Here is a 113,074-nt window from a genome sequence, read left to right as displayed (position 1 = left end):
CCGACCTGCTGCTGTGCATGGTCGACGCCGCGCGGGACCACCTGCTGGCCAATGGCTTCGACGACGAGCTGATCCGGGTCGTCAAGCCGGGCGTCGACACCGAGCTCTTCCACCCCGCCGCCGAGCCGGTCACCGACCCCGTCGTCGTCTTCGCCTCACCGCTGGCCGACAACAAGGGGATCGACCGGGTCCTCGAGGCGATGACCCTCGTGCGCCGCGAGATCCCCGAGGCCCGCCTGCGGGTGGCGGGGCGTGGCCCGCTCGAGCCCATGGTCCGCGCCGCCGCCCACGACCCGGCCCGGGGCGTCGAGCTCGTCGGCTCGCTCGACACGGCGGGCGTCGCCGACCTCATGCGCAGCGCAGCGGTCTTCACCACGGCTCCGCGGCCCACGTGGAAGTGGACCGAGCAGCTCGGCCTGGCCTACCTCGAGGCCCTCGCCTGCGGCCTGCCCGTCGTCACGACGCGCTGCGGGACCAACGACGAGGCCGTCCAGCCGCCCAACCGGCTCGTCGAGGACTCGGCCGAGGCCCTGGCCGACTCCCTCCTGCACTTCCTGCGGGACCCGGGGTTGCGGGCCGACGTCGGCCGGGCCAACCGGCAGCACGCCCTGACCCACCACGACCTGCCGACGCAGTGCGTCGCGATGGGGCAGGCCTTCGCCGAGGTCGAGTCCCTCCACCGGGCCTGACGTGACGGCGACGAAGGGGGCCCGCCGTACGGTCGTCGTCGGGTCGCTCGTGGGCACCCTCGTCGGCCTCGTCGTCCTCGGCCCGGCGCTCGCGCCCGGCTACACGCTCCACTACGACCTCGTCTTCGTGCCGGATCTGCCGCTGTCCGCCCGCACCCTCGGGACCGACGGCAGCGTGCCGCGTGCGGTCCCCAATGACCTCGTCGTCGCCCTCCTCGGCACGGTGCTGCCGGGGTGGCTCGTGCACAAGCTCGTCCTGCTCGGGTGCTTCGTCGTCGGCGGAGCCGGCGCGGGTGCCCTCGCGCGGACGCTGCCGGGCGCTGCCGCCGGTGCGGTGCTGCTCACCTGGAACCCGTGGGTGGGGGAGCGCCTGGGGATCGGGCACTGGGGTTACCTCATCGGCTACGCGGTGCTGCCGTGGGTCCTCGTCGCCGCCACGGGCCCTAGATCTCCGCGTCGTCGAGCACTGCTCGTCGCCGCGCTGACCGTGGCCGCGCTCGGTGGCTCGACACCCGGGGTCATCGCCACGCTGCTCGCCGCCGTCGCGGTGCTCGTCGCCGACGGCTCGCTCCGCGAGCGCGCGCACAGCCTGGCCCTCGTCGTCGGGGTCGCGCTGCTGGCCAACGCAGCCTGGTGGTGGCCCTTCCTGCGCACCGCGTCCAGAGCCGCCGATCCCGGCGGGGCGACCGCCTTCGCCGCAGCGGCGGACACCCCCTTCGGCATCCTGGGGTCGCTCGTGCTCGGCGGGGGCCTGTGGAACGACCGGACGTGGTTCGTCGAGCGCTCGGCATGGCCCGCGTCAGCAGCGGCGCTCGTGGCCGTTGTCGTGGTCCTCGGGCTCTCGTGGTCCCGGCGCGAGTGGTGGCGGGACCCTCGCACGCGGGCCGCGACCGTCGCCGGGGTGGTCGGCCTCGTGCTCGCCGCGCTCGCCGCGCTGCCCGGAGGGAGGTCCCTGCTCGAGGCGGTCGTCACCGGGGTGCCCGGTGGCGGCCTGCTGCGCGACGGGCAGAAGTTCGCCGCGCTGTGGGCTCTGCTCCTCGTCGTGGCCCTCACCCACCTCGTCGACCGGATGGCCAGCGTCTCGTTGCCCGTGCCCCTGCTCCTCGTCGCGATCGCGTGGCCGGTGGCCACGCTCCCTACGCTCGCCTGGGGGCACTCGGGGGCGTGGGGGAGCGTCGAGTACCCGGCCGAGCTGCGCGACGTGAGCACACGTCTGGCCGCGAGCGGCGAGCCGGTGGCGGTCTTCCCGTGGTCCACCTACCGGCGGTACGCGTGGAACGACGATCGCGTGGTCCTCGACCCGTGGAACCGGCTGCTGCCGCAGACCGTCGTCTCCGACGACCGGCTGCCGCTGCGCGACCGCACGGTGGCGGGGGAGGACCGGGCGAGCGACGAGGTCACCCGGGCACTTGCGCAGGACCCGGCCGACGTCGTGCCGGTGCTCCGGGCCCTCGGGGTGCGGTGGGTCGTCGTGCAGACCGATCAGCCCAGCCCTGCCGGGAGCGTGCCCGACCTCGACGGTGTCCCCGTGCAGCGGGTGGGTGATCTGCGGGTCGCCGACCTCGGGGCGCCCCAGCAGGTCGACGTCGAGCCGGATCGCCTGAGGGGCCTCGGTCTCGTCGGGACCGGTCTGGCCGTCGTGCTCGCTCTCGGCCTCGTCGTGCGCCACCGCCGCACGTGAGACGTGGACGACACCCCGCACGGACTCGCCTCAAGTGACCGGCCGGTATACAGTGGTGCGAAAGACATCTGCTCACGGAGGGCTACCCAGTGAACAACGGCTCGAAGAAGATCGCCTACAACGTCGGCGGGACCGTCCTCGGCGCGCTCCTTGCGGCTCTTGCCATCTTTGGCATCGTCCAGGTCCAGAGCAGCGCCTCGATGCCGCAGGAAAACCAGCAGGTCATCAACTACAACAGCTGAGCCAGCGCTCGCACGAAGGGGGGCCCGCACCGATCCGGTGCGGGCCCCCCTTCGTCGTGCCCGGGCAGGGCCTGTCAGGACGCGACGGCCTCCAGCTCGGGCGTGGCCTGCTCGTCGACCGGGCGCGAGGCGATGAGGGCGTCGAGGTCGATGACGTCGTCCCGGTAGCGGTCGGTCAGACCGAGCACGGAGCGCACGACGGACTCGAGCCGGTGGCCGGCGCGGACCCAGTCGAAGGAGCTCGCGTACAGGCGTGCCGTGCGACCCAGGGTGCGCCGCAGCCGGGCGTCGTCGACGAGGGTGATGACGTGCTCCTCGAAGTCCTCGACGGAGTCGGCGAGCAACCCGGTGCGACCGTGGACGATCGACTCGCTCGGGCCCCCGGCGAAGCTGTAGGCCACGGCCGGTGTCGCGTGCAGGCCGGCCTCGACGATCGTCAGGCCCCACCCCTCCTTGTGCGAGGGCATGACGACGACCCAAGCGCGGGCGAGGAGCTCGTGCTTGCGCGACTCCTCGACGAAGCCGTGCAGGTGGACGCGGTCGCTCACCCCGCGGGCGCGGGCGTGCTCGGCGATCTCGGCCTCCCAGTAGCCGCCGCCGACGACGTGCAGCTCGAGGTCGGGGTGCGTCTCGGCCCGGGAGGCGAGGATGTCGACGGCCTGCTCGACGTGCTTGTGCGGCACGAGCCGGCCGAGGAAGAGCATCGTCGGCACCTCGGTGCGCTCGAGGCGCGCGTAGGTGTCGAGGTCGCGTGGCCGGTCGTTGCCGGAGTAGACGAGGTCGACGCGCGCGGGGTCCACGCCGAGGGTGGCGAGCTCGTCGCGGGTCGACTTCGAGACCGTGACGTAGCGGCTGCGCCGGTAGACGAAGGGGGCCACCCGCGACTCGAGGAACCAGCCGAGGCGCGCGACCTTGGCACCGAAGACGGCGTCCCACTGGTCGCGGTGGACGTGGTGGACGATGTTGACGACCGGCACCCTGGTGACGAGGGGGGCCCAGAAGGGCACGCCGTTTTGCACGTCGAGGATGACGTCGTAGTCACGGCCGTGTCGCAGGACGTGCCACATGCCGTGGAGGTAGACGCTGAACTTCGAGCCGCGGCGCACGACGTCGACGTCGCCGTGCCGGGTGCGGGGGCTGGCCCCCGGGAAGGACGCTGTGAAGATGGTCACCTGGTGACCGAGGTCGGTGAGGACCTCGGACGTCCGCTCGGTGAAGGTCTCTGCCCCGCCGGCCTCCGGGTTCTCCCGGTCACGCCAAGACAGGTAGAGCACCCGAAGACGGTCCTTCGGGGTGGCCACGCTGCGCGTCATCGTCTCTCCTCGTCGGCCGCGTGGAACCCGCGGCACCGACGGATAGGCTAACGCTGTGAGTTACCCAACGGTAGGTGCCGGCCCCCGGAACGTGTGTGAGGTGTGCGGCAGCGACGTGCGCGGCCAGGCGATCCGCGGGGGGTGCGTGCTCGAGAAGTGCCAGACCTGCGGGCACCTCCTGCGCGACCTCGAGCGCTGCCCTGCGGACCACCGGGACCTTGCCTACGGCGGCGAGCCGACGCTCGACCGCATCAGGCTGGACCTCACCTACCGCGAGCTCGTGCGCGACGGCGTGCCCGACCGCGTCTTCGAGGTGGGCTTCGGCGCCGGCTCGATGCTGCGGCGCTTCCTCGACGACGGGGCCAGCGTGGCCGGCGTCGACCCCGATCAGCTCGGCATCGACGTCGACGAGCGGGTCCGGGCCGAGGGGGACCTGCGCACCGGCGGCATCGAGGACGTCTCCCGCCTGCCCGGCGACCAGGACCTCGTCTACGGCATCCACGTGCTCGAGCACGTCGTGGACCCGCACATCGCGCTGCGGGCCTCGTACGACCTGCTGCGGCCGGGCGGCCGGGCGAGCTTCATCACGCCTGCGGGCGACAGCTCCGGCGTGGAGCGGTACGGCGCGGCCTGGTGGATGCTCGAGGACCCGACCCACATCCGCTTCTTCACGGCCGCCTCCCTCGCCCGGGCGGCGCGGGAGGCGGGCTTCGTCGACGTCGAGGTCCGTCGCCTGCTCCTCGACAGCCTGAGCGTGGACGCCGCGAGCATCGCGCGGGCGCTGCGCCCGGGCTCGCGACCCCGAGGGGTGCTCGGTGCGCGGCCCGTCCTCGCCGGCGCCGTCGCGAGCCTCCCGCTCGTCGTGGCCCAGCGTCTGGTGAGCCCGCGCTCCCGCCCGACGCTGCAGCTGCTGGCCCGTCGTCCATGATGGGGGGCGTGCCGATGACCTCCGACCTGCCGACCCGCCGTGGCCTGCGCCGGTCGGCGCGGCTCTTCTCCGCCTTCCTCGTCGAGCAGAGCGATCCCGAGCGCTTCTACTCGGAGCTCGCGGAGGACTCGATCGCGCTGCTGCGCGAGCACACCGAGCTCCGGGGGCGCACGGTCCTGGACGTCGGTGCGGGCCCGAGCGAGTTCGCCCACGCCTTCCGTGCGGCGGGCGCGCGGTACGTGCCGGTCGACCACGATGCCAGCGTGCCGTCGGTGCGGGACGGGGGAGTGGTGGGCGACGCCCTTCGCCTGCCCCTGGCCGACGGCAGCGTCGACGTCGTCTTCTCGAGCAACATGTGGGAGCACGTGCCCGACCCGGAGGCGGTCGCCGACGAGCTGCTGCGGGTGACCCGGCCCGGCGGCCTGGTCTTCCTGTCGTACACCAACTGGCTCTCGCCCTGGGGCGGTCACGAGACCTCGCCGTGGCACTGGCTCGGCGGCGAGCGGGCGATCGCGCGCTACGAGCGCAAGCACGGGCACCCGCCCAAGAACCGCGTCGGTGAGACCCTCTACCGCGTCAGCGTGCGCCAGGGACTGGAGTGGGCGAAGGGAGCGGACGCCGACGTCCTCGCGGCCCGCCCGCGGTACCTGCCGGACGCCGCGGCCCACATCCTGCGCGTGCCGGGCCTGCGCGAGGTCGTCACCTGGAACCTGCTGCTCATCCTGCGGCGCCGATGACGCAGGCGCCGGACCCGGTACGGGTCGATGCGGTCCGGGAGCGCGTGCAGCGGTGGACGGCGACCCTGCTCGTCGCGGTCCTGCCGTGGCTCATCGCCCCGGGCATGATCCAGCCGGACACCAAGAGCGACCTCATCATCTCGCCCGGGCGCTATCTCGGGCGGGCCCTGTGGGCGTGGAACGACCACACCGGGATCGGTGAGCTGCAGAACCAGGCCTACGGCTACCTCTGGCCGATGGGCTCGCTCTTCCTCGCCGGGGACGCCGTCGGCATGCCGGCGTGGGTGACGCAGCGGGTGTGGTGGATGCTCCTGCTCGTCGTCTCCTTCGTCGGCGCCGAGCGGGTGGCGCGGCGGCTGGCCGGGCTGACGACAGTTCCTGCGCTGCTCGTCGGCATGGTCTTCGCGCTGTCGCCGCGCGTGCTCACCGTCCTGTCGGAGATCTCGGTCGAGGTGTGGCCGCAGGCCCTCGCGCCGTGGCTGCTGCTCGCCGCAGCCCGCGCCGTGGCACCGGGTGCCGGGCCAGCGCACCGACGTCGTGCCGCGGTCGTCACCGGTCTGCTCGCGGCGAGCCTCGGTGGGGTCAACGCGACGGTCTCGCTCGTCGCCCTGGTGCCTGCCGCTGCCTGGCTCGTGCTCGCGCCGCGCGGTCGGGCCAAGGGACGAGCCCTCCTGTGGTGGTGCGCGGGGGCCGCACTCGGGTCGGCATGGTGGCTCGGGCCGCTCGTCGTCCTCGGCCGCTACGCCTACCCCTTCCTCGACCACATCGAGCTGGCCTCGACCACCACCGCGGTCGCCTCGGTGACCAACGTCCTGCGCGGGGCCAACCACTGGATCGCCTACATCCTCACCTCGGGAGACCACCCGACGTGGCAGAGCGGGTGGCTGCTGGCCCAGTCCGTCACCGGCATCCTCGCGACGACGACCATCGCGGGGCTCGGGCTCGCGGGGCTCGTGCGGCGTCGCGCTGCCGGCAGCGCGGAGGAGGACGGCGAGGGCCGACACCTGACCCGCTGGGGCATCACCCTCGTCCTCCTCGGGGTCGTCGCCATGGCGATCGGCCGCAGCGGGGCCTCGTCGGGCCCCTTCGCGCCGCTCGTGCAGGACCTGCTTGACGGGCCGCTGGCCCCCTTCCGCAACGTGCACAAGGCGGACCTGCTCGTCCGCCTGCCGGTCGCGCTCGGGGTGGGGCTGGTCGCGCACTGGGCGACGCGTGTGGAGCGCGGCGCCGGCCCCGTGGTCCGACAGGTCGTCGTGACGACGACGGTCCTGGCCCTCGTCGGGTCGCTGGCGCCGCTCTGGGCCTCCCGGGTCGGCGATGCCTGGGCGACCGACGGGGTGCCGCGTGCCTGGCGGGACGTGGCGACCGAGGTCGACGACCTCGCCTCCGCCGACGGCGGGACGACGCTCGTGCTGCCGGGTGCCCGCACCGCGGACTTCACCTGGGGGCGGGTCACCGATGAGCCGCTCTCCGCACTGGCCGAGTCGCCCGTGCTCTCCCGAGCGGCCGCCCCGCTGGGGCACCCCGCCGCCACCCGGGTGCTCGACCACCTCGACGAGATGACGGCGACGGGGCGCAGTCAACCCGAGCTCGCCGCCGGCCTGCGCCGCATGGGGGTGAGCCGGGTGGTCGTCCGCGGCGGCCTCGACCCAGATGTCGGCGCCGTGGACTCCGAGCAGGTGGCCGAGACCCTGGCAGCCAGCCCCGGCATCACGCTCGTCTCCTCGGTGGGTGACGGACCCGACCGGATCAGCGTCTGGCGGCTGGACGAGTCGGCGGTGCCGGCGACGACCGTCCCGACCTCCGGGGTCGTCCCGGTCGCCGCCTCACCGGAGGCGTGGTTCGCGCTCGTCGCCTCCGGGCTCCTCGACCCCGACGCCGTCACCACGCTCGCCGACGGCGCGGACGCCGAGGTGCGCACCGACACCCTGCGCTGGCAGCCGCTCAACTCGGGCCGGCCCCCGGCCCGGGGTCACGGGCCCACCGTGGCGGGGGACGACCCGTCGCCCTCCGTCGTGGGCACCCGCGACCTGGAGCCCGGCGGTGCCACGACCGGCCGCACGGTGCGGTTCTGGAGCGGCGTCGACGGGATCTCGGTCGGGTCGAGCGCTGCCGACCCCTTCGCGTCCGCGTGGCGCAGTGCCGGCAGCGGGCCGGCGGCGATGGTCGACGGCGACCCGCGGACCGCCTGGGTCAGCGGCGACGGCGAGCTCTGGCAGACGATCACGCTCGACCTGCCAGCCGGGTCCCGACCCGATGCGGTCGTCGTCCACGAGGCGTGGGGCGGTGATCTCGCGACACTCACGTCCGTCGAGGTCGACGGCAGCGACGGCATCAAGCCCGAGGGCACGATGACCTGGCGGGTCCCGCTCGACGGGCGGGAGCGACGCAGCATCACCATCGAGCTCACCGGGACGCATGACCCCGCGGCCACGACGCAGTCCCCGGTGGGTGTGCGCGAGGTCGAGCTCGAAGGGGCCTCCCGGGCCAGCTCGGGTCTGGAGGTCCCGTCGGGGCCGGGGCCGGTCCTCCTGACGCGCGACCCCAGAGGAGGCAGCGACCTCGCCCTCGGTGAGGACCCGGCGGACCTCGTCCGGCGCGTCGGGCCGCTGCCCCGGACGACCGTCTCGGCATCGGTGCGGGTGCGTCCCGATGCCTCCGGTCAGGAGACCGCCGCCGCACCGTGGTCGCTCACGGGCAGCACCCCTCCCGACGAGAGCGAGTCCTCGGCGGGGCTCACCAGCTGGCCGGTCGCCGCGCTCGACGGTGACCCCGCCACACGCTGGCGCCCTTCGGCGGGAGCCGCTGCACCGGTGCTCGCCCTCGACCTGGGAGCCGCCGCCGAGATCTCGACGATCACGCTGGACCGCGAGGCCGGCCCCGTGACCGTGGCCACTGACGGCGGGCGGTACGTCCTGCCCACCGGCCGGACCCTGACGATCCCGACGCAGCGGACCCGGACGCTGTCGTTGACCTTCACCCGACCTCCAGGTCGGGCGGACTGGACCGCGCCCGAGGTGTCGCTCGCGGGCGGGCCGGCCCTGTCGGAGCAGGTCACGCTCGCGTGCAACGAGGCCGGCCAGGTCGGGCGTGACGACGGCCGGATCGGGCTCTCCCTCACTGCGGCCCGGCGCTCGCTGGTGCGGGGCGAGCCAGTCCATGCAACGCCGTGCGGTGAGCTGCCCGACGGTGACGGCTCGATCACCGCGGCGGCGGCCGGCGGTCTCGTGCCCGAGCGCATCACCCTCACCCCGGTCGGGTGGACCCGGACCGAGGTGGCACCCTCTCGCACGGTCTCCGCGCAGCGCGCGCACACGGGGTCGTGGACGCTCGACGTCGGGGCGGGGGACGAGTCGGTGCTCGTGCTGCATCAGGGGGCCAACGACGGCTGGCGCGCCACCGACCCGGACGGTCGTGAGCTCGAGCCGGTGACGGTCGACGGCTGGCGGCAGGGCTTCGTCCTTCCCGAGGGGGCCGCGACCCGGGTCGAGGTCGACTTCGTGCCCAACGCGCAGCACCGGGCCGCGCTGGCGGTGGGCGCCGCACTCGTGGTTTTCCTGCTCCTCTGGGGGTTCGTCGAGCTGCTGCTGCGTCGTCGTGTCACCGACGAGGAGCCACCCGAGGTGTCGGGGGGCGCGCCGGAGCCCGTGGTGGCCCAGCCCGGGTCGTGCGAGACCGTGAGCGGGTCCGCCTCGCCGGTCTGGGTGGTCCGGGTGCTCGGGGTCGCCTGCGGTGCCGTCGTCGGGCTGCTCGTCGCGGGGTGGGCGGGCGCCCTGGCGGGAGCCGTCGGCGCGCTCGTGCCCGTGCGCGGCCGCGCCCTGGTCGTCTCGGTCGTGCTCGTCGGCGCCGGCGTGGCGCTCACCGTCCTCGGGGTCGCGGAGCGGCAGTCGGCCGGCGCGCACGCCTCCCAGCTCCTGGGTGCCCTCACGCTCGGGGTGCTGGCTGCTGCTCTCGTGCGGCCGTGGTCCGGTGTGCCCGATCGAGGACCGGACGCTCCAGCAGCGTCCACGACAGGTGACCCAGACCCACGCTGACGACCGTGACGAGCAGCAGCACCGAGGCAAAGGGGGCGGAGAAGAGCCGCAGGTCGAGGGCCGCGAAGACGACCTGGAGCACGAGGACGTGCCACAGGAAGACGGCATAGGAGATGTCCCCGGCCCAGCGCAGCACCCCCGCGACGGGGGAGGCGGCGAGCGACTCGGTCAGACCGCGCGAGGTGCCCGCCAGGAGCAGGCACGCGGCGACGAGTCCGTAGAGGACCTCTGCGGCGACGGCCTCGGACCCGGTCGTGGCCTCCAGGCCACGTGGTCCTGCCACGGGGGTGGACGCCACCACCCAGAGCACGAGGGCGAGCAGGGCCAGCGTCCCCGGGCTCGTGCGCAGCACCTCCACGAGGGGCGACCGGGGGCCGCAGCCGGCCCGCTCGGACTCGACGAGGACGGCGACGGCGACACCGACGGCGAACCACGCGGCATGACCCGCAGCGCTCGTCGCGAGCAGACCGCCCCACCGTGCGTCCGGCACGAGCGCCGCGACCCCCTGCAAGCCGATCCCGACGAGCGCCACCACCGCGCACAGCCCGAGGAGCCGGCGCGCGCTCGGGGCCGCCTGCACCCCGCGGACCAGTGGTGCGGCCACGAGGGCCGCGAGGGGGAGCAGCAGGTAGAAGGTCACCTCGGTCGTGAGGCTCCACGTCTGGGTGAAGGCCTGGAAGGTCTCACCGGTCAGGCCCTGGCCGATGACGAGGTGCACGAGGACGGTGGGCACGTCCAGCGCACTCGCTGCGGCGCCGCCGAGCAGGGCGGCCACCGCGACGACGAAGGCCAGGGCCAGCAGGTACCCGGGCAGGATCCGCGCCGCCCGCCGCACGAGGTAGCGGGGGAGCGACCACACGACGTGGCCGCCCAGTGCCCGCCGGACGAAGGGGGTCGACAGCAGGTACGCGGACAGGGCGAAGAAGATCGCGACGCCGAGCTCGCCCCGCACCGCCAGCCCACCGATGATGCCCTCGGCGCCGGCGCCGGTCCAGAAGGCGACGTGCGAGAGCAGCACCAGCCAGGCCGCGACGGCGCGCAGCGCGTCGAGCCCGAGGATCCGTCCCGGTCGGGCCTTCGCGCCATCCATCTCGTCACCTACCATGCAGTAATAATTGCTGAGATCCACTCGGGGAGAGGACTTCCATGACCGCGCGTCCCGTCTTGCGTGCTCGCGCACCCCTGCGGGTGAGCTTCGCAGGTGGCGGCACCGACGTCGCCCCCTTCCCCCAGCGGGAGGGCGGGGCCGTGCTCAGTGCCACCATCGGCAGCTACGCCTACGCCACCCTCCGGCCGCGCACCGACGGGCACATCACCGTCGAGTCCCACGACTACGGGACCTCCATCGGGTACGACGTGGGGACCCCCTTCGTCCTCGACGGCACGCTCGACCTGCCCAAGGCCGCGATCGCGCGCATCATGACCCTCGAGGGCGCGATCCGCTCCGACGGCTTCGACCTCTTCCTGCACACCAACGCACCGCCCGGGTCCGGCCTCGGCAGTTCGAGCGCGGTCATGGTGGCCGTCATCGACCTCGTCGCCCGGCACTGCGGGCTCGACCTCGGTCCGCACGAGATCGCCGAGCTCGCCTACCGCCTGGAGCGGGAGGACCTGCAGATCCCCGGTGGTTACCAGGACCAGTACGCCGCGGCCTTCGGCGGCTTCAATTTCATGGAGTTCCGCCAGGACGGCGACGTCGTCGTCAACCCGCTGCGCGTGCGCCAGGACACCGTGCACGAGCTCGAGCACAACATGCTGCTCGCGTACACGGGGCGCACCCGGGTGAGCGACCACATCATCGAGGACCAGGTCTCCCGCTACGAGACGGGCAACGAGGACGCCGTAGCGGGCCTGCGCGCCCAGCGTGACCTCGCCGATGCCATGCGCGTCGCGCTGCTGCGCGGCCGGGTCGACGAGATCGGCCACCTGCTCGGGCAGGCCTGGCAGGAGAAGCAGCGGATGTCCTCGCGCATCACGACCCCTCTGATCTCCGAGGCCGTCGAGCGGGCCCTCGCCCGAGGCGCTTTGGGGGGCAAGGTGACCGGTGCCGGCGGCGGCGGTCACATGATCTTCATCTGCGAGTTCGAGAAGAGGCACCTCGTCGCAGACGAGCTCATCACCCTGGGGCTGTCGGTCTCGGAGTTCACCTTCACCAAGCACGGCGTGACGACCTGGAAGGGACAGCAATGACAGGGACCGAGGCAGCAGCCTCCCTGGTGACGCAGCAGCTCGACGAGGGCATCGCCGCCTGGGCGGAGCTGGCCCGCCAGGTCGCGGAGCCGACGGTGCGCGAGCAGGTCGAGGCCGCCGGCCGGGTCGTCGTGGCCGCCCTGCAGTCCGGGCGCACCCTGCTCGTCGCGGGCAACGGTGGCTCGGCCGCGATCGCCAGCCACGTGGCCGCGGAGTTCCTCGGCAAGTGCATCCACGACCGGCACCCGCTGCCGGCGATCAGCCTCGCCGAGTCGCACTCGTCGCTCACCGCGATCGGCAACGACTACGGCTTCGACCAGGTCTTCCTCCGGGGCGTGCAGGCCTTCGGTCGCCCCGGAGACGTCTTCCTCGCCATGTCGACGTCGGGGACGAGCCCCAACGTCGTGGCCGCCCTCGCCGAGGCGCGCAGCCGCGGCCTCGCCACGATCCTCATGACCGGCTCGAAGGGAGCGGGGCAGGCTGATCTGGCCGACCACCTGCTCGTCGTGCCGTCGTCCCAGACGCCCCGCATCCAGGAGGTCCACATGCTGTGGGCGCACGCCTGGTCCGAGGCGGTCGACCTCGTCATGCAGGACGCGCCCTGACCGCTCGGCCCTGGTGGTTCGGGCCGCAGGCCCTCCGCCGACCGGGGGAGGGCACCCCCTTCGACCTCGTCCTGCTCGACCGCGACGGCACGCTCAACGTGCGCATCGAGGGGGGCTACGTGACGCGGCCCGACGAGCTGGAGCTGCTGCCGGGGGCGGCGGCCGGTGTCGGCCGGCTGGCGGCGCTCGGCTGCCCGGTCGTCGTCGTGACCAACCAGCGCGGGGTCGCGAGGGGCCTGCTGTCGCGGACGGACCTCGAGGCCGTCCACGCACGGCTGGCGCAGGACCTCGCCGCCGCCGACGGGCGCGTCGACGCTGTCGCGGTCTGCCCGCACGACGAGGGGGAGTGCTCGTGTCGCAAACCCTTCGACGGGCTCTTCCGCGAGGCGCTCGCGCGAGCGCCCTGGGCCGACCCGCGCCGGTGCCTGATGATCGGGGACATGCCGTCGGATCTCGAGCCCGCGCGCGGTCTCGGGATGCGGACCGAGAGGGTGGGTCCGGACCGGCCCTTCGGTGAGGTCGTCGCCCGCGTCCTCGGGGGTCCGGGGCCCCGACGCGACGCCTGACGACGTCCGACGTGGCGAAGGCCACGTCCCCTAGGCTGTGCCCGGACGGAGGCGGCGCTCACGAGGTGCTACTGTCCGGTAAGTTATTCAGGACCAAGGAGGGTTCTCTCGTGCGCAAGTACCTGCTGCCGGCGATCATCATGGCTGTCGGAGCGTTCATCCTCACCATGGGGCTGCTCTTTCGGTTCTATGCCTATCCCAAGCTGGCGGTCGTCCCCAACGACCAGAACACGACGCAGATCGTCCAGGACCCCGACGCCAAGTTCTTCGACGCGGACAACGTCAAGCCCGGCCAGGGCGAGCTGACGACGACGGCCCGCATCATCGGCGACCCGGACGCGGCCGAGCAGGCCTCCGAGGAGTCCGGCAGGGACGTCGCCGTATGGAACAGCGGCCAGGTCAGCGACAACAACGGTGACAACATCCCGATGGACGGCAGCACCGAGGTGTATGTCTTCGACCGGCACACCGGCGAGGCCATCAACTGCTGCGGCGAGTCCAAGAACGGCGAAGAGGTCAAGCGCGACGGCCTCCTCGTGAAGTTCCCCTTCGACACCCAGCCGACCGACGAGTACAGCTGGTGGGACAGCACCGTCGGTAAGTCCTTCCCCGTCAAGTACGAGGGCGAGGAGGACCTGCAGGGCATGAAGACGTACAAGTTCACGCAGGAGGTCCCCGAGACCAAGTACGCCCAGCGTGAGCTGCCCGGCAACCTCTTCGGTGGAGCCGACGACTCCGGGGCCGTCAACGCCGACCGCTACTACTCCAACAAGCGCACCTTCTGGGTCGAACCGGTGACGGGCGTCGTCCTCGACCGCGTCGAGGAGCAGAAGCAGGAGTTCCGCTACAACGGCAAGACCCTCAACGCCCTGGAGACGACCTCGCGCTTCACGCCCGAGACCGTCGACAAGAACGTCGAGGAGTACAGCTCCAAGTCCACGCTGCTCAACATGGTCCACACGACCCTCCCGATCGTCTTCACGATCCTCGGTCTGCTGCTCCTGCTGGGTGGTCTGCTCCTCTCGCTCGTCATCGGCCGTCGCGGTCGCGGTGAGCCGGCCCCGGCCTACGTCGACGACCGGGAGGACCCGGTCTTCGGCTCGGCCGCGCCGGACGCCGAGACCCGCCCGCGTCGCGACCTGCACGGTCACTGAGGAGCAGCACCACATGCGCGTCGTCGTCACGGGAGGGGCCGGCTTCCTCGGCTCCCACCTCTGCGAGAGGCTGATCCGGAGGGGCGACCAGGTCGTCGCCCTGGACAACTTCGTCACCGGTGATGCCGCCAACGTCGCGCACCTGCAGCACGAGCCGGGCTTCGAGCTCCACCAGGTCGACGTCACCCGTGACGTCTCCGTCGACGGTGACGTCGACCTGGTGCTCCACTTCGCCTCGCCGGCGAGTCCGGTCGACTACCTCAAACTGCCGATCGAGACCCTCGAGGTCGGCTCCATCGGGACGATGCACGCCTTGGCCCTGGCCCGGGCGAAGGGGGCCCGCTTCGTCCTCGCGTCCACCTCGGAGGTCTACGGCGACCCGGCGGTGCACCCGCAGCCCGAGACCTACTGGGGGCACGTCAACCCCGTGGGGCCGCGCGGCGTCTACGACGAGGCCAAGCGGTTCGCCGAGGCGATGACCCTGGCCCACCGCAACACCCACGGCATCAGCACGGGCATCGTGCGGATCTTCAACACCTTCGGTCCGCGGATGCGCCCCAACGACGGTCGGGCGATCCCCAACTTCGTCCGTCAGGCGCTGGCGGGCGAGCCGGTGACCGTGGCCGGCGACGGGTCGCAGACCCGCTCCATCTGCTACGTGGACGACCTCGTCACGGGCATCCTCGCCCTCGCGGACAGCGACCACGCGGGGCCGGTCAACATCGGCAACCCGCACGAGATCTCCATGAAAGATCTCGCCGAGTGGATCATCCGACTCACCGGGTCCTCCTCGACGATCGAGTACATCCCGCGCCCCGTCGACGACCCCACGGTCCGTCGACCCGACACGGCACTGGCCGAGGAGCTGCTCGGGTGGAACCCCGAGGTGCCGATCGAGGACGCGCTGCTGCGCACCATCGACTGGTTCCGGGGCGAGACGCGGGCAGAGCACTTCGCCGAGCCGCCGCTCGGGGCCGAGGAGACCGCTCACATCCTCGCCGGGCACTGACCGCCCGTCACGCCGGTCGCGTGGCGACGAAGATCGCCGTCCCCGGCAGGTGCTCGCCGCGCAGCGGCGACCACCCACCCCACACCTCGCGGTTGTCGGCCGGCCACTCGGGCTCGTGGACGGCGCGCAGCACGAGCCCCGCATCGACGATCTCGGCGATCCGGTGCCCCATCGTGCGGTGGTGCTCGACATAGCTCGCCTCGCCCCACGTCGCCTCGACGTACGGCCGCTCGTCGAAGTACGAGCCGTTGGCGGTCAGCCCCTCCGACCCGGGGACGTCGGGGAAGGCCCACCGGATCGGGTGCGAGGTGGAGAAGGCGAGCAGCCCGCCCGGTCGCAGGACCCGGGCGAGCTCGAGCATGAGCCCCGCCGAGTCCGCGACGAAGGGAGTCGCGCCGTAGGCGGAGAAGACGACGTCGAAGCAGGCGTCGGCGAAGGGGAGGCGCGTCGCGTCGGCCTGGGCGAGGGCGGGTGCCGGCCCGGGGGTGCGGGCATCGAGGAGCCGGGCCGTCGCGAGCATGCCGCCCGAGAGGTCGGTCGAGACGACGGTCGCGCCGCGGGCGGCGCACCAGCGGGCGCCCTGGGCGCCGCCGCCGCCGAACTCGAGCACCCGTCGACTCGCGAGCTCCGCGGGGTCGCCGAGCACGTGCAGGTCGTCCTCGGACCATCCCTCCGGACCCCACACGAGGTCGGCGTCGCCGAGGAAGGAGCCGTGCTCGGTGAGGTAGTCGGACGCCTCCCGGTCCCACCAGCCGCGGTTGGCCGAGACCGTCTCCGCCTGGCCGCTCTCGCGCCGGGTGATCGCCTCGGTGTACTCGACCTCGTGCTCGTCCATGGCTCCGGACGCTAGCCGACGAGGCCGGCTTTGCTCCCTTCGCCGGCGGGCCCTAGGATGGACACGCACTTCTGTGTGCCCACCCGGGCACCCGGGTGCTGCAGCACCCGTCCGAACGATCACCTGTCCACAATCGGAGTTCCTACTACATGACTGCCAGCACGGTCGACACGACCGCCCCTCAGATCGCCGTCAACGACATCGGCTCTGAGGAAGACCTCCTCGCCGCCATCGACGCGACGATCAAGGACTTCAACGATGGCGACATCGTCGAGGGCCACATCGTCAAGGTCGACCGCGACGAGGTCCTGCTCGACATCGGCTACAAGACCGAGGGCGTCATCCCCTCGCGCGAGCTGTCCATCAAGCACGACGTCGACCCGTCCGAGATCGTCGCCGTCGGCGACAGCGTCGAGGCCCTCGTCCTCCAGAAGGAGGACAAGGAAGGTCGCCTCATCCTGTCCAAGAAGCGTGCGCAGTACGAGCGCGCCTGGGGCACGATCGAGAAGATCAAGGAGGAGGACGGCGTCGTCACCGGCACCGTCATCGAGGTCGTCAAGGGTGGCCTCATCCTCGACATCGGCCTGCGTGGCTTCCTCCCCGCCTCCCTCGTCGAGATGCGCCGCGTCCGCGACCTCCAGCCGTACGTCGGCAAGGAGATCGAGGCGAAGATCATCGAGCTCGACAAGAACCGCAACAACGTGGTCCTGTCCCGCCGCGCCTGGCTCGAGCAGACCCAGTCCGAGGTCCGCACGACCTTCCTCAAGGAGCTCCAGAAGGGGCAGGTCCGCTCCGGCGTCGTCTCCTCGATCGTCAACTTCGGTGCCTTCGTGGACCTGGGTGGCGTCGACGGTCTCGTCCACGTCTCCGAGCTGTCCTGGAAGCACATCGACCACCCGTCGGAGGTCGTCGAGGTCGGCGACGAGGTCACCGTCGAGGTCCTGGACGTCGACATGGACCGCGAGCGTGTCTCCCTGTCGCTCAAGGCGACGCAGGAGGACCCGTGGCAGCACTTCGCCCGGACCCACGCGATCGGTCAGGTCGTCCCGGGCAAGGTCACCAAGCTCGTCCCCTTCGGTGCCTTCGTGCGCGTCGAGGACGGCATCGAGGGTCTCGTCCACATCTCCGAGCTGGCCGAGCGCCACGTGGAGCTGCCGGAGCAGGTCGTCAACGTCGGCCAGGAGATCTTCGTCAAGGTCATCGACATCGACCTCGAGCGTCGTCGCATCTCGCTGAGCCTCAAGCAGGCCAACGAGGACGGCGCCAACCTCACGGAGTTCGACCCGACGCTCTACGGCATGGCTGCCGAGTACGACGAGCAGGGCAACTACAAGTACCCCGAGGGCTTCGACCCGGAGACCAACGAGTGGCTCGAGGGCTACGAGTCGCAGCGTGAGGCGTGGGAGAAGCAGTACGCCGACGCGCACGCTCGCTGGGAGGCGCACCGCGCCCAGGTCGAGAAGGCTGCGGCCGACGACGCCGCCGCTGCGGAGAGCGGCGCCGAGCCGGTCGCCGCGACCTCGTACAGCTCCGACAGCGCTGCTGCGCCGAGCGCCGGCACCCCGGCACCGACCTCCGAGGGCACGCTCGCCTCGGACGAGGCGCTGGCCGCGCTCCGCGAGAAGCTCACGGGCAACTGACCCGAGGGTCTGACCGAAGGGGGGCGTCGCACCATCTGGTGCGGCGCCCCCCTTCGTGACGGTCGCTGCGCGACCTCCTGGGGCGACGCCTTCGTCGACGGCAACGATGCCTAGGATCGAGCCCATGTTGCGTATCGGGCTGACGGGTGGCATCGGGTCGGGGAAGTCGACGGTGTCGGCAAGACTCGCGGAGCTCGGCGCGGTGGTCGTCGATGCCGACAAGATCGCCCGCGAGGTCGTCGAGCCGGGGGAGCCGGCGCTGGCGGCCATCCGCGATCGATTCGGGGACACGGTCTTCGGCCCGGACGGCGCCCTCGACCGGCCGGCCCTGGGCCGGGTCGTCTTCGGCGACCCCGAGGCCCTCGCAGCACTCGAGAGCATCACCCACCCGGCGATCTGGGGGCGCACCGCCGACCGTTTCACCGCCGCGGAGGCCGCCGGGACCTCGATCGGCGTCCACGACATGCCGCTGCTCGTCGAGAAGCAGATGGCGGGGGAGTACCACCTCGTCGTCGTCGTCGACACGCAGGAGCAGGTCCGGCTGCAGCGGCTCGTCGAGCTGCGGGGGATGCCCGAGGACGAGGCCCGCTCGCGCATCGCGGCCCAGGCCACGGACGAGCAGCGCCGTGCCGCCGCCGACGTGCTCCTCGACAACAACGGGACGCCTGAGCAGCTGGTCACCCAGGTCGACCGGCTGTGGAACGAGCGGTTCACTCCCTTCGCCGACAACCTCGCCGCCGGGCGGCGCCGTGAGCGGGAGCCCGTCATCACGCTCTCCGACCCTGACCCCACGTGGCCGGCCCAGGCGGCCAGGCACCTGGCGCGGATCGCCCACGCGCTCGGGGACCGGGCGGCGACCCTCGACCACATCGGCTCGACCGCCGTGCCGGGGCTCGTGGCCAAGGACGTGCTCGACCTGCAGGTGGGGGTCGCATCCCTCGCCGACGCCGACGAGGAGGGTTTTGTCCGGGCCATGACCGCCGCGAGCTATCCGCGTGTCGACGGGTACCTCGCCGACCACCCGCGCGTCGACGGGCGCAGCCCGCAGGAGTGGCCCAAGCGCTTCCACGGCAACAGCGACCCCTGTGTCGCGGTCCACGTGCACGTGCGTGAGGTGGGCTCACCCGGGTGGCGCTGGGCGCTGCTGTTTCGCGCCTGGTTGCGCGCCGAGGCCACGGCTCGTGAGGAGTACACCGCGCTCAAGCGGGAGGTCGCCGGGCGCGGCCTGGCCATGGAGGACTACGCGGAGGCCAAGGAGCCGTGGTTCGACGGCATCCACGCACGGCTCGAGGAGTGGGCCCGGCAGACGGGGTGGGAGCCCGAGGCCGGCGGCGCCTGATGCCCTCCTACCGGGTCGCCGTCGACGTCCACGGGGTCACACCGGGGGTGGCGCCAGAGGCGCTGCTGCCCCGGGCGGAGGAGCTGCTGGCCGTCGGGCATCGCGTCGAGGACCGCTCCGTCGAGCTCGTGCGGGGCCAGCCCCAGATCCACCTGCGCTTCCTGGTCGCCGGAAGCCACGACGCCCGGGAGGACGACGAGGCCGAGGACGCCGTGCGGGCGCTCGTCGCCGCGCTGGCGCCCGTGGCGCACCTCGGGACCTGGACCCTGCGCCGTGGCCCCGGTGGTCACTGGCGCACGATCCGCAGCGGTGATGCCAGGGACGGCGTGCCCGAGCACCCCGTCGACTTCTGACGGACAGACCACCCTTCGAGACGGCGCTGGCGCGCCTCCTCAGGAACCACCCTTCGAGACGGCGCTGGCGCGCCTCCTCAGGAACCACCCTTCGAGACGGCGCTGGCGCGCCTCCTCAGGAACCACCCTTCGAGACGGCGCTGGCGCGCCTCCTCAGGGACCACCCTTCGAGACGGCGCTGGCGCGCCTCCTCAGGGACCACCCTTCGAGACGGCGCTGGCGCGCCTCCTCAGGGACCACTGTCGGGGGCGTGGCATACCGTTGACGTCATGCGCCCGGTGACCGATCTGCAACGCACGGTGGCTCCCTTCGAGGTCATCTCGGAGTACGAGCCGGCCGGTGACCAACCGACCGCCATCGCCGAGCTCGCTCGACGGGTGCGAGCCGATGAGCAGGACATCGTGCTGCTCGGTGCGACGGGTACCGGCAAGTCGGCGACGACCGCCTGGCTCATCGAAGAGGTCCAGCGCCCGACCCTCGTCATGGCGCCCAACAAGACGCTCGCGGCCCAGCTGGCCAACGAGTTCCGGGAGCTGCTGCCCAACAACGCCGTCGAGTACTTCGTCAGCTACTACGACTACTTCCAGCCCGAGGCCTACGTCCCGCAGACCGACACCTACATCGAGAAGGACAGCTCGATCAACGAAGAGGTCGAGCGTCTGCGGCACAGCGCGACCAACAGCCTGCTCACCCGTCGGGACGTCGTCGTCGTCGCGTCGGTCTCGTGCATCTACGGTCTCGGCACCCCTCAGGAGTACGTCGACCGCATGGTCACCCTCGAGGTCGGCGCCGAGATCGACCGTGACGACCTGCTCCGCCAGTTCGTCACCATGCAGTACACGCGCAACGATCTCGCTTTCACCCGCGGCACCTTCCGCGTCCGGGGCGACACCGTCGAGATCATCCCGGTCTACGAGGAGCTCGCGGTGCGGATCGAGTTCTTCGGCGACGAGATCGAACGCATCCACACGCTGCACCCGCTCACCGGCGAGGTCGTCCGCGAGGAGCAGCAGATGCACATCTTCCCCGCGACCCACTACGTCGCGGGCCCCGAGCGCATGGAGCGGGCCATCGCCGGCATCGAGCACGAGCTCGAGGAGCAGCTCGCCGACCTCGAGCGCCAGGGCAAGATGCTCGAGGCGCAGCGGCTGCGCATGCGCACGACCTACGACATCGAGATGATGCGCCAGGTCGGCAGCTGCGCGGGCATCGAAAACTACTCGATGCACATCGACGGCCGCCTTCCCGGCAGCGCGCCCAACTGCCTCCTCGACTACTTCCCGGAGGACTTCCTGCTCGTCATCGACGAGTCGCACCAGACCGTGCCGCAGATCGGCGCGATGTACGAGGGCGACGCCTCGCGCAAACGCACGCTCGTCGACCACGGCTTCCGCCTGCCGAGCGCCATGGACAACCGCCCGCTCAAGTGGGAGGAGTTCCTCGAGCGCATCGGCCAGACCGTCTACCTCTCGGCGACCCCCGGCGACTACGAGCTGGCCAAGTCCGACGGCTACGTCGAGCAGGTCATCCGACCCACCGGGCTCGTCGACCCCGAGGTCGTGCTCAAGCCGACCAAGGGCCAGATCGACGACCTGCTCCACGAGATCCGCGAGCGCGCCGACCGCGACGAGCGGGTGCTCGTCACCACCCTGACCAAGAAGATGGCCGAGGACCTCACCGACTACCTCCTCGACAAGGGGGTGCGGGTGCGCTACCTCCACTCCGACATCGACACCCTGCGTCGCGTCGAGCTGCTGCGCGAGCTGCGGCTGGGGGAGTTCGACGTCCTCGTCGGCATCAACCTGCTGCGTGAGGGGCTCGACCTGCCGGAGGTCTCGCTCGTCAGCATCCTCGACGCCGACAAGGAGGGCTTCCTGCGCAGCGCCCGCTCCCTCATCCAGACCATCGGGCGCGCGGCGCGCAATGTCTCGGGTCAGGTGCACATGTACGCCGACAAGGTGACCCCGTCGATGCAGGAGGCGCTCGACGAGACCCAGCGGCGGCGCGAGAAGCAGATCGCCTACAACCGCGAGCGGGGGATCGACCCCCAGCCGCTGCGCAAGAAGATCGCCGACATCACCGACATGCTCCAGCGGGAGGACGCCGACACCGACGAGCTCCTCGGCTCCGGGCGCGCCCAGTCGCGGGGCAAGGGGCGCGGGTCGAAGGCGGCGACCGAGACGAGTGAGCGTGGGCGCGACCTGCCCGCGAGCGACCTGGCCCGGCTCATCCAAGAGCTCACCGACCAGATGCACCAGGCCGCGACGGACCTGCACTTCGAGCTGGCGGCGCGCCTGCGCGACGAGATCGGCGACCTCAAGAAGGAACTGCGACAGATGACCGCTGCGACGCGGTGACGGGCGGGCGGCACCGGACCGGCTCCCTTCGGTCCACGCGCCGGCGCGCGTGACGTGAGAGACTCGACGCAGCGGAGGGGAGTATCCCCGAGCGCTGTCTCGTCAACACGGTCGGCTCTGCCGGCCCGGGGCAGCGGCCATCGACAGGTGGGAGAGACCTCCGGACGCGTCAACCCTGTCCGGAAGGTAACTCTTGTCCACGATCTCCACCCTCCAACCCGCGATCATGAGCGGCGGCACGATGGACGTGCCCACCTGGGCATGGCTGCTCACGCTCGCGGTCGCCGCAGCGGTCCTGACCTTCGACGTCGTCATGGTGGCCCGGAGGCCGCACGTGCCGTCGACCAAGGAGGTCTCGGTCGTCCTCGGCATCTACGTGACGGCCGCGGTCATCTTCGGCATCGTCCTGTGGTTCCTCGAAGGGGGTGACCGTGGCACCGAGTTCTTCGCCGGCTGGCTGACCGAGTACTCGCTCTCGATCGACAACCTCTTCATCTTCATCATCATCATGTCGAAGTTCGGCGTGCCCGGGCGCTTCCAGCAGACCGCACTGCTGTGGGGCATCATCATCGCCATCGTCCTGCGGACGATCTTCATCTTCGTCGGCGCGGCCGCGATCAACCAGTTCGCCTGGGTCTTCTACATCTTCGGTGCCTTCCTCATCTACACCGCGATCAACCTCGCGACCGAGAAGCACGACGAGGAGGAGGACTGGGAGCCCAATGCCATCATCAAGTGGTTCCAGCGCACCGTGCCGAGCACGGAGGAGTGGTCCTCGCGCCTCTTCACGAAGGAGAACGGCAAGCGCGTCGCCACGCCGATCTTCATCGTCGTCGTCGCCCTCGGCATGACGGACCTGCTCTTCGCGCTCGACTCCATCCCGGCGATCTACGGCCTGACCAAGGAGCCGTACATCGTCCTGACGGCCAACCTCTTCGCCCTCATGGGTCTGCGCCAGCTGTACTTCCTCATCGGTGGTCTGCTGAAGAAGCTCGTCTACATGAGCCTGGGTCTGTCGGTCCTCCTCGCCTTCATCGGCGTCAAGCTCATCCTCCACGCGCTCCACGAAAACACGCTGCCCTTCATCAACGGTGGCGAGCACGTGAGCGTCCCGGAGATCTCGACGCTGTTTTCCCTCGGTGCCATCGTCGTCATCCTCGGTGTCACGACCGTGGCCAGCCTGTGGAAGTCCAACAAGGACGCCAAGCAGGGCATCAGCTCGGACCACTGAGCCGCCCAGCCCACCTCGACAGGGGGGTGCCCACCGTGCGGTGGGCACCCCCTTCGTCGTGCTGGGTGGGGCTCAGGCTGGCAGATCGGGGCGGGGCCGGCGGGCGCCGACACCCAGGACGAGGACGCTGGCGAGCACCACGAGAGCCATCCCCAGCAGCTGGACGGGCTCGAGCCACTGGCCGAGGACGACGAGACCGGCGAGCGCGGCGACGGCCGGCTCGAGGCTCAGCATGATCCCGAAGACGGAGGGACTCATCCGCCGCAGGGCGAGGAGCTCGAGCGAGTAGGGCAGGACCGAGCTCATGACGGCGATGCCCAGTCCCTTGAGCAGGACCTCCCCGTCCCAGCCGGTGGTGCCGTGCCGCGCCACGTCGAGCAGGCCGAAGGGGAGGACGACGACGGTGGCGACGACCATGGCCAGGGCCAGGCCGTCGAGAGCAGGGAAGGCCGCACCGGTGCGACCGGAGAAGATGATGTAGGCGGCCCAGCAGGCGCCCGCCGCGAGGGCGAGCAGGATGCCGGTGCCCTGCAGCTCGTCGAGCGGGATGCTCAGCGCCCGGGAGATGAGGACCACCCCGACGGCGGCCGCACCGACGGCGGCGAGGTCGCGTGGTCGACGGGAGAGGGCGGCGGCCAGGGTCAGCGGCCCGACGAACTCGATCGTGACGGCGACCCCGATGGGCAGGTGGCCGAGGGAGCCGTAGAAGGCGAAGTTCATCAGCCCCAGGGCGACGCCGAAGGCGCCGACGGTGAGCCAGTCCCGACGGCTGTGCCCGCGCCATCGTGGCCGGGCGATGGCCAGGAGGAGGACCGTGGCGATGCCCAGGCGCAGCACGACGGAGCCGGCGGCACCGATCTGGGGGACGAGGGTGGCGGCGAGCGCTCCGCCGAACTGGACCGAGACGACCCCGGCCAGCACGAGGACCGGCGCTGGGACGGCATCGACACGACTCACGGGGGCAATCTAGCCTTGCTGCGTGGCGACCTACCTCTCCTTCCTCGCGCTGGTCCTCGTGATCACCATCGCGCCCGGACCGGACTCCGCACTGACCCTGCGGGCGGCTCTCGTGCGCGGCCGTGGAGCCGGGCTCGTGACGATGGCCGGGGTGAGCGCCGCCGGGGCCGTGCAGGGCCTGCTCGCGGCCGGTGGCCTGGGCGCGATCATCGTCGCGAGCGAGCCACTCTTCCTCACGGTCAAGTGGGTGGGCGCCGCCTACCTGCTGTGGCTGGGGGCCCACGCGCTGTGGACCGCGTGGCGCGGCGACTTCGCGCCCGATGCCGACGAGTCCGTGCCGGTCGGGCGGCGCGATGGCCACGGCAAGGTCTTCGCGCAGGGGTTCCTGTGCAACATCACCAACCCCAAGGTGCTGGCCTTCAACCTTGCCGTGCTGCCCCAGTTCGTCGGTGACGGCGCCGGCGTCCCGGTGCTCGCGCTGTACGCCCTGAGCCTCGTCGCCCTCGGTGGCCTGTGGCTCACCGGCCTCGTGGTCCTTGCCGACCGCGCTCGGGCGGTGCTCTCCGCGCCGCGGGTCCGTCGCGGGATCGAAGGGGGCATGGGCGCGGCGATGATCGGCTTCAGCGCGAAGGTCGCGACCACCCACTGACCCGCGGGACCGTGCGCATTTCCCTAGGGAAATGCGCACCCCCAGCCGCATTTCCCTAGGGAAATGCGCACCCCCTGCCGCATTTCCCTAGGGAAATGCGCACCCTCTGCCGTATTTGCCTAGGGAAATACGGCAGGGGTCAGTGCGTCACCAGCCCCGCTCGCGCCACTCCGCGAGGTGGGGTCGCTCGGCGCCGAGGGTGGTGTCGGACCCGTGCCCCGGGTAGACCCACGTGGCGTCGTCGTAGACGTCGAAGACGCGCTCGGTGACGTCCGCGTACAGCGACTCGAAGCTCTGCCCGGGGTTCTTGGTGTTGCCCACGCCCCCCGGGAAGAGGCTGTCGCCGGTGAAGAGGTGGACGTGACCCTCCGGGTCGTCGTAGGCCAGGGCCACCGAGCCCGGGGTGTGGCCCCGCAGGTGGATGACGTCGAGCGTGATGTCGCCGAAGGTCACGGTGTCGCCGTGCTGGAGCCGCACGTCGGGTGCCAGGGGCAACGCGTCGGCGTCGTCCTCGCCCGCCTGGGTCGTCGCGGAGAAGGCCGCGGCCGTCTCCTCGAGCGCCCGCACGTGGTCCCAGTGCTGGTGCGTGGTGACGATCTGGGCGAGCCCGGACCCGCCGGCGGCGACGAGGTCACGGATGCGGTCACCTTCGTCGGCGGCGTCGATGAGCAGCTGGGCGCCGCTCGCTCGACAGGTGAGCAGGTAGACGTTGTTGTGCATCTCCGACACCGCCATCTTGCGGATCGTCAGGTGCGTCAGCTCGCGGGTGGCCCACGGGCCGCCGGGGGCGACCTCGGGGTCGTAGGCGTCGGTCGGGGTGGTCATGCGGTCACTCCTCCAGTGGTGGTCGTCCGGGCTTCGGCGTCGCGCAGGGCGTAGGCGGCACCGATGAGCGCCAGGTGGCTGAAGGCCTGCGGGAAGTTGCCGGCCTGCCGGTCACCCTCGACGTCGTACTCCTCGGCGACGAGGCCGACGTCGTTGAGCAGCCCGCACAGCCGCTGCATCAGCTCGTGGCCCTTGTCGAGCTGGCCGGTCAGGGCGTACGCGCTGACGAGCCACCACGAGCAGGCGAGGAAGGGGTGCTCGTCACCGGCGAGCCCGTCGACGCCCGACTCGGTGCGGTAGCGCAGGAGGAAGCCGTCACGCATGAGGTCACGCTCGACGGCGGCCACGGTGCCGTGCACCCGGGGGTCGTCCGGCGGCAGGAAGCCGACCATGGGGATGAGCAGCAGCGAGGCGTCGACCTCGTCGGTGTCGTAGTGCTGGGTGAAGGACTGCTTCGCCTCGTTCCACCCGCGCTCGAGCACGTCGACACGGACCCGCTCTCGCAGGTCACGCCACAGCTCGACCTCCCCTTCGTAGCCGTGCACCTCGACGGCTCGGATGGCGCGGTCGAAGGCCGCCCACACCATGACCCGCGAGTGGGTGAAGTGCCGCAGCGGGCCGCGGATCTCCCACAGACCGTTGTCGGCCTGGTCCCAGTGCTCGGCGAGGTTGTTGACGAGCGCGCGCTGGACGGCCCACGACTGCGGCGACTCCCGCAGCCCCTGGGCGCGGGCGTCCTCGAGGGCGATCATCACCTCGCCGAGGACGTCGGTCTGCTTCTGGTCGACCGCTCCGTTGCCGATGCGGACGGGCCGGCTGTCGGCGTAGCCGGGGAGGTGGTCGAGTTCCCGCTCGGGCAGCTCCCGGCCGCCGTCGACGGCATACATGATCTGCATGTCCTCGGGGTCGCCAGCGACGGCCCGGACGAGCCAGTCGCGCCAGAGCTTCGTCGCGCCGACGTAGCCGGACTTGAGCAGGGACTCGAGGGTGAGCGAGGCATCACGCAGCCAGCAGTACCGGTAGTCCCAGTTGCGCACCCCGCCGAAGTCCTCGGGCAGGCTCGTCGTCGCGGCCGCGACGATGCCGCCGCGCCGCGTGTCGGTGAGCAGGCGCAGGGTGAGCAGGGAGCGCACGACCTCGGCGCGGTAGGGCCCCTCGTAGGTGCAGTGTGCGGCCCACTCGGACGAACGCTGGTAGGTCGCCTCGATGCGGGAGCTGATGTCGAGCGGCGGCGGGATGGGCTTGTACGAGGCGAACCAGGTCGTCGAGAAGTTGTAGTGCTCGCCGGCCCGGACGGTCCACCGGTCACGGTGGTGGTCGCCGTCGGACACGGGCAGGCGGGAGCCCCGCAGGACGAGCATGTCGTTGCCGGCGATGGCGGTGATGACCTCGTGGTCCTGCTCGTGGCCGGGGGAGTGGGCGACCCACGGGCGAATGCGGCCGTACCCGAAGCGGACGATCCACTCGTGCTGCATCTCCACCTTGCCCTCGATGCCCTCGACGACCCGCACGAGATCGGCGCGGCCGTCGCCGAGCGGCATGAGGTCGATGACCTTGACGGCGCCGGTGGCGGTGCGGTGGATCGTCTCGAGGACGAATGAGTCGCCGCGGTAGGCGCGGGTCGTCGTCGCCTCGCCAACAGGTCCGATGAGCCACCGACCGTGCTCGGGGGTGCCGAGCAGGGCGGTGAAGCACGACGACGAGTCGAAGCGGGGCAGGCACAGCCAGTCGACGGACCCGTCCCTGGACACCAGCGCGGCGGTCTCGGTATCGCCGATGGCGGCGTAGTCGTCGATCGGGGTGCTCATCCCGACAGGTTAGGCCCTGGGGGCCTCCACAGGAGGAAGGGGGAGGGTTGTCGGTGGCGCCGCCTAAGGTGGTGGGCGTGACTGTTGCCAAGGCTGCCGGCTCCCGCATGCACGACCGGATCGTCGTCCAGGGAGCCCGCGAGCACAACCTCAAGAACATCCATGTCGACATCCCCCGGGACTCGCTCGTGGTCTTCACCGGCCTCTCGGGATCGGGCAAGTCCTCGCTCGCCTTCGACACGATCTTCGCCGAGGGCCAGCGGCGCTACGTGGAGTCCTTGTCCGCCTACGCCCGGCAGTTCCTCGGGCAGATGGACAAGCCCGACGTCGACTTCATCGAGGGTCTGTCGCCGGCGGTCTCCATCGACCAGAAGTCGACGAACCGCAACCCGCGCTCGACGGTCGGCACGATCACCGAGGTCCACGACTACCTGCGCCTCCTCTACGCCCGGGTGGGGCGGCCGCATTGCCCCGTGTGCGGCGAGCCGATCACCCGGCAGAGTCCGCAGCAGATCGTCGATCGGCTCCTCGAGCTGCCCGACCGGACACGCTTCCAGGTCCTCGCGCCGGTGGTGCGGGCCCGCAAGGGCGAGTTCGTCGACCTCTTCGCCGAGCTGCGGGCGAAGGGGTACAGCCGCGCCATGGTCGACGGCGAGGTCGTCTCGCTCGCGGAGCCGCCGACTCTCGAAAAGCAGGTCAAGCACACGATCGACGTGGTCGTCGACCGCCTCGTGTCCAAGGGTCCGGAGGACCGTGCGGCGAAGCAGCGGGTCACCGACTCCGTCGAGACCGCCCTCGGGCTGGCCGGGGGCGTCCTCGTCGTCGACTTCGTCGACCTCGACGAGGACGACCCGCAGCGGCAGCGCCGGTACTCCGAGACGATGGCCTGCCCCAACGACCACCCGCTGGGCATCGACGAGATCGAGCCGCGTTCCTTCTCCTTCAACTCTCCCTTCGGCGCCTGCCCCACCTGCACCGGCCTGGGCACCGAGCTCGAGGTCGATGCCGAGCTCGTCGTGCCGGACGACGACCTGACCCTCGCGGAGGGGGCCATTGCCCCGTGGGCACAGGGGACCCAGTCGGCCCAGTACTTCCAGCGGACGATGGCGGCGCTCGGCGACGACCTCGGCTTCGACATGGACACCCCGTGGCGGGCCCTGCCGAGCCGGGCCCGTGAGGCTCTGCTCGAGGGCCGCAACCACAAGGTGCACGTCAAGTACCGCAACCGCTTCGGGCGCGAGCGCTCCTACAGCACGGGCTTCGAAGGGGTCATCCCCTTCATCAAGCGGCGCCACGCGGAGACCGAGTCGGACTGGAGCCGGGAGAAGTACGAGGGCTACATGCGGGAGATCCCCTGTCCCGCGTGCTCCGGGACGCGGCTGAAGCCCGAGTCCCTCGCCGTGCTCGTCGGAGGCCGCAGCATCGCCGATGTCTCAGCCCTGTCGATCCGTGAGGCCGCGGGCTTCCTCGAGACCGTCGACTTCAGCGAGCGCGAGGTGCAGATCGCCGAGCAGGTGATCAAGGAGATCAACGCTCGACTCGGCTTCCTGCTCGACGTGGGTCTGGAGTACCTCTCGCTCTCCCGTGCCGCCGGCACGCTCTCCGGTGGCGAGGCCCAGCGCATCCGTCTGGCGACCCAGATCGGGTCGGGGCTGGTCGGTGTCCTGTACGTGCTCGACGAGCCGAGCATCGGTCTGCACCAGCGCGACAACCGCCGACTCATCGAGACCCTGACCCGGCTGCGCGACCTGGGCAACACGCTCATCGTCGTCGAGCACGACGAGGACACCATCGCCGCGTCCGACTGGGTCGTCGACATCGGTCCGGGTGCGGGCGAGCACGGTGGTCACGTCGTGCACTCGGGCCCGCTGGCCGACCTGCTGACGAGCGAGCGATCGGTCACCGGCCGGTACCTGTCGGGGGACCTGGAGATCCCGGTCCCGCAGGTGCGGCGACCGCAGGAGCCGGGCCGTGAGCTCGTCGTCCGGGGTGCGCGCGAGCACAACCTCACCGGGGTGGACGTCACCTTCCCCCTGGGCAACTTCGTCGCCGTGACCGGGGTCTCCGGGTCGGGCAAGTCCACCCTGGTCAACGACATCCTCTACAACGTCCTGGCCAACAAGCTCAACGGCGCGCGCCGCGTCCCCGGCCGGCACAAGACGGTGACCGGTCTCGAGCACCTCGACAAGGTCGTCCACGTCGACCAGAGCCCGATCGGTCGTACCCCGCGGTCCAACCCGGCGACGTACACCGGGGTCTTCGACCACGTGCGCAAGCTCTTCGCGCAGACCAGCGAGGCCAAGGTCCGTGGCTACCAGCCCGGTCGGTTCTCCTTCAACGTCAAGGGGGGACGGTGCGATGCCTGCTCCGGTGACGGCACCCTGAAGATCGAGATGAACTTCCTGCCCGACGTCTACGTCCCCTGTGAGGTGTGCCACGGGGCGCGGTACAACCGCGAGACGTTGGAGGTGCACTTCAAGGGCAAGAACATCGCCGAGGTCCTCGACATGCCGATCGAGGAGGCCGAGGACTTCTTCGCCGCGGTGCCGGCCATCGCGCGCCACATGAAGACCCTCAACGCGGTCGGCCTGGGCTACGTCCGGCTGGGACAGCCCGCGACCACGCTCTCCGGTGGTGAGGCGCAGCGTGTCAAGCTCGCCGCGGAGCTGCAGAAGCGCTCCAACGGCCGCACGGTCTACGTGCTCGACGAGCCGACGACCGGTCTGCACTTCGAGGACATCCGCAAGCTCCTCCTCGTCCTGCAGGGACTCGTCGACAAGGGCAACTCGGTGCTCGTCATCGAGCACAATCTCGACGTCATCAAGTGCGCGGACTACCTCATCGACATGGGGCCCGAAGGGGGGTCCGGCGGCGGTCAGGTCGTCGCCAGCGGGACCCCCGAGCAGGTCGCGGCGGTGCCGCGCTCCTTCACCGGCCAGTTCCTCGGTCCGATCCTCGCCAAGAGCGCTCCGCCGGTCATCGGTGAGCTGACCGAGGGCGAGGCGGCCCCCGCGAAGAAGACCACGACCACGAAGAAGGGGGCTGCGAAGAAGACCGCGGCACCGAAGAAGACGGCAGCCAAGAAGACGGCTGCAGCGAAGACGGCGGCGAAGAAGAAGACGACGGTCTCCAGCAAGGCGACCGCAGCAGCCCGCCGCGCCAGGAGGGCCGGCTGACGGAGCGGGAAGGTGAGGAGGGGGTCGGCGCACATCAAGCCGAAGTCCGACACGTCACCCCGCGCCTGCGGGAGAACGAAGGGACTTCGGCGGGCGCCGACCCCCTCCTCGCCGCTCCGGCCGTGAGTGACCCGAGCGGCGAGGAGGACGAGATCAGTCCTCGCCGAGGTAGGCCTTGCGGACCTCGTCGGAGTGGAGGAGCTCCTGACCCGTGCCCTGGGTGACGATCTTGCCGACCTCGAGCACGTAGCCCTTCGTGGCGAGCTTGAGCGCAGCCCGGGCATTTTGCTCGACGAGCAGGATCGTCGTGCCCTGCTCCTGCAGGGTCTTCACCGTGGCCATGATCCGCTTCATCATGATCGGCGACAGGCCCATGGAGGGCTCGTCGAGCATGAGCAGCTTGGGCCGCGAGAGCATGGCCCGCCCCATGGCGAGCATCTGCTGCTCACCTCCCGAGAAGGTGCCGGCCGGCTGCGTGGAGCGCTCCCCGAGGATCGGGAAGAGCTCGTACGCCGCGTGCAGGTCCTTGGTGATCTCCTTGTCCCTGCGCCCGAAGGCGCCGAGGAGGAGGTTTTCTTCCACGGTCATCCGCGGGAAGATCCGCCGCCCCTCGGGGGAGTGGGCCAGACCGAGGCTGACGATCTGGTGCGCCGGCGTGGCGTCGATCCGCTCCCCGCGGAAGAGGATCTCGCCACCACTCGGGCGCAGCAGGCCCGAGATGGTGCGCAGCGTCGTCGTCTTGCCGGCGCCGTTGGTGCCGATGAGGGTGACCACCTCACCTTCGTCGACGGTGAAGGAGATGCCCTTGACGGCGATGATCTTGCCGTAGGAGACCTCCAGGTCCTTGACCTCGAGCATGGCGCTCATCGGTCGTCCTCCTCGTCCTCGGCCGCGCTGAAGGTCGTGGAGACCTCGAGCGGGGCGACCTCTTCGTCCTCGTCGTCGGCGCCTCCGATGTACGCCTCGATGACCCGAGGATCGGACTGCACTTCTCCCGGGGTGCCCTGGACGAGCACCTCACCCCGGACGAGACACAGCACGCGGTCGCAGAGGTTGAAGATGAAGCGCATGTCGTGCTCGATGACGACGACGGCCAGGCCGGAGTCGCGGATCTTGAAGATCAGCTCCATGGCCTGCTCGGTCTCCCGAGGGTTCATCCCGGCAGTCGGCTCGTCGAGCAGCAGCACCTTGGGGTCGGTCGCGAGCGCTCGGGCGATCTCGAGACGTCGCTGGTCGCCGTAGGGCATGTTGCGGGCGAGCAGGTGCGCGCTCGAGCCGAGGCCGACGTACTTGAGCAGCTCGTGCGCCTTGTCGGTCGTCTCCCGCTCCTCCCGACGAAACTTCGGGCCCCGGATGATCGAGGTGAAGGCGCCGGAGGAGGTGCGGCAGAAGCGACCGACCATGACATTTTCCAGAGCCGTCATGTTGCCGAAGAGACGGATGTTCTGGAAGGTGCGGGCCATGCCGGCCCGGACGACGGCGCGCGGCTTCGGGGGGATCTGCGTGCCGAAGAGGGAGACCTGCCCCTCGGTCGGCTTGTACATCCCGGTGAGGCAGTTGAAGAAGGTCGTCTTGCCGGCGCCGTTGGGGCCGATGAGGCCGACGATCTCTCCTTCGCGCACCTCCATCGACACGTCGTTGACGGCGACGAGGCCGCCGAAACGCATCGTGACGTTGCGGGCGTCGAGGATGACCCCGGCGCCCCCCTTCGTCCCGTGCTCGGGCGGGGTGACGGTTGCGGTGCTCACTTGGCTGCCTCCAGCTCGTCGATGACCACTGTCTCGGCCAGGTCCTCGTCGTCGTCGTGGAACTCCAGCTGACGACGCTTGCTCGCCACGAGGCCTTCGGGACGCACGCGCATCATGACGACGAGCACGAGCCCGAACATCAGCAGTCGGTAGTCATCGAGGAAGCGCAGCTTTTCCGGGAGGAACTTCAGCAGCGCGGCGCCGATGAGGACGCCACCGACCGTGCCCATGCCGCCGAGGACGACCGCAGCCAGCAGGAAGGCCGACTCGAGGAAGATGTAGCTGTCGGGGGAGACCGCCTGGTCCATGTGTGCCTTGACCGTGCCCGCCATGCCGGCGAGCGAGGCGCCACCGGCGAAGGCGAGCAGCTTGAGACCGAAGACGTTGACGCCCATGGCTTCGGCAGCGCGCTCGTCCTCACGGATCGCCACCCAGCCACGCCCGATGCGGGAGTTGTTGAGGTGGGAGAAGACGACGATGACGAAGACGATGAGGGCGATGAGCACGAAGTAGTAGTTGCCCGCCCTCGGGATGTCGATGCCGAGGATGTTGTGCGTGTCCCCGAAGTTGAACCCGAAGAAGTTCAGGTCCGGGATGGCGTTGATGCCGTTGGAGCCCCGGGTGATCATCGGGCCCGACGTGCCGTCGAGGTTGAACATCGCCAGGCGGAAGATCTCGCCGAAGGCGAGGGTCACGATGGCGAGGTAGTCACCCGAGACCCGCAGCGTCGGCGAACCGATGATCAGGCCGAGGATGCTCGAGACGATCGCGCCGATGACCATGACGACGAGGAAGGGCGGCTTCCACCCGATCGTCGCGAAGGCTGACATCGACATCGAGGCGCCGACGTACGCCCCGGCGCCGAGGAAGGCGATGTACCCGAGGTCGAGCAGTCCGGCGAGGCCCACGACGATGTTGAGCCCCAGGGCCGTGGCCGCGAAGATCAGCACGTTGCCGGCGATCGTCAGGTTGGCCTCGGACCCGCCCTGGGTAAAGGGGAAGGCCAGCGCCACGACGAAGGTCGCGAGCGTGAAGACCCGCCGGTGACGCATCGTCACACCGCCGAGCCACGCGGCCAGGTTGGACCGCGTGAGCGTCAGCGTCACGCCAATGAGCATCGCGACGAGGAGCACGAGGACCCACGGCTCGCTCTGCTTGAGGGCGTACTGCGCGGTGTAGAGCGCCACACCCAGCAGGAGGGCGATGACGATGATCTCGACCCAGGCGGGCAGGACGACCGACGTCGGGTCGAGCACCTTGATCTCGGCGAGGAGGTAGCCGCCCGCCGTGACGAGGATCGCGCCGACGAGCGCGATCCACACCCCTTCGTTGGCATTGATGAGGCCGCCGGTCTCCGTGGTGATCGCCACGAGCGAGGCGATCGTGAAGATCAGCGCCGTGGCACCGATGGTCCGCAGACCGCGTGCCGGGTCGACGTACTCCTGCCAGCGACGAAGGGGGCCGGACGCGACGAGTGCGAGCACGAGCGCGACGACGCCGATGACCATGGCGTAGACCTGCAGGGTGACCGGCCAGAAGCGGACCGAGATGTCACCGAGGATGGGCTCGTAGCTCCACGACAGCAGCCCGGAGACGACGAGGAGGACGGATCCGACGAGGGCGAGGACGCCGCCGAGTCGGGGATTGCGGGACAGCGTCTTCATGCGCGGTCCACCACCTTTGCGCCCATGATGCCCTGCGGTCGGAAGACGAGGACGAGGATGAGGATCGAGAAGGCCCAGATGTCCTTCCACGGCGAGCCGCCGGGCAGGTACTGGATGGCGATGGCCTCGAGCACACCGAGGACGAGCCCGCCGACGACGGCGCCCTGGATGTTGCCGATGCCGCCGAGGACGGCGGCGGTAAAGGCCTTGAGGCCGTAGATGAAGCCCATCTTGAAGTTGATGTTCGTCGTCTGCAGGCCGTAGGCGACGCCGGCGATGGCGGCCAGCGCGGCACCGACCGCGAAGGCGGTGACGATCATGCGGTCGACGTTGATGCCCATGAGGCGCGCGGTGTCGGGGTCCTGCGAGACGGCCTGCATCGCGCGCCCGGTGCGGGTGCGGTTGATGTAGTACCAGAGGCCGACGGCGCAGATCGCCAGGCAGGCGATGGTGAAGAGCGCCGGGCGCTGCAGGGTGACGTCACCGAAGGTGAAGGCCTCGCCGGAGATGCCCTCGACCTGCGGGAAGACGACCTTCTGCTTGGCAGAGGGGAAGTCGAAGGGGTTGGCGTCGGAGATGAAGAGCGTCGGGTCGTTGTAGCCGACGCGGACGAGCTCCTGCAGGAAGACCGAGATGCCGATGGCCGTGATGAGGGGGGCCAGTCGAGGTGCATTGCGCAGGGGCCGGTAGGCCACGCGCTCCATGACGACCGCCACGGTCACCGATGCGGCGATGGCGCCGAGGAGGATGAGCGGCAGGGTCCACAGGGCGGTCTGCCCGGGGAAGAGGATGAGCGAGGTGGAGAGCGCACCGAAGGCGCCGATCATGAAGATCTCGCCGTGGGCGAAGTTGATGAGCTGGATGATGCCGTAGACGACGGTGTAGCCGACGGCGATGAGTGCGTACAGGGACCCGATGGTCAGACCGTTGACGGGGACGCATGCGTCCCCACCCCACCGCGTGACCTGATCGGGTGATCAGGTCAGGTCGATCACTTGAACTCCTCGGTGCTGACGTCCTTCCACTCGCCGCCCTTGACCTCGTAGGCCGTGAGCACGCGGGTCGTGTTGTCGCCGTACTCGTCGAAGGAGACCTTGCCGGTGACGCCCTCGAAGGAGACGTCCTTCATCGCGTCGATGGTCGCCTGGCGGGCGTCCTCGACCGTGTCGGCGTCCTTGAGCGAGACCTTCATGGCCTCGATGATCGACTGGCCGGCGTCGTAGGCGTAGGCGCCGTAGGCCTCCGCCGGGTCGCTGTAGCCGGCGGACTCGTAGTCCTCGAGGAACTTCTTGCCGGCGTCGAGCTTGTTGGTCGGGGCGCCGACCGAGGTCGCGAGGTCACCGTCGGAGCCCTTGCCCGCGAGCTTGATGAACTCGGGGGAGAAGATGCCGTCACCGCCCATGAGCGGGACGTCGAGGCCACCGGCCTTGAGCTGCTGCGACAGCGGGGCGGCCTGCGGGTACTCACCGCCGTAGTAGACGGCCTTGGGGCTCTTCGCCTTGAGCGAGGAGACGACGGCGTCGTACTTGTCCTCGTCGGGGTTGATCGTCTCGGAGGCGACGATCTTGCCGCCGAGCTTCTTGTACTCGACGGAGAAGGCGTCGACGAGACCCTGGCCGTAGGTCTTCTTGTCGTGGACCGTCGCCAACTCCTTGATGCCGGCCTTCTCGTAGAGGTAGCGGGCGGCGAAGGGGCCCTGGACCGTGTCGGTGGTGCAGACACGGAAGTAGCTCGCGTAGACGCGCTCGGGCGAGTCCTCCGGCTTGGCGCCACGGGTGAGGGTCGGGTTGGTGTTGGCCGGCGAGACCATGGTGATCTTCGCCTTGTCGAGGATCGGCTGGACCGGGCCGGCGACGGAGGAGTTCAGGGTGCCGACGACACCGATGACGTCCTTGTCGGAGGCGAGGGTGGAGGCGGCGTTCTTGCCGACCTCGGGCTTGCCCTCGTCATCCTGGGGGACGACTTCGATCTCCCAGTCGCCGAGGTCGCCGGACTCGTTGGCCTGCTCGGCCGCGAGCTCGACGGAGTGCTGGATCCCGAGGCCGAGAGCGGACAGGTCTCCGGAGAGCGGCGCGATGACTCCGATCTTCACGACCTTCTTGTCGCCGTCGCCCCCGCCCCCGTCCCCGCCGCTGTCGCCGCCGCGGGTCCCGCATGCGGACAAGGCCATGGATGCGACGAGGATGGTCGCACCAGTTGAGATGACGGAACGCCTGTTCACGTGTCCTCCTGATTAGGAATGGGGCCGTGCGGCCGCGGCCGGCAACTTCTGTGTCGCAGGCTGTGGAGGGAATGTAGGCCTCCGCGGGGCAGGTGCGGTCCCACATGGCAAGACCGTGTCCGGCTCGTTACCAAGTCCTGACGGAGCGCCGTGCGCGAGGTGAGTGGAAGCATGGCACCACACGGACCAACTCGCACCCGGAGGTTGAGATGACGACGACGCGACGCACGGCGATCGGGCTGGTGGCTGCGGCCGGAGGGGCCGGCACGCTCGCCGCCTGCGGTGGGGACGGCGGTGACGCCGGCGGTGCCTCGGGCGGCGGTGAGGCGGTGACCGTCCCCGTCGCGGAGGTGCCCGAAGGGGGTGGCGTCGTGCGTGATCGCGTCGTCGTCACCCAGCCGTCGGCGGGCGAGTTCAAGGCCTTCGACGCGACCTGCCCGCACCAGGGTTGCGCCGTCGACACGGTGACGACCGAGGCGATCATCTGCCCCTGCCACGACAGCCGCTTCGACCCCGCCGACGGCTCGGTGGTCCAGGGCCCGGCCACGGAGGGGCTCACCGCCCGGACCGCGACCGTCGACGGGGATGTCGTGAGCGTCTCCTAGGCTCGGGGGGTGGCAGATCCGGCGACCTACCGACCCTCCCCGGGCTCGATCCCGACCGACCCCGGGGTCTACCGATTCCGGGACGAGCACGGGCGGGTCATCTACGTGGGCAAGGCCAAGTCGCTGCGCTCGCGGCTGTCCTCCTATTTCCAGGACATCTCGGCCCTGCACCCACGCACCTCGCGGATGGTGCGCACCGGGGCCAGCGTCGAGTGGACCGTCGTCGCGACCGAGGTCGAGGCGCTCCAGCTGGAGTACGCGTGGATCAAGGAGTTCGACCCGCGCTTCAACGTCAAGTACCGCGACGACAAGTCCTACCCCTATCTCGCCGTGACGATGGGCGAGGACTACCCCCGGGCGCAGGTCCTGCGCGGTGCCAAGCGCAAGGGGACGCGCTACTTCGGCCCCTACACGCACGCGTGGGCGATCCGCGAGACCCTCGACCTGCTGCTGCGGGTCTTCCCCGTGCGCACGTGCAGCAAGGGCGTCTTCAGGCGTGCCGAGCAGTCCGGCCGGCCGTGCCTGCTCGGCTACATCGACAAGTGCTCCGCCCCCTGCGTCGGCCGGGTCAGTGCCGAGGAGCACCGCGCTCTGGCCCAGGAGCTGTGCGACTTCCTCGCCGGTGACACCGCCCGCTTCGTGCGCCGCCTCGAGCGGCAGATGAAGGCCGCTGCCGCGGACCTCGACTTCGAGCAGGCCGCCCGCCTGCGCGACGACGTCGCGGCCCTGACCAAGGCCCTCGAGAAGTCGGCGGTCGTCCTGCCCGACGGAACCGACGCCGACGTCTTCGCGCTCGCCGACGACGAGCTCGAGGTCGCGATCCAGGTCTTCCACGTCCGCGGCGGCCGGATCCGCGGACAGCGGGGATGGGTCGCGGAAAAGGACGCCGAGGACCTGCCCGAGCTCGTCGAGCACCTGCTGCAGCAGGTCTACGGCGGCGAAGGGGGCGAGACCGTCCCGCGAGAGGTGCTCGTCCCCGTGCTCCCGCCGGACGCCGACGGCGTCTCGGCCTGGCTCGGCGAGCGCCGCGGCAGCGCGGTGAGTCTGCGGGTGCCGCAACGTGGCGACAAGCGGGCCCTCATGGAGACCGTGGCGCGCAATGCCGAGCAGTCCCTCGCACGGCACAAGGTGGCCCGTGCCGGCGACCTCACCGCGCGCAGCCAGGCCCTTCAGGAGCTCCAGGAGGCACTCGGGCTGGACGACGCCCCCCTGCGCATCGAGGGCTACGACATCAGCCACGTGCAGGGCAGCGACGTCGTGGGCTCGATGGTCGTCTTCGAGGACGGCCTGGTGCGCAAGGCGGAGTACCGACGCTTCATCGTCCGCGGAGACGTCGAGGGGCGCACCGACGACACCGCCGCGATGCACGAGGTGCTCACCCGGCGCTTCCAGCGACATCTCAATGACCGCGAGCGCGAGGCGACCGACCCGGAGACCGGGGAGGCCCGCCGCTTCGCCTACCCGCCCAACCTCGTCGTCGTCGACGGCGGTGCGCCGCAGGTGGCCGCCGCGCAGCAGGTCCTCGACGAGCTCGGCGTCGACGACGTCGCGATCGTCGGCCTGGCCAAGCGGCTGGAGGAGGTGTGGGTCCCCGGCGACGACCACCCGGTGATCCTCGCCCGCAACAGCGAGGCGCTCTACCTGCTGCAGCGGCTGCGTGACGAGTCGCACCGCTTCGCCAACACCTTCCACCGCGAGCGGCGCAGCAAGTCCATGACCCGCAGTGCGCTCGACGGGATCCCGGGGCTGGGGGAGTCGCGGCGCAAGGCGCTGCTCACGCGCTTCGGCTCCGTCAAGCGGATCCGGGCGGCCTCCGCGGAGGAGCTGGCGTCCACTCCGGGGATCGGACCCTCCCTCGCCGCCCGGATTGCGGCAGAGTTGTCCGCGCAGACCCCGACACCCGCCGTGAACCTCACCACCGGTGAGGTCCTCGACGAAGGAGAGCAGCCGTGAGTGAAGCCCCCGTCGTCCCCGGTGCGGACGACGCCGCCGAGCCCGAGGTCGTCGTCGTCACCGGCATGAGCGGTGCCGGTCGATCGACGGTCGGCAACGTCATGGAGGACCACGGCTGGTACGTCATCGACAACCTGCCCGTGAGCCTCATGCCCGACCTGCTCCACGTGAGCGTCGACCGCGGAGGTGACCTCGTCGGAGACGGTCGGGCCGCTCGGATCGGGATCGTCCTCGACGTGCGCGCCCAGGGCTTCGAGACGCTGACGGAGTCGATCCGGGTCCTGCGGGAGCGGGGCTGGCGCACCCACCTCATCTTCCTCGAGGCCACCAACGAGGCTCTCGTGCGGCGCTTCGAGAGCGTGCGGCGCCCGCACCCGCTCCAGGGCAAGGGGCGGCTGCTCGACGCCATCATCCGTGAGCGCGAGGTGCTGGCCGAGGTGCGGGCCGAGGCCGAGAGCATCATCGACACCTCCGGGCTCAACGTCCACCAGCTGAGCCGCAAGATCAGTCCCCTCTTCCAGGCCGAGAGCTCCGACCGGCTGCGCCTGGCCGTGCTGTCCTTCGGCTTCAAGTACGGCGTGCCGCTCGACGCCGACTTCGTCTTCGACATGCGCTTCCTGCCCAACCCCTTCTGGGTGCCCGAGCTGCGTCAGCACACGGGGCAGGAGACGCAGGTCTCCGACTTCGTCCTCTCGCAGCCGGGCGCCCGTGAGTTCATCGACGGCGTCGAGGGCCTCATGAGGCCCGTCATCGGGGGATACCTCCGCGAAAACCGTCGGTACGTCACCCTCGCCGTCGGGTGCACCGGGGGCAAGCACCGCTCCGTGGCCATCGCCGAGGCCCTGGCCGCGCGCCTGGGGTCCGACCACGTCGCGACCTTCGTCGTCCACCGCGACCTGGGGCAGGAGTAGCCGTGGTCGACTCCTTGCGCACCTCGAAGGTCGTGGCTCTCGGAGGTGGGCACGGGCTCGCGGCGAGCCTGTCCGCCCTTCGCCTCGTCTGCGACCAGGTCACCGCCATCGTCACCGTCGCCGACAACGGTGGCTCGTCCGGCCGGCTGCGTGCCGACTACGACGTGCTGCCCCCCGGGGACCTGCGCATGGCCCTCACCGCACTCTGCGACGACAGCGAGTGGGGCCAGACGTGGAGCGACGTGCTGCAGCACCGCTTCACCGGCGACGGGGACCTCTCCGGCCACGCGCTCGGCAACCTGCTCATCGTCGCCCTGTGGCAGCTCCACGAGGACCCGGTGACGGGCCTGGATCTCGTCGGGCGCCTGCTGAGCGCTCGCGGCCGGGTGCTGCCGATGGCTGCGGTGCCGCTCGAGCTGGTCGCCGAAGTCAGCGGGCTCGACGCCACGGACCCGACGGTGGCGACGACGGTCCGTGGCCAGGTCGAGGTGGCCCGCACCAAGGGTCTCGTCGAGTCGATCTCCCTCGAGCCGGACAACCCACCGGCCCGCCCGGAGTCCGTCGCAGCGGTCGACGCCGCTGACCACATCGTGCTCGGCCCGGGGTCCTGGTACACGTCGGTGCTCACGCACCTGCTCGTGCCCGAGCTGCGCGACGCGCTGGTCCGGGCCAGGGCGCGCAAGGTGCTGACGCTCAACCTCGAGATGCACACGGCGGAGACACGCGGATTTTCGGCCACCCGGCACATCGAGACCCTGCACGACCTCGCGCCCGAGCTGCGCTTCGACACCGTGCTCGCCGACCCCCTGACGATCGAGGACCGTCACCGCCTCACCGACGCCTGCGAGCGACTGGGCGCCGAGCTGGTCGTCGCGCCCCTCTCCCGCCTGGACCACCGGGGCCAGCACGATGCGCTGCGGCTGGCGGCCGCCTATCGTGACATCCTCTCCTGATGCGCTGGCCCGTCCCCGGGCCGCTGCTGCCTGACAACGTGGAAGGAACCCGCCGATGGCGATGACCGACAAGGTCAAGGACGAGCTGAGCCGGTTCGAGGTGACCAAGACCTGCTGCCGCAAGGCGGAGGTGGCGAGCCTGCTGCGCTTCGCCAACGGTCTCCACCTCGTCAACCGACGCATCGTCATCGAGGTCGAGCTCGACACCGCCCAGGCCGCGCGCCGCCTCCGCCGCGACGTCAAGGAGCTCTACGGCTACGACTGCGACCCCATCCAGCAGCTCGCGGCCGGGGGGCTGCGCAAGGGCAGCCGCTACATCGTCCGGGTGAGCAAGGACGGCCAGGCGCTCGCCCGGCAGACCGGCCTCATCGATGCCGATGGTCGTCCAGTCCGGGGTCTGCCGCCGCGCGTCGTGGGCGGTTCCCCGTGCGACGCCGAGGCCGCCTGGCGTGGCGCTTTCCTCGCGCACGGGTCCCTGACCGAGCCCGGGCGCAGCTCGTCGCTGGAGATCACCTGCCCCGGTCAGGAGGCCGCACTGGCGCTCGTCGGCGCCGCACGGCGCCTCGGCATCCCCGCCAAGGCCCGGGAGGTGCGCGGCGTGGACCGCGTCGTCATCCGCGACGGTGACGCGATCGGCGCGATGCTCACCCGCCTCGGCGCCCACGACGCGGTCCTCGCCTGGGAGGAGCGCCGCATGCGACGTGAGGTGCGGGCGACGGCCAACCGCCTGGCCAACTTCGACGACGCCAACCTGCGGCGCTCGGCTCGGGCGGCCGTCGCTGCCGGGGCGCGGGTGCAGCGCGCCCTGGAGATCCTCGGCGACGACATCCCCGACCACCTGCGCGAGGCCGGTCAGTTGCGGCTGGAGCACAAGGAGGCCTCGCTCGAGGAGCTCGGCCAGCGGGCCGACCCCCCGATGACCAAGGACGCGGTGGCCGGGCGGATCCGCCGGCTGCTCGCCATGGCCGACAAGCGCGCCGAGGACGAGGGCATCCCCGGCACCGAGGCATCGCTGACCTCGGACATGCTCGACGGCTGACGTCGACCGCGACCCGGACACCCCTGCCGGCGGTGTGACGCAGGCCATAGGCTGGGTGGCGAACGGGGGCTGCCGCCGTAGTCCCGTGGACGCTGACGATCGGAGGCACCACCTGTGACTGTTCGAGTAGGGATCAACGGATTCGGCCGCATCGGCCGCAACTTCTTCCGCGCGGTCGAGGAGTCGGGTGCGGACGTCGAGGTCGTGGCCTTCAACGACTTGGGCGACGACGCGACCCAGGCCCACCTGCTGCGGTACGACTCGATCCTCGGCCGGTTCGGGGGGCAGGTCGACGTCGTCGAGGGTGGGATCGAGGTCGACGGGCGGCTCATCACCTCGCTCGCCGAGCGCGACCCGGCGCAGCTGCCGTGGGGTGACCTCGGCGTCGACGTCGTCGTGGAGTCGACGGGCTTCTTCACCGACGGCGAGGCGGCACGCGCCCACGTCGAGGCCGGTGCCACCAAGGTCGTCATCTCGGCTCCCGCCAAGAACGAGGACATCACCATCGTCATGGGGGTCAACGACGACCAGTACGACGGCACGCGGCACACGATCATCTCCAATGCCTCGTGCACGACCAACTGCCTCGCGCCGATGGCCAAGGTGCTCAACGACGGACTGGGCATCACCCGCGGACTCATGACGACGATCCACGCGTACACCGCTGACCAGAACCTGCAGGACGGCCCGCACAAGGACCTGCGACGCGCCCGAGCCGCGGCGCTCAACATCGTCCCGACCTCGACGGGAGCGGCCCGGGCGGTCTCGCTCGTGCTTCCCGAGCTCGAGGGCAAGCTCGACGGCTACGCCCTTCGCGTCCCCGTGCCGACGGGCTCGGCGACCGACCTGACCTTCGAGGCCGCCCGCGAGACCTCGGTCGAGGAGGTCAACGAGATCATGCGCGCCGCCGCAGCCGAGGGGCCGCTCGCCGGCCGGCTCGTCTACACGGAGGACCCGATCGTCTCGTCCGACATCGTCACCAACCCGGCCAGCTGTATCTTCGACTCCGGACTGACCAAGGTCATCGGGGACCAGGTCAAGGTCGTCGGCTGGTACGACAACGAATGGGGCTACTCCAACCGCCTCGTCGACGTCGTCACCCTCGTCGGCGCCTCCCTCTGACCTCCTCCCGACGGCCCCACCCGAAAGGCACACGTGAAGACCCTCGCTGACCTCGGCGACCTGCGCGGCAAGCGCGTCCTCGTCCGCTCCGACCTCAACGTCCCGCTGGACGGCGCGACGATCAGCGACGACGGGCGCATCCGCGCCTCGCTGCCGACGATCACCCAGCTCGTCGAGGCCGGTGCCCGCGTCGTCGTCTGCGCGCACCTCGGTCGCCCCAAGGGCGCGCCCGACCCGCAGTACTCGCTCGCGCCGGTTGCCGCCCGTCTGGGTGAGCTCCTCGGCAGCGAGGTCGCCTTCGCCAGCGACACGGTGGGGGAGTCGGCCCGGTCCGTCGTCGCCGGTCTGGCCGACGGCCAGGTGGCACTGTTGGAAAACCTGCGCTTCAACGCCGGTGAGACGAGCAAGGACGAGGCCGAGCGCGGCGCCTTCGCCGACGAGCTGGCCCAGCTGGCCGACGCCTACGTGTCCGACGGCTTCGGCGTCGTGCACCGCGCCCAGGCGTCGGTCTACGACATCGCGAGGCGGCTCCCTTCGGCCATGGGCGGGCTCGTGCGCACCGAGGTCGACGTCCTGCGCCGGCTGACGAGCGACCCGGAGCGGCCCTACGCGGTCGTCCTCGGCGGCGCCAAGGTCAGCGACAAGCTCGGCGTCATCGACAACCTCCTCGGCACTGCCGACCGTCTGCTCATCGGCGGCGGCATGGTCTTCACCTTCCTCAAGGCCCAGGGGTACGAGGTCGGCAACAGCCTCCTCGAGGAGGACCAGCTCGCGACGGTCACCGAGTACCTCGAGCGCGCCGAGCGCGACGGGGTCGAGATCGTCCTGCCCACCGACGTCGTCGCGGCGAGCGCCTTCTCGGCCGACGCCGACCACGAGGTCGTCGCCGCCGACGACATCCCCAGTGACCGGATGGGCCTGGACATCGGGCCCGACTCGGCGCGGCTCTTCGCGGACAAGTTGGCTGACTGCCGCACCGTCTTCTGGAACGGCCCCATGGGCGCCTTCGAGATGGCCCCGTACGCCGCCGGGACCGAGGCGGTGGCGCGGGCGCTCGTCGAGGCGACGAAGGGCGGTGCCCTCACCGTGGTCGGTGGCGGGGACTCCGCGGCCGCGGTGCGCCAGCTCGGCTTCGCCGACGAGGACTTCGGGCACATCAGCACCGGTGGCGGGGCCAGCCTCGAGTACCTCGAGGGCAAGCAGCTGCCGGGTCTGTCCGTCTTCACCGAGCAGGCGGGCTGACATGGCGACTCGCACCCCGCTCATGGCGGGCAACTGGAAGATGAACCTCGACCACCTGCAGGGCACCCATCTCGTGCAAAAGCTCGACTGGACCCTGCGCGACGCCAAGCACGACCCGGCGAGCGTCGAGGTCGCCGTGCTGCCGCCCTTCACCGATCTGCGCTCCGTGCAGACCCTCGTCGAGGGTGACCGGCTCGCGCTGCGCTACGGCGCGCAGGACGTCAGCCCGCACGACTCAGGCGCCTTCACCGGTGACGTCTCCGGCGCCTTCCTCGCCAAGCTCGGGTGCACGTACGTGGTCGTCGGCCACAGCGAGCGTCGCGAGGGCCACGGCGAGAGCGACGAGGTCGTCGCGAGCAAGGCCGTGGCGGCGTACCGGCACGGTCTCGTGCCGATCGTCTGCGTCGGAGAAGGCCTCGAGGTGCGGCAGGCAGGCGAGCACGTCGCGCACGTCCTCACCCAGCTCGAGGGCAGCCTCGCCGGCATCACCGCCGAGCAGGCCGCGACCGTCGTCATCGCCTACGAGCCCGTGTGGGCCATCGGCACCGGTGAGGTCGCCACGCCCGACGACGCGCAGGAGGTGTGCTCGGCGATCCGTGGGCGTCTGGCGCAGCTGTACTCGCCCGAGGTCGCCGACGCCGTGCGCGTCCTGTACGGAGGCTCGGTGAAGTCGGGCAACGTCGCCTCGATCATGGCCGGTGCGGACGTCGACGGAGCCCTCGTCGGTGGCGCCTCCCTGCAGGCCGAGGAGTTTGCGGCGATCTGCCGCTACCAGCAGCACCTGACCACCTGACGGCACACGCGGTGCCCGGTCGGCAGCGGTTCCCGTGACGCGGGGTATCCTGAGCCGGGCGCCGTCGCCAGGTGGTGCCCGACCCAGTCCCGACCGACAAGGACCTGAACGCGTGAACGCCGTCCGCATCGGACTCCAGGTGATCCTCGTGATCACCGGCCTGATCCTCACCCTGCTCATCCTCATGCACAAGGGGAAGGGCGGTGGCATGTCCGACATGTTCGGTGGCGGCATGTCCGCGTCGCTCGGCAGCTCGTCCGTCGCCGAGCGCAATCTCTCCCGCTTCACGATCGTCGTCGGCCTGATCTGGTTCGCCGCGATCGTCGGCATCGGTCTCGTCGACCGCTTCGACGCCTGACGCGTCCCCCCTCCACACACACGAGGAGCACGACATGGTTGGTGGCAATGCGATCCGCGGCAGCCGCATCGGCGCCGGCCCCATGGGCGAGGCGGAGCGGGGCGAGGCCGCGCCGCGCACCTTCGTGACCTACTGGTGTGCCAACGGGCACGAGGTCACCCCCTCCTTCGCCGTCGACGACAGCGTCGAGGTCCCGGAGCAGTGGGAGTGCAAGTTCTGCGGACTGCCGGCCGGCCAGGACCGCGACAACCCGCCGGCCCCGCCCACGGCGGAGGTCTACAAGACCCACCTGGCCTACGTGAAGGAGCGCCGCTCCGACTCCGAGGGTGACGCGATCCTCGAGGAGCGGCTCGGCGAGCTGCGCGACCGCGGCCTGATCCAGTAGCGCCGCAGGTCAGGGGCGCCGCGACGCGGCGGCCTCGTCGACCAGCCAGAGCGTGCGCCCCTCAGCCATGACCCGGGCGGCGCTGCTCTCACCTGCCGGGGCGCCGGCCACTCCCTTCGCCACGGCCTCGGCCTTGTCCTCGCCGGCCACGACGAACCACACCTCACGGGCCCGCGACAGGCACCCCGTCGTCAGCGACACCCGCGTGGGCGGGGGCTTGGGGGAGTCGTGCACCGCGACGGCCAGCGCATCGTCGAGCAGTTGGGCCGGGTGCCCGGGGAAGAGCGAGGCGACGTGTCCGTCGGGCCCGACGCCGAGCAGCACGACGTCCCACTCCCCGCCGCCGTGCTCGCGCAGGGTGGTCTCGTACGCGGCCGCAGACTCCTCGGGAGAGGCGCTGGCATCCGGACCAGCGACCCGGTGGACGTGCTCGGGCAGCAGACCGAGCAACCGCAGACCGGCGGCATCGTTCTGCACGTCGTTGCGATCCGGGTCGCCCGCCGGCAGGTAGCGCTCGTCACCCCACCAGACGTGCACCCGGGTCCAGTCCACGAGCGAGCGAAGGGGGTGACCGGCCAGGGCGCCCACCACGGCCGACCCCATGGACCCGCCGGTCAGGGACAGGTCGGCCCTTCCACGGGCGGCCACTGCCTCCTGGACGACGGTGAGCAGCCGGGCCGCCGTCATCTCGGCGAGGGTCTCGCTGTCGGGGTGGACGAGGACGAGCGGCGTCGCGGTCATGCCGGGCTCTCGTCGAGCCGCTCGCGCACGGCGACCTTGACGGCCTCGGGCGAGCTGTCGGCGGCCTCGGGCTCGGCCTGGACCATCGCGCTGCGGATGGCCTCCTTCGACCTCTCGGCGAGCCGGACGGCGGTGCGCCGGGCATCGCTCGGGGAGGGGACGAGGCCCTGCTCGACCGCCTCGGTCATCGTCAGGCGACGACGGGTCACCTCCGGCAGGCCCCGCGTCAGGGCGTCCTCGTAGACCTCGTCGGGGTCGAGTCGTCGCAGCTCGTCGGCCAGGCACTCCGCGTCGGAGCGGGGGGCGAGGGCGATGGCCCGGCGCGGTTGCCCCGCCTGGTCGAGAGTCGCGGTGTCGCTCGCGGTGGGACGCACCAGGTCGATGGGTCCGGAGGCCCGCTCGAGCCGCACGCTCACCAGACCGGTGCCGTTGCGCGAGCGGATGATGGCGACGGGGCAGCGCAGTCGGTGGCGCAGCCAGCCGGCGATGAGGTCGGCCGAGGGGGAGTCCCCGGCCCCGACGACGGTCGCCGCGGTCACCGGCTCGAAGGGAGCCCGGTCCAGCGTCGTCGCGAGGAGGCCACGCCACAGCGTGATCCGGCTCCAGGCGAGATCCGTGTCGCCGGGCGCGTAGGTGCGGGCCAGCCGCTTGAGGGTTGCGCCGATGCTCGCCTCCGCGGAGGAGTCGGTGATGCGTCGCTGCGCCATCGCGCCCACGGGGTCCTGGGCCGGGTCCTTGGGAGCGTCGGTGGGCCACCATGCGACGACGGGGGAGTCCGGCAGGACGAGTGGGGTGACGACGCTGCGCGCGTGGCGGGTGAGCTCGCCGTAGAGGCGGAGCACGACGACCTCGGAGGCTCCCGCGTCGCCGCCGACACGGATCTGGGCGTCCAGCCGGGCCTTGCCGCGCGCGTTGGCGAGGATCACGCAGATGATCCGGGCCGGGTGCTGGTGGCTCGCGGAGTTGGCGACGGCGAGGGCCTCCTCGGCGTCGCCCTCCGGGACGACGACGACGAGGGTGAGCACGCGGCTGAGCGCCATCGCGCCCACGTCCTCACGGATCTCGATGAGCCGCTGGCTGATGAGCGATGTGCTGGCGCTCGGCAGGTCGACGATCACGGCATCCTCCAGGTGCGTCCGTCACGCTCCATCATCGCGTCGGCCGCGGGCGGTCCCCACGTGCCGGCGGGGTACTGCTCGACCCCGCTGCGCTGCCTGCTCCAATACCGCTCGATCGGGTCGAGGATGCGCCAGGAGAGCTCGACCTCCTCGTGCCGGGGGAAGAGCGGCGGGTCGCCGAGGAGGACGTCGAGGATGAGCCGCTCGTAGGCCTCGGGGCTGGACTCGGTGAAGGCGCGGCCGTAGCCGAAGTCCATCGTCACGTCGCGCACCTCCATCTGGTTGCCCGGGACCTTGGCGCCGAAGCGCATGGTCACCCCTTCGTCGGGCTGGACCCGGATGACGACGGCGTTCTGCCCCAGCTCCTCGGTCTCGGTGTCGGTGAAGGGCAGGTGGGGCGCCCGCTTGAAGACCACGGCGATCTCCGTGACCCGGCGGCCGAGCCGCTTGCCCGTGCGCAGGTAGAAGGGGACACCTGCCCAACGCCGGGTGTCGACGTCCAGACGCATGGCCGCATAGGTCTCGGTCGTCGAGTCGGCGGCGACACCGTCCTCCTCGAGGTAGCCGATGACCTTGTCGCCACCCTGCCAGCCGGCGGCGTACTGCCCGCGGACGGTGGCCTCGCCGAGGTCATCGGGCACCTGGACGGCCGCGAGGACCTTTTCCTTCTCGGTCCGCAGCGCCGCGGCGTCGAAGCTCGTCGGCTCCTCCATCGCCGTCAGCGCGAGCAGCTGGAGGAGGTGGTTCTGGATGACGTCGCGCGCGGCACCGATGCCGTCGTAGTACCCCGCCCGACCGCCGATGCCGATGTCCTCGGCCATGGTGATCTGCACGTGGTCGACGTAGTGGCTGTTCCACACCGGCTCGAACATCTGGTTGGCGAAGCGCAGTGCCAGCAGGTTTTGCACCGTCTCCTTGCCGAGGTAGTGGTCGATGCGGAAGATCGCGTCGGGCGGGAAGACCTCCTCGACGATCGCGTTGAGCTCCTGCGCGCTCTCGAGGTCGTGACCGAAGGGTTTTTCGATGACGACGCGCCGCCACGAGTCCTCGGTGGGCGAGGCCAGCCCCGACCGCTGCAGCTGCTGGCAGACGGTGGAGAAGAAGCCCGGCGGGATCGACAGGTAGAAGGCGTGGTTGCCGCCCGTGCCGCGCTGCTCGTCGAGCTCGCGCACCGTCTGCGCCAGCAGGTCGAAGGCGGCGTCGTCGTCGAAGGTCCCCGGGACGAAGCGGAAGCCCTCGGAGAGGCTGCGCCACACCTCCTCGCGGAAGGGGGTGCGGGCGTGCTCGCGGACGGCGTCGTAGACGACCTTGCCGAAGTCCTGGTCGGCCCAGTCGCGCCGGGCGAAGCCGACGAGCGAGAAGCCCGGCGGCAGCAGCCCGCGGTTGGCGAGGTCGTAGATCGCCGGCATGAGCTTCTTGCGGGCGAGGTCGCCCGTCACCCCGAAGAGGACGAGGCTGCACGGTCCGGCGATGCGGGGCAGGCGCTTGTCGCGCGGGTCGCGCAGCGGGTTGACGTCGGCCGTGACCCGCGCCGGCCTCATGCCCGCTCTCCTCGCAGCGCCGCGCCGACCCGAGCCAGACCGGCGTCGTGGTCGGTGAGGTGCAGCACGAGCACGGGCCGACCGTGGTCGGCGAGCACCTGCCCGTCGCCACCGGCCTGGGCCGCGATGAACTCGCCCAGCGTGAAGTCGCGCCCGGGGACGGGCAGGTCCTCACGGGGCTCGTCGGTCACCTGGATGTACACCCCGGTGGCCGGCCCGCCCTTGTGGTACTGCCCGGTGGAGTGGAGGAAGCGTGGCCCCCACCCGAAGGTCACCGGCCGGTCGACCCGCTCGGCGAGGGCGTCTGCCACCTCGGCGAAGGGGGCATCGCCCTCCCGGTCGAGGTAGGCCATGAGCGCGACGTAGCCGTGGTCGGGGTCGAGCTGGTCGAGCAGGGCCGTCACGGCCTCGTCGAGCGTGCTCGCCCCGCCGAGCCAGTCGCCACCGGCGTGGCTCACGGTCACCGGACCGTCGGTGAGGTCCGGCTCGCTCGCGGTCGGCCCGTCGTCGGACATGAGGTCGCGGGCGGCCTGCTTGGCGCTCTCGACGTCGGGCTGGTCGAAGGGGTTGATGCCGAGCAGTCGTCCGGCGACGGCGGTCGCGGTCTCCCACAGCAGGAACTGCGCCCCGAGGGAGCCGCCGACGTCGACCGTCGACGGGGCGACCGGCACCTCGTCCTCACCGTCGTCGGCGACGAGGCGCACGACGGTCGCATCGGCCGGGGGAGCGCCGGCGGCGGGGCGGTCGAGCACGACGGGCAGGAGGCCCTTGCCCTCCTTGCCGGTCGACTCCGCGATGAGCTGCTCGGCCCAGTCGCCGAGTCCGGAGATCTGCGTCCCGTGGTCGACGAGGTAGAGCTTGTCGCGCAGGGGCGAGGTGCCGCCCATCGCTGCGCCGAGACGCAGCGCCGGGTTGGCCTCGTCGTCCTCGGCGAGCAGGTCGGCCACGGACTCGGCGTCGTCGAGCAGGGCCTCGACGTCGGCTCCGGCGAGGCCGCTCGGGACGAGGCCGAAGGCGGTCAGGGCCGAGTATCGGCCACCGACGGAAGGGTCTGCGGTGACGACGCGCTGACCCTTGGCCCGGGCATCCTCCTCCAGGGGGCTGCCGGGGTCGGTGACGACGACGATCCGCGCGGCGGGGTCGATGCCGGCCTCGGTGAAGGCCTGCTCGAAGACCCGACGCTGGCTGTCCGTCTCGACCGTGGAGCCGGACTTGCTCGACACCACGACGACGGTGCGCTGCAGGTCGGTCGCGGCGGCCCGGACGACGTCCGGGTGGCTCGAGTCGAGGACGACGAGCGGGACGCCGGCCGTGGCGCAGATGACCTCCGGCGCCAGCGAGGAGCCGCCCATGCCGCAGAGCACGACCCGGTCGACGCCCTGCTCGGTCAGCTCGGCGCGCAGGGCCGCGATCTGGCCGACGAGGTGGCGCGAGGTCCGTCCGAGGCCGACCCAGGCGAGTCGCTGGGCGGCCTCCTCCTCGGCGGCAGGACCCCACAGGGTCGGGTCCTGCTCGAAGATCCGGCTCGCCACGCGATCCGCGACGAGGGCGGGGACGTGGGTCGTGACCGCGTCGGCTGCAGCTCCCGCGGCGGCCACCGACAGCGAGGTCACTTGGCCGCCTTGGCCAGTTCGGCGCTGACGCCGTCGAGCAGCTCGGCCCAGGCCTTCTCGAACTTCTCCACGCCCTCCCGCTCGAGCTGGGCGGTGACCTCGGTGTAGCTGATGCCCAGGCCCTCGAGGGCGTCGAGCACCTGCTGCGCCTCCTCGTAGCCGCCGGTGACCGTGTCGCCGGTGACCTCGCCGTGGTCGATCGTCGCGTCGAGGGTCTTCTCGGGCATGGTGTTGACGGTGTCGGCCGCCACGAGCTCGGTGACGTAGAGGGTGTCGGGGTAGGCGGGGTCCTTGACGCCGGTCGAGGCCCACAACGGACGCTGGCGGCGTCCCCCTTCGGCCTCGAGGCGCTGCCACCGCTGCGTGGCGAAGACCTCCTCGTAGGCCTGGTACGCGAGGCGGGCGTTGGCCAGGCCAGCCTTGCCCCGCAGGGCGCGGGCCTCGTCGGTGCCGATCTCGTCGAGGCGGCCGTCGATCTCGGAGTCGACCCGCGAGACGAAGAAGGACGCGACGGAGTGGATCTGCGAGATGTCCTTGCCGGCGGCGAGGGCCTGCTCGAGCCCCTCGACGTAGGCATTCATCACCGCGCGGTACCGCTCGAGGCTGAAGATCAGCGTGACGTTGACGCTGATGCCCTCGGCGAGGGTGGCGGTGATGGCCGGCAGGCCGGCCTCGGTCGCGGGGATCTTGATGTGGACCTGGGGGCGGCCCACGGTCTCGGCGAGCTGCTTGGCGACGACGGCGGTCTGCTCCGCGTCCTGGGCCAGGCGTGGGTCGACCTCGATGGAGACGCGTCCGTCGACCCCGTCGGTGGCCTCGTAGATCGGGACGAAGAGGTCGCAGGCCTCGCGCACGTCGTCGGTGGTGAGCGCGAAGACGACCTCGTCGACATCCTTGCCCTCGGCCGCGAGGGCGGTGAGCTGCTCGGTGTAGGCGTCGCCGTCGGCGAGGGCGGCCTGGAAGATCGACGGGTTGGTCGTCACGCCGACGATGCCCTTGGTGTCGATGACCTCCTGGAGGTTGCCCGAGCGGAGCCGCTCACGGCTCAGGTCGTCGAGCCAGACCGAGACGCCTGCCTCGCGCAGCGCGGCGATCGGTGCGGGTGCGGTGGGGAGCTGGTCTGCCATGTCGATCATCCCTTCGCCTTCTTGATGGACGCCTTGGCCGCCTTGACGACGGCGGCCGGCGTGATGCCGAACTTCTCGTAGAGCGTGCCGGCGTCGGCCGACGCGCCGAAGTGGTCGATGCCGACGATCTCGCCCGCGTCGCCGACGACCTCGCGCCAGCCGAAGGGGGTCGCGGCCTCGACCGAGACACGCGCCCGGACGGCGGCCGGCAGGACCTTCTCCTTGTAGGCCTTCGACTGGGCGTCGAACCACTCGCGGCAGGGCATCGAGACGACGCGGGTGCCGATCTTGGCCTTCTCGAGCGTCGTGCGGGCCTCGAGCGCGACCGCGACTTCCGTGCCGGTGGCGACGAGGATGACGTCGGGCACCTCGGTGCTCGACTCGGCGAGGACGTAGCCACCCTTGGCCGCCCCCTTCGCCGCGGCGTACTCCGACCGGTCGACGGTCGGCGTGCCCTGACGGGAGAGCGCCAGCGCCGCGGTGGAGCGGTTCTTGAGGATCTGACCCCAGCACACGCTGACCTCGTTGGCGTCGCCCGGGCGGACGACGTCGAGGCCCGGCATGGCGCGCAGCGACGCGAGGTGCTCGATCGGCTGGTGGGTCGGGCCGTCCTCGCCGAGGCCGATGCTGTCGTGGGTCCAGACATAGGTGACTGGCAGCTGCTGCAGGGACGCCAGGCGCACGGCGGGGCGCATGTAGTCGGAGAAGACGAGGAAGGTGCCGCCGTAGACGCGGGTGAGGCCCTCGAGGGCGATGCCGTTCATCGCCATGCCCATACCGTTCTCACGGATGCCGAAGTGGAGGGTGCGGCCGTACTCGTCGCCCTTCCACGTGTCGGTCTGCTTGCTCTTGGGTGTGAAGGAGGGCTGGCCGTCCATCGTCGTGTTGTTGGAGCCGGCGAGGTCGGCGGAGCCGCCCCACAGCTCGGGCATGACGTCGGCGAGGGCGGTGAGGACCTTGCCTGACGCGGCGCGCGTGGCCAGGCCCTTGGCGGAGGCCTCGAAGGTCGGCAGCGCCTTGTCCAGGCCCGCCGGGACCTTGCCCGCGACGACACGGTCGAGCAGCTCGGCGCGCTCCGGGTTGGCCTTGCGCCACGCGGCGAGGCGCTTGTCCCACTCCTTGTGGGCCTCCTTGCCCCGCTTCTTCACCGCGCGGGTGTGGTCGAGGACGGTCTTCTCGACGGCGAAGGACTTCTTCGGGTCGAAGCCGAGCAGCTCCTTGGTGGCCGCGACCTCGTCCTCGCCGAGCGCGGAGCCGTGCGAGGCGCCGGTGTCCTGCTTGGTCGGGGCCGGCCAGGCGATGATCGTGTGCAGCACGATGAGCGTGGGGGCCTTCGTGTTCTTCTTCGCCTGCTGGGTCGCGGCGAGCAGGGCGTCGATGTCCTCGACGTAGGCCTTGCCGTCACCGGTCTTGCGCCAGTCGACGTCGATGACCTCCCAGCCGTAGGCCCGGTAGCGCGCACCCACGTCCTCGCTGAAGGCGATGTCGGTGTCGTCCTCGATGGAGATCTGGTTGGCGTCGTAGATGACGTTGAGGTTGCCGAGCTCCTGGTGGCCGGCGAGCGAGCCGGCCTCCGCGGAGACGCCCTCCTGCATGTCGCCGTCGGAGGCGAGGCACCAGATCGTGTGGTCGAAGGGGGAGGTCCCGGCCTTGGCGTCGGGGTCGAAGAGACCGCGTTGGCGGCGCTGGGCCATCGCCATGCCCGTGGCGGAGGCCAGGCCGGAGCCGAGGGGGCCGGTGGTGATCTCGACGCCCGCGGTGTGGTGGACCTCCGGGTGGCCCGGGGTCAGCGAGCCCCAGGTGCGCAGGGACCTCAGGTCGCTGAGCTCCAGGCCGTAGCCGGAGAGGAAGAGCTGGACGTACTGAGTGAGCGAGGAGTGCCCGACGGAGAGGACGAAGCGGTCGCGCCCGAGCCAGGCCGGGTCGGACGGGTCGTGCGTCATCACCTGCTGGTAGAGGAGGTAGGCGACGGGGGAGAGGCTCATCGCGGTGCCGGGGTGACCGCTGCCGCACTCCTGGACCGCGTCGGCGGCGAGGATCCGACCGGTGTCGACGGCGCGCACGTCCAGGTCGTTCCACCCGGCCTTCTTCGCCACCGGCATCGGCAGGTCGCTCGAGCGGGACGAGGTGCCGGCCGGGCCGGCGGGGTTGGCGGAGGTCACGGTGCGGGTCGTTCCCTTCGAGGCAGCACGACCGGCTGCCTTCTTCGCGGGAGCCTTGGGCGAGGTGTCGGTGTCCGTGCTCACGGAGGACCTTTCTGCTGCGGGAGCGTGCGTGCTGCTGTCCACACTAGTCCCGGCCGCCGGCGCCGTGACGAGTGCAACCCGGGGCCGGCAGCACTGGCCGTCGCGGGTAGACTCCCCGGAGGCCGTGCCCAGTCGGCCGTGACCCAACCCCCTTCGGCAAAGGCAGTCCGTGACCACTCTCGAGTCGACGCGCGAGCTGTCGCCGGCGACCCGTTCGTGGCGCCGCGCCGTGGGCGCCTACATCGCGCTCACCAAGCCGCGCATCATCGAGCTGCTGCTCGTCACGACGGTCCCGGTGATGTTCCTCGCGGAGCGCGGCGTCCCCTCCCTCTCGCTCATCGTGCTCACCCTCGTCGGTGGCAGCCTGAGCGCGGGCGCGGCCAACACCTTCAACATGGTCTACGACCGGGACATCGACGCCCAGATGGGGCGGACGCAGAACCGGCCGCTCGTCACGGGCGAGGCCACCCCCCGCGGCGCGCTGATCTTCGGCTTCGTGCTGACCGCCCTGTCCACGGCCTGGCTGTGGTTCTTCGTCAACCCGCTGTCGGCGGGCCTCTCGCTCGCGGCGATCGTGCTCTACGCCGTCGGCTACACGATGATCCTCAAGCGGCGCACGCCGCAAAACATCGTGTGGGGCGGCATCGCCGGGTGCATGCCCACGCTCATCGGGTGGTCCGCCGTGACCGACTCCGTCGGCTGGCCGGCGATCATCCTCTTCCTCGTCATCTTCTTCTGGACGCCCCCGCACTACTGGCCGCTGTCGATGAGCTTTTCCGACGACTACGCGCGAGCCGGGGTGCCGATGCTGCCCGTCGTCGAGCAGATGACGACCGTTGCCCGCCAGATCGTCGCCTACTCCTGGGTCATGGTCCTCACTTCCCTGGCCCTCGTGCCGGTCGCCGACATGGGCTGGGTCTACCTCGGCGCCGCCCTCGTCTCGGGTGCGCTCTTCGTCGCCGAGGCGCACCGGCTGCTGGCCACGGCGCGGCGCGGCGAGACGAAGCAGTCGGTGCTCAAGCCGATGCGTCTCTTCCACTTCTCGATCACCTACGTGACGCTGCTCTTCCTCGGCGTGGCGATCGACCCGCTGCTGCACCTGCCGCTGCCCGGCCTCTCCTGAGTCCCGCCTGTGCGGCACTGCCCGCGTGGTCGGGCCCTCCTGCTCCGGCGCGGCCGAAGGGAGCAGGTCGGCGTTGGGAAACATGCGCCGCCACTGATCCACCAGCGTCACCTGGTCGCACAGCGGCGCATGTTCCTTGAGTCGCGCCGACCTGCCCCCTTCGTCCGCTGCTGTCTTCGACACACGCGGCTGAGGGGCGCGTGGGCCCCGCCCTCAGTCGGCGGGGAGGGTGTCCGGGGTGCGGGACAGGACGATCGCGCGGGTGATGGCGACGACGAGGAGGCTGGCACCGAGCATGTGGGCCAGGACGAGGACCTCGGGCAGCTTGGTGAGGTACTGGACGTAGCCGACGAGGCCCTGGGCGAGGGTGACCCACAGGACGACCCACCACGCACGGGCGGGGCCGGCGGCTCGCTCGGTGAGCTTGGCGCCCAGCCAGACGGCGACGCAGATGCCGACGAAGAGCATCACGGCGTCGGCGTGCAGCCACGAGATGGTGCGCGGGTCGAAGCCCGTGCGGGCCGGGGTGTCGGCGTCACCGGAGTGCGGCCCGGAGCCGGTGACGACCGTGCCGAGCACGAGCACGACGGCGGCGATGGCGACGAGCAGCCACTGCAGGCGGGTGACGATCGGGTGGAGCAGCGACCGGGTGCGGCCCGAGGGCTGCCGCTGGCGCCAGTAGAGCCAGGCCGACACGGCGATGAGCCCCATCGAGCACAGGAAGTGGAAGGCGACGATCCACGGGTTGAGGCCGGTGCGCACGGTGATGCCCCCGACGATCGCCTGGGCGAGGATACCGGCCATGACGACCCAGGTGCCGATGAGGAGCTCGCGCCGGTCACGCGCCCAGCGGTAGAGCGCGATGAGCAGCGCCAGCGCGACGAAACCGAGCAGCCCGGTGAGCGTCCGGTTGCCGAACTCGATGAGTTTGTGGATGCCCTCCTCCTGCTCGACGGTCGGTACGTAGGAGCCGGGGACGCACTCGGGCCAGGTCGGGCAGCCGAGGCCGGAGCCGGTGAGGCGGACGAGCCCGCCGGTGACGACGATCCCGACCTCGACGATCAGGTTGAGCAGGAGCAGGCGTGGCAGCCACGTGCGGGCGGCCTGGGGGAGGTTGTCGGGCACCCCACTACGGTATGTCGTAGCCGCGGTACCGCGGACCACCGGGTCCGACGGGGGTCAGTCTCGCCAGCGGAAGAAGCGCACGACGCCGAGGCTGAGCACCGAGCCCCACCCCACGAGGACGAGCCAGGGCAGGAACGGCACGCCGTCGCCGGTGAGGGCCTGGCGCAGGGCATCACCGAGCGCGCCCGACGGCAGCCAGCGCACGACCACGTCGAGCCCGCCGACGGTGTCGCCGGGCAGGAGCAGCCCGCCGGCCCCGGCGAGCAGGACCCACACGAGGTTGGCCACCGCGAGCACGGCCTCGGCGCGCAGCACCCCGGCGAGCAGCAGGGCCAGGGCGACGAAGACCCACACCCCGAGCGCCGCGCTCACCGGCGTCACGAGCAGACCGAGCGGGTCGGGGCGCCAGCCGAGGACGGCCGCGACGACGCCGAGGACGACGAGCTGGCCGGCGACGACGGACGCGACGGCCAGGGCCTTGCCGGCGAGCAGCCCGTCGGTGCCGACGGGCGAGGTCGCGAGCAGGCGCAGCACGCCGTAGCGCCGGTCGAAGGCGGTCTGGATCGCCTGACCGGTGAAGGCCGTCGAGACGATGGCGAGAGCGAGCACACCGGGTGCGACGAGCGCGATCCGCGTCTCGGGCAGGTCGGGGTAGGAGCTCGCGCTCAGGGCGAGCATGGCGAGCACGGGCAGGACGAGCGAGACGAGCAACTGCTCGCCGTTGCGCACCAGGATCTCGGCCTCGAAGCGCGCCTGGGCCAGGATCCGCCGGCCGCGCGGCCGGACGGTGCTCGTCGTGGTCTCAGCGGTCACGCAGGCCTCCGGTGAGCGCGAAGTAGGCGTCCTCGAGACGAGCACCGTCGGCGATCTCGTCGGGCGTGCCGTCGGCCACGACCCGGCCGCCGGCGAGGATGACGACCCGGTCGGCGAGGCGCTCGGCCTCCTCGAACCCGTGCGTCGTGACGACGAGGGCCACGCCCTCGTCGCGCCGCTCGCGCAGCAGGTCCCACACGTCCAGGCGGGCGTGCGGGTCCAGCCCGGCGGTCGGCTCGTCGAGGAAGGCGACCTCGGGGTCGCCGAGCAGGGCTGCGGCCAGGGCGACCCGCTGGCGCTGGCCGCCGCTCAGACGACGGACCGGCGTGCGGGCGAAGGGGGTGATGTCGAGTCGGTCGACGAGCTCCGCGGCGCGGTGGGTCCGGTGGAGCCGGCCGAGGTGGGCGAGCAGGCGGGTGGCCGGCACGCTCTGGGGGAGCCCGCCGTCCTGGAGCATGACCCCGACCCGGGCGCGGTGCTCGGCGCTGGCCTGCCAGGGGTCGGTGCCGAGGACCCGGCAGCTGCCGGAGTCCGGCCGCTGCAGACCCTCGAGGCACTCGATGGTCGTCGTCTTGCCGGCGCCGTTGGGTCCGAGCACGCAGGTGATCTGCCCGGTCTCGGCAGCCCACGAGGCCCCGTCGACGGCGACGGTGTCACCGAAGACGCGGCGCAGGTCCTCCACGACGACGGCACGAGTCACAGCAGGCGAGTCTAGGCAGCGGGTGCTCCCGACCGTGGTTAGGGGTGCCTTTGTTGTGCTGTGTGTCGATTTACATAACATGGATGTGTGGTTATTTCCCCGCGAGCACCGAGGGCGTCGGCCGACGACGCCCGGATCAACGATGCCGCGTCGCGGGATGCCCGCACCCGAGACCGCGTCCTCGCCCTCATCAGCGAGCGTGGGCCCATCACGGCGGCCGACCTCGCGGCCGACCTGGGGCTCACCGCGACGGGCGTGCGCCGCCACCTCGACCAGCTCGCCGAGAGCGGCGCCGTGACCAGCCGCGCCCCGCACACGGGCAAGCGCGGCCGCGGTCGCCCGGCTCGTGAGTGGGTCGTCGGTGAGATCGGTCACGACCACCTGACCTCCGACTACGACGAGCTGGCGGCCGACGCCGTGCGCTTCGTGCGCGAGACCGCGGGCGACGAGGCGGTGCGTGCCTTCGCCGACCAGCGGGTCCGCGCACTCGAGGAGCGCTGCTCCGCCGAGATCGACCGTGCCGGCGACGACCCGGCCGCACGGACCGCGGCGCTCGTCGACGCGCTTCGCTCCGAGGGCTACGCTGCCAGCGCCCGCACGGTCGGCGACGACGTCGTCGTCGGCCTCCAGCTGTGCCAGGGCCACTGCCCGGTCCAGCACGTCGCTGCGGAGTTCCCCGAGTTGTGCGAGGCGGAGACCGACGCCTTCAGCCGCCTCCTCGGAGTCCACGTCCAACGCCTGGCCACCCTGGCCCAGGGCGATCACGTCTGCACCACCTTCGTCCCCACCCCGGGGGCGCGTCCCCACACAGAGAGGTCCACCCGATGAGCACCAACATCGAAGAGCTCAACCCAGGGCTCAAGGACATCGGCAAGTACGAGTTCGGCTGGGCCGATGCCGACACCGCGGGTGCCAGCGCCAAGCGCGGCCTCAACGAGGACGTCGTCAGCGACATCTCCGAGCGCAAGGGTGAGCCGCAGTGGATGCGCGACCTGCGTCTGAAGTCGCTGCGGCTCTTCGACAAGAAGCCCATGCCGAGCTGGGGCAGCGACCTCACCGGCATCGACTTCCAGAACATCAAGTACTTCGTGAAGTCCACGGAGAAGCAGGCCGCCTCCTGGGAGGACCTGCCCGAGGACATCAAGAACACCTACGACAAGCTCGGCATCCCCGAGGCGGAGAAGCAGCGCCTCGTCGCCGGTGTCGCGGCGCAGTACGAGTCGGAGGTCGTCTACCACCAGATCCGTGAGGACCTGGAGGAGAAGGGCGTCATCTTCGTCGACACGGACACGGGCCTGCGTGAGCACGAGGACCTCTTCCGCGAGTACTTCGGCACCGTCATCCCCGCCGGTGACAACAAGTTCTCCGCGCTCAACACCGCAGTGTGGTCGGGTGGCTCCTTCATCTACGTGCCGCCGGGTGTCCACGTCGACATCCCGCTGCAGGCCTACTTCCGGATCAACACCGAAAACATGGGCCAGTTCGAGCGGACGCTCATCATCGCCGACGAGGGCTCGTACGTGCACTACGTCGAGGGCTGCACCGCGCCGATCTACAAGACCGACTCGCTGCACAGCGCCGTCGTCGAGATCGTCGTCAAGAAGAACGCCCGCGTGCGCTACACGACGATCCAGAACTGGTCCAACAACGTCTACAACCTCGTCACCAAGCGCACCACGGTCGCCGAGGGCGGCACGATGGAGTGGGTCGACGGCAACATCGGCTCCAAGGTGACGATGAAGTACCCCGCGTGCTTCCTCCTCGGCGAGCACGCGAAGGGCGAGACCCTCTCGATCGCCTTCGCCGGCGAGGGCCAGCACCAGGACGCAGGCGCCAAGATGGTGCACGCGGCCCCCAACACGTCGAGCTCGATCGTCTCGAAGTCCGTCGCCCGTGGCGGCGGTCGCACCTCCTACCGGGGCCTCGTGCAGGTCCTCGAGGGCGCGACCAACAGCAAGTCCTCGGTCGTGTGCGACGCACTGCTCGTCGACACGATCAGCCGCTCCGACACCTACCCCTACGTCGACGTCCGCGAGGACGACGTGCAGATGGGTCACGAGGCGACTGTCTCCAAGGTCTCGGCCGACCAGCTCTTCTACCTCATGTCCCGCGGCATGAGCGAGGAGGAGGCCATGGCGATGATCGTGCGCGGCTTCGTCGAGCCCATCGCGCGTGAGCTGCCGATGGAGTACGCCCTCGAGCTCAACCGCCTCATCGAACTCCAGATGGAAGGAGCCGTCGGCTGATGGCCCTGCTGACCGACTCGGGCCCCCAGGCCCACACGCACTCCGCCGAGACCCTCGTGCCGGACCAGTCGCGCGCGGAGCGCACCCGCTCGTGGGAGGTCGCCGACTTCCCCGTCCCGCAGGGACGGGAGGAGGACTGGCGCTTCACGCCCGTCGGGCGTCTGGCCGAGCTCTTCACCGACGAAGGGGGCTCCGCCACCCTGTCCGTCGAGCACGACCTGCCGCAGGGCGTCACCCGGACGCAGGTCCCGGCCGCCGAGGCCCGGACCGCGGGCGTGCCGCTGCCGGCCGACCGCGCGGCCGCCGTCGCGGCCAGCGGCGACTCGGTCGTCGTCATCGACGTCCCGGCCGAGGCCGAGCTCGCCGAGCCGGTGCGCGTGCACCTGACGGGCGAGGCCGGCGAGCCGGTGCGCGCCCACCACCTCGTGCGCGTGGGTGCCTTCGCCAAGGCGACCCTCGTCGTCGAGCACTCGGGCACCGCCGAGTACACCGAGCTGCTGTCCGTCATCGCCGGCGACTCGGCCCAGCTGACGATCGTCAGCCTCCAGGACTGGGAGGACGACGCGGTCCACCTCGGCCAGCACGACGTCGTCGTCGGCCGGGACGCGAGCGTGCGCCACATCGCCATCACCATCGGCGGCGGCATCGTCCGGCTCAACACCAATGCCTCCTACGCGGGCCCCGGCGGCTCCTTCGAGGCCTTCGGCGTGTACTTCGCCGACGCGGGCCAGCACCTGGAGCACCGGCTCTTCGTCGACCACGAGGCGCCGCACTGCTCGAGCAATGTCGAGTACAAGGGCGCCCTGCAGGGCGAGACCGCGCACACCGTCTGGGTGGGCGACGTCCTCATCCGCGCCGCGGCAGAGGGCACCGAGACCTACGAGCTCAACCGCAACCTCGTGCTGACCGACGGCGCGCGGGCCGACTCGGTCCCCAACCTCGAGATCGAGACGGGCGAGATCGTCGGTGCCGGGCACGCGTCGACGACCGGCCGCTTCGACGACCTGCAGCTGTTCTACCTGCAGTCGCGCGGCGTCCCCGAGGACGAGGCCCGACGCCTCGTCGTGAGCGGCTTCTTCAACAGCATCGTCCAGCGCATCGGTGACCCCGAGATCAGCGAGCGCATCATGGCCGCCATCGACGTCGAGCTCGAAGGGGGCGCGGCATGAGTGCCGTCGCCCAGCCCGACTTCGTCCGGGTGTGCAGCCTCGACGAGCTGACCGTGGGGGAGGCCGCCAAGGCCGACCTGTCCGGTCGGATCATCGCGATCGTGCGCACCGAGGACGGTGGCGTCCACGCCATCGACGACGAGTGCACCCACGGCAAGGTCTCCCTCTCGGAGGGCGAGGTCGACGGCTGCACCATCGAGTGCTGGCTGCACGGCTCGCGCTTCGACCTCGTCTCCGGCCGCCCCACCGGCCTGCCGGCGACCGTCCCGGTCGCGGTCCACACGGTCCAGGTGACCGACGACGGCGACGTGCTCGTCGCCCTGGCCGACTGACCCCCCCACACGTCAAGGAAGAAGACAGACATGGCAACGCTCGCAATCAAGGACCTGCACGTCAGCGTCGAGACCGAGGACGGCCCCAAGGAGATCCTCAAGGGCGTCACCCTCACCATCAACTCCGGTGAGACGCACGCGATCATGGGCCCCAACGGCTCCGGCAAGTCCACCCTGGCCTACTCCATCGCCGGGCACCCGAAGTACACCGTCACCTCCGGCGAGGTCACCCTCGACGGCGAGGATGTGCTGTCGATGTCCGTCGACGAGCGCGCCCGCGCCGGTCTGTTCCTCGCGATGCAGTACCCCGTCGAGGTCCCCGGCGTCACGGTGAGCAACTTCCTGCGGACCGCCAAGACCGCCATCGACGGCGAGGCGCCCAAGCTGCGCACGTGGGTCAAGGAGGTGCGCGGCACGATGGACGAGCTGCGCATGGACGCCTCCTTCGCCGAGCGCAACGTCAACGAGGGCTTCTCCGGTGGTGAGAAGAAGCGCCACGAGATCCTCCAGATGGAGCTGCTCAAGCCGAAGTTCGCCGTCCTCGACGAGACCGACTCCGGCCTGGACGTCGACGCCCTCCGCGTCGTCTCCGAGGGTGTCAACCGCGCCAAGGAGTCCACCGGCGCCGGCGTCCTGCTCATCACGCACTACACGCGGATCCTGCGCTACATCAAGCCGCAGTTCGTCCACGTCTTCGTCGACGGCCGGATCGCCGAGGAGGGTGGCCCCGAGCTGGCCGACCGCCTCGAGTCCGAGGGCTACGACCGGTTCATCGCGACGGGGGAGCCCGCCACGACCGCAGGAGCCTGACCATGACGCCGCAGCTGATCCCCGAGGGTGAGCTGACCGCGATCCGCGGTCAGTTCCCGATCCTCGAGCGCACGGTGCGCGGGGGCAAGCCGCTCGTCTACCTCGACTCCGGCGCCACCTCGCACAAGCCGCTGGCCGTGCTCGACGCCGAGCGGGACTTCCTCGTCACGGCCAACTCCGCACCCCACCGCGGTGCGCACGCGCTGTCCGAGGAGGCCACCGAGGCCTACGAGGGCGCGCGGGCCGACATCGCGGCGCTCATCGGGGCGCAGGAGCGCGAGGTCGTCTTCACCAAGAACGCCACCGAGGCGCTCAACCTCGCGGCCTACGCCTTCTCCAACGCCGAGCCGGGATCCCCCCTTCGTCTCGGCGAGGGGGACGAGGTGCTCATCACCGAGGCCGAGCACCACGCCAACCTCGTGCCGTGGCAGGAGCTGTGCCGCCGCACCGGCGCCACGCTCCGCTGGATCGGCGTGACCGAGGAGGGTCGGCTCGACCTCGACCAGCTCGACGAGCTGGTCACCGAGCGGACCAAGGTCATGGCCTTCACCCACGCGTCCAACGTGCTGGGTGCCGTCAGCGACGTGCCGCGTCTCGTCGCCGCGGCGAAGTCCGTCGGCGCGATCACCGTGCTCGACGCCTGCCAGTCGGTGCCGCACCTGCCGGTCGCGGTGCGCGAGCTCGGCGTCGACCTGCTCGCCTTCTCCGGCCACAAGATGTACGGCCCGAGCGGCATCGGTGTCCTCTGGGGCCGCTACGACCTGCTCGAGCAGATGCCCGCCTTCCTCACCGGTGGGTCGATGATCGAGGTCGTGCGGATGGAGGGCAGCACCTACGCGCCGCCGCCCACCCGCTTCGAGGCCGGCGTGCCGATGACCAGCCAGGCGATCGGTCTGGGTGCGGCCGTGCGCTGGATCCGTGACATCGGTCTGGAGCGCATCGCCGCGCACGAGCAGGCCCTCACCGCGCAGCTGCTCGACGCGATCGCGCAGCGTCCGTGGGTGCGGCTCGTCGGCCCGGCCGACACCGTCCACCGGGGCGCGGCCGTCTCCTTCGTCGTCGACGGTGTCCACGCCCACGACGTGGGGCAGGTCCTCGACGACCAGGGCGTCGCCGTGCGCGTCGGCCACCACTGCGCGTGGCCGCTGCACCGCGCCTTCGGCGTCGCCGCCACCACGCGCGCGTCGCTCGCCGTGTACAACACGCCGGCCGAGATCGAGTCGCTCGTCACGGCGCTCGACCGCGTGCCGGAGATCTTCGGCGTGGATCGGGGTGCTGCCTGATGGACCTCTACCAGGAGCTGATCCTCGACCACTCCAAGCGCAAGGTCGGCCACGGCCTGCGTGAGGGCGAGGCCGCCGAGGTGCACCACGTGAACCCGACCTGTGGTGACGAGGTGACGCTGCGCGTCCACCTCGACGGCACCGGTCCCGAGGCGCACATCACCGACATCTCGTACGAGGCGATGGGCTGCTCGATCTCCATGGCGAGCGTGTCCATCCTCGCCGAGGAGGTCACCGGCGAGACCATCCACGAGGCGATGGACGTCCACGAGGCGATGCGCCAGATGCTCACCAGCCGGGGCCAGGACCCCGGCGACGAGGAGGTCATCGGCGACGGTGTCGCCCTCGCCGGCGTCGCCCAGTACCCCGCGCGCGTCAAGTGCGCCCTGCTGGGCTGGATGGCCCTCACCGACGCGCTGGCCCGGGCCGGCGTCGACGTCTCGACCACTTCCCAAGGAGAGAGCGCATGACCGCACAGGCCCCCACCCCGAGCAACGTCGCGGACGTCGAGGAGGCGCTGCGTGACGTCGTCGACCCCGAGCTGGGGATCAACGTCGTCGACCTCGGCCTCGTCTACGGCATCACCGTCGACCCGCAGAACCACGCGGTCATCGACATGACCCTCACCTCGGCCGCGTGCCCGCTGACCGACGTCATCGAGGACCAGGTCGACCAGGCCCTCAGCGACCTCGTCACCGACTCGCGGATCAACTGGGTCTGGATGCCGCCGTGGGGTCCGGACAAGATCACCGACGACGGGCGTGAGCAGCTGCGCGCCCTCGGCTTCAACATCTGAGCCACCACCGGATGGTCCGCACCGTCGAGGTCGACCCCGCTCGCCTCGACCGGTGGGTCGCCGGCTTCGCAGCCCGGCACGACGGCGTCACGCGCGCCGACGTGCCGGGCTCGTTCGTGCTCACCGGCGGGGACGGTGCGACCGCGACGGGGGAGCACTTCGACCACCCGCGCATCGGTCTCGTCCTCGTGCGGCGCGGCGGTCACGCCGTGGGCCGTGACGAAGGGGGCGAACTCCTCGCCCACACCTGCGGCACCGCGTATGTCCAGGGCAGGACGAAGAAGGGCGGCTGGAGCCAGCAGCGCTACGCGCGCCGGCGCGGCAACCAGACCGACGGGGTCATCGACAAGGTCGCCGACCTCGCGCTGCGCCACCTGCCTCGAGGTGCGCTCGACGCCCTCGTCGTCGGCGGCGACCGACGCATGGTCGAGCAGGTCCTCGACGACGAGCGGTTGGCCCACCTCCGCGACCTGCCGCGCCGGGAGCTGTGGGACCTGCCTGACCCGCGCTTCGCAGTGCTGCAGTAGGCAGCCCGTCGGGCCCGCTGCGTCCGGGTGGTCCTCAGGGACTGAGCCGCGACTCAGATGTTGTTGGGGTCGCTGACCTCGAAGGTGTCGCAGGAGTTGACCGAGTCGGCCTTCATCCCGCGCAGCAGCCAGGCCTGACGCGCCTTGGCGGAGCCATGGGTCCACGCCTCGGGCTGGACGCCGCCGCCGGACTTCTTCTGGATCTCGTCGTCGCCCACCGACTTGGCGGCACCCATCGCGTTCTTGATGTCGTCGTCGCTGATGTCGGTGAGCAGCTGCTTGCCGTCCTTGTCCGTCGTCTGGGTCGCGCTCTTGATCCACATGCCGGCGAAGCAGTCGGCCATGAGCTCGACGCGCACGGCACCGGAGTCGGCGCCCTGGGGGTCCTTCTGCGCCTCGGGGAGGACGCTGTAGACGTTTTGGATGTGGTGGCCGTACTCGTGGGCCAGGACGTAGAGCTCGGCGAGCACGCCGTCCTCGGCGCCGAGCTGCTGCTCCATGATGTCGAAGAAGTCGGTGTCGATGAAGATCGACTCGTCGGTGGGGCAGTAGAAGGGGCCGACCTGGTTGCTCGCCGTGCCGCACTGCGACTGTGTCTGGCCCGTGTACACGATGACCTTGTTCGGGCCACGGAAGTCCTGCCCGGCGTTGTCGAGCGCCTTGGCCAGGTCGGGCTGCTCGCTCCAGAACTGGTGGAGACTGTTCTCGCCCAAGGTCATCAAGCAGCGACGATCCTTCTTGGCGTCGACGCCGGTCTTGCAGTTCTCCTGCACCCAGTTGTCGCCGGAGCCGGTCTCCTGCGAGCCGCCCCCGCCCCCGGTGATGTCCCCGCCCATGAAGTAGATGATCAGGGTGATGATGATGCCGACGACGCCGCCACCCCCGGCGATGACCGGGCCGCGGCCCCCTCCGCCACCGCCGCCGCCCATCCGGGAGGTGTCGAGCGAGGCGTTGTCGTTGATGCTCATGGCTGGTCCTCCATGGGGCGCGGTCCGGGGACCGACGGCGGATGCGGTGACCCGTGGGTCTGCGACTTACACTAACGGCCGACCCACCCTCAGCACGTGCAGGAGAACCACCCGTGATCACAGCCAGCGGCATCGAGCTGCGCGCGGGGTCGCGGATCCTGCTCGAGGGGGCCTCCTTCCGGGTCGCCGCGGGCGACCGGGTGGGGCTCGTCGGACGCAACGGCGCCGGCAAGACGACGCTCACCAAGGTGCTCGCCGGGCAGGGCCAGCCCGCCGCCGGCAGCGTGACCAGCAGCGGTGGTATCGGCTACCTCCCGCAGGACCCGCGCACCGGTGACCTCACGGTGACGGCCCGGCAACGGATCCTGTCCGCCCGCGGTCTGGACCGCATCGTCACCGACCGACGCACGGCCGAGCAGCGCATGTCGAGCGCCGACCCCGAGACCCTCGAGCGGGCGATGGCGCGCTTCGCCCGCCTGCAGGAGGAGTTCGAGGCGGCCGGCGGCTACGCCGCGGAGTCGGAGGCGGCGAGCATCGCCTCGGCCCTCGGCATCGACGAAGGGCGTCTGGACCAGAGCCTCGAGACGCTCTCCGGCGGGCAGCGCCGCCGGGTGGAGCTCGCCCGGATCCTGTTTTCCGGCAACGAGACCCTGCTCCTCGACGAGCCGACCAACCACCTCGACGCCGACTCGATCGCCTGGCTGCGCGACCACCTGAAGAACTACAAGGGTGGGCTGATCATCATCAGCCACGACGTCGACCTGCTCGAGGTCGTCGTCAACCGGGTCTTCCACCTCGACGCCAACCGCTGCGAGATCGACCAGTACAACATGGGCTGGAAGAACTACCTCCAGCAGCGCGAGACCGACGAGCGCCGCCGCAAGCGCGAGCTGCAGAACGCGCAGAAGAAGGCCGGCGCCCTGCTGGACCAGGCCGAGAAGATGCGCGCCAAGGCGACCAAGGCCACCGCTGCCCAGCAGATGATCAAGCGGGCCGAGCGGATGCTCGCGGGCGTCGAGGGGGAGCGAACTCAGGACCGCGTGGCCAAGCTGCGCTTCCCCGACCCCGCGCCCTGCGGGCGGACCCCCCTTCGCGCCTCTGGGCTCTCCCGCTCCTACGGGAGCCTGGAGATCTTCACCGACGTCGACCTCGCGATCGACCGGGGGAGCAAGGTCGTCGTGCTCGGGCTCAACGGTGCCGGCAAGACGACGCTGCTGCGGATGCTCGCCGGCGTCGACGCGCCGGACACGGGGCAGGTCGAGCCGGGGCACGGCCTCAAGCTCGGCTACTACGCTCAGGAGCACGAAAACCTCGACGTCGACCGCTCGGTCCTGGCCAACATGAAGTCGGCCGCACCCGACCTCGGCGAGACCGAGGTGCGCAAGGTCCTGGGTTCCTTCCTCTTCAGTGGCGACGACGTCGACAAGCCGGCCGGCGTGCTCTCCGGCGGGGAGAAGACGCGCCTGTCCCTCGCGCTCCTCGTCGTCTCGAGCGCCAACGTGCTGCTCCTCGACGAGCCGACCAACAACCTCGACCCTGCCAGCCGCGAGGAGATCCTCGGGGCGCTGTCGACCTTCAAGGGCGCGGTCGTGCTCGTCACGCACGACGAGGGTGCGGTCGACGCGCTGCAGCCGGAGCGGATCCTGCTGCTGCCCGACGGGGTCGAGGACTTCTACAACGCGGACTACCGCGACCTGATCACCCTCGCCTGAGCCAGCGGCGGGAGGTCTGAGCCGGTCGACCGCCAACTCCGGCACGTCGCGAGGCGGCGGCACCGCCAGCACGTGAGACACATAACCGTGGGTTATGTGATCCATAAGTACGCCCGTAGGATGGGAGGGTGACTGTGACGACCCGCCCCACCCGCACGAAGTCCACCGGTGCCTGGGCCGACGGCGACCGGACCCCGCTGAACCACAACGAGGAGTTCAAGCAGGAGGACGACGCGCTCAACGTGCGCGCGCGGATCGAGGACGTGTACGCCCAGGGCGGCTTCGGCTCGATCTCTCCGGACGACCTGTCCGGCCGCTTCCGCTGGTGGGGTCTGTACACCCAGCGCAAGCAGGGGCTCGACGGTACGCACACCGGCGAGGACGGCCTCGACGACGAGTACTTCATGATGCGCGTGCGCAGCGACGGCGGCCGGATGAGCACCGAGCAGCTGCGCACCGTCGCAGGCATCAGCACCGAGTTCGCCCGTGACACGGCCGACGTGTCCGACCGGCAAAACATCCAGCTCCACTGGATCCGCATCGAGGACGTACCCGAGATCTGGCGTCGTCTCGAGTCGGTCGGTCTGTCGACGACCGAGGCCTGCGGCGACTGCCCGCGGACCATGCTCGGCTCGCCGGTCGCGGGCATCGACAAGGCGGAGATCGTCGACGGCACGCCGGCCATCGACATCATCAAGCGGGAGTACATCGGCAGCCCCGAGTTCTCCAACCTCCCGCGCAAGTACAAGACGGCGATCTCGGGCTCGCCGGTCCTCGACATCGCCCACGAGATCAACGACATCTCCTTCGTCGGTGTCGAGCACCCGGAGCACGGGCCCGGTTTCGACGTGTGGGTCGGCGGTGGCCTGTCGGTCAAGCCGATCTTCGCCCAGCGCCTCGGCGTGTGGGTGCCGCTCGAGGACGTCCCGGCCGTCTGGCACGGGGTCACCTCGATCTTCCGCGACCACGGCTACCGGCGTCTGCGCAACAAGGCCCGTCTGAAGTTCCTCATGGCCGACTGGGGCGCCGAGAAGTTCCGCCAGGTCCTCGAGGACGACTACCTCGGCCGCCGTCTCGTCGACGGGCCCGAGGCCGTCGCGCCGAAGGGGAGCCGCCGCGACCACGTCGGCATCCACGAGCAGGTCGACGGTCGGGTCTGGGTCGGCGCCGCGCCGATCGCCGGCCGCATGACCGGCACGAAGCTCACCCGTCTCGCCGACCTCGCCGAGGCCGCGGGGTCGCAGCGGATCCGCTTCACCCCGCACCAGAAGGTCCTCGTCCTCGACGTCGAGCCGGACAAGGCCGACGCCCTCGCGGCCGACCTCAAGGAGATCGACCTCGACGTGCACCCCAGCGAGTGGCGCCGCAACGTCCTCGCCTGCACTGGTCTCGAGTTCTGCAAGCTCGCCCTGACCGACACCAAGAACCGCGCCCGGTGGACCGTCGAGGAGCTCGAGAAGCGCCTGACCATCGACGTGCCCTTCAGTATCCACTTCAACGGCTGCCCCAACAGCTGCGCCCGCAGCCAGGTCGCCGACGTGGGCCTCAAGGGCATGCTCGACAAGCGCGAGGACGGCACCCACCAGGAGGTCTTCCAGGTCCACCTCGGGGGCGCCCTGGCCGAGGACACCGCACTGGCCCGCAAGACCCGCGCGCTCAAGGTGGCCGGTGACGACCTGCCGGACTACATCGAGCGCCTCGCCCGCACCTACCTCGCCCAGCGGGACGAAGGGGAGTCCTTCGCCCTGTGGGTGCGCCGAGCCGACGAGGACGACATCCGATGAGCACGCTCCTCGACACCGACCGCCTGCGTGAGCTCGCCCGTGAGGGGGAGGAGCGCTTCACCGCTCTCGAGGCGGAGCTCGGCGGGACCCACGAGGGCCGGGTCGAGATCGGTCGGCAGGCGCTGCAGTGGGCCCACGAGACCTTCGGCGAGGGGCTGACCGTCGCCAGCTCGATGGGTGACGAGGTGCTCGTCCACCTCGTCGGCACGACGCTCGACGGGGCGGACGTGTTCTTCCTCGACACCGGCTACCACTTCGCCGAGACCCTCGGCACCCGCGACGCCTACGAGGCGATGCTGCCGATCAGCATCCGCACGATCTACCCGAAGCTCACGGTCGCCGAGCAGGACGCCGAGCACGGGCCGAAGCTGCACGACCGCGACCCCAACCTGTGCTGCGCGATGCGCAAGGTCGAGCCGCTCAACCGGGCGCTCGAGGAGCACGATGCCTGGGTCACCGGCATGCGTCGCGAGGACGCGCCGACCCGCACCGACATCACCGTCGTCGGGTGGGACGAGCGTCGCGGCATGGTCAAGCTCAACCCCATCGCCGGCTGGACCCAGGACGACGTCGACCGGTACGCCGCCGAGCAGTCGGTCTTCCTCAACCCCCTTCGCCAGAGCGGCTACGCCTCGATCGGTTGCGCCCCCTGCACCCGGCCCGTCGCCGAGGGCGAGGACGCCCGCGCCGGTCGCTGGTCGGGCACCGACAAGGTGGAGTGCGGACTGCACACGTGACGCATTTCCCTAGGGAGATGCGGTCATGACGACGGTCCTGCTGGCCCACGGCTCGCCGGACCCGCGGCACTCGGCGACCCTGGAGCGGCTGCGCGCCAGGGTCGCCGGCCCCTTGGCGGACGAGGGGCGCGGCGAGACCCACCTCGTCTACATCGAGAACGACCACCCGCGCCCCGAAGAGCTCGGGCCGCGGATCACCGACGACCTCACCGTCGTCCCGATGCTCATCACGCCGGCCTTCCACGCCCGGGTCGACGTACCCGCCGCCGTGCGGGCACTGGGCGCGAGCGGTGGACGGGCCCGGGTCACCAGCGCCCTGGGCGGGCACCCGCTGCTGCTCACCGCCGTCGAGGAGAGCCTGCGCGCTGCGGGCCATGACGAAGGGAGCCACGTCCTCCTCGTCGCCGGCGGGTCGAGCTCCGGTCAGGCGGGACAAAGCCTCCGCACCCTCCTCGACGCGCACCCGCGCCCCGGGTGGATGACGATGACGCTCGCCGCGCCCCGCGCGGGCGCCACCCGCGACCGGGTCGTCGTCCCGGCCACGCTCGCCGAAGGGGTCCTCCACGACAAGGTGGCCGCCCTCGCCGCTGCCGGGGGATCCCCCTTCGTCCCCGGCGGGCTCGCCGACACGTCGGCCCTCGCGCGTCTCGTCCTGCACCGCGTGCTGGGCTGAGGCTCCGGCCACGACTTTGGATGCGCGGGGAATCGACCGTGGTGCACGGTGGTTGTCGTCCCGGGACGACACGAGGAGCGGACACCGATGATGAACAGCGCATGGGGGCTCATGCAGTCGATGAGCCACGGCGACCAGGCCAGGGCGACGCCACTGCCGCGCGGCACCGCACGACGGGTGCTCGGCTACGCCCGCCCCTTCCGAGGACTCATCGCCGGCTTCCTCCTGCTCGTCGCCCTCGGGTCGCTGACCGTCGTCGCCGTGCCACTGCTGCTCCAGCGACTCATCGACGACGGCGTCACGCCCCAGGACCGCAGCGTCGTGGTGACGCTCGCCCTGCTCGTGGCGCTCATCGCCCTCGTCGAGGCGGCGACCACCCTGGTCCAGCGCTGGTTTTCCGCGAGCATCGGCGAGGGGCTCATCCACCACCTGCGCACCGAGGTCTTCACCCACGTCCTGCGCCAGCCCATCGCCTTCTTCACCCGGGCCCAGACCGGCGCCCTCGTCAGCCGGCTCAACAACGACGTCATCGGTGCCCAGCAGGCCTTCACGACGGTCCTGTCGTCCGTCGTCAGCAATGTCATCTCGCTCGTGCTCATCCTCGGGGCGATGTTTGCCCTGTCGTGGCAGCTGACGCTCGCAGCGCTGGTCCTCGTCCCCTTCTTCATCCTCCCGGCGAAGTGGATGGGGCGGCGCCTGGCCTCGCTGTCCGCCGAGCAGATGAACCTCAACGCCGACCTCGGCAACCAGATGACCGAGCGCTTCAACGTCGCCGGTGCGCTGCTCGTCAAGATCTTCGGCCAACCAGCCCGCGAGATCGCCCAGTACGACCAGCGCGCCGCCCGGGTGCGGGACATCGGTGTGCGGATCGCGGTCAACCGGGCCGTCTTCTTCGTCATGCTCACGCTGCTCGCGTCCATCGCGACGGCGATGGTCTACGGCTTCGGCGGGATCATGGCCGTCGAGGGAACGCTGACCGTCGGGACCCTGCTCGCCCTCGCCGCCCTGCTCGCCCGGCTCTACGGACCGCTCACGGCGATCTCCAACGTCCACGTCGACATCCTCACCGCACTCGTCTCCTTCGCCCGCCTCTTCGAGCTGCTCGACATGCCATCGAGCATCAGCGAGTCCCCGGACGCGCGACCGCTGCCCGAGGGGCAGGCCCTGTCCGTCGAGCTCGACGACGTGCACTTCACCTACCCCGGCGCCGAGGCGATCTCGCTGCGCTCCCTTGAGGGAGCCACGACCGGTGACCGGGAGGAGGGTGGCCCGGTGCTCCGGGGGGTCAGCCTGCGTGCCGAGCCCGGGCAGCTCGTCGCCCTCGTCGGCCCGAGCGGTGCGGGCAAGAGCACGATCACCTCGCTCGTCACCCGCTTCTACGACCCGACATCCGGTGCCGTGCGGATCGGCGGTCGCGACCTGCGCGAGGCCACCCTCGAGTCGGTCGGCGCGACGGTCGGGATGGTCACCCAGGAGGCGCACCTCTTCCACGACACCCTGCGAGCCAACCTCGCCTACGCCAAGCCGGAGGCCACCGAGGAGGAGATGTGGGCGGCTCTCGAGGCGGCCCGCATCGCCCACCTCGTGCACACCCTGCCGGCCGGGCTCGACACCGTCGTCGGTGACCGCGGGCACCGGCTCTCGGGCGGGGAGAAGCAGCGCTTCGCCATCGCCCGACTGCTGCTCAAGTCGCCGGCCGTGCTCATCCTCGACGAGGCCACCGCCCACCTCGACAGCGAGTCGGAGGTCGCCGTCCAGCGAGCCCTCGACACCGCTCTGCAGGGCCGCACCGCGATCGTCATCGCCCACCGGCTCTCGACGATCCGGGCCGCCGACCAGATCCTCGTCGTCGACGACGGACGCGTCGTCGAGCAGGGCACCCACGCCGATCTGCTCGCGGCAGGTGGTCTCTACGCCACCCTCTACGCGACGCAGTACGACGGGGGAGCGGCCGAGCGGGCCGAGGTCGTCGGCTGACCGGTCAGCCGTCCTCCTCGTCCCAGATCCGCACCTTCTTGGGCCGGGGCGTGCGCTCCGTGCCGGACCCCTCGAGCGACTCGCGACGCAGCGCGAGGACGAGGAAGGTCCAGAAGGCAGGGATCGCCAGCCACCACTGGATCGCGTAGGCCATGTGCGGCCCGGTGTCGGTGTCCGGCACCTCGAGCGGGTCCGGGCGCTCGACCTCGGGGTCCTCGGACTGGAGGGCCAGGTAGCCGCCGAGCAGTCGTCCGTCGACCTGGCCCGCGGCCTCGTCGAGGTTGATGCTCGCGAGCTGGCCCTCGGGCATGTCCCGGCCGAGACTCCGCTCACCCAGGCGGACCCAGCCGGTGACGGTGACCGTGCCGTCCGGTGCCGGCGGGACGTCCGGGGCGACGTCCGCCCCCTTCGGGCTGTTGGGGACCCACCCGCGGTCGACGACGACCACGTCGCCATCCGCCAGACGAAGGGGGACGAGCACCTCGTACCCGTACGTGCCGTCGAGCGGTCGGTTGCGCACGAGCAGCTGCTCGTCGGAGAGGTAGGTGCCCTGCGCCGTCACCCGGGTCCACTCGTCGTCGATCGGGGCCGGCTGCTCGCTGAGGACATCGGTGACCGGCAGCGGAGCGGCGGAGTAGTGCGACTCGATCCGCTCGGCCCGCGCCGAGCGGTCCTCGTACTTGCCCCACTGCCACTGGCCGAGCAGCACGAAGGCGACCGACGCGACGACGGCGAGGGCGAACCACCCGAGCCACCTCGGGGTGAGGGCCAGCCGCAGCATCAGCCGGCGTCGGCGGGGATGTCGGCGACGGCGCAGGTCTCGACGGGGAATCCGCGGACCGCGAGGTGCTCGCGCAGGTGCTCCTCGTGCTCGTCGCAGGCGAGCCAGACCTTGCGGCGGGACTCGTCGTGGATGCGGGGGTTGCGCCACAGCACCGCACGGGTCGCCGTGGCCTTGCAGGCCTTGCGGCTGCAGATCAGCTCGTCGACCGTCATCACGAACCCAGCTGTCGTCGGTGGTCGGTCACGGCCTGGAAGCTGTCGTCAGCACCACGCGGCCGCACGGCGTTGACGAGCACGACGGCGACGTAGGGGAGGACGACGGCCAAGGCCACGCACACCCACCTCAGCCAGCCCTCGAAGAAGTACGCGCCGACGAAGCAGACGGTCCGCAGCGCCATCGTCGCGAGGTACTGGCGCATCCGACCGGCCTGCTCCTCCTGGAGCGAGATCGGGGCGGTCGTCACCGACGGGACGGACGTGTGGGGCACCTCCTCAGCGTACGCCGCGCACCCGGCCGCCCCGTCCACGGGCCGAGCCCGGTACCGCGTACCCGGCGGTAGTGATCTAGCGTGCGTCACGACGTGACCTGACCCACACCGCACCGACGAAGGGAGCTTCGATGACGTCGCGCCGCGTACTCGTCACCGGGGGCAACCGAGGGATCGGCGAGGCCATCGCCCGCCGCATGCAGTCCGACGGCCACCGGGTCGTCGTCACCTCGCGCTCTGGGGACCCCGTCGACGGACTGGACGTCGTGGCCTGCGAGATCACCGACAGCGACTCGGTCGACCAGGCCTTCTCGGCCGCCACCGAGCTGCTCGGCGGTGACGTCGAGGTGCTCGTCGCCAATGCCGGCATCACCAAGGACACCCTGCTCATGCGGATGTCCGACGACGACTTCTCGAGCGTCGTCGACACCAACCTCCACGGCACCTTTCGCTGCGTGCGACGCGCGGCCACGCCCATGGTCAAGGCGCGCTTCGGTCGGGTCGTGCTGCTGTCCAGCGTCGTCGGCCTCTACGGCTCGCCGGGGCAGGCCAACTACGCCGCCTCCAAGGCGGGCCTGGTCGGCATCGCCCGGTCGATGACGCGAGAGCTCGGAGCCCGCGGCATCACGGCCAACGTCGTGGCCCCCGGCTTCATCGAGACGGACATGACCGCGGAGCTGCCCGACAAGACCAAGGCGGAGTACCAGGCCGCCATCCCCGCCCGCCGCTACGGGCAGGCCGACGAGGTCGCCGCCGCGATCTCCTTCCTCGTCTCCGACGAGGCCGCGTACATCTCCGGCGCCGTCATCCCGGTCGACGGCGGCCTCGGCATGGGTCACTGACCCGCACCCTCCCTCCGAAAGGCAGCAGATGCTCACCGGCAAGACCTTCCTCATCACCGGCGTCCTCATGGAGTCGTCGATCGCCTTCCACGTCGCCAAGATCGCGCAGGAGCAGGGTGCCCAGGTCATCCTCACCAGCTTCGGCCGGACGATGAAGATCACCCGCACCATCGCCAAGCGCCTGCCGCAGGAGGCACCGGTCATCGAGCTCGACGTGACGAGCGAGGAGGACCTCGCGGCCCTCGCCGACCGCATCGGCGAGCACGCCGAGCGACTCGACGGCGTGCTGCACTCGATCGGCTTCGCGCCCGAGGGCGCCTTCACCTTCCTCAACGCGACGTGGGAGGACGTCGGCACCGCCGTGCACGTCTCGGCCTACTCGCTCAAGGCGCTGGCCGTCGCGGCGCTGCCCCGCATGACCCAGGGCGGCTCGATCGTCGGTCTGACCTTCGACGCGAGCTACGCCTGGCCGGTCTACGACTGGATGGGCGTGGCCAAGGCCGCCTTCGAGTCGACCAACCGGTACCTCGCCCGCGACCTCGGCCCGAAGGGGGTCCGCTGCAACCTCGTCGCCGCCGGCCCGATCCGCACGACGGCGGCGAAGTCGATCCCCGGCTTCGAGCAGTTCGAGGAGACGTGGGACGGCCGCGCCCCCGTGGGCTGGGACGTGGGCGACCCGGTGCCGACCGCCAAGGCCTGCACGATGCTGCTCTCCGACTGGTTCCCTGCGACGACCGGCGAGATCCTGCACGTCGACGGCGGCGTGCACGCGATGGGGGTCTGACCTCCCTTCGCCCTCACGCGGTCAGGCGAGGGGGTAGCCGCCCTCGTCGTCGGGCTGGGGGACCGGGGTGACGCCGAGCAGGTCGAGGACCTGGCGCAGGTCGGGCTCGTCGATCGCGACGTCGGCCTGCTCGCGCACGGTGGGCTTGGCGCAGAAGGCGATGCCGACCTGTGCGGCCGCCATCATGTCGAGGTCGTTGGCGCCGTCGCCGACGGCCACGGTGCGGTCCATGTCCACCCCGGAGGCGGCAGCGAGCCGGGTGATGAAGTCGGCCTTGGCCGCGCGGTCGACGACCTCGCCGAGGACCTTGCCGGTGAGCCGTCCGTCGACGATCTCGAGGTGGTTGGCGCGGGCGGTCGGGATGCCGAGTTCGCGGGCGAGGTCGTCGACGATCTCGGTGAAGCCGCCGCTCACCAGACCCACGACGTGACCCGCCTCGACGAGGCTGCTCACGAGGGTGCGGGCACCGGGGGTGAGCCGCACGGCGGCACGGACCCGGTCGAGCACCTCGACCGAGAGGCCCTCGAGGGTGGCGACGCGTGCGTGCAGGCTCCCCGCGAAGTCCAGCTCGCCACGCATGGCCGCCTCCGTCACAGCGGCCACCTCGTCGCGGGTGCCGGCGTGCTCGGCGATGAGCTCGATGACCTCGTCGAGGATCAGGGTGCTGTCGACGTCCATGACGAGGACGAGCGGTCCTTCGCCGGGCAGGTCGACGGGAGTGAGGGCTGGCCCGGAGCTGGAGGTCATGCGCCGCAGTCTATTTCGCGTCGAAGACGTGGCCCTTGCCGACCACGGTGATCCCGGACTCGGTGACGAGCAGGCCGCGGGCGAGGTCCTCCTCGCGGTCGTGACCGAGCCGGATGCCCTCGGGTAGCCGGACACCCTTGTCGACGATGACGCGGTGCAGGTCGGCGTGCCGCCCGACGTCGACGCCGTCGAGCAGCACGCTGTCGCGCACGTGCGAGTAGCTGTGCACGAAGACCCCGGGGGAGAGGACGGAGTTGTCGACGTGGCCGCCCGAGACGACGACGCCGGGGGAGACGATCGAGTTCGTCGCGCCGCCGGCCCGTTCGTCGTCGGCGTGGACGAACTTCGCCGGTGGGAAGGGGCCGTGGTGGGTGTTGATCGGCCAGCTGTAGTTGTAGAGGTTGAAGACCGGGTGGATCGACGTCAGGTCCAGGTGGGCGTCGAAGTAGCTGTCGATCGTCCCGACGTCGCGCCAGTACCCCCGGTCGCGGTCGGTCGAGCCCGGCACCGTGTTGTCGGCGAAGTCGTAGGCGTGGGCGCTGCCGCGCGCGACGAAGTCGGGCACGATGTCGCCGCCCATGTCGTGCCGGCTGTCGGCCTCGGCGTCGCGCTTGACGGCGTCCATGAGGGCGTCCGCCGTGAAGACGTAGTTGCCCATCGACGCGTAGACCTCGTGCGGTGCGTCAGGCAGGCCGACGGGGTCCGTGGGCTTCTCGCGGAAGGCGGTGATCCGCCGACCGTCGGCGCCGACCTCCATGACCCCGAACTGGTCCGCTGTGCCGATCGGCTGGCGGATCGCGGCCACCGTGCACTCAGCCCCGGTGTCGAGGTGCTGCTCCACCATGTCGGAGAAGTCCATGCGGTAGACGTGGTCCGCACCGACGACCACGACGAGGTCCGGCCGCTCGTCGGTGATCGCGTTGAGCGACTGGTAGATCGCGTCGGCGCTGCCGGTGTACCAGCTCTTGCCCCGCCGCTGCTGGGCGGGGATGGGGGCGACGTAGTGGCCGAGGGGTGAGGCCAGCCGCCAGGCCTGGCTCACGTGGCGGTCGAGGCTGTGCGACTTGTACTGGGTGAGGACGATGACCTTGGCGTAGCCGGAGTTGACGACATTGCTCAGGGCGAAGTCGACGAGTCGGTAGATCCCGCCGAAGGGGACTGCGGGCTTCGCGCGGTCGGTGGTGAGCGGCATGAGCCGCTTGCCCTCACCTCCGGCGAGGACGATCGCCAGGACCTTGGGCTGACCTCTGCGGACCATGGTGCCCAACCTAGTCCGTGGACGGGTGCGGCGTCCTCCCTTCGCCCTAGTCTGTGGTCGTGCGCGTCGACATCCTCAGCAAGGAATACCCACCGGCGGTCTACGGCGGGGCGGGGGTGCACGTCGCGGAGCTGACCCGGGCGTTGCGGGCCCGCGGTGACACCGACGTGCGGGTCCGGTGCTTCGGCGACCCCCGGGACGAAGGGGGGACCACCGGTTATCCCGATCCCGCCGGTCTGGCGGGGGCCAACCCGGCCCTCGTGACGATGGGCGTCGACCTGGCGATGGCCGCCGACTGCGTCGGGGCCGACCTCGTGCACAGCCACACCTGGTACGCCAACTTCGCCGGGCACACCGCGGCCCTGCTGCACGGCGTGCCGCACGTCGTGTCGGCGCACAGCCTCGAGCCGCTGCGACCGTGGAAGGCCGAGCAGCTCGGCGGTGGCTACGCGCTCTCCTCGTGGGTGGAGCGCACTGCCTACGAGGCGGCCGCCGGGGTCATCGCGGTGAGCCACGGGATGCGCGCGGACATCCTGCGCAGCTATCCCACCATCGACCCCGACCGGGTCCACGTGGTGCACAACGGCATCGACGCCGACCTGTGGCGGGCGACGCCCGACCCCGACGTCGTGCGCCGCCACGGGATCGACCCGGACGCACCGTCCGTCGTCTTCGTCGGGCGGATCACCCGGCAAAAGGGGCTGCCACACCTGCTCCGCGCCGTGCGGGACCTGCCGCCCGAGGTGCAGGTCGTGCTGTGCGCCGGAGCGCCCGACACCCCGGAGATCCTCGCCGAGGTCGAGGCCCTCGTCGACGACCTGCGCCGCACCCGCCAAGGTGTCGTGTGGATCCAGGAGATGCTCCCCCGGTCGGAGGTCATCGCGGTGCTGTCGGCTGCGACCGTCTTCGCCTGCCCGTCGGTCTACGAGCCGCTCGGCATCGTCAACCTCGAGGCGATGGCCTGCGAGCTGCCGGTCGTCGCGACGGCGACCGGGGGCATCCCCGAGGTGGTCGACGACGGCGTCACCGGCTGGCTCGTGCCCATCGACCAGGTCGACGACGGGACCGGTGCGCCGGTCGACGCGGCGGCCTTCGAGGCCGATCTCGCCGCCGCGCTCACCGAGGCCGTGGCGGATCCGGAGCAGGCCCGGGAGCGGGGGCTCGCCGGTCGCGAGCGGGCCGTCGAGCACTTTTCGTGGACGAGCATCGGCGACCGGACGATGGCCGTCTACGAGGGTGTGCTGGCCTCGGGCTGATCCGCCGCAAGCCACTGCGCACGCGTGATCTCGGTGATCACCTCACCGAGATCGGCGCCGGGCAGCGGCTCCTCCCACTCACGGACCTCGATGCGCACCTCCCGCATACCGAGGCGGTGCATGACCCCTCGCGAGCCGGCGTTGACGACCATCGTCTCCGCCCGGACCACCTGGAGCCGAGTGTCCGCAAAGCCATCGTCCAGGACGGCCCGAGCGCCCTCGACCGCGAGCCCCTGACGCCACCACCGACGGGCCAGGCGGTACCCGAGCTCGGCGGTCTCGCCCCCTTCGTCCGGCCACAGCGCCCACCACCCGACGGGGCGCTCGCCCAGGTGGCCGACCCACATGGGGCCGGGGACCCGTGGGCTCCAGTGGGCCAGAGCCTCTTCGCGGGTCCGCGCACGCGGCTGCAGGTGTCGCAGCACCTCGGCGTCGCCGTCGAGGTCCGCGAGGAAGGGCAGGTGCTCGGGGCCGATCGGGTCCAGCCGCAGCCGACGGGTCCGCAGAGTGCGCATCAGCGCACCGGGACCCACCCGGCGAGCTGGGCGCAGGCCGCATTGGTCGCGTCGGCGAGGCTGTGCTCGCAGACCCTGGCCAACCGGCGCAACGCGCGGCTGCGGGTGTCGTCGTGGGCGGCGGTGACGGCGCCGGAGGCGGTGAGCCCGACCTCGACCGCCACGGCGATCGTCCCGGCCAGCCCGATGACCTTGCGAGCCCGCTCCGGGAGGTCGGGCGGCAGCGCCCAGTCGGTGCCGAGACGCTCGTCGACGAGGTCACGGGCAAGGTCGTCCGCCCACGGCGTGCCGCCGATGTCGTCGAGCTCGTCGATCGAGGCGAGCAGCTGTCGCCGCAGGTGCCGCTCGAGCTGGGAGGGCTCGAGGGCCTCGATGCGGTGGGGCGGTACGGGGTCGGCGTCGTGGGTCATCCAGTCGATGCGCAGTCCCTGCGCGCCCGCCGAGCCGAAGGTCGAGATGCTCGGGACGAGCAGGCCGCCGAGGCCGGCCACGTAGAGGGCTTCGCCGGCCTCCGCTGCTGCGTCGGCGGCGATCGGACCGCAGCGGGGCAGGCTGCCGAGGTCACCGGGAGCCGGGAGGGCGACGAGGAGGGCGGCTTCGCCGAGGTCGCGCCAGATGCGGACCTGCTCGACGAGTCCCTCGGTGTGGTCGACGTCGGGGAGGGCACGTTCGACGGCGTCGGTGAGGGTCGTGCCGCCGGACCAGGCATGCGTGACCCACAGGGCGACACGGACGGAGGCGGGCAGCTCGGGCATCTGCACGATGCTAGTTGCTGCTGGGTAGGGTCGAGCCATGAGTGATGTCCTCGCCCTGGCCGGTGCCACCGTCGTGCGTGGCGGGTCGACCCTCGTCGCGGATGTCGACTGGGAGGTCGAGGAGGGGCAGCGCTGGGTCGTCCTGGGCCCCAACGGTGCCGGCAAGACGACGCTGCTCCAGCTCGCCGCGGCCCGCATGCACCCGACGAGCGGGGTAGTCGGTGTGCTCGGTGAGGTCCTCGGTGCGGTCGACGTCTTCGACCTGCGTCCGCGCATCGGCCTGGCCTCTGCATCGCTCGCCGAGCGGATCCCGAAGGGGGAGCGGGTCGCCGACGTCGTCGTCACCGCCTCGTGGGGAGTCGTCGGTCGGTGGCGAGAGCGCTACGACGACCTTGACCACGCGCGCGCGGGCGAGCTGCTCGAGGCCCTCGGCGCGGCGCACCTGGCCGATCGGACGTACGGCACGCTCTCGGAGGGAGAGCGCAAGCGGGTCCAGATCGCCCGGGCCCTCATGACCGACCCCGAGCTCATGCTCCTCGACGAGCCGGCCGCCGGTCTCGACCTCGGTGGGCGCGAGGACCTCGTCCAGCGTCTCGGCGCCATCGCCGGTGACCTCGAGGCCCCGGCCCTGGTCATGGTGACCCACCACGTCGAGGAGATCCCGCCGCACTTCACCGACGTGCTCCTGCTGCGCGAGGGCCGCGTCGTCGCCCAGGGGCCGATCGAGATCACCCTGACCGAGGCCAACCTGTCGCAGACCTTTGGTCTCGATCTGGTGCTGGAGCAGCACGGAGAGCGTTGGTCGGCCCGCGCCCGGGCATGATGGTCGGACACGAGACGAAGGGGGAATGACCGTGGAGTGGTTGGGAGACAACCTCTGGCTGGTCTGGTTGGGCCTGGCGCTGGTCCTCATCGCGATCGAGGCGGCGACCGTCGACTTCGTCTTCGTCATGCTCTTCGGAGGAGCGCTCGTCGGGGCCGCTGCGGCCGCACTGGGTGCGCCGGTCGTCGTCCAGATCGTGCTCGCGGTGGCCGTCGCGCTGCTCCTCATCGGGGTCGTGCGCCCCATCGTCAAGCGACAGTTCACCAATCCGGCGGCATCCGCCGACATCGGGTCGGGGGCCCTGAGCGGGCAGACCGCGCGGGTCCTCGAGACGGTCACCGAGACCGACGGTCGGGTGCGCCTGGCCGGGGAGACGTGGAGCGCCCGCGTCCCTGACGGCGAGGCCGCCTGCGAGCCGGGCGCCGAGGTCAGCGTCGTGTCCATCGACGGTGCGACCGCCATCGTCACCCGCCGAGACTGACGGCTCCGCCCGTCGAAAGGAACGCCCATGGGACCCACCATCCTGATCTTCGTGGCGGCGCTGCTGATCTTCGCGCTCGTCATCCTCTTCAAGACGGTGCGCATCGTGCCGCAGCAGACCTCGCTCATCATCGAGCGGCTGGGCCGCTACTCGCGCACCCTCGAGGGTGGCATCCACATCCTCGTGCCCTTTGTCGACAAGGTGCGCGCGAGCATCGACCTGCGCGAGCAGGTCGTGAGCTTCCCGCCGCAGCCGGTCATCACCTCGGACAACCTCGTCGTCAACATCGACACGGTCATCTACTACACGGTCATCGACTCCAAGCGAGCCGTCTACGAGATCGCCAACTTCATCCAGGGCATCGAGCAGCTGACGGTCACCACGCTGCGCAACGTCATCGGCTCGCTCGACCTCGAGCAGACCCTGACCAGCCGCGACCAGATCAACGGCCAGCTCCGCGGCGCGCTCGACGAGGCCACCGGGCGCTGGGGCATCCGGGTCAACCGGGTCGAGCTCAAGGCGATCGACCCGCCCATGTCGATCCAGGAGTCGATGGAAAAGCAGATGAAGGCCGAGCGCGACCGTCGCGCCGCGATCCTCAACGCCGAGGGCGTCAAGCAGTCCCAGATCCTCACGGCCGAGGGTGAGAAGCAGTCGGCGATCCTGCGGGCCGAGGGCTCGGCCCAGGCCGCGGTCCTCGAGGCCCAGGGCCAGTCGCGGGCCATCAAGCAGGTCTTCGACGCGATCCACCGTGGCAAGCCGACGCAAAAGCTGCTCGCCTACCAGTACCTGCAGGTGCTGCCCCAGCTCGCCACCGGTGATTCCAACAAGATGTGGATCATCCCGAGCGAGCTCACCGATGCCCTGCGCGGCATCGGTGGGGCGCTCGGTGGTGGCGACGGCGACGGCCCGAAGGGGGGCCTGGACGCCGAGGACTGGGTCGACCCCGGCCCGGAGGACGCCAACGTCTTCGACCAGACCTCGCTCGAGGACCCGGGCGATGCCCTCGCCGAGGCGCGCGGGCAGGCCGGTCAGGCCAGCCGCGAGGCCACCGAGCACGCGACGCCCGCGTCCCGGGTGCAGCCGGCGATGGGACCCGGTGTCCGCCTGCCCGAGCAGTCGGCGCCGCGGCAGTCGCCCGAGGCCCCTTCCGCTGACGAGCCCGGCGAGCCGCCGGCCGGCGATGCGTCCGGCGAGGCGCCTCAGCAGCCCTGACCCGCGAGCACCCCGATGACCGGACACCCGGTCCACCGTCACTAGGGTGGGCCGGGTGTCGTGGGTGGAGATGGGTGCAGTGGTCCTCGCCGGGGTGTGGGCGGGGGCGATCAACACCCTCGTGGGCTCGGGGACGCTCGTGACATTCCCGGTGCTCCTGGCCATCGGCACCCCGGCCGTCACGGCCAACGTCTCCAACTCGATCGGCCTCGTCGCCGGTGGGGTGAGCGGGACCATCGGGTACCTACCGGAGCTGAAGGGGATGGGACGTCGGGTCCTGCAGCTGGTCCCGATGTCGGTGCTCGGGGCGATCACCGGCGCGCTGCTCCTGCTGTGGCTGCCGCCGGAGGCCTTCGAGGCGATCGTCCCGGTACTCATCGGCATCGGCATTCTGCTCGTGATCTTCGGCCCTCGGCTGCAGGCGTGGAGCAAGGACCGCCACGAGGACGGCGGCCGGATGCCGACGAGCCACCTGGTGGCGCTCATGGCCGGTGTCCTCGTCGCGGGCGTGTACGGCGGCTACTTCGGTGCCGCTCAGGGCGTCATCCTCATCGGCCTGCTGTCCGCCCTGTCGACCGAGCCCCTGCAGGCGCTCAACGGGCTGAAGAACGTCCTCGGCCTCTTCGTCAACGCGGTCGGTTCGCTTGTCTTCATCGTCACCGCACCCGAGCTCATCGACTGGCGGATCGCCCTCCTCGTCGCCGTCGGCGCGATCACCGGTGGTGTGCTCGGCGCGAGGTACGGCCGACGGCTGCCGGCCAATGTCCTGCGCGCCGTCATCGTCGTCGTGGGCCTCGCGGGCCTCGTGAAGTTCGTGTTCTTCCCGTGACGGGCTGGCTCGACCCGGTCCTGCTCTCCCTCGGCCTCGTCGTCATGTGCGGGTCGATGGTGCAGTCGACGATCGGCTTCGGGATCGCGGTGGTCGCGGCTCCCTTCGTCGTCATGCTCCGGCCCGACCTCATGCCGGCCTCGCTCATCGCGTGCGTGTTCTTCCTGCCACTCCTCCAGCTGCTCGGTGGCGCTCGGGAGATCGCGTGGCGACACCTGCGCTGGGCGCTCGGCGCCCGCATCCTCGCGACACCGCTCGGAGTGGCGCTCGTCGCCGTCGCCTCGGCCGATGCCATCGCCCTGACCGTCGGCGTGCTCATCCTCGTGACGGTCGCCGCGTCGGTGTGGGCCGTCGACATCCGGCTGGACCGGCGCAACTCAGCCCTTGCCGGGGCGATCACGGGCGTCTCAGGGACAGCGGCCTCGATCGGTGGGCCCTTCTTCGCGCTCGTGCTGCGCCACGAGCGCCCCGAGTTGCTGCGCGGCACCCTCGCGGCCTTCTTCCTCGCCGGTACGGTCATCGGGATGACCGGTCTGGCGATCGGTGGGCAGGTCGACCGCGAGGACCTGCTCGCGGGGCTGGTGTGGGCTCCCTTCGTCCTCGTGGGGCACCTGCTGGCGGGGCCGGTGCGACGACGGATCCGGCCGGAGTCCGTGCGGCGGGGGGTGCTCGTCTTCTGCGTCATCGCGAGCATCGGGGTCATCGCTCGCGCTCTGCTCTAGCCTCGGCCTGTGCCGATCCTCATCACCGACCCGACCGACGAGCGCCTGCGCGACTTCGTCGGGCTGACCGACGTCAAGCTGCGCAAGGTGCTCGAGCCCGCCGGTGGGCTCTACCTCGCCGAGAGCGAAAAGGTCATCCGGCGGGCGCTCGCTGCCGGCCACCGGCCGCGGGCCCTGCTCATGGGGGAGCGGTGGCTCACCGACCTCGCCGACGTCGTCGCGGACGCCGAGGCGAGCGGGGTACCCGTCTACACCGGGTCGGCCGAGGTCATCGAGGGCATCACGGGCTACAACCTCCACCGCGGGGCGCTGGCCTCGATGCACCGTCCGCAGCTGCCGACGCTCGCCGAGGTGCTCGACGGCGCACGACGGGTGCTGATCATCGAGGACGTCGTCGACCACACCAACGTGGGAGCCATCTTCCGTTCCGCCGCCGCGCTCGGGACCGACGCGGTCCTCGTCACGCCACGATGCGCCGACCCCTTGTACCGCAGGGCGATCCGCGTCTCCATGGGCACGGTCTTCCAGGTGCCGTGGACCCGGATCGACCCGTGGCCGGCCGCGATCGCGGACCTGAGGGAGGCAGGCTGGACCGCGGCCGCGCTGGCCCTGGCCGACGACGCGGTGGGCCTGGACGAGCTCGCCGCCGACCCGCCGGAGCGTCTTGCGCTGGTCCTCGGGACCGAGGGCGACGGCCTGGCGCGACGTACGCTCGGGCACGTGGACGTGACCGTGACCATCCCCATGGCCGGGGGAGTGGACTCCCTCAACGTCGCCGCGGCGGGAGCCGTCGCAGCCTGGGAGCTGAGGGTGCGATGAGCACCGGCGCCCGAACGTCCTTCACCCGGACCCGCTGGCGTGAGGGCTATGCCGTGTCTGACGTCGACGACTTCCTCGATGAACTCGCGGCGGGCCTGCCCGATCAGTAGGGCCGACCCGCCGCGCAGCGTGGGGTGCTGCAGCGTCAGCTGCGGTACATGCCGGTGATGATGGCGCGCCCGATCGTGTGCTGGAGGTAGTTGAAGGCCGCCACGGTGCACGAGACGGAGTCGTCGATGCCCAGGTCGTCGGTGTCGAGCGCGTGGACGGCGAAGACGTAGCGGTGGGCGATGTCGCCCTGCGGCGGGGCCGCGCCGCCGAAGGCCTTGGTCCCGTAGTCGGTCGCGGTCATGAAGGCACCTTCGGGCAGCTGTGCTCCGCCCTCGACCCCCGCGCCCTCGGGCAGCGAGGTGGTGTCGGCCGGGAGGCCGACGACGGTCCAGTGCCAGAAGCCGGCCGGGGTCGGCGCGTCAGGGTCGAAGCAGGAGATCGCGTAGCTCTTGGTGCCCTCCGGGGCGCCCGACCAACGCAGCTGCGGGCTGAGGTTGCCGCCGGTGAAACCCCAGTCGTCGAAGACCTGGGCGTCGGCGAGGGCGCCACCGTCGATGAAGCTCTCGCTGGTCACCTCGAAGGGCGTCGTGGTGGGGAGGAGGTCGTAGGGGGACGGTGCGGTCGGTCGCGTGAGGTCCATGCCATCGACACTAGCGGGCTGGATTATCAGTGCGCTTTCGCGTTAGGTGGAGATCATGCTCCCAGGACGACGACCGCCCCACGACTACCTCGGCACCGTGCTCGGCACGCCCGACCCGAGGGGACTGGCCCGCTTCTACGCCGAGGTCCTCGGCTGGCGCATCCACAGCGACGACGAGGACTGGGCGACGATCGCGCCCGAGCGTGCGCACGTGTACCTCGGCTTCCAGCTCGAGACCGAGCACAGGTCGCCGGCTTGGCCCGCGCTGGAGGGCGACCAGCAGATGCAGATGCACCTGGACATCGAGGTCAGCGACCTAGAGGCCGCCGTCGCGGCGGCGCTGCGCCTGGGCGGACGCCTGTCCGAGCACCAGCCACAGGAAGAGGTCCGCGTGCTCATCGACCCCGCCGGACACCCCTTCTGCCTCTATGTCGGCGCTCCCGAGGAGGCCTCGCAGACGCCGAGCACTGGCGCTCTGCCGACCGTGGAGTGAGGCCACCGGCGAGGCCGCGACGCCCGCCACACGGCGGATTTCGCACTCGCGTCATCCGCGTGTAAAGTTTCACGTCGTTGCCCCGGTGGCCCCCACACCACCGGATGCACCACTCGTCCGGGTGGCGGAATTGGCAGACGCGCTAGCTTGAGGTGCTAGTGCCCGTATTAGGGCATGGGGGTTCAAGTCCCCCCTCGGACACAGATTGGATGAAGGCCCCCGGTTCGCCGGGGGCCTTCGTCGTTGCCGACTCAGGCCACGTGCTCCTCGTACTCACGGTCGCCGCGGAAAGGCATGAGGTGCTGGGCGACGAGCCCACGCGGCACCGTCTCCAGACGCAGCACGCCGTACTCCTCGGGCCAGCTGCCGTCGCGGGGGAGCTTGAAGCTGCCCATGAGCATGTCGACGACCGGCAGGTGGATCGCGTAGTTGCGGTCCCAGTAGTCGACGTGGCGGGCGTGGTGCCAGTGATGGTAGCGGGGCAGGACGACGAGGTACTCGAGCCAGCCGAAGCGGACCCCGATGTTGGCGTGGGCGACGACGGCCTGCAGCCCGACGATGATGACGTAGGCGTTGACGGCAGCGGTCGAGAAGCCGAGGACCATGAGCGGCAGCAGGACGATGCTGCGGGTCAGGACTGTCTCCGCGAGGTGGACCCGCGAGCCGGCGAGCCAGTCGAGGTCGCGGCTCGAGTGGTGCACTGCGTGGAAGCGCCAGAGGGTCTTCACCCGGTGGTAGGCCCGGTGCAGCACGGCCTGGGCCAGGTCGGCGACGAAGACCGCGAGCAGGACCTGCAGCCACAGCGGCATCCCGACGACGAGCGCCTTGACCGGGTCGACCGCGATGGCGGCGGCCACCGTCGTCGTGGAGGCCGTCACGAGGATGAGGATGAACTGCACGAGCACGTGGCTGAGGAAGAAGTAGCAGATGTCGGTGCGCCAACCGCCCCGCAGCACCGGGTGAGGGCTGTGGGCCAGGTAGCGCTCGAGCGGGATGAAGACGATCGCGGAGAAGAAGAGCGAGAGGATGAACCAATCCACCCCGAGCGAGTAGGGCGTCGCCTCGACCTTGTCCAGCGGCACCGAGGTCCCGCCGAGCAGCACCGCGGCGGTCGCCGAGGCTAGGCCGGTGAGGGCGAGCCGGCGCCGCTGATCGGCGAGCACCGCGACGGTCCCGGCGACGAAGGTTGTGACGAGCCCGACGAGGAGCAGGCCGCGGGCGAAGTCCGACGTGTAGACCGGCCGGAACGCCTGGCTGGTCAGCGCCTCGGGGAAGTGGAAGCACAGCACGGCGAGCAGGCTCAGGACCCCGCACCAGACGGCGGTGTGGGGGAGCAGGATGCGGTCCTTGGCGAACATGATCCGACCGTAGGGAGGACGAAGGGGGGCGCACATGGGGTCTGCTACTCACCGTGGGCTTCGAGACGCCCGCTGGGCGGACTCCTCAGCCAACCCGGGGAGGCGCCCGCTGCGGACTCCTCAGCCAGCGGCACGGTGGGGCGAATGCGTTGGGGGGTCCCCCCTTCGCGGGGATAGAGTTCGACGGGTGCCCGCCCGGGCACCTGAACCCGTCCCACAGGAGTCCACGTGTCTGCCCAGATCACCATCAACGTCGCCGGCGACGAGCGATTGGTGGACCAGGGCACGACCGCGGCCGATCTCTTCGACGGGGACCGGGCAGTCCTCGTGGCCCGGGTCAACGGCGAGCTGCGCGACCTCGCGCACGAGCTCGCCCAGGGTGACGTCGTCGAGCCCGTCACCGCCCAGGAGCAGGACGGCCTCGACGTCCTCCGCCACTCCACGGCCCACGTCCTCGCGCAGGCGGTCCAGCAGATCAACCCCGACGCCAAGCTCGGCATCGGTCCGCCGATCCGCGACGGCTTCTACTACGACTTCGACGTCGCCGAGCCCTTCACGCCCGAGGACCTCAAGGCCCTCGACAAGGCGATGCAGCGGATCATCAACGAGGGTCAGACCTTCGTGCGCCGCGAGGTCAGCGACGACGACGCGCTCGTCGAGCTCGAGCACGAGCCCTACAAGTGCGAGCTCATCGGCCTCAAGGGCGGTGCCTCCGACGACGCTGCCGAGGGTGCCTCCGTCGAGGTCGGCGGTGCCCAGCTGACGATCTACGACAACGTCCGCCGCGACGGCACCCGCGCCTGGGGCGACCTGTGCCGCGGCCCGCACGTGCCGACCACCAAGGTCATCGGCAATGCCTACAAGATCATGCGCAGCGCCGCGGCCTACTGGCGCGGCAGTGAAAAGAATCCGCAGCTGCAGCGCGTCTACGGGACCGCTTGGCCGAGCAAGGACGAGCTCAAGGCCTATCTCGACCGCCTCGCCGAGGCCGAGAAGCGTGACCACCGCAAGCTCGGTCGCGAGCTCGACCTGTACTCCTTCCCCGACGAGATCGGCTCCGGCCTGCCCGTCTTCCACCCCAAGGGTGGCGTCATCAAGCGGGAGATGGAGGACTACGTCCGTCAGCGGCACATCGAGGAGGGCTTCGAGTACGTCGGGACCCCACACATCGCCAAAGAGGGGCTCTTCCACACCTCCGGCCACCTGCCGTACTACGGCGAAGGGATGTATCCCCCCTTCGACGTCGACGGCATGGACTACCGGCTCAAGGCGATGAACTGCCCCATGCACAACCTCATCTACCGGAGCAAGCAGCGCTCATACCGCGAGCTGCCGCTGCGCCTCTTCGAGTTCGGCCACGTCTACCGCCACGAGAAGTCCGGCGTCATCCACGGCCTGACCCGTGTGCGCGGCTTCGCCCAGGACGACAGCCACTCCTACGTCACCAAGGAGCAGGCGCCCGACGAGATCCGCCACCTGCTCGACTTCATCCTCGGGCTGCTGCGCGACTTCGGTCTCGACGACTTCTACCTCGAGCTGTCCACCCGGGACGAAGGGGGCGACAAGAGCTCGAAGTTCATCGGCAGCGACGAGGACTGGGCCGAGGCGACGTCCGTCCTGGAGAGCGTCTGCCGCGAGACCGGGCTCGAGCTCGTGCCCGACCCGGGCGGCGCCGCCTACTACGGCCCCAAGGTGTCGGTGCAGGCCCGTGACGCCATCGGCCGCACCTGGCAGATGAGCACCATCCAGTACGACTTCAACCAGCCGTCGGCGGACCGCTTCGCCCTCGAGTACCAGGCTGCGGACGGCTCCCGCCAGCAGCCGGTGATGATCCACTCGGCGAAGTTCGGCTCGATCGAGCGCTTCATCGGGGTCCTCGTCGAGCACTACGCCGGCGCCTTCCCCGTGTGGCTCTCGCCGGTGCAGGTGCTCGGTGTCCCGGTGGCCGAGGAGTACAACGACTACCTCTGGGACGTGCTCCAGCAGATGCGGGCGAAGGGGATCCGCGTCGAGCTCGACGACAGCGACGACCGTTTCCCCAAGAAGATCCGCAATGCGAGCAAGGCCAAGGTGCCCTTCACGCTCATCGCCGGTGAGGAGGACCGCAGCAACAACGCGGTCTCCTTCCGCTACCGCGACGGGTCCCAGGAAAACGGGCTGCCGATCGAGACCGCCGTCGAGCGGATCCTCGCGGCGATCGCCGCCAAGGACCAGGTGACGTCGGCGCCGAGCCTGACCAACCCCGGCCCCGGCGCCGCCCCTGCCGGCACCATCTGACCCGCTCCGCCTGACAGGCCTGCGCATTTCCCTAAGGAAATGCGCAGGCCTGTGGTGATTTCCCTAGGGAAATGTGGGGTCTGGTGGTGATTCCCTAGGGAAATGCGGACGGTGGGGGCGGTCCTTGGCTAGGTTGCGGGCATGACGACCCGGATCCGGCCGATCGAGCGCGACGACGCCCTGTCGCTCGCGGCCCTTCGCCTGCAGCAGGACCGGGAGGTGGGCCGGGCGACCCGACCCGGCTTCCTCACCGACTACGCCGACGCCCTCCTGGCGGACTTCGACGGCTACCGAGGATGGATCGCCGAGGAGCACGACGGCCGACCGGTCGGGTGCGTCCTCGCCCACCGGGTGCGCAAGCTGCCCACCCTCGGGCACGTCGGACGACCCGAGTGGTGGTACGTGCAGCAGGTCTTCGTCTCGACCGACCGCCGCCGCGAAGGGGTGGGCCGCCGCCTCCTGCACGCGGTGCAGGAGGCGGCCACCGCCGAGCGGGTCCGCTGGGTGCGGCTGAACTCGAGCGACGCGGGGCGACCGCTCTTCGACGCGGTGGGATTCACCGGGCCGGTCGACCGGCTGCGCGAGTGGGTCCCGCCGAAGGCCTGACGTCAGCCCTGTGCGTGCAGGCTCATGCTCGCGTTGGTGATCCGCTGCTGGTCGTCGAGACGGAAGGTGATCGAGCCGGTCTCGTCCGACAGGACGATCTGCTGCCCCTGGTCGTCGACCGAGAAGCCCTCGCGGTGCTCCGCGAGACCGAGGACAGCCGAGCGGTGGTCGGTGATGATCCCGCTGGTGAGCACCGGCTCGACGCGCGAGGCCACCTGCATGAGGCTCGGCTCCGGGACGTCGATGCCCTCGAGCACCATGACGAGTCGGGTACCGCCGCCGGCGTTCACCGTGTAGTAGGGGGAAATGCGCGTCGCCTCGACGCCCACGCAGGCGGCGAGGTGGCCCAGGTGGGCCGTCGTCGCCGCGATGTCGTCGCCGGCCTCGAAGGGCAGCTCCGGCGACGTGAGGTCGGTGATGCCGAAGCGCTCGCCGAGCTCCTTGACCCGGCCGGCCACCTCACCGCCGCCCTGGGGGTGTGCCCAGCCCCAGAGCATCGACTTCGGTCCCGGGGCGACCGAGGCGATGAGGTGGCAGCGGGCGGTGAGGGTGCGCTCGGCGCCGACGAACTGCAGCGTCCCTTCCTGCAGGTCCCCGGCGATCTGGTGGTCGCCGACCTGCTCCTCGAGCGACTCGGCGAGCAGCGTCTGGCGGAGCGTGGCGTAGTAGGCGGCTCGGTTGGCGACATTCTGCAGTCCTGGATGCATGTCGCCATCCTGCCGCGACCCGACCCCCGTGACGAAGGGGGAGGACTCCCCTTCGTCACGGCGTGACAGGATCGGCGCATGACGCAGCACGACCACCCGACCGAGGACGACCGCTCCCTCGTGGGCGTGCCCGACGGCTTCGACCGTCTCTGGACGCCCCACCGGATGGCCTACGTGACGGGGGAGCGGCCGAGCGACGAGGCGGGGGACGGGTGCCCCTTCTGCGTCGCCCCCGACAAGGAGGACGCCGAGGGGCTGGTCGTCCACCGCGGCGAGACCTGCTTCGTCGTCATGAACCTCTTCCCGTACAACGCCGGCCACGTGCTCGTCTGCCCGTACCGGCACGTCTCGCTCTACATCGACCTCACCGACGAGGAGACCGCCGAGTTCACCGCTCTCACCAAGGCGGCGATCCGTGCCCTGCAGGCCTCGTCCAACCCCCACGGCTTCAACCTCGGGATGAACCAGGGCGCCGTGGCCGGGGCCGGCGTGGCCGCCCACCTGCACCAGCACGTCATCCCGCGATGGGGTGGCGACATGAACTTCCTGCCCATCGTCGCGCAGACCAAGGCCCTGCCGATCCTCCTCGAGGACGCCCGGCAGGCCCTCGTGGCGGCCTGGCCGCAGGCGTAGCCCAGCGGCCGGGGTGGCCCGACGCCAGCGCGGCGGTCGGGGCAGCGGCCCGTGCGCGGTTACGCTTGACCCGCCATGCTCAATCGATACGCGCGCGCCGCGGTCACCCGGATCCTCACCCCGGTGGCCAAACTCCTCAACCGCTGGGGTGTCAGCCCCGACGTGGTGACGATCCTCGGCACCATCGGGGTCTGCGTCGGCGCGCTCGTCTTCTTCCCGCGGGGACAGCTGCTCGTCGGGGTGCTCGTCATCACCGCCTTCGTCTTCTCCGACACGATCGACGGCGTCATGGCCCGCCTGCTGGGGCGCACGAGCAAGTGGGGGGCCTTCCTCGACTCGACCCTCGACCGGATCGGTGACGCCGCGATCTTCTCCGGCCTGGCGATCTGGTTCTTCCAGGGCGGCGACGACCGCGTCATGGCATGGCTGGCCATGGCCTGCCTCGTGCTCGGCAGCGTCGTCTCTTACGCCCGAGCCCGCGCCGAGGGACTGGGCATGACGGCGAGCGTCGGCATCGCCGAGCGGGCCGACCGCCTCGTCGCGGCGCTCGTGACCACGGGGCTCGTCGGCCTCGGGCTGCCCGAGGTCGTGCTCAAGGTGGTGCTCGCGGTCCTCGCCGTGGCGAGCGTCATCACGATCCTCCAGCGGGTCCTCTTCGTGCGTCAGCAGGTGCTGGCCGAGGAGGCTGCCGACTCGACGCCCGCGACGTCGTGAGCCGCCTGCGGCACCGGGCGACCGTGTGGGCCTTCCTCCTCGCGTGGCGGGTGCTGCGGCTGCTGCCGGAGGGGTTGGCCTACCGCCTCTTCGACCTTGCCGCCGACCGCACGTACGCGGCGAACTCCGGCTCCGTGCAGCGGCTGCGCGCCAACTACGCCCGAGTGCGCCCTGAGCTGACCGCCGCAGAGCTCGAGGCGCTCGTGGCGAAGGGGGTGCGCGCCGCCCTTCGCTACTACGTCGAGGCCTTCCGCCTCCCGGCGGTCACGGGGGAGCAGGTCGACTCCCGGGTCCGCTTCGAGGGGGCGATGCCGCAGCTCAAGGAGCACCTGCGTGCGGGCCGGCCCGTCCTGGCCTTCCTCGGTCACACGGGCAACTGGGACCTCGCCGGGGTCTGGTGCGCACGTCACCTGGGGACCGTCGTCACGGTGGCCGAGCGGTTGGAGCCCGAGGAGATGTTCCGCGCCTTCCTCGACTACCGCGAGAGCCTCGGCATGGTCATCCACCCGGCCGAGCACGGGACCTTCGCGCGGCTGCGCGAGCAGCTGGCGACGGGGGAGCCGGTCGTCATGCCCCTCCTCGCCGACCGCGACCTGTCGGCCACCGGCGTCGAGGTCGACCTGTGCGGGCACCGCGCGCGCATGGCCGCCGGGCCGGCAGCGCTGGCGGTGGAGACCGGCCTGCCGCTCTACCCCGTCACCCTGCGGCACGAGCGCCTCGGGCGCACCTGGGGCATGGTCGTGACGATCCACGATGCCGTCGACGTGCCGTCGGCGGAGTGTGCTGACGCCGTGGCGCGCACGACCCAGGCCTGCGCCGATGCCTTCGGTCGGGCCATCACCGAGCACACCGAGGACTGGCACATGATGCAGCGGGTCTTCGTGGAGGACCTCGACCCCGCACGTGACGCGGAGCGACGGAGGGCGGCATGAGGGTCGGTCTCGTCAGCCCGTACTCCTTCGACGTGCCCGGAGGGGTCCAGTTCCACATCCGGGACCTCGCTGACTACCTCGTCGCCCACGGGCACCACGCCTCGGTGCTCGCACCGGCCGACGAAGGCACCGAGCTGCCGGACCACGTCGTCCCCGCCGGGCGTGCCGTCCCGATCCGGTACAACGGGTCGACGGCTCGACTGCTCTTCGGGCCCGTCGCCGCGGCCAAGGTCAGCCGTTGGCTCGAGGAGGGCGACTTCGACGTCGTGCACATCCACGAACCCCTGGCGCCGAGCCTGTCGGTGCTGGCGCTGTGGGCCGCGTCGAGCCCGGTGGTCGCGACCTTCCACACCTCCAACGTCCGCTCCCGCGTCATGCAGGCGGCATACCCGCTGCTGCGCCCGTCGTTGGAAAAGATCCACGGGCGGATCGCCGTCTCGGAGGATGCGCGACGCACCGTGACGACCCACATCGGTGGCGACGCGGTCGTGATCCCCAACGGCGTCGACACCGGAGTCTTCGCCCGGGCGACCCGCGACCCGCGCTGGTCCGGGGCTCCGGGGCGGCCCACCCTGGTCTTCCTCGGCCGCATCGACGAGCCGCGCAAGGGCCTGCCCGTGCTCGCTGCCGCGATGCCCGCGATCCTCGACGCGATACCGGGCGCCCGGCTCCTCGTCGTCGGGCCGGGCAGCCTCGAGCCCGCCCGGGCCCGGCTGCCCGAGCGGGTCCTGGCTGCGACGGAGTTCCTCGGGGCGCTGTCCGACGAGGACAAGGCGAGCGCTCTCGCCTCGGCCGACCTCTACATCGCGCCGCACACGGGCGGGGAGAGCTTCGGCATCGTCCTCGTGGAGGCGATGGCGGCCGGGGCCCCGATCCTGGCGAGCGACCTCTCCGCCTTCCAACGGGTGCTCGACGCCGGCCGGTCGGGCATGGCAGGGGCGCTCTTCGCCAACGAGAGCGCGGAGGACCTCGCGGCTCGGGCGGTGGAGCTGCTGCGCGACCCGGCACGGCTGCGGGTGCTGTCGGAGCGTGGCCGCACCCGTGCGCAGGCCTTCGACTGGCAGGTCGTCGCCCGCGAGATCGTGGCCGTCTACGACACGGTCGTCGACGCGGGTGGCCACCAGCGTCAGGTCCCCCGGCTCCGCCCGGGCCTCGACGCCCGAGCGGGAGGGGGGCCGCGATGACTGCGGTGAGCTGGATCGTCGTCGCCATCTGCCTCGTCCTCGTGCTCGCGTGGTACCTCTCGTACAGCGCGGCACGCCTCGACCGTCTGCATGCCAAGGTGGAAGGGGCCCTGTCCGCCCTCGACGCCCACGTCGTCCGGCGTGCCGAGGCGAGCCTCGAGCTGGTCAACTCGGGGGCGATCGATCCCGCGAGCGGATTCCTCATCGCCGCGGCAGCGAGCCAGTCGCTCGAGCGGGTCAACGAGCACACCTTCGAGTCGGACCTGCTCGAGGGACAGCACTTCGCCGGGCGCGAGAGCGTCGAGAGCGAGCTGACGGAGGCCCTGCTCGCCGCGCTCCCGCCCGAGGTGGTGCTCGAGGTGACCTCGGCCGGCGGTCCCGGCGCCGCTGCCCTGGACCGGGTGCGCGAGGCCGGACTGCGCGTGCAGCTGGCTCGCCGCTTCCACAACGACGCGGTCAAGGAGGTCCAGCGAGTCCGGGCCAAGCGTGTCGTCCGTGTCTTCAGGCTGGCCGGCCACGCCGACCTCCCGCAGACCGTCGAGTTCGACGACGCCCTGCCCTCGGCCTGATCTGGCGCCACCGCCCCCGCTTGGGCATGATCACCCCATGACCCTCGCGGATCTCACCCTCTTGGCTCCGGTCAACGGGCTGCTCGGCCTCGCCGGCATGCCTCGTCTGGCCCTCGAGCACCTGGTCGCCGCCCAGGCCGTGCTCCTCGTCGGCGACCAGCTGGCCGCAGCACTGCCGGCCCGCAGGCGTCGGCATCGCCGTAGCCGCGGAGGAGGCATCGGCTTCTTCGGCCTGTGCTGCTGCATCCTCCCCCTCGTGGTCGTCGGTGTCGTCGGCTACCTGTTGTGGAAGCGCAGCCAGAACGGCGGCAACACCCAGGTCGGCGGGGGGCATCAGCCCTTCGCTGCCGGTCATCAGGTCCCGCCGCCCCCGGGCGGCACCCCCCAAGCACCGCCGCCCCCCGGTGCCTCGGACCAGGTGCCCCCGCCCCCGAGCAGCACCCACCCGGTGCCTCCGCCCCCGAGCGGGCCCTCGACCCCGGAGGGCCCCGCCCAGCCCTAGCTGCACCGACCGTGCTGGATCAGCGGTCGCAGGCTGGGGGTCGGCCCGACTCATGGAAAAGTCCCGACTCCTCAAGGACAACGTGCCGTCCGTCGGTGAGGTGTCGGGACTTTTCCTTAGGGCCACCCCTAGGCCTGTGCCGCGACAAGGGCCCCCGGGCTTGCCGCGACCAGACTCAGGCCGAGGCGCTCGCTGCCTCGACGATGTCTGTCGCCAGTCGGTCAGTCTCCTCCTCGTCGAGGTCGTGGACCGTGAGTCGCAGGTGCCGTGAAGGCGCGGCGTCGTCCTCGAGGCTGAACTCGCCGCCCGTGCGCACGAGCCAGCCGCGCCGGGTCAACCGCTCGGCGACCGGTGCGGCCGCCACGGGGAGCCCGACCCACAGGCTCATCCCGTCGCCGGCTGCCGTGGGCAGGCCCCGCTCAGTGAGCGCGGCAGCGAAGTCGGTATTACGACGCGCGTAGTGGCGCCCGGCGTGCTCGATGAGCTCGAGCGAGTCGCCGTCGGTCATCACCGCGTGGGTGATCCGCTGCAGCAGGTGGCTCACCCACGTCGTGCCGGGACTCAGGCGCATCTCGAGGCGTGAGGCGGTGTGCTCGTCGCAGGCCGTCACCGCGAGGCACATGTCGGGTCCAGCGAACTTCGAGACCGACCGCACGAGGGCCCACCGCTGGTGGTCCGGGCCGATGATCGAGTGGAAGGGCTGCTGGGAGAGGTACGAGTAGTAGTCGTCCTGGATGACGAGGACGTAGGGGTGGTCGGCGAGCACCGCGCGCAGCTGATCCGCCCGACCTGCGGTGAGCGAGGCCCCTGTCGGGTTCTGGGCCCGCGGGGTGCTGACGACGGCCCGCGCCCCCTGGGCCAAGGCCCGGCGCAGACCGTCGACTGTCATGCCCTCGGCGTCGACGGGCACCGGGACGGCGCGGTACCCACCGAGCTGGGCGAGGTGGATGCTCGCGAGGAAGCAGGGGTCCTCGAGGGCCACGACGTCGTCGCGCAGCAGGGCCTGCGCGAGGAGTCGCTCGACCGCGTCCACGGCACCGCTGGTGAGCGTCAGGTGGAGGTCCGACGGACTGGTCGGCACATCAGGTGCCATCCACCCTTCGGCCCACGCCCGCAGGTCACGGTCGATCGTCGGCTCGCCGTAGAGGACGGGCCGGCGACCGGCCGCCGTGGCGAGCGCGGGTGCGAGGTCGGGGATGAGGCGCGGGTCGGGGTTGCCGTTGCCGACGTCCCTCAGCGCGCCTGAGGGGGCGTAGCCCTCCTGCGGCACCCGGGTGCGACGGGCGACCCGGGTGCCGGCACGGCCCTGGGAGACGACGACGCCGGACCGGGCCAGGTCGCGGTAGGCAGCCACGGCCGTGTTGCGGTTGATCCCGAGCTGCTCGGCGAGCGCACGCACCGGGGGAAGGGCCGCTCCGGGAGCAAGCCGCCCCCGCTCGACGAGGCCGCGGATGCTCTCGGCGATCTCCGCCGCGGTGCCTCCGGTGATCTGCGCTGCGTCGGTACCCACGAGCGTGAGTCTAGGTGCAGGGACCACCCTCCGGACGGTCGCCCGATCATTGTCCTGTGCCGTGCTAGGTTCTGGCCTAGATCAAAAGCGCCACACCCGTGGTCACGACGAGGGAGCACAGCATGAGCACGCAGACGACGACCGGGACCGCACGCGTCAAGCGCGGCATGGCCGAGATGCTCAAGGGTGGCGTCATCATGGACGTCGTCACGGCGGAGCAGGCGAAGATCGCCGAGGACGCCGGCGCTGTCGCCGTCATGGCCCTCGAGCGCGTCCCGGCGGACATCCGCGCCCAGGGTGGCGTCTCCCGCATGAGCGACCCCGACATGATCGACGGGATCATCGAGGCCGTCTCGATCCCGGTCATGGCCAAGGCGCGCATCGGCCACTTCGTCGAGGCGCAGGTCCTCCAGTCGCTCGGTGTCGACTACATCGACGAGTCCGAGGTGCTCACCCCGGCCGACTACGCCAACCACATCGACAAGTGGGGCTTCACCGTCCCCTTCGTCTGCGGTGCGACCAACCTGGGTGAGGCGTTGCGCCGCATCACCGAGGGCGCCGCGATGATCCGTTCGAAGGGCGAGGCCGGCACCGGTGACGTGTCCAACGCGACGACCCACATGCGGCAGATCCGGCAGGAGATCCGCCGGCTGCAGGGGCTGGCCGAGGACGAGCTGTACGTGGCGGCGAAGGAGCTGCAGGCCCCCTTCGAGCTCGTCAAGGAGGTGGCGGAGTCCGGCAAGCTGCCCGTCGTCCTCTTCACCGCCGGTGGCATCGCCACGCCGGCCGACGCCGCGATGATGATGCAGCTGGGTGCCGAGGGCGTCTTCGTCGGCTCCGGCATCTTCAAGTCGGGCAACCCGGCACAGCGGGCCGAAGCGATCGTCAAGGCGACGACCTTCCACGACGACCCCGACACCCTGGCCAAGGTCTCCCGCGGGCTGGGCGAGGCCATGGTCGGCATCAACGTCGACGAGCCGGCCCGCTCCATCCAGTTCGCCGAGCGCGGCTGGTGACGACGCCCTCCATCGGCGTCCTCGCCGTCCAGGGCGACGTCCGGGAGCACCGGGCCGCGCTCGAGGCGGCGGGGGCGCGCACGGTCGCCGTGCGCCGGCCCGACGAGCTCGCGACGCTCGACGGCCTCGTCCTGCCGGGTGGTGAGTCGACGACCATCGACAAGCTCACCCGCACCTTCGGGCTGCGGGACCCCCTTCGCGCTCGGATCGCCGACGGGCTGCCCGTTTACGGCAGCTGCGCCGGGATGATCCTGCTTGCGGACCGGATCGTCGACGGGCACCCCGACCAGCAGACCCTCGGGGGTCTTGACGTCACGGTGCGGCGCAATGCCTTCGGACGACAGGTCGACTCGTACGAGACCGACCTCGAGGTGACGGGTGTCGACGGAGGGCCGGTCCGCGCGGTCTTCATCCGAGCGCCGTGGGTCGAGCAGGCCGGTCCGCAGGTCGAGGTGCTCGCGACCGTCGGGGCGAAGGGGGCGGACCGTCCCGTCGTCGTGCGGCAAGGGCGACTCCTCGCCACGAGCTTCCACCCCGAGGTGACCGGTGACGCCCGGGTACACCGTCTCTTCGTCGAGATGGTGCGCGCGGCCGCGTAGGATCGACCCTCGGACCACCTGCCAGCAACATCGAGGAGACCAACGTGTCCGGCCACTCCAAGTGGGCAACCACGAAGCACAAGAAGGCGGCGATCGACGCCAAGCGCGGCAAGCTCTTCGCCAAGCTCATCAAGAACATCGAGGTGGCGGCGCGGACCGGCGGCGGCGACCTGGCCGGCAACCCCACGCTCTACGACGCGGTCCAGAAGGCCAAGAAGAGCTCGGTCCCCAACGACAACATCGATCGCGCCGTCAAGCGCGGCTCCGGCGCCGAGGCCGGTGGCGCCGACTGGGAAAACATCACCTACGAGGGCTACGCCCCCGGCGGCGTCGCGATCCTCATCGAGTGCCTCACGGACAACAAGAACCGCGCGGCGACCGAGGTCCGCACCGCCCTGTCCCGCAACGGCGGCAGCCTCGCCGACCCCAACTCGGTGGCCTACCTCTTCAACCGCAAGGGCGTCGTCATGGTGCCCAAGGCGGAGAAGGGGGAGGACGAGCTCCTCGAGATCGTCCTCGAGGCGGGGGCGGAGGAGATCAACGACTTCGGCGAGACCTGGCAGATCGTCTCCGAGGCGACCGACTTCGTCGCCGTCCGCACCGCGCTGCAGGAGGCGGGCGTCGACTACGACTCCGCCGAGGCCTCCTTCCTGCCGAGCATGCAGGTGCCGCTCGACGCCGAGGGCGCCAAGAAGATGATCCGCGTCGTCGAGGCCCTCGAGGACAGCGACGACGTCCAGGACGTCTACACCAACGGCGACATCTCCGACGAGGTCCTCGCCCAGCTCGAGGCCGACGAGGAGTGATCCGGCGTGTCGGCGGCGCACCCGTCGTCGCCGACACGTAGCCTCGTAGAACAGGTGTTCTAGTCGAGGTCGGAGGAGGTCCCCGTGCGCGTGCTCGGCGTGGACCCCGGCCTGACCCGGTGCGGCCTCGGCGTCGTCGAAGGGCAGTCCCGCGCCCTGCGCATGGTGGCCGTCGGCGTCGTGCGCACCTCCAGCGAGCGCGACACCGGCGAGCGGCTCGTCTACGTGCAGGACCAGCTCGACGCCTGGCTCGACCGTTTCGAGCCCGATGCCATCGCCCTCGAGCGGGTCTACGCGGCCGACCACGTCCCGACGGTCATGACGACCGCCCAGGTCAGTGGTCTGGTGCTGCTCGCCGGGGCCAGGCGCGGGCTCCCCGTCACCCTCCACACGCCCACCGAGGTCAAGGCAGCCGTCTCCGGCTCCGGCCGGGCAGACAAGGCGCAGATCACGACGATGGTCACCCGCATCCTCTCCCTCTCCGAGCCGCCGAAGCCGGCCGACGCGGCCGATGCCCTCGCCCTCGCCATCTGCCACCAGTGGCGGGGTGCGGGCACCGCCCGACGCGAGCTGGCGGCAGCCAGCGAACGGGCCCGACTGCGAGCGGTGGCCGGCTCGTGATCGCCTCCGTCACCGGCACCGCCCAGCACGTCGGGCTCGACCGGGTCGTCGTCGACGTCCACGGCGTCGGTCTGCTCGTCCACACCCCGCCGGCCGTGGCGGCCGGGTGCCGCACCGGTGCCGCGGTCGAGCTGGCGACGAGCATGGTGGTCCGCGAGGACTCGATGACCCTCTACGGCTTCGCGACGCCGGGAGAGCGCGACACCTTCGAACTGGCCCAGACCGTGACCGGGGTCGGGCCACGCGTCGCCATGGCCATCCTGTCCGTCCTCAGCCCGGAGCAGCTCGCGGCGGCGGTGGCGGGCGACGACATCGCGACCCTCACCAAGGTGCCCGGCATCGGCAAGAAGGGGGCCGAGCGCATCGCCCTCGAGCTGCGCGACAAGCTGCCCCACGTGCCCGGGCGCGAGGGAGCACCCAGCGGGGTGGCGGCCCCCACCACCGGCTGGCAGGACCAGGTCACGGAGGCACTCGTGGGTCTGGGCTACTCGGCCAAGCAGTCCGCAGACGCGGTCGCCGCCGTGGCCGACGAGCACGAGGGCGGCGACGTCTCCCGCGCACTGCGCGCAGCCCTGCAGGTGCTCGCCCGATGAGCGGCTTCAGCTCCGAGATGCGGGTGGCCGACGAGGACCCCCGCGAGGGCGACGGCTCCTTCGACGCCACCGCCCGCATCGTCGACGCCGGCGGCACCGACGACGACTCGACCGTGGAGGCCGCGCTGCGGCCCCGCCGCCTCGCGGAGTTCCCCGGTCAGCCCAAGGTCCGCGACCAGCTCGGCCTCGTCCTCGAGGCGGCCCGCCGACGTGGCGCACCCCCGGACCACGTGCTGCTCTCCGGACCTCCCGGCCTGGGCAAGACGACCCTGGCGATGATCGTCGCCGCCGAGCTGGAGCAGCCCATCCGCGTCACGTCGGGGCCGGCGATCCAGCACGCAGGAGACCTCGCGTCGGTGCTGTCCTCCCTCGTCGAGGGGGAGGTGCTCTTCCTCGACGAGATCCACCGGATGTCCCGACCCGCCGAGGAGATGCTCTACCTCGCCATGGAGGACTTCCGGGTCGACGTCGTCGTCGGCAAGGGGCCGGGGGCCACGGCCATCCCGCTGGAGCTGCCCCCCTTCACCGTCGTGGGGGCCACCACCCGCGCGGGCCTGCTGCCGGCCCCGCTGCGCGACCGCTTCGGCTTCACCGGTCACCTGGACTTCTACGACGTGCGCGACCTCGAGCAGATCCTCGCGCGCAGCGCCCGGCTCCTCGGGGTCGCCGCGGACGAGGACGCTCTCGCCGAGATCGCCCTGCGCTCCCGGGGCACGCCACGCATCGCCAACCGCCTGCTGCGCCGCGTGCGGGACTGGGCCCAGGTCCACGGCACGGGCCAGGTCGACCTCACGGCGGCCCGGGCGGCCCTCACCCTCTTCGACGTCGACGAGGCCGGCCTCGACCGGCTCGACCGCGCGGTGCTCGACGCGATGTGCCGACGCTTCGGAGGCGGACCCGTCGGACTGTCGACGCTCGCCGTCGCCGTGGGGGAGGAGACCGACACCGTCGAGACGGTCGCCGAGCCCTATCTCGTGCGGGAGGGCTTCATCGTCCGCAGTCCGCGCGGTCGGCTGGCCACGGCCGCGGCCTGGCAGCACCTCGGGCTCGCCCCGCCCGACGGTGAGCAGATCCCCCTTCCCATCCCGCACCGCTCCGACAGCGGCCGGCTCGGCTGATCGGGCACCCCGCCACCGTCGTGTCCGTTGGAGACGTCACGACCGCTGACCTAGACTCGACCACTGGCTCGGGTCCCCCCGAGCCGCTGTGACGTCGGCGTCGACCTCGCAGCCCCGACCCAGGAAGTCCGCACCCATGAACCAAGGCTCGCAGAGCGCCAGCCTGATCCTGCTGATCCTCCCGCTGATCCTCATCGGATTCATGCTCTGGACCACGCGACGTCGGCACAAGACCATGGCGGAGTTCACGGCCTCCCTCCAGGTGGGGGACGAGGTCTTCACGACCTCGGGCATCTTGGGGCGCATCACCGAGCTGGACGACGAGCGGGTGCGCCTCGAGGTCGCCCCCGGCACCGTCCTCACCCTGGACCGACGAGCGATCGGCATGAAGGTCGAACCCGCCGCCGGCACCACCGAGCAGGGCGGGCAGGACTGACATGGCGGAGCGCCGACGCACCAAGGACGTGGCCCGCAAGGACCACGCCAAGCGCACCCTCGTCTGGCTCTTCGCTGGGATCATCGTCCTCACCGGAGCCCTCGGGTACGGCGTCTGGCAAAAGGACGCGTCCTGGGCGCCGCGGCTGGGGCTCGACCTCGCCGGTGGCACCCAGATCGTCCTCGAGCCGCGCGTCGAGGGCGGTGGCACCGTCTCGCAGCAGCAGCTCGCCGAGGCCCGCGACATCATCGTCCAGCGCATCGACTCCCAGGGCACCACCGGTGCTGAGGTGACCACGCAGGGCGACTCCAACATCGTCGTCGCCATGCCGGGGACCCCGACCAAGGAGCAGGAGGACGCCATCGCGGCGTCCTCGCAGATGCAGTTCCGCCCCGTGCTCGCGACCGACATCGGCAGCGAGGAGATGCTCGAGCCGACCCCGAGCGGCAGCGCCACCTCGGGCTCGTCGAGCCCGACCTCCGGCTCGTCGAAGAGCTCGTCGCAGACCTCGCAGCCGAGCGCCAGCCGCAGCAGCTCGACCTCCGCCTCCCGTGACCGGCAGCGCACGGCCGAGCCGGAGCCGAGCTCCTCCACCTCGGGCAAGAGCTCGGGCTCGGCGACCTCGTCGAAGAGCTCGTCGGCCACCGGGTCGTCGACCGCTCCCGCCCAGGACTGGAAGCCGACGGCCGAGCCGACCGGCCCGATCGACCCCAACAACATCAGCAGCGACCTGTGGAAGGACTTCCAGGACCTGGACTGCTCGAAGCCTCCGGAGGAGACTCCCTCGACGAAGACCGACGAGGCCATCGTCGCCTGCAAGCAGGACGGCTCGCTCAAGTACGTGCTCGGTCCGGTCGTCGTCGCCGGTACGGAGATCGCCAATGCCGAGGCGGGCTACCGCGTCGGCCCGCAGGGCCAGCAGACCAACGAGCCCGAGATCTCCCTGACCCTGACGAGCAAGGGTCGTGGTGAGTACGGCGACGTCTCCAAGGACATGGTCCAGCTGCCCGGGCTGTCGCCCGCCAACCCGACCAACCCGCCCGGCAAGTACAACGCACTGGCAGCCGTCCTCGACTCACAGGTGCTCATCGACCCCGGTTTCAACGAGGCCATCCCCAACGGTCAGGCGAGCATCTCCGGCTTCACCATCGAGGAGGCCAGGAGCCTGGCGAAGTCGCTGAAGTTCGGAGCCCTCCCGCTCTCCTTCGACGTGCAGACCCGGCAGGAGATCAGCCCGACGCTCGGCTCGGAGCAGCTGCGCTACGGGATCATCGCCGGCATCATCGGCCTGCTCATCGTCTTCGGCTACGCCCTGGTCCAGTACCGCGCGCTCTCGGTCGTGGTCGTGGGCTCGATGGTCATCGCCTTCGGCATCACCTACCTGGCCATAGCCCTGCTGGCATGGGGCTACAACTATCGCCTCGACATGGCGGGCGTGACCGGTCTGATCATCGCCATCGGCGTCACCGCGGACAGCTTCATCGTCTACTTCGAGAGAGTGAGGGACGAGCTGCGCGAAGGGAGAAACCTGCGTGCCGCCGTCGAGGCCGGCTGGGCGCGTGCCAAGGGCACCATCCTCGTGGCCGACGGCGTCAACTTCCTCGCCGCCGTCATCCTCTACGTCCTCGCGAGCTCGGGTGTGCGGGGCTTCGCCTTCACGCTCGGCCTGACGACGATCATCGACCTCGCCATCTTCTGGCTCTTCACGCACCCGATGCTCACCATCCTCGCGCGCGGCAAGTTCTTCTCGTCGGGGCACCGGTGGTCCGGCTTCGACGTCAACACGCTGCGGGAGGCCAAGGTCCGGTACAAGGGCCGTGGCAACTTCGACATCGAGAGCGCGAGCGACCGTGACAACCCGGCGACCGTGCCGGCCGAGGGAGGCGCGCGATGAGCCGCATGGCGGACTGGGGCAATGACCTCTACACGGGCAAGCGCTCGATCGACTTCGTCGGTCGCTCGCGCACCTGGTACCTGTGGTCGGCCGTGATCATGGTCGTCGCAGCCCTGGGCTTCGTCGTCCAGGGCCTCAACCTCAGCCTCGAGTTCACCGGCGGCTCCGAGTTCCGGGTCGCGACCCAGTCGGCGCCCAGTGACTACGAGCAGCGGGCGACCGACGCCGTCCGCGAGGTGGCCGGTGGCGACTCGTCGGCCAATGTCTCGACACTCGGTGGCAGCACCGTGCGGGTGCAGACCGAGGAGCTGAGCAACGACGAGGCCCGTCAGGTCTCGCGTGCCCTGGCCACGGCCTTCGACGTCGAGACCAACAAGGTCAGCTCCAACTTCATCGGTCCGTCGTGGGGCAAGTCGGTGAGCCAGCAGGCACTGCGCGCCCTCGTCGTCTTCCTCGTGCTGACGACCGCGATGATGGCGCTGTACTACCGCAACCTCAAGATGGCCGTGGCGTCGATGATCGCCCTCGCCCACGACATGCTCATCACCGTCGGCATCTACACGTGGACCGGCTTCGAGGTCTCCCCGGCGACGATGATCGGCTTCCTCACGGTCCTCGGCTACTCCCTGTACGACACGGTCGTCGTCTTCGACCACGTCAAGGAAAACACCCGTGCGGCCTTTGCCAACCGACGGATGAGCTTCGCCGACGCGGCCAACCTCGCGGTCAACCAGACCCTCGTCCGGTCGATCAACACGACGGTCATCGCCAACCTGCCGGTGCTTGCGGTCATCATCATCGGCTTCGCGGTGCTCGGCCCCGGCACGCTGCTCGACCTGTCGCTGGCGCTCTTCATCGGCACCACGGTCGGCGCCTTCTCCTCGGTCTTCATCGCGACCCCGCTCCTCGTGGACCTGCGCCGCAAGGACCCGGAGGTCGTCAAGCTGGCCGCGGACGCCGACAAGCACCAGGCCCGTGAGCAGCGGCGCTCGCCCGTCCTGGCGACGTCGGTGCCCGCGGACAGCTCGGAGTCGGCCTCGTCGCCCTCCGGCACGTCGGCGACGACGCCTGCGTCGGGCGACAGGCAGGACGCCGAGCCCGTCGACACCGACGGGCCGCAGACGGTGACCGGGCGCAAGGTGCACAAGTACGCCCAGTCGGGCGGGCCACGCAACCAGCCGAAGAAGACCCCGCGCAACCGTCGGGGCAAGTCGTGACGGACGCCGCCCTGCAGGACCGCATCCGTGCGGGTCTGCGGGACGTCCCGGACTTCCCCGAGCCGGGCGTGACCTTCAAGGACATCACACCGCTCCTGGCCGACGCCGAGCTCTTCGCGGCGGTCGTGGAGGCCCACGCCGAGCCGTGGCGGGGGAAGGTCGACCGAGTCGCGGGGCTCGAGGCCCGCGGCTTCATCTTCGGCGCGGCCATCGCGCTGCACCTGGGGGTCGGCTTCGTGCCCGTGCGCAAGGCCGGCAAGCTGCCGGGGGAGACGGTCGGGCTCGACTACGCGCTCGAGTACGGCACGGCGCGCATCGAGGTGCACGCCGACGCGCTCACGCCGGGTGCCAGCGTGCTCGTCGTGGACGACGTGCTCGCCACGGGTGGCACTGCCGCCGCGGCGTGCACGCTCCTCGAGACCTGCGGCGCACAGGTGCCGGGGGTGGAGGTCCTCGTCGAGCTCGAGGCCCTCGACGGACGTCGCGCACTGGCAGGCCGTGCCGTGCGGAGCCTGCTCACGGTCTAGGCTCACTCCATGAGCGAGCGCAACACCGGCGGCGGGTTCTCCCCACGGTCCTTGGCGCGCGCCTCGCTGGCCCGCATCGGCAGCGGGCGCGCGGCCACTCCGGGGGCCCTGGACCCGCTGCTGCAGATCGTGCGCCAGAGCCACCCCAAAGCCGACCTATCGGTCATCGAGCGCGCCTACGACGTCGCTGAGCGCGCTCACCGTGGTCAGGTCCGCAAGAGCGGCGACCCCTACATCACCCACCCGCTGGCGGTGGCCACGATCCTGGCCGAGCTGGGCATGACCCCCGTGACCCTGGCCGCAGCACTGCTCCACGACACGGTCGAGGACACCGACTACTCGCTCGATGACCTCGAGGAGGAGTTCGGCTCGGAGGTGGCCAAGCTCGTCGACGGCGTCACCAAGCTCGACAAGGTGACCTACGGCGACAACGCGCAGGCAGAGACCGTGCGCAAGATGATCGTCGCCATGGCGCGCGACATCCGGGTCCTCGTCATCAAGCTCGCCGACCGGCTGCACAATGCGCGCACCTGGCGGTACGTGTCCGCCGGGTCGGCCCAGCGCAAGGCGCAGGAGACCCTCGAGATCTATGCGCCGCTGGCCCATCGCCTCGGGATGAACACCATCAAGTGGGAGCTGGAGGACCTCGCCTTCGCCACCTTGTACCCGAAGGTGTACGAGGAGATCGTCCGGCTCGTCGCGGAGCGGGCACCTGCCCGCGAGGAGTACCTGACGACGGTCAAGGCCCAGGTGGTCACCGACCTGCGCGAGGCCCGGATCAAGGCCACGGTCACCGGGCGGCCCAAGCACTACTACTCCGTGTACCAGAAGATGATCGTCGGCGGCCGCGAGTTCGGCGAGATCTACGACCTCGTCGCCGTGCGCGTCCTGGTCGACACCGTCCGTGACTGCTACGCGGCGCTCGGTGCACTCCACGCCCGCTGGAACCCGCTGCCTGGGCGCTTCAAGGACTACATCTCCTTGCCGAAGTTCAACATGTACCAGTCGCTGCACACGACGGTCATCGGACCCCAGGGCAAGCCGGTCGAGATCCAGATCCGCACCCACCAGATGCACCGACGCGCCGAGTACGGCGTCGCCGCCCACTGGAAGTACAAGGACCGTGGCAACCCGGACGGCGGCAAGGTCGACGACGGGCAGATGGGCGAGATGGCCTGGCTGCGTCAGCTCCTCGACTGGCAGCGCGAGACGGCCGACCCCAGTGAGTTCCTCGACTCCCTGCGCTACGAGATCAACACGCGCGAGGTCTACGCCTTCACGCCGAAGGGACAGGTCATCGCGCTGCCGGCCGGGTCGACCGCGGTCGACTTCGCCTACGCCGTGCACACCGAGGTCGGGCACCGCTGCATCGGCGCCCGCGTCAACGGTCGCCTCGTGCCCCTCGACTCTCCGCTGGAGAACGGCGACGCCGTGGAGGTCCTCACCTCGAAGGCCGAAGGAGCGGGGCCGTCGCGTGACTGGTTGAACTTCGTCCGCTCCGCCCGTGCGCGCAACAAGATCAAGCAGTGGTTCACCAAGGAGCGCCGTGAGGAGATGGTCGACTCCGGCAAGGAGGCCATCGCCAAGGTCGTGCGCAAGCAGAACCTGCCGCTCCATCGCATCGTCACCGTCGAGAGCCTCACGGCCGTCGCGAGCGAGCTCCGGCGGCAGGACGTCGACGGGCTCTACGCCGCAGTCGGGGAGGGGCACGTCTCCGCCCAGCACGTCGTCTCACGCCTCATCGCCGCTGCCGGGGGTGAGGACGGTGCGACCGAGGACCTCGCCGAGGCGACGCTGCCGGGCCCCGTCGGCCGCAGCCGGAGCTCGAGCAATGATCCGGGTGTCGTCGTCAAGGGCATGGAAGACCTCTGGGTCAAGCTCGCCAAGTGCTGCACGCCCGTCCCCGGCGACGAGATCATGGGCTTCATCACGCGCGGCAACGGCGTCTCCGTGCACCGGGTCAACTGTCCCAACGCGACCTCGCTGAAGAAGGAGTCCGAGCGGCTCATCGAGGTCGAGTGGGCGCCCAGCAGCTCGAGCGTCTTCCTCGTCCAGGTCCAGGTCGAGGCTCTCGACCGGGCCGGTCTGCTCTCCGATGTCACCCGGGTGCTCTCGGAGTCCGGCGTCAACATCCTGTCGGCGGCCGTGCAGACGTCACGTGACCGCGTGGCGATCCTGCGGTTCACCTTCGAGATGGGGGAGGTCGCGCACCTCAGCCACGTCATGCAGCAGGTCAAGCGCATCGAGTCCGTCTTCGACTGCTTCCGCATCTCCGGCGGGTCGAGCAAGTAGGGCTGACGCCGGTTCCTGAGGAGAAGAGAGCCCGACCCCAGACCGGTCCCTGAGGAGAAGGGGGCCCGACCCCCGACCGGTCCCTGAGGAGAAGGGGGCCCGACCCCCGACCGGTCCCTGAGGAGAAGGGGGCCCGACCCCCGACCGGTCCCTGAGGAGAAGAGAGCTCGATGCCCGACCGGCCCCTGAGGAGGTCGCGCAGCGACCGTCTCGAAGGGCCGGGGACCATGCCCGCTCCCGTGTAGGTGCGGCGGCGAGCTGCCGAAGTCCTTCGTCGTCGTGTGGTCACGTCGTCGTCCTCGACTTCGGCTTGACGCTGCGCCACCGCGCCTCCACGTCCGCTGTGCTGCGGTCCGCTCTGCAGGGGTGACGGACCCTTCGAGACGCTGCGGCCGCAGGCGGCCTTGCTCCGGTTCCTGAGGAGGCGTGCCAGCGGCGTCTCGAAGGGCAGGGACCGTGGGGGGTCAGCCGCCGAACTCGTCGAGGCCCTTGCGGGCCTGGTCGAGCCACGCCTGCTGGGCGGCCAGTTGCTCACGCAGCTTCGTCGCCTTCGCGGCATCACCCTTGGCCTCTGCAGCGTCCGCATCGGCCTGCAGCTCGGCGACCTTCGCCTCGAGCTGGGAGGCCAAGGAGCTGGCTCGGGCGGACAGCTCGGGGTTGGACGAGGACCACTTCTTGTCCTCGACATCGCGCACCGCCTGCTCGACCCGCTGCATCCCCTTTTCCATCCGGGAGACGTCAGCGCGCGGCACCTTGCCCGCGGCCTCCCAGCGGTCCTGGATGGAGCGGAGAGCGGCCTTCGTCTTGTCGAGGTCCTTGACCGGCAACAGCGCCTGGGCCTCGGCGAGCAGGCCCTCCTTGACCTCGAGGTTGCCCTGGTGGGCCTCGTCCTCCTTGGCCGCCTCGGCGTCCTTGGCGTTGAAGAAGGCGTCCTGCGCGGTGCGGAAGCGCTCCCACAGCTTGTCGTCGTCCTGACGCCCCGCACGACCCGCCCGGCGCCACTCGTCCATCAGCCGCTTGAAGGCACCGGCCGTGGCGTTCCAGTCGGTCGAGGTGGACAGCCGCTCGGCCTGGACGACGAGGTCCTCCTTGACCGACTTGGCCTCCCCACGACTCTGCTCGAGGTGGGCGAAGTGGGCGCGCCGGGTCTTGTCGAAGCCGTTGCGAGCCTTCGAGAAGCGCTGCCACAGTGCGCTCTCCACGTCCTTGTCGAGGCGCGCCTTGCCCCGCTGGTGCGCCTTCCACTCGTCGAGGAGGGCCCGCATCCGGGTCGTCGACTGCTTCCAGTGCACGTTGTCGACGGGCTGGGCGGCGATCTGCTCGGCCTCGGCGACGATCGCCTCGCGCTCGGCCGCAGCGACCTTCTTGGCCTCGGCGCGGACAGTGGACTCGGTCTGACGCTTGGCGGTCAGGCCTTCTTCGAGCTCGGCGACGAGCGCACTCAGAGCCGGCAGGTCGCCGACCACGTTGGGCTGCTCCGCGTGCTCCCGCAGGGTCTTCAGGCCGTCACCGATCTCCTTGGCGGAGACGTCGGGGACGTCGAGACGCTGGCGCAGCAGGGTGGCGGAGGCGAAGAGCTCGTCGTACTTGCGGGCGAAGTACTGCAGGGCCTCCTCGGGGGTGGCGCCGGGGTAGGAGCCGACCTCGCGTTCGCCCTCTCCGTCCTTGACGAAGACCTTGCCCTCCTCGTCGACCCGGCCGAAGGCAGCGGAGGCCGAGTGGTCCGTCGTCATCGCGGGGGCCTCGGCGGCGGGGGTCGGGGTCGGGCGGGGGGCCATGCGGGCCAGTGCCGCAGGCGAGGGCGCCGAAGGGCGCGGGGCGTCGGTGTCGTCACTCACAGGCCCGAGGTTACCCATTCACGTGACCGGGCGGGGCGCGCACGTAGGGTTGGACCGTGCTGACCATCCCCTTCCCGGCGCAGGCCTTCGGGACCAACTGCTACGTCATCGCCGACGGCCCGGGCGAGGAGTGCATCATCGTCGACCCGGGCATCGGCATCGAGGAGACCTTGCGCGAGGTCCTCACGACGCACCGGCTCAAGCCGGCGGCGGTCCTGCTCACCCACGGCCACGTCGACCACGTCTTCTCCGTGACACCCGTCTGCGGTGGCGAGCTCGCCGCCTACATCCACACCGATGACCGCTACCGCCTCGTCGACCCCCTCGGCTCCTCCTCCCTCGGGCCGGCGCTCAGCGGCATGCTCGAGCAGCAGTTCGGCAAGAAGGCCACCTGGCGCGAGCCCGAGCGAGTCGTCGAGGTGACCGACAGCGAGACGGTGAGCGTCGCAGGCATCGACCTCGAGGTGCTGCACGCACCCGGGCACACCGAGGGCTCGGTGATGTTTGCGATGCCGCGCGTGCCGGACGGCGTGCCCGCCGACGCGGAGGTCGACCGCACGCTGATCACGGGCGACGTGCTCTTCGCCGGGTCGATCGGGCGGACCGACCTGCCAGGCGGGTCGCACGAGGCGATGCAGGACTCCCTCCGTCGGGTGGTCCATCCCCGCCCCGACTCCAGCCTCGTCCTGCCCGGCCACGGACCCGCGACGACGCTGGGCCGTGAGAAGGCGACCAACCCGTACCTGCAAGGACTGCGATGACCCACCCCGCCGCCCGCCCCACGAAGGTCACCCCGCTCTCCGGCTTCCCCGAGTACCTGCCCGAGCAGCGCATCGTCGAGCAGCACTTCATCGACGTCATCCGCTCGACCTTCGAGCTGCACGGTTTCCCGTCGATCGAGACCCGCGCGGTCGAGCCGGTCGAGCGGCTTCTCGGCAAGGGAGGCGACGCGGACAAGGAGATCTACGGGATCCACCGCCTGGCCGATGACGAAGGGGGTGCCGCCGGCGGTCGCGAAGGCCAGCTCGGACTGCACTTCGACCTCACCGTCCCCTTCGCCCGGTACGTCGTGGAAAACGCGGGTCGGCTCAACTTCCCCTTCCGCCGTCACCAGATCCAGAAGGTCTGGCGCGGTGAGCGGCCGCAGGAGGGGCGCTACCGCGAGTTCACCCAGTGCGACATCGACGTCGTCGACGCGGGTGAGCTGGCGCCGCACTTCGAGGCCGAGATGCCGCTGGTCATGGCGGAGATCTTCGCCAAGCTGCCCATCCCGCAGATGATCATCCAGGTCAACAACCGCAAGATCCCCGAGGGCTTCTACCGGGGTCTGGGCATCGACGACGTGGCGGGCACGCTGCGCATCGTCGACAAGCTCGACAAGATCGGGCCGGACAAGGTGGCCACCCTGCTCGTCGAGGCGGGGCGCACCGCGGAGCAGGCGCAGGCCTGCCTCGACCTCGCGGCCATCCGGACCGAAGACACCACCTTCGTCGACCGGGTGCGTGCTCTGGGTGTGGAGCACCCCGTGCTCGACGAGGGTCTGGCCGCACTGGCCGCGGTCATCGAGACCGGGGCCGCGGCGGCGCCCGGTGCGATGGTCGCCGACCTGCGGATCGCCCGCGGTCTGGACTACTACACCGGCACCGTCTACGAGACGCAGCTCGTGGGCTACGAGTCGTGGGGGTCCTTCTGCTCCGGTGGTCGGTACGACGAACTGGCCACCGACGGCAAGACGACCTATCCGGGGGTGGGCATCTCGATCGGCTTGTCGCGCCTGCTGGGTCTCCTCCTCGGCAAGGGGCTGGTCGGGGCCACCCGGAAGTCGCCCTCGGCGGTCCTCGTGGCCGTCACGGACGAAGGGAGCCGACCCCGCTCCGTGGCCGTCGCGACGGCGCTGCGGGCGCGCGGCATCCCGTGCGAGGTCGCCCCGGCAGCTGCGAAGTTCGGCAAGCAGATCCGCTTCGCCGAGCGTCGCGGGATCCCGTACGTGTGGTTCCCGGGTGCGAGCGACTCCGGTGGCGACCAGGTCAAGGACATCCGCTCCGGCGAGCAGGTGGATGCCGCTGCCGAGTCGTGGACCTGCCCGGTCGAGGACCTGCAGCCACGCGTGGTCGCCCTGGGGGAGTGAGCTAGCTCGCTGCACGACGCCAGATCCCCTCCGGCCCGTGGAGCACCGGGTCCTGGCGGCGGTTGCGTGCGGCGGGCCCCGTGACGGCCCCCGAGGGGAGGGGGTCGTCGTCGCTCGCGTCGACGAAGGCCACCCTGTAGCCCACCTCCGCCAGCAGGCTCACGACCGCGCCGAAGGGGAGCGACGCGGCGTCGACCTCCATCCGGCCCACCGTGGCTGGGCTCCACCCGAGGCGGGTGGCCAGCTGCCGCTGGGTCAGCCGATGGAGCCGGCGAAACCGGCGTGACAGCAGGCCGACCCTGCGTCCGGCGGCCACCCACCTGCGCTCCGCGCACGGCGACGAGGGGCAGGCGGTGCAGGGCTCGTAGTCGTCGGGTGCGGTGCCGACCGGGCACGACATGGGGCAGGCGATCGGTGACTGGTCCATGCGTCGATGCTGGCGGGGGAGTCAGGGCAGCACCAGACGGACGTGAGGTCTGGGGAGGGCGCCTCCGTGGTGATCCCGGGTGTGGACAGAGCCCCACGTCGACCCCGTCGAGCTGACCTCAGGGTGCAGTGGCCGAGGGGGCGCCGCCCGTCCTCTGGTGGGGCCGAAGGCCGCAGTCCGAGAGCTCGAGGAGGGCGAGGTCGCGGATCACCTCCCGGTCGCCACGCCGCCACGCCCCGGCTGGGTCGGGGCTGATCCGGGAGAGTCGTTGCAGCGGCTGGTTGGACATCGCCCGCAGGGCGAAGAGGTCGAGGTCGTCGACGCTGTCGACGAGGGACTGCGCCGCCGTCGCCCGGCGGACGAAGCGCCACCGCGCCGCGAGCCAGAAGGCGCCGACGATGAGGATCGGCGTCAGCGCCGTCACCCAGCCAAGGGTCGTGGCGAGGCTCTCCACCGCGCTCACGAGGTCTCGGCCAGCCTCTTCGATCGTCGTCCCGGCCCCTGCGGCATCGCGGAAGGGGGTGGCCACCTTGTCGTCGAGCACCGGCAGGTCGTCGACGGTGTTGCCCGCCGTCGTCAGCTTGTCCCGAAACCCG

Annotated in this window: 110 protein-coding genes and 1 tRNA gene (2 of these 111 running past the window's edge); 76 read left to right on the top strand and 35 right to left on the bottom strand. The window is 71.0% G+C overall.

All coding sequences use genetic code 11. The annotated features are described in order from the left end of the window. The 3 genes from AB4Y78_RS06160 to AB4Y78_RS06150 form a co-directional block, all read left to right on the top strand. Positions 1–689: the 3' portion of a glycosyltransferase family 4 protein gene (locus AB4Y78_RS06160; RefSeq protein ID WP_007928374.1), read on the top strand. 421 nt of this gene lie to the left of the window's left edge; 689 of the gene's 1,110 nt are visible here — the last part of the coding sequence; its start codon lies beyond the left edge, outside the window; it ends in the stop codon at positions 687–689. Position 690: 1 nt separating this feature from the next. Beyond that, on the top strand, positions 691–2,370 hold the full coding sequence (locus tag AB4Y78_RS06155; protein WP_007928376.1) for a hypothetical protein: 1,680 nt from the start codon (positions 691–693) through the stop codon (positions 2,368–2,370). An 89-nt stretch (positions 2,371–2,459) separates the two neighbouring features. Beyond that, positions 2,460–2,612, top strand: a complete 153-nt coding sequence (locus tag AB4Y78_RS06150) for a DUF2613 family protein (RefSeq protein WP_157986938.1) — start codon at positions 2,460–2,462, stop codon at positions 2,610–2,612. 74 nt (positions 2,613–2,686) lie between these two features. Here AB4Y78_RS06150 and AB4Y78_RS06145 read toward each other — a convergent pair whose 3' ends face one another. Then, complete coding sequence (locus tag AB4Y78_RS06145) at positions 2,687–3,925, bottom strand: glycosyltransferase family 4 protein (protein ID WP_007928378.1); 1,239 nt, start codon at positions 3,923–3,925, stop codon at positions 2,687–2,689. Between the two features lie 100 nt (positions 3,926–4,025). On the opposite strand from AB4Y78_RS06145, the gene AB4Y78_RS06140 reads away from it, so the two are divergent. The 3 genes from AB4Y78_RS06140 to AB4Y78_RS06130 are packed head-to-tail and all read left to right on the top strand — an operon-like array spanning position 4,026 to position 9,624. Further along, the gene (locus AB4Y78_RS06140; protein ID WP_007928380.1) at positions 4,026–4,853 is read left to right on the top strand and encodes a class I SAM-dependent methyltransferase; all 828 of its coding nucleotides are present in this window, start codon (positions 4,026–4,028) and stop codon (positions 4,851–4,853) included. 14 nt (positions 4,854–4,867) lie between these two features. After that, the gene (locus tag AB4Y78_RS06135) at positions 4,868–5,590 is read left to right on the top strand and encodes a class I SAM-dependent methyltransferase (protein WP_040881396.1); all 723 of its coding nucleotides are present in this window, start codon (positions 4,868–4,870) and stop codon (positions 5,588–5,590) included. Further along, a complete protein-coding gene (locus AB4Y78_RS06130) occupies positions 5,587–9,624 on the top strand; it encodes an alpha-(1->3)-arabinofuranosyltransferase (protein ID WP_265229535.1) in 4,038 nt (1,345 codons plus the stop codon). The genes AB4Y78_RS06135 and AB4Y78_RS06130 overlap by 4 nt, the downstream gene beginning before the upstream one ends. Here the strand turns inward: AB4Y78_RS06130 and AB4Y78_RS06125 are convergent. Next, the gene (locus tag AB4Y78_RS06125) at positions 9,515–10,714 is read right to left on the bottom strand and encodes an acyltransferase family protein (RefSeq protein WP_306512743.1); all 1,200 of its coding nucleotides are present in this window, start codon (positions 10,712–10,714) and stop codon (positions 9,515–9,517) included. The genes AB4Y78_RS06130 and AB4Y78_RS06125 overlap by 110 nt on opposite strands. Before the next feature lie 56 nt (positions 10,715–10,770). Here AB4Y78_RS06125 and AB4Y78_RS06120 point away from each other — a divergent pair, with 56 nt between their 5' ends. From AB4Y78_RS06120 to AB4Y78_RS06100, 5 genes are all read left to right on the top strand, one after another. Beyond that, entirely contained in the window at positions 10,771–11,814 is a 1,044-nt protein-coding gene (locus AB4Y78_RS06120) for a GHMP family kinase ATP-binding protein (RefSeq protein WP_007928402.1), read from the top strand. Continuing rightward, positions 11,811–12,419 carry a D-sedoheptulose-7-phosphate isomerase gene (locus AB4Y78_RS06115; protein ID WP_441714827.1) on the top strand — a complete coding sequence of 203 codons (609 nt, stop codon included), beginning with the start codon at positions 11,811–11,813 and terminating at the stop codon, positions 12,417–12,419. Before AB4Y78_RS06120 ends, AB4Y78_RS06115 begins: the two co-directional genes overlap by 4 nt. Beyond that, entirely contained in the window at positions 12,365–12,985 is a 621-nt protein-coding gene (locus AB4Y78_RS06110) for a D-glycero-alpha-D-manno-heptose-1,7-bisphosphate 7-phosphatase (RefSeq protein WP_202865257.1), read from the top strand. The genes AB4Y78_RS06115 and AB4Y78_RS06110 overlap by 55 nt, the downstream gene beginning before the upstream one ends. 110 nt (positions 12,986–13,095) lie before the next feature. Further along, positions 13,096–14,139, top strand: a complete 1,044-nt coding sequence (locus tag AB4Y78_RS06105; RefSeq protein WP_306512738.1) for a DUF3068 domain-containing protein — start codon at positions 13,096–13,098, stop codon at positions 14,137–14,139. A 13-nt stretch (positions 14,140–14,152) separates the two neighbouring features. Beyond that, positions 14,153–15,148: a UDP-glucuronic acid decarboxylase family protein gene (locus AB4Y78_RS06100; RefSeq protein ID WP_265229530.1), complete on the top strand. Its 996-nt coding sequence runs from the start codon at positions 14,153–14,155 to the stop codon at positions 15,146–15,148. Between the two features lie 7 nt (positions 15,149–15,155). Here AB4Y78_RS06100 and AB4Y78_RS06095 read toward each other — a convergent pair whose 3' ends face one another. Then, positions 15,156–15,983: a class I SAM-dependent methyltransferase gene (locus tag AB4Y78_RS06095; RefSeq protein WP_441714830.1), complete on the bottom strand. Its 828-nt coding sequence runs from the start codon at positions 15,981–15,983 to the stop codon at positions 15,156–15,158. A gap of 149 nt (positions 15,984–16,132) precedes the next feature. Here AB4Y78_RS06095 and rpsA point away from each other — a divergent pair, with 149 nt between their 5' ends. The 5 genes from rpsA to AB4Y78_RS06070 all read left to right on the top strand — a co-directional run bounded on the left by rpsA (position 16,133) and on the right by AB4Y78_RS06070 (position 22,903). Next, positions 16,133–17,623, top strand: coding sequence for a 30S ribosomal protein S1 (gene rpsA, locus AB4Y78_RS06090; RefSeq protein ID WP_007928412.1), 1,491 nt, complete (start codon positions 16,133–16,135; stop codon positions 17,621–17,623). Positions 17,624–17,747: 124 nt separating this feature from the next. Then, the gene (gene coaE, locus AB4Y78_RS06085) at positions 17,748–18,962 is read left to right on the top strand and encodes a dephospho-CoA kinase (protein WP_441714832.1); all 1,215 of its coding nucleotides are present in this window, start codon (positions 17,748–17,750) and stop codon (positions 18,960–18,962) included. Beyond that, the gene (locus AB4Y78_RS06080) at positions 18,962–19,315 is read left to right on the top strand and encodes a hypothetical protein (RefSeq protein ID WP_265229528.1); all 354 of its coding nucleotides are present in this window, start codon (positions 18,962–18,964) and stop codon (positions 19,313–19,315) included. The genes coaE and AB4Y78_RS06080 overlap by 1 nt, the downstream gene beginning before the upstream one ends. Before the next feature lie 269 nt (positions 19,316–19,584). Further along, positions 19,585–21,672, top strand: a complete 2,088-nt coding sequence (uvrB, locus tag AB4Y78_RS06075) for an excinuclease ABC subunit UvrB (RefSeq protein ID WP_007927658.1) — start codon at positions 19,585–19,587, stop codon at positions 21,670–21,672. Between the two features lie 241 nt (positions 21,673–21,913). Next, positions 21,914–22,903, top strand: coding sequence for a TerC family protein (locus tag AB4Y78_RS06070; protein ID WP_265231918.1), 990 nt, complete (start codon positions 21,914–21,916; stop codon positions 22,901–22,903). A gap of 72 nt (positions 22,904–22,975) precedes the next feature. On the opposite strand, the gene AB4Y78_RS06065 is transcribed toward AB4Y78_RS06070, so the two are convergent. Further along, positions 22,976–23,860 (bottom strand): EamA family transporter, encoded by an 885-nt coding sequence (locus AB4Y78_RS06065; protein WP_265229527.1) that lies wholly within the window; start codon positions 23,858–23,860, stop codon positions 22,976–22,978. Between the two features lie 22 nt (positions 23,861–23,882). Between AB4Y78_RS06065 and AB4Y78_RS06060 the strand changes: the two genes are divergently transcribed. Then, a complete protein-coding gene (locus AB4Y78_RS06060; RefSeq protein WP_007927653.1) occupies positions 23,883–24,509 on the top strand; it encodes a LysE family translocator in 627 nt (208 codons plus the stop codon). A gap of 147 nt (positions 24,510–24,656) precedes the next feature. Here the strand turns inward: AB4Y78_RS06060 and AB4Y78_RS06055 are convergent, their stop codons facing one another. Both AB4Y78_RS06055 and AB4Y78_RS06050 read right to left on the bottom strand, forming a co-directional pair. Further along, on the bottom strand, positions 24,657–25,334 hold the full coding sequence (locus tag AB4Y78_RS06055) for an MBL fold metallo-hydrolase (RefSeq protein WP_306513599.1): 678 nt from the start codon (positions 25,332–25,334) through the stop codon (positions 24,657–24,659). After that, the gene (locus tag AB4Y78_RS06050; protein WP_265229526.1) at positions 25,331–27,142 is read right to left on the bottom strand and encodes a glycoside hydrolase family 15 protein; all 1,812 of its coding nucleotides are present in this window, start codon (positions 27,140–27,142) and stop codon (positions 25,331–25,333) included. The genes AB4Y78_RS06055 and AB4Y78_RS06050 overlap by 4 nt, the downstream gene beginning before the upstream one ends. A gap of 107 nt (positions 27,143–27,249) precedes the next feature. On the opposite strand from AB4Y78_RS06050, the gene uvrA reads away from it, so the two are divergent. Further along, positions 27,250–30,318, top strand: a complete 3,069-nt coding sequence (gene uvrA, locus AB4Y78_RS06045) for an excinuclease ABC subunit UvrA (RefSeq protein WP_306513606.1) — start codon at positions 27,250–27,252, stop codon at positions 30,316–30,318. Positions 30,319–30,471: 153 nt separating this feature from the next. On the opposite strand, the gene AB4Y78_RS06040 is transcribed toward uvrA, so the two are convergent. From AB4Y78_RS06040 to AB4Y78_RS06020, 5 genes are all read right to left on the bottom strand, one after another. Then, the gene (locus AB4Y78_RS06040; protein WP_007927649.1) at positions 30,472–31,176 is read right to left on the bottom strand and encodes an ABC transporter ATP-binding protein; all 705 of its coding nucleotides are present in this window, start codon (positions 31,174–31,176) and stop codon (positions 30,472–30,474) included. 5 nt (positions 31,177–31,181) lie between these two features. Beyond that, positions 31,182–32,066 carry an ABC transporter ATP-binding protein gene (locus AB4Y78_RS06035; RefSeq protein ID WP_265229525.1) on the bottom strand — a complete coding sequence of 295 codons (885 nt, stop codon included), beginning with the start codon at positions 32,064–32,066 and terminating at the stop codon, positions 31,182–31,184. Continuing rightward, complete coding sequence (locus tag AB4Y78_RS06030) at positions 32,063–33,730, bottom strand: branched-chain amino acid ABC transporter permease (protein WP_265229524.1); 1,668 nt, start codon at positions 33,728–33,730, stop codon at positions 32,063–32,065. Before AB4Y78_RS06030 ends, AB4Y78_RS06035 begins: the two co-directional genes overlap by 4 nt. Then, positions 33,727–34,653, bottom strand: a complete 927-nt coding sequence (locus tag AB4Y78_RS06025) for a branched-chain amino acid ABC transporter permease (protein WP_441736976.1) — start codon at positions 34,651–34,653, stop codon at positions 33,727–33,729. Before AB4Y78_RS06025 ends, AB4Y78_RS06030 begins: the two co-directional genes overlap by 4 nt. Before the next feature lie 68 nt (positions 34,654–34,721). Then, complete coding sequence (locus AB4Y78_RS06020; protein WP_441715668.1) at positions 34,722–35,900, bottom strand: branched-chain amino acid ABC transporter substrate-binding protein; 1,179 nt, start codon at positions 35,898–35,900, stop codon at positions 34,722–34,724. 260 nt (positions 35,901–36,160) lie between these two features. Here AB4Y78_RS06020 and AB4Y78_RS06015 point away from each other — a divergent pair, with 260 nt between their 5' ends. The 10 genes from AB4Y78_RS06015 (at position 36,161) to AB4Y78_RS05970 (ending at position 45,312) form a co-directional block, all read left to right on the top strand. Next, positions 36,161–36,556: a Rieske (2Fe-2S) protein gene (locus AB4Y78_RS06015; protein WP_007927644.1), complete on the top strand. Its 396-nt coding sequence runs from the start codon at positions 36,161–36,163 to the stop codon at positions 36,554–36,556. A gap of 9 nt (positions 36,557–36,565) precedes the next feature. Then, a complete protein-coding gene (gene uvrC / locus AB4Y78_RS06010; protein ID WP_441736949.1) occupies positions 36,566–38,509 on the top strand; it encodes an excinuclease ABC subunit UvrC in 1,944 nt (647 codons plus the stop codon). Beyond that, on the top strand, positions 38,506–39,420 hold the full coding sequence (rapZ, locus tag AB4Y78_RS06005; RefSeq protein ID WP_441715671.1) for an RNase adapter RapZ: 915 nt from the start codon (positions 38,506–38,508) through the stop codon (positions 39,418–39,420). The genes uvrC and rapZ overlap by 4 nt, the downstream gene beginning before the upstream one ends. A 2-nt stretch (positions 39,421–39,422) precedes the next feature. After that, positions 39,423–40,373, top strand: coding sequence for a gluconeogenesis factor YvcK family protein (locus tag AB4Y78_RS06000; protein WP_007927633.1), 951 nt, complete (start codon positions 39,423–39,425; stop codon positions 40,371–40,373). A gap of 55 nt (positions 40,374–40,428) precedes the next feature. Next, complete coding sequence (gene whiA, locus AB4Y78_RS05995; protein ID WP_007927631.1) at positions 40,429–41,412, top strand: DNA-binding protein WhiA; 984 nt, start codon at positions 40,429–40,431, stop codon at positions 41,410–41,412. Positions 41,413–41,526: 114 nt separating this feature from the next. Beyond that, positions 41,527–42,534: a type I glyceraldehyde-3-phosphate dehydrogenase gene (gap, locus tag AB4Y78_RS05990; RefSeq protein WP_265229520.1), complete on the top strand. Its 1,008-nt coding sequence runs from the start codon at positions 41,527–41,529 to the stop codon at positions 42,532–42,534. Between the two features lie 33 nt (positions 42,535–42,567). After that, a complete protein-coding gene (locus AB4Y78_RS05985) occupies positions 42,568–43,776 on the top strand; it encodes a phosphoglycerate kinase (RefSeq protein ID WP_265229519.1) in 1,209 nt (402 codons plus the stop codon). Between the two features lies 1 nt (position 43,777). Then, positions 43,778–44,569: a triose-phosphate isomerase gene (gene tpiA, locus AB4Y78_RS05980; RefSeq protein WP_265229518.1), complete on the top strand. Its 792-nt coding sequence runs from the start codon at positions 43,778–43,780 to the stop codon at positions 44,567–44,569. A 112-nt stretch (positions 44,570–44,681) separates the two neighbouring features. Then, positions 44,682–44,927, top strand: coding sequence for a preprotein translocase subunit SecG (gene secG / locus AB4Y78_RS05975; protein ID WP_007927624.1), 246 nt, complete (start codon positions 44,682–44,684; stop codon positions 44,925–44,927). A 34-nt stretch (positions 44,928–44,961) separates the two neighbouring features. After that, entirely contained in the window at positions 44,962–45,312 is a 351-nt protein-coding gene (locus tag AB4Y78_RS05970; RefSeq protein WP_259910103.1) for an RNA polymerase-binding protein RbpA, read from the top strand. A gap of 9 nt (positions 45,313–45,321) precedes the next feature. On the opposite strand, the gene pgl is transcribed toward AB4Y78_RS05970, so the two are convergent. Genes pgl through tkt form a run of 6 tightly spaced genes read right to left on the bottom strand, consistent with a single transcriptional unit; the run spans position 45,322 to position 53,554 of the window. Further along, positions 45,322–46,053, bottom strand: a complete 732-nt coding sequence (gene pgl, locus AB4Y78_RS05965; protein WP_265229517.1) for a 6-phosphogluconolactonase — start codon at positions 46,051–46,053, stop codon at positions 45,322–45,324. Then, positions 46,050–47,171 (bottom strand): glucose-6-phosphate dehydrogenase assembly protein OpcA, encoded by a 1,122-nt coding sequence (locus tag AB4Y78_RS05960; protein ID WP_265229516.1) that lies wholly within the window; start codon positions 47,169–47,171, stop codon positions 46,050–46,052. Before AB4Y78_RS05960 ends, pgl begins: the two co-directional genes overlap by 4 nt. Then, positions 47,168–48,712, bottom strand: coding sequence for a glucose-6-phosphate dehydrogenase (zwf, locus tag AB4Y78_RS05955; protein WP_265229515.1), 1,545 nt, complete (start codon positions 48,710–48,712; stop codon positions 47,168–47,170). Before zwf ends, AB4Y78_RS05960 begins: the two co-directional genes overlap by 4 nt. Further along, on the bottom strand, positions 48,709–50,325 hold the full coding sequence (locus AB4Y78_RS05950) for a glucose-6-phosphate isomerase (RefSeq protein WP_441736946.1): 1,617 nt from the start codon (positions 50,323–50,325) through the stop codon (positions 48,709–48,711). The genes zwf and AB4Y78_RS05950 overlap by 4 nt, the downstream gene beginning before the upstream one ends. Next, positions 50,322–51,461, bottom strand: coding sequence for a transaldolase (gene tal, locus AB4Y78_RS05945; RefSeq protein WP_265229513.1), 1,140 nt, complete (start codon positions 51,459–51,461; stop codon positions 50,322–50,324). Before tal ends, AB4Y78_RS05950 begins: the two co-directional genes overlap by 4 nt. Next, complete coding sequence (gene tkt / locus AB4Y78_RS05940; protein WP_441713269.1) at positions 51,458–53,554, bottom strand: transketolase; 2,097 nt, start codon at positions 53,552–53,554, stop codon at positions 51,458–51,460. The genes tal and tkt overlap by 4 nt, the downstream gene beginning before the upstream one ends. A gap of 313 nt (positions 53,555–53,867) precedes the next feature. Here tkt and AB4Y78_RS05935 point away from each other — a divergent pair, with 313 nt between their 5' ends. Continuing rightward, complete coding sequence (locus tag AB4Y78_RS05935) at positions 53,868–54,821, top strand: heme o synthase (protein ID WP_259910110.1); 954 nt, start codon at positions 53,868–53,870, stop codon at positions 54,819–54,821. Positions 54,822–55,034: 213 nt separating this feature from the next. Here AB4Y78_RS05935 and AB4Y78_RS05930 read toward each other — a convergent pair whose 3' ends face one another. Genes AB4Y78_RS05930 through AB4Y78_RS05920 form a run of 3 tightly spaced genes read right to left on the bottom strand, consistent with a single transcriptional unit; the run spans position 55,035 to position 57,459 of the window. Further along, positions 55,035–55,946 carry a COX15/CtaA family protein gene (locus AB4Y78_RS05930; RefSeq protein ID WP_306513465.1) on the bottom strand — a complete coding sequence of 304 codons (912 nt, stop codon included), beginning with the start codon at positions 55,944–55,946 and terminating at the stop codon, positions 55,035–55,037. 54 nt (positions 55,947–56,000) lie between these two features. Further along, positions 56,001–56,759, bottom strand: coding sequence for an ABC transporter permease (locus tag AB4Y78_RS05925; RefSeq protein WP_441713258.1), 759 nt, complete (start codon positions 56,757–56,759; stop codon positions 56,001–56,003). Beyond that, positions 56,749–57,459 carry an ABC transporter ATP-binding protein gene (locus AB4Y78_RS05920; protein ID WP_007927584.1) on the bottom strand — a complete coding sequence of 237 codons (711 nt, stop codon included), beginning with the start codon at positions 57,457–57,459 and terminating at the stop codon, positions 56,749–56,751. Before AB4Y78_RS05920 ends, AB4Y78_RS05925 begins: the two co-directional genes overlap by 11 nt. A gap of 87 nt (positions 57,460–57,546) precedes the next feature. On the opposite strand from AB4Y78_RS05920, the gene AB4Y78_RS05915 reads away from it, so the two are divergent. From AB4Y78_RS05915 to AB4Y78_RS05875, 9 genes are read left to right on the top strand one after another with little or no spacing between them, the layout of a single operon-like run. Next, positions 57,547–58,287 carry a helix-turn-helix transcriptional regulator gene (locus tag AB4Y78_RS05915; RefSeq protein ID WP_306513469.1) on the top strand — a complete coding sequence of 247 codons (741 nt, stop codon included), beginning with the start codon at positions 57,547–57,549 and terminating at the stop codon, positions 58,285–58,287. After that, positions 58,284–59,705: a Fe-S cluster assembly protein SufB gene (sufB, locus tag AB4Y78_RS05910; RefSeq protein ID WP_007927581.1), complete on the top strand. Its 1,422-nt coding sequence runs from the start codon at positions 58,284–58,286 to the stop codon at positions 59,703–59,705. The genes AB4Y78_RS05915 and sufB overlap by 4 nt, the downstream gene beginning before the upstream one ends. Next, entirely contained in the window at positions 59,705–60,874 is a 1,170-nt protein-coding gene (gene sufD, locus AB4Y78_RS05905; protein ID WP_441736942.1) for a Fe-S cluster assembly protein SufD, read from the top strand. Before sufB ends, sufD begins: the two co-directional genes overlap by 1 nt. Beyond that, positions 60,871–61,206 carry a non-heme iron oxygenase ferredoxin subunit gene (locus AB4Y78_RS05900; protein WP_068316320.1) on the top strand — a complete coding sequence of 112 codons (336 nt, stop codon included), beginning with the start codon at positions 60,871–60,873 and terminating at the stop codon, positions 61,204–61,206. The genes sufD and AB4Y78_RS05900 overlap by 4 nt, the downstream gene beginning before the upstream one ends. A gap of 30 nt (positions 61,207–61,236) precedes the next feature. Next, positions 61,237–62,016: a Fe-S cluster assembly ATPase SufC gene (gene sufC, locus AB4Y78_RS05895; protein ID WP_441713252.1), complete on the top strand. Its 780-nt coding sequence runs from the start codon at positions 61,237–61,239 to the stop codon at positions 62,014–62,016. Positions 62,017–62,018: 2 nt separating this feature from the next. After that, on the top strand, positions 62,019–63,299 hold the full coding sequence (locus AB4Y78_RS05890; protein ID WP_441713251.1) for a cysteine desulfurase: 1,281 nt from the start codon (positions 62,019–62,021) through the stop codon (positions 63,297–63,299). Continuing rightward, on the top strand, positions 63,299–63,769 hold the full coding sequence (gene sufU, locus AB4Y78_RS05885; protein WP_007927569.1) for a Fe-S cluster assembly sulfur transfer protein SufU: 471 nt from the start codon (positions 63,299–63,301) through the stop codon (positions 63,767–63,769). Before AB4Y78_RS05890 ends, sufU begins: the two co-directional genes overlap by 1 nt. Further along, positions 63,766–64,095 (top strand): metal-sulfur cluster assembly factor, encoded by a 330-nt coding sequence (locus tag AB4Y78_RS05880; RefSeq protein WP_007927567.1) that lies wholly within the window; start codon positions 63,766–63,768, stop codon positions 64,093–64,095. The genes sufU and AB4Y78_RS05880 overlap by 4 nt, the downstream gene beginning before the upstream one ends. Positions 64,096–64,106: 11 nt before the next feature. Then, the gene (locus AB4Y78_RS05875; protein WP_441713250.1) at positions 64,107–64,622 is read left to right on the top strand and encodes an acVLRF1 family peptidyl-tRNA hydrolase; all 516 of its coding nucleotides are present in this window, start codon (positions 64,107–64,109) and stop codon (positions 64,620–64,622) included. A gap of 53 nt (positions 64,623–64,675) precedes the next feature. Here AB4Y78_RS05875 and ypfJ read toward each other — a convergent pair whose 3' ends face one another. Further along, positions 64,676–65,590, bottom strand: a complete 915-nt coding sequence (gene ypfJ, locus AB4Y78_RS05870) for a KPN_02809 family neutral zinc metallopeptidase (RefSeq protein ID WP_441713249.1) — start codon at positions 65,588–65,590, stop codon at positions 64,676–64,678. 113 nt (positions 65,591–65,703) lie between these two features. On the opposite strand from ypfJ, the gene AB4Y78_RS05865 reads away from it, so the two are divergent. The 5 genes from AB4Y78_RS05865 to AB4Y78_RS05845 all read left to right on the top strand — a co-directional run bounded on the left by AB4Y78_RS05865 (position 65,704) and on the right by AB4Y78_RS05845 (position 72,473). Continuing rightward, positions 65,704–67,302 (top strand): ABC-F family ATP-binding cassette domain-containing protein, encoded by a 1,599-nt coding sequence (locus AB4Y78_RS05865; RefSeq protein WP_128277067.1) that lies wholly within the window; start codon positions 65,704–65,706, stop codon positions 67,300–67,302. A gap of 134 nt (positions 67,303–67,436) precedes the next feature. Then, positions 67,437–69,086, top strand: coding sequence for a nitrite/sulfite reductase (locus tag AB4Y78_RS05860; protein ID WP_007927552.1), 1,650 nt, complete (start codon positions 67,437–67,439; stop codon positions 69,084–69,086). Next, the gene (locus AB4Y78_RS05855; RefSeq protein ID WP_007927551.1) at positions 69,083–69,823 is read left to right on the top strand and encodes a phosphoadenylyl-sulfate reductase; all 741 of its coding nucleotides are present in this window, start codon (positions 69,083–69,085) and stop codon (positions 69,821–69,823) included. Before AB4Y78_RS05860 ends, AB4Y78_RS05855 begins: the two co-directional genes overlap by 4 nt. A 25-nt stretch (positions 69,824–69,848) precedes the next feature. After that, a complete protein-coding gene (locus AB4Y78_RS05850; protein ID WP_282072033.1) occupies positions 69,849–70,496 on the top strand; it encodes a sirohydrochlorin chelatase in 648 nt (215 codons plus the stop codon). A gap of 87 nt (positions 70,497–70,583) precedes the next feature. Further along, entirely contained in the window at positions 70,584–72,473 is a 1,890-nt protein-coding gene (locus AB4Y78_RS05845; protein ID WP_441713248.1) for an ABC transporter ATP-binding protein, read from the top strand. Positions 72,474–72,477: 4 nt separating this feature from the next. Here AB4Y78_RS05845 and AB4Y78_RS05840 read toward each other — a convergent pair whose 3' ends face one another. From AB4Y78_RS05840 to AB4Y78_RS05830, 3 genes are read right to left on the bottom strand one after another with little or no spacing between them, the layout of a single operon-like run. Further along, entirely contained in the window at positions 72,478–73,254 is a 777-nt protein-coding gene (locus AB4Y78_RS05840; protein WP_282072036.1) for an SURF1 family cytochrome oxidase biogenesis protein, read from the bottom strand. Continuing rightward, positions 73,254–73,469, bottom strand: a complete 216-nt coding sequence (locus tag AB4Y78_RS05835) for a hypothetical protein (RefSeq protein ID WP_282072134.1) — start codon at positions 73,467–73,469, stop codon at positions 73,254–73,256. Before AB4Y78_RS05835 ends, AB4Y78_RS05840 begins: the two co-directional genes overlap by 1 nt. Then, complete coding sequence (locus AB4Y78_RS05830) at positions 73,469–73,744, bottom strand: DUF3099 domain-containing protein (protein ID WP_040881283.1); 276 nt, start codon at positions 73,742–73,744, stop codon at positions 73,469–73,471. The genes AB4Y78_RS05835 and AB4Y78_RS05830 overlap by 1 nt, the downstream gene beginning before the upstream one ends. 131 nt (positions 73,745–73,875) lie before the next feature. Here AB4Y78_RS05830 and fabG point away from each other — a divergent pair, with 131 nt between their 5' ends. Both fabG and fabI read left to right on the top strand, forming a co-directional pair. After that, positions 73,876–74,586 carry a 3-oxoacyl-ACP reductase FabG gene (fabG, locus tag AB4Y78_RS05825; protein ID WP_007927545.1) on the top strand — a complete coding sequence of 237 codons (711 nt, stop codon included), beginning with the start codon at positions 73,876–73,878 and terminating at the stop codon, positions 74,584–74,586. A 28-nt stretch (positions 74,587–74,614) separates the two neighbouring features. After that, on the top strand, positions 74,615–75,370 hold the full coding sequence (fabI, locus tag AB4Y78_RS05820) for an enoyl-ACP reductase FabI (protein ID WP_441736939.1): 756 nt from the start codon (positions 74,615–74,617) through the stop codon (positions 75,368–75,370). A gap of 21 nt (positions 75,371–75,391) precedes the next feature. On the opposite strand, the gene serB is transcribed toward fabI, so the two are convergent. Both serB and glgC read right to left on the bottom strand, forming a co-directional pair. Then, the gene (gene serB / locus AB4Y78_RS05815) at positions 75,392–76,117 is read right to left on the bottom strand and encodes a phosphoserine phosphatase SerB (RefSeq protein WP_306514361.1); all 726 of its coding nucleotides are present in this window, start codon (positions 76,115–76,117) and stop codon (positions 75,392–75,394) included. Positions 76,118–76,127: 10 nt separating this feature from the next. Continuing rightward, positions 76,128–77,375 (bottom strand): glucose-1-phosphate adenylyltransferase, encoded by a 1,248-nt coding sequence (gene glgC, locus AB4Y78_RS05810; RefSeq protein ID WP_282072043.1) that lies wholly within the window; start codon positions 77,373–77,375, stop codon positions 76,128–76,130. Positions 77,376–77,434: 59 nt separating this feature from the next. Between glgC and glgA the strand changes: the two genes are divergently transcribed. Then, the gene (gene glgA, locus AB4Y78_RS05805) at positions 77,435–78,631 is read left to right on the top strand and encodes a glycogen synthase (protein WP_441713246.1); all 1,197 of its coding nucleotides are present in this window, start codon (positions 77,435–77,437) and stop codon (positions 78,629–78,631) included. On the opposite strand, the gene AB4Y78_RS05800 is transcribed toward glgA, so the two are convergent. Beyond that, on the bottom strand, positions 78,604–79,146 hold the full coding sequence (locus AB4Y78_RS05800) for a GNAT family N-acetyltransferase (protein ID WP_441736936.1): 543 nt from the start codon (positions 79,144–79,146) through the stop codon (positions 78,604–78,606). The genes glgA and AB4Y78_RS05800 overlap by 28 nt on opposite strands. Next, positions 79,146–79,901: a hypothetical protein gene (locus tag AB4Y78_RS05795; protein ID WP_306514371.1), complete on the bottom strand. Its 756-nt coding sequence runs from the start codon at positions 79,899–79,901 to the stop codon at positions 79,146–79,148. Before AB4Y78_RS05795 ends, AB4Y78_RS05800 begins: the two co-directional genes overlap by 1 nt. Before the next feature lie 37 nt (positions 79,902–79,938). Between AB4Y78_RS05795 and AB4Y78_RS05790 the strand changes: the two genes are divergently transcribed. The 7 genes from AB4Y78_RS05790 to AB4Y78_RS05760 are packed head-to-tail and all read left to right on the top strand — an operon-like array spanning position 79,939 to position 84,900. Beyond that, the gene (locus AB4Y78_RS05790) at positions 79,939–80,724 is read left to right on the top strand and encodes an ABC transporter ATP-binding protein (protein ID WP_007927538.1); all 786 of its coding nucleotides are present in this window, start codon (positions 79,939–79,941) and stop codon (positions 80,722–80,724) included. Positions 80,725–80,749: 25 nt separating this feature from the next. Further along, positions 80,750–81,205: an NfeD family protein gene (locus AB4Y78_RS05785; protein ID WP_007927537.1), complete on the top strand. Its 456-nt coding sequence runs from the start codon at positions 80,750–80,752 to the stop codon at positions 81,203–81,205. A gap of 27 nt (positions 81,206–81,232) precedes the next feature. Beyond that, entirely contained in the window at positions 81,233–82,420 is a 1,188-nt protein-coding gene (locus AB4Y78_RS05780; protein WP_007927536.1) for an SPFH domain-containing protein, read from the top strand. Positions 82,421–82,475: 55 nt separating this feature from the next. Then, positions 82,476–83,249, top strand: a complete 774-nt coding sequence (locus tag AB4Y78_RS05775; protein WP_441713243.1) for a sulfite exporter TauE/SafE family protein — start codon at positions 82,476–82,478, stop codon at positions 83,247–83,249. Next, complete coding sequence (locus AB4Y78_RS05770) at positions 83,246–83,971, top strand: TSUP family transporter (protein ID WP_441713242.1); 726 nt, start codon at positions 83,246–83,248, stop codon at positions 83,969–83,971. Before AB4Y78_RS05775 ends, AB4Y78_RS05770 begins: the two co-directional genes overlap by 4 nt. 9 nt (positions 83,972–83,980) lie before the next feature. Then, on the top strand, positions 83,981–84,790 hold the full coding sequence (locus AB4Y78_RS05765; RefSeq protein ID WP_441713241.1) for a TrmH family RNA methyltransferase: 810 nt from the start codon (positions 83,981–83,983) through the stop codon (positions 84,788–84,790). Next, positions 84,787–84,900 carry a DivIVA domain-containing protein gene (locus AB4Y78_RS05760; RefSeq protein WP_441713240.1) on the top strand — a complete coding sequence of 38 codons (114 nt, stop codon included), beginning with the start codon at positions 84,787–84,789 and terminating at the stop codon, positions 84,898–84,900. Before AB4Y78_RS05765 ends, AB4Y78_RS05760 begins: the two co-directional genes overlap by 4 nt. A gap of 35 nt (positions 84,901–84,935) precedes the next feature. On the opposite strand, the gene AB4Y78_RS05755 is transcribed toward AB4Y78_RS05760, so the two are convergent. Then, a complete protein-coding gene (locus tag AB4Y78_RS05755) occupies positions 84,936–85,481 on the bottom strand; it encodes a YbhB/YbcL family Raf kinase inhibitor-like protein (RefSeq protein ID WP_441713239.1) in 546 nt (181 codons plus the stop codon). Positions 85,482–85,536: 55 nt separating this feature from the next. Between AB4Y78_RS05755 and AB4Y78_RS05750 the strand changes: the two genes are divergently transcribed. Both AB4Y78_RS05750 and AB4Y78_RS05745 read left to right on the top strand, forming a co-directional pair. Further along, positions 85,537–85,974: a VOC family protein gene (locus AB4Y78_RS05750; RefSeq protein WP_007927526.1), complete on the top strand. Its 438-nt coding sequence runs from the start codon at positions 85,537–85,539 to the stop codon at positions 85,972–85,974. Between the two features lie 115 nt (positions 85,975–86,089). After that, positions 86,090–86,175, top strand: a tRNA-Leu gene (locus AB4Y78_RS05745). Positions 86,176–86,225: 50 nt separating this feature from the next. Here the strand turns inward: AB4Y78_RS05745 and AB4Y78_RS05740 are convergent. Then, positions 86,226–87,332, bottom strand: coding sequence for a sterol desaturase family protein (locus AB4Y78_RS05740; RefSeq protein WP_441736933.1), 1,107 nt, complete (start codon positions 87,330–87,332; stop codon positions 86,226–86,228). Positions 87,333–87,560: 228 nt separating this feature from the next. Between AB4Y78_RS05740 and thrS the strand changes: the two genes are divergently transcribed. Further along, a complete protein-coding gene (gene thrS / locus AB4Y78_RS05735) occupies positions 87,561–89,609 on the top strand; it encodes a threonine--tRNA ligase (protein WP_441736930.1) in 2,049 nt (682 codons plus the stop codon). Positions 89,610–89,750: 141 nt separating this feature from the next. Then, the gene (locus AB4Y78_RS05730) at positions 89,751–90,215 is read left to right on the top strand and encodes a GNAT family N-acetyltransferase (protein WP_007927497.1); all 465 of its coding nucleotides are present in this window, start codon (positions 89,751–89,753) and stop codon (positions 90,213–90,215) included. A 2-nt stretch (positions 90,216–90,217) separates the two neighbouring features. Here AB4Y78_RS05730 and AB4Y78_RS05725 read toward each other — a convergent pair whose 3' ends face one another. Next, complete coding sequence (locus AB4Y78_RS05725) at positions 90,218–90,922, bottom strand: DUF6882 domain-containing protein (protein ID WP_259921039.1); 705 nt, start codon at positions 90,920–90,922, stop codon at positions 90,218–90,220. A 78-nt stretch (positions 90,923–91,000) separates the two neighbouring features. Between AB4Y78_RS05725 and AB4Y78_RS05720 the strand changes: the two genes are divergently transcribed. The 6 genes from AB4Y78_RS05720 to AB4Y78_RS05695 all read left to right on the top strand — a co-directional run bounded on the left by AB4Y78_RS05720 (position 91,001) and on the right by AB4Y78_RS05695 (position 95,456). Next, positions 91,001–91,555: an HIT family protein gene (locus AB4Y78_RS05720; protein ID WP_441713236.1), complete on the top strand. Its 555-nt coding sequence runs from the start codon at positions 91,001–91,003 to the stop codon at positions 91,553–91,555. A gap of 75 nt (positions 91,556–91,630) precedes the next feature. Then, on the top strand, positions 91,631–92,269 hold the full coding sequence (gene pgsA, locus AB4Y78_RS05715) for a phosphatidylinositol phosphate synthase (protein ID WP_259921042.1): 639 nt from the start codon (positions 91,631–91,633) through the stop codon (positions 92,267–92,269). After that, complete coding sequence (locus tag AB4Y78_RS05710; RefSeq protein WP_441713235.1) at positions 92,266–93,201, top strand: phosphatidylinositol mannoside acyltransferase; 936 nt, start codon at positions 92,266–92,268, stop codon at positions 93,199–93,201. The genes pgsA and AB4Y78_RS05710 overlap by 4 nt, the downstream gene beginning before the upstream one ends. Beyond that, positions 93,198–94,385: a glycosyltransferase family 4 protein gene (locus AB4Y78_RS05705; RefSeq protein ID WP_441713234.1), complete on the top strand. Its 1,188-nt coding sequence runs from the start codon at positions 93,198–93,200 to the stop codon at positions 94,383–94,385. The genes AB4Y78_RS05710 and AB4Y78_RS05705 overlap by 4 nt, the downstream gene beginning before the upstream one ends. Then, on the top strand, positions 94,382–94,954 hold the full coding sequence (locus AB4Y78_RS05700; protein ID WP_040881264.1) for a hypothetical protein: 573 nt from the start codon (positions 94,382–94,384) through the stop codon (positions 94,952–94,954). Before AB4Y78_RS05705 ends, AB4Y78_RS05700 begins: the two co-directional genes overlap by 4 nt. A 37-nt stretch (positions 94,955–94,991) precedes the next feature. Further along, positions 94,992–95,456: a hypothetical protein gene (locus AB4Y78_RS05695; RefSeq protein WP_441713233.1), complete on the top strand. Its 465-nt coding sequence runs from the start codon at positions 94,992–94,994 to the stop codon at positions 95,454–95,456. 175 nt (positions 95,457–95,631) lie between these two features. Here AB4Y78_RS05695 and AB4Y78_RS05690 read toward each other — a convergent pair whose 3' ends face one another. Further along, entirely contained in the window at positions 95,632–96,966 is a 1,335-nt protein-coding gene (locus tag AB4Y78_RS05690) for an aminotransferase class I/II-fold pyridoxal phosphate-dependent enzyme (RefSeq protein ID WP_441713232.1), read from the bottom strand. A gap of 122 nt (positions 96,967–97,088) precedes the next feature. Here AB4Y78_RS05690 and pdxS point away from each other — a divergent pair, with 122 nt between their 5' ends. The 11 genes from pdxS (at position 97,089) to AB4Y78_RS05635 (ending at position 108,085) form a co-directional block, all read left to right on the top strand. After that, positions 97,089–97,982, top strand: a complete 894-nt coding sequence (gene pdxS / locus AB4Y78_RS05685) for a pyridoxal 5'-phosphate synthase lyase subunit PdxS (RefSeq protein WP_441713231.1) — start codon at positions 97,089–97,091, stop codon at positions 97,980–97,982. Continuing rightward, positions 97,979–98,581: a pyridoxal 5'-phosphate synthase glutaminase subunit PdxT gene (gene pdxT / locus AB4Y78_RS05680; protein WP_259910450.1), complete on the top strand. Its 603-nt coding sequence runs from the start codon at positions 97,979–97,981 to the stop codon at positions 98,579–98,581. The genes pdxS and pdxT overlap by 4 nt, the downstream gene beginning before the upstream one ends. A gap of 44 nt (positions 98,582–98,625) precedes the next feature. Further along, the gene (locus tag AB4Y78_RS05675; protein ID WP_128277077.1) at positions 98,626–99,387 is read left to right on the top strand and encodes a YebC/PmpR family DNA-binding transcriptional regulator; all 762 of its coding nucleotides are present in this window, start codon (positions 98,626–98,628) and stop codon (positions 99,385–99,387) included. Positions 99,388–99,471: 84 nt separating this feature from the next. Beyond that, entirely contained in the window at positions 99,472–100,008 is a 537-nt protein-coding gene (gene ruvC / locus AB4Y78_RS05670) for a crossover junction endodeoxyribonuclease RuvC (protein WP_007927045.1), read from the top strand. Continuing rightward, entirely contained in the window at positions 100,005–100,601 is a 597-nt protein-coding gene (gene ruvA, locus AB4Y78_RS05665; RefSeq protein WP_259910457.1) for a Holliday junction branch migration protein RuvA, read from the top strand. Before ruvC ends, ruvA begins: the two co-directional genes overlap by 4 nt. Next, on the top strand, positions 100,598–101,719 hold the full coding sequence (ruvB, locus tag AB4Y78_RS05660) for a Holliday junction branch migration DNA helicase RuvB (RefSeq protein ID WP_238148108.1): 1,122 nt from the start codon (positions 100,598–100,600) through the stop codon (positions 101,717–101,719). Before ruvA ends, ruvB begins: the two co-directional genes overlap by 4 nt. 136 nt (positions 101,720–101,855) lie before the next feature. Then, on the top strand, positions 101,856–102,155 hold the full coding sequence (gene yajC, locus AB4Y78_RS05655; RefSeq protein WP_306514233.1) for a preprotein translocase subunit YajC: 300 nt from the start codon (positions 101,856–101,858) through the stop codon (positions 102,153–102,155). Between the two features lies 1 nt (position 102,156). Continuing rightward, entirely contained in the window at positions 102,157–104,049 is a 1,893-nt protein-coding gene (secD, locus tag AB4Y78_RS05650; RefSeq protein WP_441713228.1) for a protein translocase subunit SecD, read from the top strand. After that, positions 104,046–105,266 carry a protein translocase subunit SecF gene (gene secF, locus AB4Y78_RS05645; RefSeq protein WP_441713226.1) on the top strand — a complete coding sequence of 407 codons (1,221 nt, stop codon included), beginning with the start codon at positions 104,046–104,048 and terminating at the stop codon, positions 105,264–105,266. Before secD ends, secF begins: the two co-directional genes overlap by 4 nt. Further along, positions 105,263–105,793: an adenine phosphoribosyltransferase gene (locus tag AB4Y78_RS05640; RefSeq protein WP_007927056.1), complete on the top strand. Its 531-nt coding sequence runs from the start codon at positions 105,263–105,265 to the stop codon at positions 105,791–105,793. The genes secF and AB4Y78_RS05640 overlap by 4 nt, the downstream gene beginning before the upstream one ends. Positions 105,794–105,802: 9 nt before the next feature. After that, a complete protein-coding gene (locus AB4Y78_RS05635) occupies positions 105,803–108,085 on the top strand; it encodes a RelA/SpoT family protein (RefSeq protein WP_441713224.1) in 2,283 nt (760 codons plus the stop codon). Between the two features lie 464 nt (positions 108,086–108,549). Here AB4Y78_RS05635 and AB4Y78_RS05630 read toward each other — a convergent pair whose 3' ends face one another. Beyond that, positions 108,550–109,923, bottom strand: a complete 1,374-nt coding sequence (locus tag AB4Y78_RS05630) for a DUF349 domain-containing protein (protein ID WP_441713223.1) — start codon at positions 109,921–109,923, stop codon at positions 108,550–108,552. 56 nt (positions 109,924–109,979) lie between these two features. Here AB4Y78_RS05630 and AB4Y78_RS05625 point away from each other — a divergent pair, with 56 nt between their 5' ends. Together AB4Y78_RS05625 and hisS are read left to right on the top strand one after the other, a co-directional pair. Beyond that, the gene (locus tag AB4Y78_RS05625; RefSeq protein WP_441713222.1) at positions 109,980–110,684 is read left to right on the top strand and encodes an MBL fold metallo-hydrolase; all 705 of its coding nucleotides are present in this window, start codon (positions 109,980–109,982) and stop codon (positions 110,682–110,684) included. Beyond that, positions 110,681–112,051 carry a histidine--tRNA ligase gene (gene hisS, locus AB4Y78_RS05620; protein ID WP_306514606.1) on the top strand — a complete coding sequence of 457 codons (1,371 nt, stop codon included), beginning with the start codon at positions 110,681–110,683 and terminating at the stop codon, positions 112,049–112,051. Before AB4Y78_RS05625 ends, hisS begins: the two co-directional genes overlap by 4 nt. A 1-nt stretch (position 112,052) precedes the next feature. Here the strand turns inward: hisS and AB4Y78_RS05615 are convergent, their stop codons facing one another. Both AB4Y78_RS05615 and AB4Y78_RS05610 read right to left on the bottom strand, forming a co-directional pair. After that, the gene (locus AB4Y78_RS05615; protein ID WP_387357027.1) at positions 112,053–112,478 is read right to left on the bottom strand and encodes a helix-turn-helix domain-containing protein; all 426 of its coding nucleotides are present in this window, start codon (positions 112,476–112,478) and stop codon (positions 112,053–112,055) included. Positions 112,479–112,596: 118 nt separating this feature from the next. Next, positions 112,597–113,074 carry the 3' portion of a hypothetical protein gene (locus AB4Y78_RS05610; protein WP_441713219.1) on the bottom strand. Its footprint extends 161 nt past the window's final position, so 478 of the gene's 639 nt are visible here — the last part of the coding sequence; its start codon lies off the right edge, out of view — the gene reads right to left on this strand; it ends in the stop codon at positions 112,597–112,599.

It is taken from the genome of Janibacter sp. RAF52, from assembly GCF_052114035.1.
Classification (GTDB): domain Bacteria; phylum Actinomycetota; class Actinomycetes; order Actinomycetales; family Dermatophilaceae; genus Janibacter; species Janibacter hoylei.
The sequence above is the reverse complement of the archived record's forward strand: the minus strand, read 5'-3'. Positions and strand labels throughout refer to the sequence as shown.

Coding starts and splice junctions, on each gene's coding strand:
- AB4Y78_RS06145 (WP_007928378.1), bottom strand. CDS start 3,925: ATGACGCGCAGCGTGGCCACCCCGAAGGACCGTCTTCGGGTGCTCTAC.
- AB4Y78_RS06135 (WP_040881396.1), top strand. CDS start 4,868: ATGACCTCCGACCTGCCGACCCGCCGTGGCCTGCGCCGGTCGGCGCGG.
- AB4Y78_RS06130 (WP_265229535.1), top strand. CDS start 5,587: ATGACGCAGGCGCCGGACCCGGTACGGGTCGATGCGGTCCGGGAGCGC.
- AB4Y78_RS06125 (WP_306512743.1), bottom strand. CDS start 10,714: ATGGATGGCGCGAAGGCCCGACCGGGACGGATCCTCGGGCTCGACGCG.
- AB4Y78_RS06120 (WP_007928402.1), top strand. CDS start 10,771: ATGACCGCGCGTCCCGTCTTGCGTGCTCGCGCACCCCTGCGGGTGAGC.
- AB4Y78_RS06115 (WP_441714827.1), top strand. CDS start 11,811: ATGACAGGGACCGAGGCAGCAGCCTCCCTGGTGACGCAGCAGCTCGAC.
- AB4Y78_RS06100 (WP_265229530.1), top strand. CDS start 14,153: ATGCGCGTCGTCGTCACGGGAGGGGCCGGCTTCCTCGGCTCCCACCTC.
- AB4Y78_RS06095 (WP_441714830.1), bottom strand. CDS start 15,983: ATGGACGAGCACGAGGTCGAGTACACCGAGGCGATCACCCGGCGCGAG.
- rpsA (WP_007928412.1), top strand. CDS start 16,133: ATGACTGCCAGCACGGTCGACACGACCGCCCCTCAGATCGCCGTCAAC.
- coaE (WP_441714832.1), top strand. CDS start 17,748: ATGTTGCGTATCGGGCTGACGGGTGGCATCGGGTCGGGGAAGTCGACG.
- AB4Y78_RS06080 (WP_265229528.1), top strand. CDS start 18,962: ATGCCCTCCTACCGGGTCGCCGTCGACGTCCACGGGGTCACACCGGGG.
- uvrB (WP_007927658.1), top strand. CDS start 19,585: ATGCGCCCGGTGACCGATCTGCAACGCACGGTGGCTCCCTTCGAGGTC.
- AB4Y78_RS06070 (WP_265231918.1), top strand. CDS start 21,914: ATGGACGTGCCCACCTGGGCATGGCTGCTCACGCTCGCGGTCGCCGCA.
- AB4Y78_RS06055 (WP_306513599.1), bottom strand. CDS start 25,334: ATGACCACCCCGACCGACGCCTACGACCCCGAGGTCGCCCCCGGCGGC.
- AB4Y78_RS06050 (WP_265229526.1), bottom strand. CDS start 27,142: ATGAGCACCCCGATCGACGACTACGCCGCCATCGGCGATACCGAGACC.
- uvrA (WP_306513606.1), top strand. CDS start 27,250: ATGCACGACCGGATCGTCGTCCAGGGAGCCCGCGAGCACAACCTCAAG.
- AB4Y78_RS06040 (WP_007927649.1), bottom strand. CDS start 31,176: ATGCTCGAGGTCAAGGACCTGGAGGTCTCCTACGGCAAGATCATCGCC.
- AB4Y78_RS06030 (WP_265229524.1), bottom strand. CDS start 33,730: ATGAAGACGCTGTCCCGCAATCCCCGACTCGGCGGCGTCCTCGCCCTC.
- AB4Y78_RS06020 (WP_441715668.1), bottom strand. CDS start 35,900: ATGGCCTTGTCCGCATGCGGGACCCGCGGCGGCGACAGCGGCGGGGAC.
- AB4Y78_RS06015 (WP_007927644.1), top strand. CDS start 36,161: ATGACGACGACGCGACGCACGGCGATCGGGCTGGTGGCTGCGGCCGGA.
- whiA (WP_007927631.1), top strand. CDS start 40,429: ATGGCGATGACCGACAAGGTCAAGGACGAGCTGAGCCGGTTCGAGGTG.
- tpiA (WP_265229518.1), top strand. CDS start 43,778: ATGGCGACTCGCACCCCGCTCATGGCGGGCAACTGGAAGATGAACCTC.
- AB4Y78_RS05970 (WP_259910103.1), top strand. CDS start 44,962: ATGGTTGGTGGCAATGCGATCCGCGGCAGCCGCATCGGCGCCGGCCCC.
- pgl (WP_265229517.1), bottom strand. CDS start 46,053: ATGACCGCGACGCCGCTCGTCCTCGTCCACCCCGACAGCGAGACCCTC.
- zwf (WP_265229515.1), bottom strand. CDS start 48,712: ATGAGGCCGGCGCGGGTCACGGCCGACGTCAACCCGCTGCGCGACCCG.
- tal (WP_265229513.1), bottom strand. CDS start 51,461: ATGATCGACATGGCAGACCAGCTCCCCACCGCACCCGCACCGATCGCC.
- tkt (WP_441713269.1), bottom strand. CDS start 53,554: ATGCCGGTGGCGAAGAAGGCCGGGTGGAACGACCTGGACGTGCGCGCC.
- sufB (WP_007927581.1), top strand. CDS start 58,284: ATGAGCACCAACATCGAAGAGCTCAACCCAGGGCTCAAGGACATCGGC.
- sufD (WP_441736942.1), top strand. CDS start 59,705: ATGGCCCTGCTGACCGACTCGGGCCCCCAGGCCCACACGCACTCCGCC.
- AB4Y78_RS05900 (WP_068316320.1), top strand. CDS start 60,871: ATGAGTGCCGTCGCCCAGCCCGACTTCGTCCGGGTGTGCAGCCTCGAC.
- sufC (WP_441713252.1), top strand. CDS start 61,237: ATGGCAACGCTCGCAATCAAGGACCTGCACGTCAGCGTCGAGACCGAG.
- AB4Y78_RS05890 (WP_441713251.1), top strand. CDS start 62,019: ATGACGCCGCAGCTGATCCCCGAGGGTGAGCTGACCGCGATCCGCGGT.
- sufU (WP_007927569.1), top strand. CDS start 63,299: ATGGACCTCTACCAGGAGCTGATCCTCGACCACTCCAAGCGCAAGGTC.
- AB4Y78_RS05880 (WP_007927567.1), top strand. CDS start 63,766: ATGACCGCACAGGCCCCCACCCCGAGCAACGTCGCGGACGTCGAGGAG.
- AB4Y78_RS05875 (WP_441713250.1), top strand. CDS start 64,107: ATGGTCCGCACCGTCGAGGTCGACCCCGCTCGCCTCGACCGGTGGGTC.
- ypfJ (WP_441713249.1), bottom strand. CDS start 65,590: ATGAGCATCAACGACAACGCCTCGCTCGACACCTCCCGGATGGGCGGC.
- AB4Y78_RS05855 (WP_007927551.1), top strand. CDS start 69,083: ATGAGCACGCTCCTCGACACCGACCGCCTGCGTGAGCTCGCCCGTGAG.
- AB4Y78_RS05850 (WP_282072033.1), top strand. CDS start 69,849: ATGACGACGGTCCTGCTGGCCCACGGCTCGCCGGACCCGCGGCACTCG.
- AB4Y78_RS05845 (WP_441713248.1), top strand. CDS start 70,584: ATGATGAACAGCGCATGGGGGCTCATGCAGTCGATGAGCCACGGCGAC.
- AB4Y78_RS05840 (WP_282072036.1), bottom strand. CDS start 73,254: ATGCTGCGGCTGGCCCTCACCCCGAGGTGGCTCGGGTGGTTCGCCCTC.
- AB4Y78_RS05835 (WP_282072134.1), bottom strand. CDS start 73,469: ATGACGGTCGACGAGCTGATCTGCAGCCGCAAGGCCTGCAAGGCCACG.
- fabG (WP_007927545.1), top strand. CDS start 73,876: ATGACGTCGCGCCGCGTACTCGTCACCGGGGGCAACCGAGGGATCGGC.
- fabI (WP_441736939.1), top strand. CDS start 74,615: ATGCTCACCGGCAAGACCTTCCTCATCACCGGCGTCCTCATGGAGTCG.
- serB (WP_306514361.1), bottom strand. CDS start 76,117: ATGACCTCCAGCTCCGGGCCAGCCCTCACTCCCGTCGACCTGCCCGGC.
- glgC (WP_282072043.1), bottom strand. CDS start 77,375: ATGGTCCGCAGAGGTCAGCCCAAGGTCCTGGCGATCGTCCTCGCCGGA.
- AB4Y78_RS05800 (WP_441736936.1), bottom strand. CDS start 79,146: ATGCGCACTCTGCGGACCCGTCGGCTGCGGCTGGACCCGATCGGCCCC.
- AB4Y78_RS05795 (WP_306514371.1), bottom strand. CDS start 79,901: ATGCCCGAGCTGCCCGCCTCCGTCCGTGTCGCCCTGTGGGTCACGCAT.
- AB4Y78_RS05790 (WP_007927538.1), top strand. CDS start 79,939: ATGAGTGATGTCCTCGCCCTGGCCGGTGCCACCGTCGTGCGTGGCGGG.
- AB4Y78_RS05785 (WP_007927537.1), top strand. CDS start 80,750: ATGACCGTGGAGTGGTTGGGAGACAACCTCTGGCTGGTCTGGTTGGGC.
- AB4Y78_RS05780 (WP_007927536.1), top strand. CDS start 81,233: ATGGGACCCACCATCCTGATCTTCGTGGCGGCGCTGCTGATCTTCGCG.
- AB4Y78_RS05760 (WP_441713240.1), top strand. CDS start 84,787: ATGAGCACCGGCGCCCGAACGTCCTTCACCCGGACCCGCTGGCGTGAG.
- AB4Y78_RS05755 (WP_441713239.1), bottom strand. CDS start 85,481: ATGGACCTCACGCGACCGACCGCACCGTCCCCCTACGACCTCCTCCCC.
- AB4Y78_RS05750 (WP_007927526.1), top strand. CDS start 85,537: ATGCTCCCAGGACGACGACCGCCCCACGACTACCTCGGCACCGTGCTC.
- AB4Y78_RS05740 (WP_441736933.1), bottom strand. CDS start 87,332: ATGTTCGCCAAGGACCGCATCCTGCTCCCCCACACCGCCGTCTGGTGC.
- AB4Y78_RS05730 (WP_007927497.1), top strand. CDS start 89,751: ATGACGACCCGGATCCGGCCGATCGAGCGCGACGACGCCCTGTCGCTC.
- AB4Y78_RS05725 (WP_259921039.1), bottom strand. CDS start 90,922: ATGCATCCAGGACTGCAGAATGTCGCCAACCGAGCCGCCTACTACGCC.
- AB4Y78_RS05720 (WP_441713236.1), top strand. CDS start 91,001: ATGACGCAGCACGACCACCCGACCGAGGACGACCGCTCCCTCGTGGGC.
- pgsA (WP_259921042.1), top strand. CDS start 91,631: ATGCTCAATCGATACGCGCGCGCCGCGGTCACCCGGATCCTCACCCCG.
- AB4Y78_RS05705 (WP_441713234.1), top strand. CDS start 93,198: ATGAGGGTCGGTCTCGTCAGCCCGTACTCCTTCGACGTGCCCGGAGGG.
- AB4Y78_RS05700 (WP_040881264.1), top strand. CDS start 94,382: ATGACTGCGGTGAGCTGGATCGTCGTCGCCATCTGCCTCGTCCTCGTG.
- AB4Y78_RS05695 (WP_441713233.1), top strand. CDS start 94,992: ATGACCCTCGCGGATCTCACCCTCTTGGCTCCGGTCAACGGGCTGCTC.
- pdxS (WP_441713231.1), top strand. CDS start 97,089: ATGAGCACGCAGACGACGACCGGGACCGCACGCGTCAAGCGCGGCATG.
- ruvB (WP_238148108.1), top strand. CDS start 100,598: ATGAGCGGCTTCAGCTCCGAGATGCGGGTGGCCGACGAGGACCCCCGC.
- yajC (WP_306514233.1), top strand. CDS start 101,856: ATGAACCAAGGCTCGCAGAGCGCCAGCCTGATCCTGCTGATCCTCCCG.
- secD (WP_441713228.1), top strand. CDS start 102,157: ATGGCGGAGCGCCGACGCACCAAGGACGTGGCCCGCAAGGACCACGCC.
- secF (WP_441713226.1), top strand. CDS start 104,046: ATGAGCCGCATGGCGGACTGGGGCAATGACCTCTACACGGGCAAGCGC.
- AB4Y78_RS05635 (WP_441713224.1), top strand. CDS start 105,803: ATGAGCGAGCGCAACACCGGCGGCGGGTTCTCCCCACGGTCCTTGGCG.
- hisS (WP_306514606.1), top strand. CDS start 110,681: ATGACCCACCCCGCCGCCCGCCCCACGAAGGTCACCCCGCTCTCCGGC.
- AB4Y78_RS05615 (WP_387357027.1), bottom strand. CDS start 112,478: ATGGACCAGTCACCGATCGCCTGCCCCATGTCGTGCCCGGTCGGCACC.